Raw genomic sequence first — 110,178 nt, 5'->3', positions numbered from 1 at the left:
TCCCTGGTGACGCTGGCGCACAAGGCCAGGATCACCTTGCGGCAGAACTACAACCGCTTGGCTCCGCGCCTGGCAGCGCAAGCGGGGCGGCACGCCCATGCCCGGCAGTTCCGGCGCATGCGCAAGGCGCTGCGCACGCTCAAGGGCTACACGGGCCGCGTCCTGCGCGACATCGGCCGCAAGCTCGGCGCCGTCCCCGAAGGAGGGCTCAGGACGCGGATCGAGCAACGCATGGCGCTCGTCACTCGCCTGCTGCGGCAGACGCCGAAAGGGCCCAACAAGATCTACGCCCTGCATGAGCCGGAGGTGGACTGCATCTCCAAGGGCAAGGCCCGCATCCGCTACGAGTTCGGCTGCAAGGTCAGCATCGCCACCACGCTCGCCGGCGGCTTTGTCGTCGGCATGCGCTCCATGCCCGGTAATCCCTATGACGGACACACCCTCGCGGACGCCCTCCAGCAGGTCGAAACCCTCACCGGGCGATGCCCCAGCCTCGCTGTGGTCGATCGCGGCTACCGCGGCCATGGCGCCCACGGCACCAAGGTCCTCATCAGCGGCACACGGCGTGGCCTGACGCCGAGGCTGACAAGACTGCTCCGGCGCCGCAGCGCCATCGAACCCGAGATCGGCCACATGAAGACCGACGGACGCCTCGCCCGCTGCGCCCTGAAAGGCACGATCGGCGACGCCATCTTCGCCGTGCTCTGCGGCTGCGGGCACAACATCCGCAAGATCCTCGCCCACCTCAGGGCTCTTTTGGCCGCTCTCATCGCCAGCCTCATCCAGGCGATCGACCGGGCGGAACGCAACCAGATTACCGCCCACGCAGCCTGATGGGGTTATTCAAGGCCGACTACCTGATCGGGCGCGGCGAGGTGACGGTGCTCGATCCAGGGCCGGTGGATGAGGCGCATCTCGACGCCATCCTGCGGGCGGCCGCGGGGGAACGGGTGACGCGGATTCTCGTCTCCCACACGCATCGCGACCATTCCCCGGGGGTGGCGCCGCTGGCGGCCGCGACCGGGGCCGAGACGCTAGGCTTCGGCCCGCATCTGACCCCGCCGGGCGAGGGGGAGGGCGGCGACCACGACTTCTCCCCGGACCGGCGGCTGGCGGATGGCGATGCGGTGGAGGGCGATGGCTGGCGGCTGACGGCGCTGCACACGCCCGGACATTGCGCGAACCACCTCTGCTTCGCGCTGGAGGCCGATGCCTTCCTGGCGCCGGAGGGCGTGCTGTTCAGCGCCGATCATGTGATGGCATGGTCAACCAGCGTCGTCTCGCCGCCGGATGGCGACATGGCGGATTACATGCGCTCCCTGTCCCGCATCGCCGCGCGGGGCGACCGGCTGCTGCTGCCGGGGCACGGCCCTGCGCATGACAATCCGGCACCCTTCATTGCGGGGCTGATCGCGCATCGCGAGGAGCGGGAGGCGCGGGTGCTGGAAGCGCTGCGTGGGGCCGGGGAGGTGGTCACGGCCGCGGCGCTGGTGTCCGCCGTCTATGGCCCGACGCTCGATCCAAGGCTCGCGCCAGCCGCGGCCCGTAGCCTATTGGCACATTTGGAGAAGCTGGCTGGAGAGGGTGCTGCCCTGTCGGAGGACGGGTCCTTCCGCGCTGCCTGAGGCACCCGGAACCCGAAGAAAACGATATCGGCCAGGGAGTTCCACCCCGGCCTCACTTTACCGGTGCCGTTCCAGGCGCCGCGTGTCCCGCCCCTGGTACCAGATCAGGGGCCGCGTCTCCCGCTCCGCTTCTGGCATCGCCATCAGGTCCCGGAATTCACCCAGCACCTTCGCGGTGATGGGGGCAAGCTCATGGGGCGGCGTTTCGTCCACGCGGTAGAAGGCGAGATGCTCTAGTTCCCCTGAACCGCCGAAGCTCCCCGTGACGGTTTCTGCAGGCGCGATGAGGAAGCGGGCGTTGAAGCGGACCGGGCTCATCGCGGGGGTGAGGGCACGGCAGAGATAGCTCAGTGGCGCCAGATCGGCCCGAAGGTGGCCGGCTTCCATGGTGCCGAGGACGAGGCCGGTTTCCTCGTGCAACTCGCGGATGGCGGCGACGGCGATGGCCCGTGCCAGGCGGGGCGCGGCGCGCAGTTCCAGCGCCCGGCGCGTATGGGGCTGCAATTCGGAGGCAACGGGCGCGGTGCGGTCCTCCACGTCCACGCGGCCGCCGGGGAAGACCAGGCGGCTGGGCATGAAGCGGTGCTTCACGCTTCGCACGCCCATCAGCACTTCAAGCCCGGCGCTGCTGCGGCGCCAGAGGAGGAGGGTGGAGGCATCACGCGGCCGGACCGGCTTCGGCGGCGCCGCTTCGCCGGCCGCCGTGAAGTCGGTGGCACGCATGGGTTCCGGCATCGGGCGTCCTCTCCGTGGTGGTTGACGTCGTTCTAGGGCGGGGTCTGGCCTTGCGGAAGGCGGGGCCGTACCGAAGCTGGAGAGTCAACCGCGAATCGCTCGCAAGCCGTTGTTTTCGGGGCTCACAGAGCCGTGGGCGCCTTGACATGGCAGGGCAGGCGACGCATCTCCCTGCCATACCGGACCGCAGGGGTCTGGTATCATCGAACGGACGGAAGCAGTCACCGTGTTGCGCTTGTCCAAGCTCGCGGATTACGCGGTCGTCCTTCTCTCCCGGCTTGGCCAGGAGGGGGGGCTGCACACCGCACCCGCCCTTTCCGTTGCGACCGGCATTGCCGAGCCGACGGTGGCTAAGGTGCTTCGCATCCTGTCCCAGAGCGGGCTGGTAGAAGCGCAGCGCGGCGCGCGGGGCGGGCACAGGCTCGCCCGGCCGACCTGCGCGATCCCACTCTCAGAGGTGATCGTGGCGGTGGACGGTCCGATCGCGCTCACGGCCTGCGTGGATGGCGCGACCGGCGGTTGCGAGGCGGAGGGGCATTGCCCTGTTCGCGGCCGTTGGGATCCCGTGAACCAGGCGGTCCGCGCCGCCCTTTCCGCCGTCACCATCGCCGATGTCGCGCGGCCGTCCTGCAGCGATCTGCACCACCGCGCCCCCGTTTCCCCCGCCGCCCACCTGGCTGCCGAGTAAGGGACCGCCTATGCCCGCCGTCGAAGAGACCCTTGATACCGTACGTGACGCCACCCAGGGCGCCTACAAGTGGGGGTTTGAGACCGATATCGAGATGGAGTTCGCGCCGAAGGGCCTGAACGAGGACATCGTCCGCTTCATCTCCGCCAAGAAGAACGAGCCGTCCTGGCTGTTGGAATGGCGCCTGCGCGCCTTCCAGGCCTGGCAGGGCATGGAGGAGCCGCGTTGGCCCGCCGTGACTTATCCGCCGATCGATTACCAGGACGCGTATTACTACGCGGCGCCGAAGGAGAAGATCGGGCCGAAGTCGCTGGACGAGGTCGATCCCGAACTTCTCAAGAGCTATGCCAAGCTGGGCATCCCGCTGAAGGAGCAGGCCATCCTGGCCGGCGTCGAGGGTGCGGGCGATGTGCCGGCGGATGGCGGGCGCATGCCTGTGGCCGTGGACGCCGTGTTCGACAGCGTGTCGGTGGCCACCACCTACAAGCACCGGCTGGAGAAGGAGGGAATCATCTTCTGCTCCATGTCCGAGGCCGTGCAGAATCACCCGGATCTGGTGCGGAAGTACCTGGGAACCGTGGTGCCGCATACGGACAACTTCTTCGCGGCGCTGAACAGCGCGGTCTTCACGGATGGCAGCTTTGTCTACATCCCGAAGGGCGTGCGCTGCCCGATGGAGCTGTCCACCTATTTCCGCATCAACGCCAAGAGCACGGGCCAGTTCGAGCGGACGCTGATCATCGCTGATGAGGGCGCGACGGTGTCCTATCTCGAAGGTTGCACCGCGCCGCAGCGTGATGAGAACCAGCTGCATGCCGCGGTCGTCGAGCTGGTGGCGCTGGACGATGCCTCGATCAAGTACAGCACCGTGCAGAACTGGTACCCGGGCGACGAGAACGGCAAGGGCGGCATCTACAACTTCGTCACCAAGCGTGCGGCCTGCCGCGGCAAGCGGAGCAAGGTGAGCTGGACGCAGGTGGAGACGGGTTCCGCCATCACCTGGAAGTACCCGTCCTGCATCCTGCAGGGCGAGGACTCGGTGGGTGAGTTCTACTCCGTCGCCATCACCAACAATCATCAGCAGGCCGATACCGGCACGAAGATGATCCACTTGGGCAAGAACACGCGCAGCACCATTGTCTCGAAGGGCATTTCGGCCGGCAAGGGCCAGAACACCTATCGCGGCCTGGTGCGGATCAGCCCGAAGGCGGCGAATGCGCGCAACTTCACCCAGTGCGACAGCCTGCTCATCGGCGATCTCTGCGGGGCGCATACGGTGCCCTATATTGAGAATCGCTGCATGACGGCGAAGACGGAGCATGAGGCGACGACGAGCCGCATCGCGGAGGATCAACTCTTCTACTGCCGGCAGCGCGGGCTGTCGCAGGAAGACGCGGTGGGCCTCATCGTGAACGGCTTCTGCCGCGAGGTGCTCAAGGAACTACCGATGGAATTCGCGGTCGAAGCGCAGAAGCTGCTTCAGATCAGCCTGGAAGGGAGCGTCGGGTGAAAGCCCGCCGCGAAGGTATCTAGTCATGCTGCGCATCGAGAACCTGACCGCCGAAGTCGAAGGCAAGCCTATCCTCAAGGGTGTTACGCTCGAGATCCCCGATGGCGAGATCCACGCCGTCATGGGGCCGAACGGAGCCGGCAAGTCCACGCTCTCCTACGCGCTCGCGGGACGGGAGGGCTATGAGATCACCGGTGGCTCCGTGCTCCTGAACGGACAGGATCTGCTGGAGATGGAGCCGGAGGAACGGGCGGCCTCTGGGCTGTTCCTGGCCTTCCAGTATCCGGTGGAACTGCCCGGGGTGGGCAACGCCAACTTCCTCCGAACCGCGCTGAACGCCATCCGCCGCACGCGCGGCGAGGCCGAGGTGGATGCGATGCAGTTCCTGAAGCTGGCACGCACCCGCATGAAGGAGCTGTCCATGCCGGAGGACATGCTGAAGCGCGGCGTGAATGTCGGCTTCTCCGGCGGCGAGAAGAAGCGGAACGAGATCCTGCAGATGGCGCTGTTGCAGCCGAAGATCGCCATCCTGGACGAGACCGATAGCGGCCTCGACATCGACGCGCTGAAGATCGTGGCCGATGGCGTCAACGCCATGCGTGGCCCGGACTTCTCCGCGCTGGTGATCACGCATTACCAGCGGCTGCTCAACCATATCGTGCCCGACCGGGTACACGTGCTGGCCGATGGCCGCATCGTGGCCTCGGGCGGGCCCGAGCTGGCACATCGGCTTGAGGCCGAGGGCTATGCCGGCGTGCTGGACGAGGCGGCATGAACATCGACGCACCTTCAGGCAACGCCGCGGCCTTCCTGCAGCGCTATGCCGGGCTGGCCGATCGGCTTCCCGGCGCCAGGGTTGAGGCCGTGCGCGCCCTGCGCGACGCCGCCGCCGAGACGCTGATGGCCGGCGGGCTGCCGAGCCGGCGCGTGGAGGCCTGGCGCTATACCGACCTGTCGCCGATGCTTCGCGCGGAGTTCCGTGAGGCGCTGACGGCGGTCGATGGGGCAGTGGCGCTGCCGCCGGCGCGGGCGGAGCGGCGCGCCGTCTTCGTGGATGGCCGCTTCCGGGCGGACCTCTCCTCGCTGGACGGGTTGGATGCCGAGGCGCTGGCAGATGTCGTCGGCGATGTGGCGCCCCGGCTGAACACCGTGGCCGCCGCGGCGCAGCCGATGGTGATGCTGAACACGCTGCTCTTCGAGGACGGGCTGGTGCTGGATGTGCCGGCGGGCGTGGATGCCGGGCGGCTGGAGCTTCTGTCGGTCGTCTCCGGCGAGACCGCGAGCACCATCCATCCGCGACACCTGATCCGGCTGGCGCGCGGCGCGCGACTGGTGCTGCTCGAGACGGCAATGTCGGCCTCCGGCGCACGGCACCTGCATAACCCGGTCTTTGAGATCGAGGTCGCCGAGGACGCGAAGATCACCCATGTCCGTGTGCAGCGAGAGGCGGAGAGCGCTTACCACCTCGCGCATCTCGGCGTGCGGGTGCAGACGGGCGGCACCTATGATGGCTTTGTGCTGAATGCCGGCGGGCGGATCAGCCGCAGCGAGACCCATCTGGCGCTGCTCGGGCCGCGCGCGGCCGCGCATCTGAACGGCGCGCAGCTGGTGGCGGATGGCCAGTTGGCCGACACCACCACGGCGCTGGACCATGCGGCGCCGAACTGCGCCTCGCGCCAGACGGTGAAGACGGTTCTGGCCGGGCGGTCGCGCGGCGTGTTCCAGGGCAAGATCCTGGTGCGGCGCGAGGCGCAGAAGACCGACGGTTACCAGATGAACCAGGCGCTGTTGCTGTCGGAAGAGGCCGAGATCGACAGCAAGCCGCAGCTGGAAATCTACGCCGATGACGTGAAGTGCAGCCATGGCGCCACCGCTGGCGCGCTGGATCCGGACAGCCTTTTCTATCTGCGGGCGCGCGGCATTCCGGCGGACACGGCGCGCTCTATACTGGTGCGGGCCTTCCTGCAGGAAGCCGTCGAGATCGTCGAGGACGAGGTCGCACGGGATGCGCTGGAGGACGCCGTGACTGGATGGTGGAACCAGCATGGAGAGGCCGCGTGATGGATGGCAGCCTGCGTGCCGGTTTCGACGTGCAGCGGGTGCGGCAGGATTTTCCCATCCTGAACACCAAGGTGCATGGCAAGCCGCTGGTCTTCCTGGACTCCGGGGCCTCGGCGCAGAAGCCGCGCGTGGTGCTGGATGCGATGCTGCGGATGATGGAGACGTCCTACGCCAACGTCCATCGCGGCGCGTATCACCTGAGCGAAGCCTCTACCGCGGCTTATGAGGCGGCGCGGGAGGCCGTTGCACGCTTCCTCCACGCAGGCGATGTGCGGGAGGTGGTGTTCACCTCCAACAGCACCGTGGCGATCAACCTTGTGGCTCATTCCTACGGGCGTGGGGTGATGCGGCCGGGCCAGGCTGTGGTGGTGTCCGAGATGGAGCACCACGCGAATTTCGTGCCCTGGCAGATGCTGGCGGAAGCGCATGGAATTGAGCTTCGCATCGTGGGCATCGACGATGCCGGCGAGCTGGACATGGCTGATCTGGAAGCCAAGCTGGCCGACGGGAAGGTCGGGCTGGTGGCGGTCACCCATATGTCGAACGTGCTGGGCACGGTGACGCCGGCGGCGCGGATCGCCGCCCTGGCTCATGCGCATGGGGCGAAGGTGCTGTTCGACGGTTCCCAGGCGGCGGTGCACCGGCGCGTAGATGTGCAGGCGCTGGACGCGGATTTCTACGTCTTCACCGGGCACAAGCTCTACGGCCCCACCGGCATTGGCGTGCTCTGGGCACGGCTCGCCTTGCTGGAGGAGATGCCGCCCTTCCTCGGCGGCGGCGACATGATCACCGAGGTGACGCGGGAAGGTTTCCTGCCGGCGCCGGTACCCGCGAAGTTCGAGGCCGGCACGCCGCCGATCGTGGAGGCGGTGGGGCTGCATGCTGCGATCGACTATGTCACCTCCATCGGCATGGAGGCCATCGAGGCACATGAGCGCTCGCTGGTCGATCACGCCATGACGAAGCTCTCGGCCATCGAGGGGCTTGAGGTGCTGGGCCGCGCGCAGGATCGCGGCGGCGTCTTCTCCTTCGGGCTGGAGAACGCCCATGCACATGACCTTTCCACCTTGCTGGACCGGGTCGGGATTGCGGTACGTGCCGGGCGGCATTGCGCGGAGCCGCTGCATGTCCGGATCGGGCGCGACAGCACCTGCCGCGCATCCTTCGGCATGTACACGACGCATGAGGAAGTCGATTTCCTGGCGGAGGCGCTGACCTCCGCGCGGAGGTTCTTTGCCTGATGTTCGACGATCTGCGTGACCTCTACCAGGAAGTGATCCTGGACCATGGGCGGAAGCCCCGTAACTTCCGGCGGCTGGATTCGCCCGACCTGAATGCGCGCGGCGACAACCCGATGTGCGGCGACCGGATGGAGCTGTTCCTGGACATGGAAGGGGATCGCATTGCCGATGCTGCCTTCCAGGGCCGGGGCTGCGCCATTTCCATGGCCAGTGCCTCGCTGATGACCGAGACGGTCAAGGGTAAGACGGCCGGGGAGGCGCGGGAGCTGGCCACGCGGTTTCGCGAGCTCGCGATGACCGGCACTTGCCCGGATTGCGGCGCTTCCCTTGAGGAGGAGATGGACCGGCTCCAGGCGCTTTCGGGCGTGCATGAGTTTCCCAGCCGGGTGAAATGCGCGACGCTGGCCTGGCATACCCTCAACACCGCCCTCGATGGCGGGAAGGAGGCTTCGAGTGAGTGAGCAAGCCGGCGTGACGCATGAGGCCTGGTCCCCGGACGGCCCGATCCCGCCCACCAAGGTGAGCGAAGTCGCCGTGTTGGACGCCATCAAGACCGTCTACGACCCCGAGATCCCGGTCGATATCTATGAGCTGGGCTTGATCTATGCTGTCGAGATCGAGGATGACGGCGCGGTTAAGATCGACATGACGCTCACCACCCCCTCATGCCCCTCGGCCCAGGAACTACCGGGCATGGTGGAGGAGGCGGTGAAGGGAGTGCCGAACGTCACCTCGGCAAAGGTCGAGATCGTCTGGGATCCGCCCTGGGACCAGTCCCGCATGAGCGAGGACGCCAAGCTGGCGTTGAACGTGTACTGATGGAAGGCCACATGGAAGGCACCATGAGCACCACCACCACCCAGGCCCCCAAGCCGCCCCGGGCCCTCCCGCCGCTGATGTCGCTGTCCGAGACGGCGGCGGAGCGGCTTCGCGCCCTCTATGCGAAGGGGGATGGCAAACTGTTGCGCGTCGCTGTCTCCACCAAGGGCTGCTCGGGCATGTCCTACCAGATGAATTGGGTGGATGCGGCTGGCCCCGGTGACGAGACGGTGACGGATAAGGGCGTCACCGTGCTGGTGGACCGCAAGGCGACGCTGTTCCTGATCGGTACGGTGATGGATTACGAGCAGAAGGCCATGTCGGCCGGCTTCACCTTCACCAATCCGAATGAGAAGGGCCGCTGCGGCTGCGGCGAGAGCTTCCACATCTGAGGCGGAGCCCCGAGCGGGGCTCCGCGCTCCTGGCCTAGCGGCTGGCGGTTCAGACCACGCTGGACCATTCCGCCGGGATGAGGCGGTAGCCGTTTCCTTCCTTCATGACGATGCCATTGGCCGGGAAGGGCCAGTGGTAGGCAACGCAGCGGATGCGGTCTGCCGCCAGCTGGTCGAAGACGCGCCGGCGCGTGGCCTCGGCCATCACCGGGTCCATGTCGAAGATGACGTGCCAGCCGGGGTTGGTGAGGTTGAATTCCGGCCGGCTGGTGAGGTCGCCAAGGACCATGGCCTGGGCGTCGCCATCCGAGACATGGAACGAGGTGTGCCCTGGCGTGTGGCCGGGCGTGTCCATGGCCCGTAGGCCAGGCAGGATCTCGGCACCGTCGGCGATGCGCTCAATCCGCGACTCATAGGGCGCGAAGCGGCGGCGCACATTGGCAAAGGCCGGGCGCAACGCCTCCGGCGCGCGGCTGGCCTGGCCCTCATCCATCCAGAAGGCCCACTCCTTCTCCGGCACAACGATGCGGGCGCGCGCGAAGGCGGCGCCGCCCGAGCCGTCAAGCAGCCCGCCGATATGGTCGCCGTGGAAATGGGTGAAGGCGACGATGTCGATCGAGGCCGGATCGATGGCGGCGGCGGCGAGATTCGCCTGCAACTGGCCGATGCGGCTGTCGGAGGCGGTCTGCGGGCCGTTGCCGGTGTCGAACATCACCGTGCCCCGTGCGGTGCGGAGGACGGGGATGGTGAAAGGATTCACCAGCCGCGCCGGGTCCAGCCCCTGGGCACGCATGGAGGTCGCGACTTCTTCCGGCGTGGCATTGCGCACAAAGCCCTGGGTGGGATCGGGGCGGATGGCCTGCCCGTCATGCACCATGGTCATCACATGCTGGCCCACGCGGAACCGGTAGAAGCCGGGGGCCTGGGCTGGTGGAGCAGGCGGCGCCGGCGCCTGGGCCGCCGCCCCGCCTGCCATGCCGGCCAGGAGCGCCGGAGCCGCGAGCCCCGTCGCCAGAAGCATGCGTCGGTCCATCGATTCGATTCCTCTCGGAGAGAGAGGAGAATTTTGGTCTTTTCGCCGGCGATCAAGCCCCACGTGAGAGGGTGACGACGGCTTCCACCTGCGAGGACCAGAGGAACTGGTCTACTGCCACCGCCTTCTCCACCCGCCAGCCCGGGGCGCGGGCGAAGGCGGCGAGGTCCCGCGAGAGGGCTGTGGGGTTGCAGGAGACGTAGATCACCCGAGGGATGGTGGAGCGCGCGAGGATGGCGACCTGCTCCGCCGCGCCGGTGAAGGGCGGGTCAAGCACCAGTGCGGCAACACCCTTCAGCTCGGCCGGCAGGAGCGGCTGACGCACCAGGTCGCGCCGCGTGGCCTTGATGCGCGCGCCCGCGCGCCCGGCGGCGGATTGCAGGGCGGAGGCGCTTTCCGCCGCCCCTTCATAGGCTTCGACCCGGCCTCTCCCAGAAAGCGGGAAGGAAAGGGTCCCGAGGCCCGCATGCAACTCGATGATGCGGGGCTTGCCCGGCATGCGCTTCGGCAGCCCGTCCAGCACGGCGGCGATGATCGCGGCCTCGCCCTGCGGCGTGGCCTGGAGAAAGGCGCCGGGTGCTGGGGAGACGGGGGCACCCGAAAGGGACACCTGCACAGGGCCGTTCTGGGCGGCGATCTCGGGCGCGTCCCGCGTGCCCTCCTTCGACCAGGCGATGCGGGGAATGGAATGGGCGGCCGCGAAGGCCGCGAGCTTCGCCCGGTCTGCAGGGGTGAGGGCGCCATCTGTGCGGAGCCAGAGGTCCGGCCCGGTATCGAGCAGGTTCACCATGGCCGATCCGGCGCGGCGCATGGCCGAAAGGGAGGTGGCCAGCGCACGGAGCGGGGCGACAAGGGCGAGAATCCGCGGGTCGATGACGAAGCAGATCGTCATGTCGAAGGGCTCGGCGGAGCCGCGCGCATGGAAGCCGATCGTGACGCCATCCTGTCGGCTACGCAGCGCGAAATCAGCGCGGCGGCGGCTGTTGGGCGGGCTGGGGACGGCCGGGGCGACCGGGATGTCGCCGAAGCCGGCACGGGCCAAGGCCTCGGACACGCGGGCGGCCTTCCAGGCGGCAACGGAGCCCGCCGCCCAATGCTGGACGGCGCAGCCGCCGCAAATCCCGAAATGGGGGCAGGGAGGGGGAGCGCGATCCGGCGCCTCGGTCTCGAGGGCCATCAGGGCGGCGGCACGGCCGTCACCACGCGCGGGGCCGGGCTCGGCCTGCACCACCTCGCCGGGAAGGGCGAAAGGGATGAAGATGGGGCGGCCCGCCTCATCCCGGCCGATCCCGTCGCCTGCGGCGCCCATGGCTTCAACGGTCACGCGCATGGCGGCCCCACTTGCTGCTGGAGGGGCGGAGAGTGTTCCGCGCCAATGATAGAACCAGAATAAGAAAGGGGCGGCCCCGAAGGACCGCCCCCGAACATGCGATCCGGCCCAGGCCGGATGGCGTCAGCCGAAGGCGTTCAGCCCGGTCTGGGCGCGGCCCAGGATGAGGGCGTGCACGTCATGCGTGCCCTCATAGGTGTTCACCGTCTCAAGGTTCATGACGTGGCGGATCACGTGGTACTCGTCCACGATCCCATTGCCGCCATGCATGTCGCGGGAGACCCGGGCGATATCGAGCGCCTTGCCGCAGTTGTTCCGCTTCATCATGGAGATCATCTCCGGCGCAGCCTTGTGCTCGTCGAACAGGCGCCCGAGCCGCAGCACGCCCTGTAGGCCGAGGGTGATCTCGGTCTGCATGTCCGCCAGCTTCTTCTGCACCAGCTGGGTCTGGGCCAGCGGGCGGTTGAACATCTTGCGGCCCATCGTGTACTCGCGGGCGCGGTGCCAGCAATCCTCAGCGGCGCCCATCGCGCCCCACGCAATGCCGTAGCGGGCGCGGTTGAGGCAGGAGAAGGGGCCGGCCAGGGACTTCACGCCGGGCAGCCGGTTCTCCTCGGGGACGAAGACCTCGTCCATCATGATCATGCCGGTGACGGAGGCGCGGAGGGACATCTTGCCCTCGATCTTGGGGGCGGTGAGGCCCTTCATGCCCTTGTCGAGGATGAAGCCGCGCAGCACGCCCTCGTCGTCCTTCCCCCAGACCACGAAAACATCCGCGATCGGCGAGTTGGAGATCCAGGTCTTGGAGCCAGAGACGAGATAGCCCCCATCCACCTTCTTCGCCCGCGTCCGCATCGAATTCGGGTCGGAACCCGCATCCGGCTCGGTCAGGCCGAAGCAGCCCACCCACTCGCCGGTGCGGAGCTTGGGCAGGTACTTGTCCTTCTGCGCCTCGGAGCCGAAGGCCCAAATCGGGAACATGACGAGGGAGGACTGCACGGAGAAGGCGGAGCGGTAGCCGCTGTCCACCCGCTCGACCTCACGCGAGATCAGCCCGTAGGAGACATAGCCGACGCCCGCGCAGCCATGGCTGTCCAGCGTCGCGCCCAGGAAGCCCATCTCACCGAACTCGTTCATGATCTCGCGGTCAAACTTCTCGTGGCGGTTCGCCATGAGCACGCGGGGCATGAGCTTGGACTGGCAGAAGTCCCGCGCCGCGTCGCGGATCATGCGCTCGTCTTCGGTCAGCTGCTCCTCGAGCAGGAGGGCATCGTCCCACACGAAGGTGCCCATCTTGGCGGCCGGCTTGGGCGCGATCGGGGTGACGACATTCATGGCTGCGTTCCTCTCGGAGAGCGGTAGCGATAGCAGGGGCGCCTGATCCCAGAAGGGGAGCGCGGGTCGGGGAAGGGGTTTAGCCCCTTCCCCCGCTTTCGTCAGGCCGCTTCGGCCTCATTCTCCGGGGCGCGCTTGGGGCGCGGAACCGGGATGAGCATGAAGGCCGGGACGGCATCGCCAAAGCCCACGACGGAGGGGCCGAGATCCTCCTGGCGGTGACGGTAGTTCTCGCGGCGGGCGCGGTCGTCGCGGCGCGGGCGCTCCTCGCGGCTGCGCTCCTCCGCGGACCACTCCCGGGTGGCGTCGCGATTGACCTCGTCCAGCACCCGGTCGCCAGAGCGGGATCCACGGTCACGATCGCCACGGCGGTCATCCCGGTCATCGCGCGGGCTGCGGGCTTCGCGATCCTCACGCGGGGCACGGGCCTCGCGCTCCGCGCGCGGCGCACGGCTCTCGCGATCCTCGCGCGGCGCGCGTGCCTCCTTCTCCTCGCGGGGTGGGCGGGCCTCGGTGCGGGCGCCACGGCCCTCGCGGCGGCCACCCTCGGGGCGAGCCTCGCCACCACGCTCGCGGCGGGCATCGCCACGGCCGCGCTCGCCACGGCCGCCATCGCGGCCGCCACGGGATTCGCCGCCACGGCCCCGGCCCCGGCGGCCGACCGCCTTCAGCCCTTCCTGAATCTCCTCCGGGGAGACCGGGTCAAGGCCCTCGATGGTCATTGGCGGAATGGGAAAGCCGGTGAGGGTTTCCACCGCCGCCACGGCCTTCGCCTCATCGGCGGTGGCCAGGGTATAGGCATGGCCCTCGCGCCCCGCGCGGCCGGTGCGGCCGATGCGGTGGACATAGTCCTCGGCATGGAAGGGCACGTCGAAGTTGAAAACGTGGGAGAGACCGCCGATGTCGATGCCGCGCGCCGCCACGTCCGAGCAGACGAGCAGCTGCAGCTCATTGGCCTTGAACTTCTCAAGCGTCGCGAAGCGCACGGACTGCGCCAGGTCGCCATGCAGGGCCCCAACGCTGAAGCCGTGCTTTTTCAGGCTCTTGTGAAGGATGTCAACATCAACCTTGCGGTTGCAGAAGATCAGCGCGTTCTGAACCGACTGGCTCTTGATGAGCCGGCGCAGGGCCTCGCGCTTGTCACGCTCCTGAACCCAGATGAGCCCGGCGGTGATGGTGGTCGCGACCGAGGCCGGGGCGGAGACAGTGATCTCGCGCGGGTTCTGCAGGAAGGCATCGGCCAGGCGCCGGATTTCAGGCGCCATGGTGGCGGAGAAGAACAGCGTCTGGCGCAGCTTCGGCAGCATCGAGACGATGCGCTCGACATCGGGGATGAAACCCATGTCGAGCATCCGGTCCGCCTCGTCGATCACCAGCACCTTGCAGTCGGCCAGCAGGATGCGCCCGCGGTCGAACAGGTCCAGCAACCGTCCGGGGGTGGCGATCAGGACGTCCACGCCCTTCTCCAGCACCGTCTTCTGCTCGTCCATGCTCTCCCCGCCGATCAGCAGGGCATGGGTGAGGTTCAGGTACTTGCCGTATTTCACAAAGTTCTCGGCCACCTGCAGGGCCAGTTCGCGCGTCGGCTCCAGGATCAGGCTGCGCGGCATGCGGGCCTTGGCGCGGGAGCCGGCGAGGATGTCGAGCATCGGCAGGGTGAAGCCGGCGGTCTTGCCAGTGCCCGTCTGGGCGCAGCCGAGCACGTCCCGGCCCATGAGCACGACGGGGATCGCCTGCTCCTGGATGGGGGTGGGGTGGACATAGCCGGCTTCGAGGACGGCCTTCAGGATCGGCTCCGAAAGGCCAAGATCGGAGAAGGTGGTGCGGGGGGAGATGTCCTCCTCCTCGTCCCCATCATCCTCGTCCTCGTCCTCGTCCTCGTCCTCGTCCTCGTCGTCCGAGGAGGAATCCTCCATGTCGGGACCCGTCTCGCCGGTGTCATCGCCATCCGGGCCGGTCTCGCCTACCGACTCGCCATCGGCGCCCTCGTCGGGCGAATCCGTGCCGGAGGCCAGGGCCTCGACAGGCTCGGCAGCCTCGAAGGCCGCGGGCGTCTCGGCAAAATGCGGGGACGTGCCTTCGCCCACCGGGTCACCGTCCGCGGCGCCCGTCGCAGCGGGGGCCTCGGCCGGGCCGTGCGCGGCCAGGGGCTGGGCCCCGGATTCGGCACCCTGGGCCATGGCCTTCTGTTCGGCACTGTCGGCGGAGCTGGGCAGGTCGTGTTCGGTCAAGCGTATGTTCCTGTGCCGCCGCCCGGCCTGGTTCGGCGGGGGCGGCGAAAAGTCGGGGCTGCGTCGTTCAAAGAAGCCGGATATTGGTCGGGCGCCGTGCGGCGTGCCGGAGGGCGCCCGGCCGATGGTCCGGCGTGGCGCGGCGGAGCCCAATGCCCCAGCAGCGCGACACGCAGCCGCTCGCGCGCGATATGCGCCCGCAACGCTTCGGATGCAAGCCGGAGCGGAAAAATCCGGGCGGTTGCATGGGCTGCGAGGCGTCATTACCACGTAGGCATGCCCGCTGTCCCGCTTCCCGTCGCCGGACCGATGCCGCTGCTCCTCCTGCCTGGGCTGCTCTGCGACGAACGGCTGTGGCGGGACCAGGTGGCAGGGCTCACCGACCTTGCTGAGCCGGTGGTGGCGGATCTGACGCTGGATGCCGGCGTGCCGGCCATGGCGGCGCGGGCGATCGCCATGGTGGAGGGGCCCTTTGCCCTGGCGGGCCTATCCATGGGCGGATACGTGGCCTTCGAGGTGATGCGGCAGGCGCGTGACCGCGTGACGCGGCTGGCGCTGTTCGACACCTCTGCGCGCCAGGACACGGCGGAGCAGGCGAAACAGCGGCGGGGGCTGATGTCGCTGACGCGCTCCGGGCGCTTCAAGGGGGTGACGCCGCGCCTGCTGCCGCGCCTTCTGCATGAGCGGAACCTGCCCGGGCCACTCGCGGGCGAGGTAATGGACATGGCGGAACGGGTCGGGCGCGATGCCTTCCTGCGGCAGCAGGAGGCAATCCTGGGGCGCCCGGATTCGCGCCCGTATCTGGCCAGCATCGCCGTGCCGACCCTTGTGGTCGCGGGTGAGGCGGATGTGCTTACACCGCCGGAACTGGCGCGGGAGATCGCGGCGGGAATCGCTGGCGCCGTGCTGCATATCCTGCCCGGCTGCGCGCATCTGCCGAGCATGGAGGAGCCCGCGGCGGTGACCACGCTGATGCGTGAATGGCTTGCCTGAGCAGAGCCTTCCAAGGCCGCCGGACGCTTCCCATATGGTCCGCATGATGGTCGCCAGGCGCATTGCCCTGGCGGCGGCGCTGCTGGCGTCGCCGCTCATCCTCACCGCCCCCGCCGATGCGCACGGTGGGGCAAGCTTCGGAATCGGCATCGGGGTGCCGGTCTATCCGGCTTATCCCGCCTACCCGGCCTATCCCTACGCATACGGCTATCCGGTGGTGCCCCCGCCTGCCTATTACGCGCCTCCATTTCCGGCCTATGCGCCGCCACCGCCCGCCTATTCCGTGCCGCGTCCGCCAGGGCAGACCTGCTATGCGGGCGCCTATGTCTGCCCGCTGGACCGGAATCTGAGCGCGGGCGACGCCTGCGGCTGCCTGGCGCCCAATGGGCAGCGGGCTTGGGGACGCGTGGGCTGAAACCCCTCCGCTGGGACAGGGCGGCGCCGATTGCGGCGCCGGCGGGCGTGGCGCTGAAACCGTGATCCCCGGGCATCGCTTCCTTTTGCCGGAAGGAACGCTGCCCATGCCCGATACCGATAGCGCCGAGACCATCGTCGAGCCAAAGGAAGCCGCCCGCGCAGCCGGGCTCCGCTATGTCAGCGACGCGAAGCCCGGCATCACCCGCGAGCCGAAGGGCGATGGCTTCGTCTATCGCGACGCTGCCGGGCAATTGGTGAAGGACGAGGCGGTGCTGGAGCGCATCCGCTCCCTGGCCATTCCGCCGGCCTATACCGATGTCTGGATCTGCCCCCATGCCAACGGGCACATCCAGGCCACGGGCCGCGACGCGCGGGGTCGCAAGCAGTACCGCTACCACCCGCGCTGGCGCGAGACGCGGGATGCCACGAAATACGAGCACATGGCGGAGTTTGCCGAGGCGCTACCCGCGATCCGGGCGCGCGTCGCGGCCGACCTACGCCGCAAGGGCCTGCCGCGCGAGAAGGTGCTGGCCACCATCGTCCGACTGCTGGAGACGACGCTGATCCGCGTCGGCAACGACGACTATGCGAAGGAGAATGGCTCCTTCGGCCTTACCACGCTGCGGAACCGGCATGTGGCCGTGAAGGGCGAGACGATGCGCTTCGCCTTCAAGGGCAAGAGCGGGAAGACCTGGAAGCTCGGCGTGCAGGACCGGCGCGTGGCGAAGGTGGTGCGAGAATGCCAGGACCTGCCGGGACAGGAGCTCTTCGCCTATGTGGACGAGGATGGCACGCCGCATGACGTTACCTCGGGAGACGTGAACGACTACCTGCGCGGGATCACAGGGCGCGACATCACGGCGAAGGATTTCCGCACCTGGGCTGGCACGGTTATGGCCGCCCTCGCGCTGCGGGAGTTCGAGGCCGTGGACAGCCAGGCGGCGGCGAAGCGCAACATCCGGGCTGCAATCGAGAGCGTGGCCGCACGGCTGGGGAACACGCCCACTGTCTGCCGCAAGTGCTACGTCCATCCGGACCTTCTGGATGGCTACATGGACGGCCAGCTGGCGCTGGAGATGGCCGGGCGCGCAGAGGAGGAGCTGCGCGAGGAGATGGAGGACCTTCGCCCGGAGGAAGCTGCCGTGCTGGCGCTGCTGGCGCGGCTCAAGGTCAAGAAAGATGCCGCGCCAAGGCCGCGCGCGCGGAAGGTGGCCGGGCGGGCAGCGGTGGCGGCCTGAGCGCGCGCGCAGCTGTCATTCGACCGGGCGGCTCGCTGCCGCCATGCTTCCTTGCCGCAGCGGCGCTGGAAGCTGACGCGGCGGGAGGATGCAAATGAACGAACTCTTTTCGCGCCGGGCTGCGCTGTGCGGCGCGGGAGTGCTCATGGCGGCCGGGCTACCGGCATCGCGGCCGGCCTCGGCGCAGGCCGCCGGAGCGGCGGGAATGGTGCGCGGCGTGGCCGGGCCCGTGAAGTTCTCCAGCGGCACCGAGGCGCCGCGCACGCCCGCACCGCACCTGGCGACGGATTGCCACCACCACGTCTATGACGCGCGCTTCCCGCCCGATCCGCGCACGCAGCTCCGGCCGCCCGATGCCTCTCCGGCGGATTACCAGGCGCTGGCGCGGCGGCTGGGAACGCAGCGCTCGGTGCTGGTCACGCCCTCCACCTATGGCACGGACAACAGGCTGCACCTGCAGGCGATGCGGGAGCTGGGGCCGGAGCGGACGCGCATGGTCGCGGTGGTGGATACGAGCGTGACCGACGCCCAGTTGCGCGACATGCACGAGGCAGGGGTGCGCGGCATCCGCTTCAACCTGGTCCAGGCGGGCGTGACCACGCTCGACATGCTGGAGCCGCTTTCGGCCAGGGTGCAGGCGATGGGCTGGCACACTCAGATCCATATGCTGGCCGGCCAGATCGCGGAGAACGAGGCGCTGCTCTCGCGCCTCGCCTCGCCCATCGTCTTCGACCACATGGGCCGGGTGCCGATGGACAAGGGGGTCGAGCATCCAGGCTATGCCGCCGTCCGGCGGCTGCTGGAGCGCAACAAGGCCTGGGTGAAGCTGTCGGGCGCCTATATGGACACGAAGGTCGGTCCCGCGGGCCGCTGGTCCGACACGATCCCCGTCGCGCGTGGCTATGCGACCGCCGCGCCGGAACGCTGCGTCTGGGCGAGCGACTGGCCCCATGTGACCGAGCCGCCGGAGAAGCCCGACGATGCAGCGTTGTTCGACCTGCTGACGGAATGGGTGCCGGACGAGGCAGCGCGCAAGCGCATACTGGTCGACAATCCGGCCATTCTTTACGACTTCCCCCGCGCCTAGGCGGGTGCCCCGTGCCGGCTGTGCTGCCGGCGCGGGGCGGCCCTAGCCTCTCAGTGCCGCGCTTCGCTGTCCATATGGGCGAGCTGGGCTTCCGCATAGCGGGCGCCTGCCGCGGCCCCAGCCGGCACCGCCCGCTCGATGGCAGCCAGCGTCTCCGCGTCCAGGCGGATGGTTGCCGCGCCCAGGGCTTCCTCCAGCCGGTCCCGTCGGCGCGCGCCAACCAGGGGGACGATGTCCGCGCCACGCGCCGCGACCCAGGCAATGGCGAGCTGTGCGACGGTGACGCCATGCGCCTGCGCGATACCGCGCAGCGCCTCCGCCAAGGCGAGGTTGCGGTCGAGGTTCTCGCCCTGGAAGCGGGGGGAGGCGGCGCGGAAGTCCTGCGGGCCACCGCGTTGCTTTGACCAATGGCCGCTGATCAGCCCGCGCGACAGCACGCCATAGGCGGTGATGCCGATGCCGAGTTCCCGGCAGGTGGCAAGGATCTCCGCCTCGATGCCGCGCGAGAGCAGCGAGTATTCGATCTGGAGGTCGGCGATCGGGTGCACGGCATGGGCACGGCGGATGGTCTGCGCGCCGACCTCCGAGAGCCCGATATGGCGGATATGCCCGGCCTTCACGAGATCGGCCATGGCGCCGACCGTCTCCTCGATCGGAACCTGGGGGTCGAGCCGCGCCGGGCGGTAGATGTCGATATGGCCGGTGCCGAGGCGCTGCAGGCTGTAGGCGAGGAAGTTTTTCACGGCCGCTGGGCGGGAGTCATAGCCGCCCCATGACAGGTCCGGGCCGCGCAGAGCGCCGAACTTCACGCTGATGGTGAGGTTGTCGCGCGGGAGGCTGCGCAGCGCCTCGCCGATCAGCATTTCGTTGTGCCCCATGCCGTAGAAGTCGCCGGTGTCGAGCAGGGTGATGCCGTGCTCCACCGCCATAGCGATGGTGGCCAGGCTCTCCGACCGATCCGCGGGGCCGTAGAAGTCCGACATGCCCATGCAGCCGAGGCCGATGGCGGAGACAGTGGGGCCGGTGGTGCCGAGGCGACGCTGTTCCATCGTTGATCTCCGTTCGATGCCCAGGATGGGCTGCGGCGCATATGACGCCCTGGCGCCTGACCTTTAATCCCGTATGATCCGCATGGGTTGTTCGGAGCAGCCGAAGAATGCGTGCCTCGCTAGAGGACCTGGAGCTTCTGGCGGCGATCGCGCGGCATGGCAGCTTCCGCCGTGCGGCGCTCGAGGCGGGGCTTTCGCCATCCAGCGCGACGGAGCGCATCCGCGCGCTGGAGGACCGGATCGGCGCTCGGCTGCTGAACCGGACCACGCGCAGCGTAAGCCCGACCGAGGCCGGTGCCTCGCTGCTGGCGCGGCTCGCGCCGGCGCTGGGGGAGATCGAGGCGGCGCTGGACGCGGCCGGGCAGGCCGGAGCCGCCGTTTCCGGCACGCTGCGCATCAATGCGCCGCCGCCTGCCGCGCAACTCGTGCTCGCGCCGATGTTGCCACGCTTCCAGGCGCGGCATCCGCGAGTGGTGGTGGACGTAACCTCGGAGACAGGCTTCGTCGATATCGTGCAGGGTGGCTTCGATGCCGGAGTGCGCTACGGGGAGAGCCTGGCGCGGGATATGATCGCGGTGCCGCTCGGCGGCCCGCAGCGCTATGTGCTGGTGGCCTCCCCGGCGCTGCTCGCCGTGGTGGGCGCGCCGGAGGAGCCGCGGGCGTTGCTGCGCCGCCCCTGTATCCGCTTCCGCTTCGCGAGTGGGGCCCTGCCGGCCTGGGAGTTCGAACGGGCGGGGGAGGTGGTCAGCATACGGCCCGAGGGGCCGCTGGTGACGAATGACGCGCCGCTCGCCCTGTCCGCCGCCATAGACGGGCTGGGCTTCTTCGTGACCTTCGAGGGTTGGGCGCGGAAGGCCATCGAGGATGGGCGGCTCGTCTCTCTGCTGGAAGACTGGCTGCCGCCCTTCGAGGGGCCGTTCCTATATTACCCGTCGCGCCGCCACATGCCGGCGGCGCTGCGGGCCTTCATCGACTTCGTAAAGGCGGAGCGCTGAGCGGAAGGCTCAGACGTCCACCTCCGCCTCATCCAGCTTGGACGCGTTCTCCTGGATGAACTTGAAGCGCAGCTCAGGCTTGCGGCCCATCAGCGCCTCGATCAGCTCGGCCGTTTCGGCGCGGGCTTCCTGCGGCAGAACGACGCGCAGCAGGGTGCGCTTCCTCGGGTCCATCGTCGTCTCCTTGAGGGCGGCAGGGGGCATTTCGCCCAGGCCCTTGAAGCGGCTGACCTCGACCTTCTGGTTCGCCTTGAACTCGCGCTTCAGGATGCGCTCGCGGTCCGCATCGTCGCGCGCATAGATGCTCTTGGCGCCATGCTGCAGCCGGTACAGGGGCGGCTGGGCAAGGAAGACGCGCCCCTCCCGAACCAGGGCCGGCAGTTCCTTATAGAAGAACGTCATCAGCAGGGCGGCAATATGCGCGCCGTCCACATCGGCGTCCGTCATGACGATGATGCGGCCGTAGCGGAGCCGCGCAAGGTCAAAGCGGTCGCCGATGCCGCAGCCCAGCGCCTCCACGAGGTCCCGGAGTTCCTGGTTCGCGCGCAGCTTCTCCGTGCTGGCGGAGGCAACGTTCAGGATCTTGCCGCGCAGGGGCAGCACGGCCTGGGTCATGCGGTCGCGGGCCTGCTTGGCCGAGCCGCCGGCGGAGTCACCCTCGACGAGGAACAACTCGGTGCTGGCGGCATTCTCGCTGGAGCAATCGGCCAGCTTGCCGGGCAGACGCAGCTTGCGCGTCGCGGACTTGCGGGGGGTGTCCTTCTGCTCCTTGCGGCGGATGCGCTCTTCCGCGCGCTCGATCGCCCAGGAGAGGAGGTTGTCGGCGTTGCGCGTGTCGCCGGTAAGCCAGTGGTCGAAATGGTCGCGCAGCGCCCCTTCCACCAGGCGCGACGCCTCGGGCGAGGTGAGCTTGTCCTTGGTCTGCCCCTGAAACTGCGGGTCGCGCACAAAGACCGAGACCATGCCCGCGAGGCCGCCGAACAGGTCCTCCGCCGTCACACTGGCGGCGCGCTTCTCCTTCCTCAGCTCGCCATAAGCGCGCAGGCCCTTCACCAGGGCGTTGCGGAAGCCGGCCTCATGCGTGCCGCCCTGGGGGGTGGGGATGGTGTTCGCGTAGGTCGAGAGGAAGCCCTCGCCCTGCTCCAGCCAGGTCGCTGCCCATTCGGCGCGGCCGGCGCCGCCGGGGAAGGTGGATTCACCGGCCCAGGGGGTCGGGATGACAGTGGGCTTTCCCTCGATGGCGGCGGCCAGGTAGTCCGAAAGGCCGCCGGGGAAGTGGAGGGTTGCCTGGGCGGGGGTGTCGTCCTTGATCAGCCGCGGATCGCAGGACCAGCGGATCTCGACGCCCTTGTAGAGATAGGCCTTGGATCGGCAGAAGCGGTACAGGCGCGCGGCCAGGAACTGCTGCTTGCCGAAGATGTCAGGGTCCGGGCGGAAGCGGATGGTGGTGCCGCGGCGGTTATGGACCGGGCCGGCGTTCTTCAGCTTCCCGAGCGGCTTTCCGCGTGAATAATCCTGGGTGAAGAGCGTGCGGTCGCGGGCGACCTCCACCTCCATCCGCTCGGAGAGGGCGTTGACCACCGAGGAGCCGACGCCATGGAGGCCGCCCGAGGTGTCATAGGCCTTGCCACTGAACTTGCCCCCCGAGTGGAGGGTGGTGAGGATCACCTCCAGCGCCGAAAGCTTCGGGAACTTGGGATGCGGGTCCACCGGGATGCCGCGGCCATTGTCGCGCACGGTTAGCCAGTTGTCAGGCTCCAGCGTGACCTCGATACGGTCGGCATGGCCGGCCACCGCCTCGTCCATCGCATTGTCGATGACTTCGGAGGCCAGGTGATGGAGGGCGTTCTCGTCGGTGCCCCCGATATACATGCCGGGGCGGCGGCGGACAGGCTCCAGGCCTTCCAGCACCTCGATGTCGGCGGCGGAATAGGATTGCTGGGCCGCGCCCTTGGGGGGGCGACCGCCGAATAGGTCGTTCATGTCTTGTTCTGGTCCCCTGGCCCAAACTACCTCGCCATGGGCCCGAAATGCAACCGCCCCCGGCACCTGGGGCGCCGGGGGCGGGGCTGCGTACGGACGGGGCCGTGGATGGGGTCAGTGCTTGCCCTGCAGATGGGCCTCGATCATCCACAGCGCCTTGTCCACCTCCCGGGAGACCTGGGTCAGCAGGTCCGAGGTGTCGGCGTCACCAGCCTCGTCGGTGGTGTCGATGCCCTCGCGCAGGGCCTGCGCCATTTGGGCGTAGCGGTCGGCCAGTGCCGTGCAGTGATCCATCCCGTCAAGGATCTTGGCGTCATAAGGGGTGATCTTGGTCTGGGCGCCGACGGCCTGCGTGGTGCCGTCCGGTATGCCGCCAAGCTGCACGGCACGTTCGGCCAGCTCATCCGTCTGCGCGTTCAGCATGATGTAGAATTCCTCGAACATCTTGTGCAAGCCGTAGAAGTGGCTGCCCTTGACGTTCCAATGCGCCTGGCGGGTCGCATTGGTCAGGTCGATGATGTCGGCGAGGGCACTCTGCAGCACGCCGACGCTGACCGCCTTGCCGTTGTTCGGTGTGTCGTTGCGCGTTTTGTTCGGCACCTTGGCGGCTTCGGTCTTCGGCATCGGGGGCTCCTCGGGTTCCGCTTGACGGGTCAGATGAAGGGTCATGACGCGCCTTCGGCAACCCGAATGCCTCAGCGAAGGGAAGGTTTCGCGCACGCCCCTGCACCGAGAGGATCGCATGGCCGTGCCGGGGGCGGGAGGCCCAGGCGCGCCTGCCCGTTCCGCTGTGTGCGTCCGCCCCTGCGCAGGAAGGTTGGAGGGTAATGGTGCCGATCTGCAGGCCCTCTCGGCGCAATGGACTACTGGAAGGCAGCACGGGGGCATGAGCCACCAGCCGCCGCGGGATGCCAAGCGGCCCCGTGCAGGCGGCGCTGCCGGGCCATTACACCGGAAGCTGCACGAAGCGCTCGGCTTCCGGCGCCGTGCCCTCCTGCTGGAAGGCCGCGGCGGCGGCGAGGATGGTGTGGTCGTGCTCGGAGAGGCGTGACTGCTCGCGCAGATGGTCCGTCCAGGAGCGGACCGACCAGAGTTCGACATAGCGTTCCGGATGCGCCACGTCCTCGTAGAGGCGCCAGAAGGTGGCGCCGGCGCGCAGCCGCACGCCGCGCACCTCGGCCATGGCGCGCAGGAACGCGTTCCGTGAAGTGGCGGGCACAGCGTAACGAACAGATTCGAGCAGCCGCGCCTCGGCGGTGCGGAGGGTGGGCAGGAGTTCAGGCGCGGGGGCCTCCGGAACCGGCTCCACCTGGTTTGGCCGGGCCGGGGCAGCCGGTCCGGATTCGATCGGCAGGTGGCGCACGACAAGGGACAGGATGACGCTCGTCAGGCCGAAGGCGACGACGGTGTAGGGCACCCCGATGGTGGCACCGCCGACGCCGCCCAAGGTGGAGCCGAGGGCCATGGCGCCGAAGGTCGCCACCTGAAACAGGCCGAGCGCCCGCGCCCGGACCCAGGGCCTCGCCGCCATCTGGGCCGCGGCGCCAAGGGTGGAGGTCATCCCGAGCCAGGAAGCGCCGTAGAGTAGCATGGCGATGCCCGCGGGCAGCCAGTGATGAGAGAGGCCGAGCAGGGTCATCGAGAGCCCAATGCCGATCCCGCAACCCACCACGGTGTTTGAGCGGGTCATGACGTTGCGGAGCGACGGTAGGGCGAAGCTCGCGGCCACCGCTCCCACGCCCATAGCCCCCAGCATCATGCCGAAGGCCTCTGGCCCGAGGCCCAGCTGGAAGCGCACGAGGAGGGGCAGCAGGCCCCAGACCGCCGAGCCGGCGAAGAAGGACAGTGTGGAGCGGATGATGATGCCGCGCATGACCGGACTGGCCAGGACGTAGCGCACGCCGCTCCCCATCGCGTCCACCAGCCCTTCGCGCGGCGTGGTGTCGGCATCCGGGGCGCGTTTCCAGAAGAAGAGCGCGGTGATGAGCACGCAGAAGCAGATGGCATTGAGCGCGAAGGCGAATTGCGCGCCCGCCCAGCCGAGCACCACGCCACCCAGGGCCGGGCCGACGGCGCGGGCCAGGTTGAAGCCCATGCCGTTCAGCACGATGGCCTGCACCAGGTCCTCTCGCGGGACCAGTTCCGGCGTGGTCGCGCCGAAGGCGGGGAAGTTCGCCGCCGCGCCCATGCCGATGCAGAAGGTGAGCGCCAGGAGGCCCCAGGGGCCGAGGACGCCCGCGGCCGTCAGGACGCAGAGAATGATGGCGGTTGCGATGAGCCAGATCTGCGTGGCGATGAGAAAGCGGCGGCGGTCCATGGTGTCCGCCAGCGCGCCCGCCGGCAGGGCGAGAAGGAACACGGGGAGAAGCGTTGCCACCTGCACGAGGCTGACCATGACCGGCGATGGGGAGAGCGAGGTCATCAGCCAGCCCGCGGCGGTGCTTTGCACCCAGCCGCCGATGTTGCTGACGAGTGTCGCGATCCAGAGCATCCGGAAGGCAGGGTTCCGGAAGGGAACGAAGGCGGCGGGTGCGGGCATTGGTGGGGAAAGGCCGTAGGAAGGTGGCGGTTTCGTGTCCCGCCGGACATGGCGGAAGGCGTCGGACTGCCTTCTGCGGTGCGGCGCGCCCGACAGGGTGGTAGAGCGTGGCGCCATGCTCAAGCGCTTCTTTTCATATTACCGCCCGCACCGGCGCCTCTTCCTAATGGACTTCGGTTGCGCCGTCCTGTCCGGGCTGCTGGAGCTGGGCTTCCCCCTTGCTGTGAAGGCCTTCGTGGACCGGCTGCTCCCGGGGCAGGACTGGCCCTTGATCGGCCTGGCGGCGGCGGCGCTGCTGGTGGTGTACCTGCTGAATGCGGGGTTGATGGCGGTGGTCACCTATTGGGGCCACATGCTGGGCATCAACATCGAGACCGAGATGCGCCGGAAGGCCTTCTCGCATCTCCAGAAGCTCTCCTTCTCCTATTATGACAATCACAAGACAGGACATCTGGTGGGCCGCCTCACCAAGGACCTGGAGGAGATCGGGGAGGTCGCTCATCACGGGCCGGAGGACCTGTTCATCGCGGTGATGACGTTCCTCGGCGCTTTCGCGCTGATGTTCGCGGTGAATCCGGAACTCGCGCTGATCACCGCGGCCATCGTGCCGCTGACGGGCTGGCTGACGGCGCGCTTCGGCGGCCGGATGACGCGGAACTGGCGGGCGATCTACGGGCGGGTGGGCAATTTCAATGCCCGGATCGAGGAGAATGTCGGCGGCATCCGCGTGGTGCAGGCCTTCGCCAATGAGGACCACGAGCGGCGCCTCTTCGCACGGGACAACGAGGGCTATCGCTCGACGAAGCTGGAGGCCTACCGGCTGATGGCGGCGAGCGGGGCGCTCTCCTACCTGTCGATGCGGCTGACGCAGGTGGTGGTGATGGTGGCGGGAAGCTGGTTCGTCCTCCGGGGCGAGCTGACGGCTGGCGGATTCATCGGCTTCCTTCTGCTGGTGGGCGTGTTCTTCCGGCCGGTGGAGAAGATCAACTCGGTCATGGAGACCTATCCGAAGGGCATAGCGGGCTTCCGCCGCTACACGGAGCTGATGGACACCGCGCCCGACATCGCCGACCGGCCGGAGGCGCTGGCAGTGTCCGAACTGCGCGGCGAGATCCGCTACGAGGGCGTGCGCTTCGCCTATGGCGCCCCCGAATCGGCTGGCCGTCCGGTGCTGGACGGGATAGACCTGCATATCCGTCCTGGGGAGACGGTGGCCTTCGTTGGCCCCTCGGGCGCGGGGAAGACGACGCTCTGCTCCCTGCTGCCGCGTTTCTACGAGACGACGGGCGGGCGGATCACCGTCGACGGGATCGACATCGCGGATATGACGCTGGCCTCGCTGCGGGGGCAGATCGGGATCGTGCAGCAGGACGTGTTCCTGTTCGGCGGCACGATCCGGGAGAACATCGCCTATGGGCGCCTCGGCGCATCCGAGGCCGAGATCCTGGAGGCTGCGCGGCGAGCGCGGCTGGACGGGGTGATCGCGGCGCTGCCGGAGGGGCTGGACACCGTGATCGGAGAGCGCGGGGTGAAGCTCTCGGGCGGGCAGAAGCAGCGCCTCGCGATCGCGCGCATCTTCCTGAAGAACCCGCCGATCCTGATCCTGGACGAGGCGACCTCGGCGCTGGACACGGAGACGGAGCGGGCGATCCAGGCCTCGCTGCAGGAGCTGTCCGAAGGCCGGACGAGCCTGGTGATCGCGCATCGTCTCGCGACGATCCGGGATGCGGACCGCATCGTGGTGGTCGACCAAGGCCGGGTGGTGGAGCAGGGGCGGCATGGGGAGCTGCTTGGCCGGGGCGGGGTGTATTCGCGGCTGGCGGCGGTGCAGCGGGCGGGGTGACCCTGGGGGGCGCAGCAGGATTATCCAAGCGGCCGCGGGTCCTATGCGATAGCGTAACGCTCCGGATGACGGAGGATGCGCCATGTTCGATCCGACGACCTACACGGGCTTCCACACCTGGATGAGCCTAATTGCCCTCGCAGCCGGCTTGCCGGTGGTGGGCGGAATGCTTGCGGGACGGGAGCGACGCGGCTGGACCGTGCTCTTCCTGGTCACGGCGATCGGGACCAGCGTCACAGGCTTCGGCTTTCCCTTCAACGGGGTGTTGCCCTCGCATGTCGTCGGGGCCGTGGCGCTGGCGGTGCTAGCCATCGCGCTGGTGGCGCGTTACGGCCGGAACCTGGCAGGGCGCTGGCGCGCAGCCTATGCAGTGGCCATGGTCGTCAGCGTCTATCTGCTGGCCTTCCTGGCGGTGGCGCAGATATTTCAGAAGGTTCCGGTGCTGGCCGCCATGCCGCCCACCAGCTTCGCGATGGCACAGCTGGCGCTGCTGGCGGGCTTTGCCCTGCTGACGGTGCGGACGATGAAGTGCTTCCGCGTGGATCCGCTGGTGCCGCCGCTAGTGCTGCCGGCCTGAGGAGAAGCCGTGCTCACCGCGGCTTGTTTCGCTGGTCCGGCGGCTGGGCGGCTAGGCTGAGGCCATGTCCGAGCGCTTCGCGAGCTATGCCGAGTTCTGGCCGCATTACCTGCGGGAGCATGCGGACCCGCTGACGCGCCGCGTGCATGTCGCAGGCACGCTGCTCGGCATTGCCCTTTTCCTGGCCGGCATTGTGACCGGGCGCTGGTGGCTCGTGCTGGCCGGGGTGGTGAGCGGCTATCTCTTCGCCTGGGTGAGCCATATGGCGATCGAGCGGAACCGCCCAGCGACCTTCACGCATCCGCTCTGGTCGCTCGGTTCCGACCTGCGGATGGCTTGGCTTTTCCTGACCGGCCGGCTTGGCGAGGAGCTGCGCCGCGCCGGCCTGCCGTGACGGGCAGGGGCGCGCGGCGCATTACCTCTCCAGCAGGAAGTCGATCAGAACGGCGTTGAACGGCTCCGGCTGTTCCACCGTGAAGGCGTGCCCACCCGTCTCGGTGATCCAGAGCCGCGCATTGGGCAGCCCCTCCACGAGGGCCTGGGAGGCGGTCCAGGGTACCAGCAGGTCGTCGCGGGATGCGGCGACGAGAGTGGGGGCGGTGATGGTGGCGAGATCCGCGCGCGCGTCAAAGGCGCGGAGGGCGCCGATGCGCTTCAGAAGGTTCGCCTCGCCCTGGAAATGGGCGGTGCCATGGGCGATCTCGGCATCCAGCTTTTCGTAATGGGCCGCCATATACGGGGCGGTGTGCAGGAAAAGCGGCTGGGCGGCGACATAGGCCGCAGGGCCCTGCGACTTCAGGATGCCGATGCGGATGTCGAAGCAGCGTTCTGAATGACGCTCGACCTTCGCCCAGGCATTCACCGGGACGAAGCGGGCAAGCCGCGAAGGATGGCGGCGCGCCAGTTCCAGCCCGACGAGCCCACCCAGGGCGTGGCCGAGGAAATGCGCGCGTTCGATCCGGGCCGCGTCCAGCACCTCGACCACGTCATCGGCCATGTGGCCGATGGTGTAGCCCTCGGGCAGGGGGGCGGCGTTGCGGCCTGTGCCGCGCTGGTCGAAGGCGATGACCTGGAAGTGCTCCTCCAGCGCCGCGCGCTGCGGCGCCCAGAAGGCTGCGGCCCCGCCCAGCCCTGCGGAGAGGACGACCGCCTCCGTGCCGGGCTTGCCCGTGATCTCGTGCTTCACTTGCCAATATGCGCGACGGTCGCGATCTCGACGAGGGCGCCTGGCTTCACCAAGCCACACTGGATGCAGTAGCGCGCCGGCTTGTCGCCCGGGAAATACTCCGCATAGACGGTGTTGACCGCGCCGTAATTCGCCCAGTCGGTGACGAAGATGTGGTTCATCGTGACATCGGCCATGGTGCCGCCCGCAGCTTCCACCACGTCCTTGATGAGTTCCAGCACATGGCGCGTCTGGGCGGCGGCGTCGCCCAGGTGGACGACGTTATTGTCCTTGTCGAAGGGCAGGGTGCCGGAGACGTAGAGCACGCCATCGGCCATGGCGCCGGGGGAATAGGGGGCAAGTGGCTTGCCGGAGCCTGCGGGGATGACGGCCTTCATGGGCATGGTGCGATGGTCCTGTGTGTCAATCGGCGCGGATGCCGGCGGCGCGGATGGTGGCGCCCATACGGGTCACCTCCTCCGCGATGAAGCGGCCGAATTCGGTGCCGGGCAAGGGGCGGGGCAGGCTTCCCGTCTCGGTGATGCGGGCATGGACGGCGGGGTCGTTCACGGCGGCGATGGCGCTGGCCTCCAGCTTCGCCACGCGCTCCGCGGGCACGGCGCGCGGGACAAAGAGGCCGAACCAGCCGACGGAGACGAGGTCCACGCCCGACTCCTTCAGCGTGGGCACCTCGGGGAAGGCGGGGACGCGCTCGGCGCTGGTCACGGCCAGGGCCTTCATCCGCCCACCCTTCACCAAGCCTGCGGCGGCGGAGATGGTCTGGAACATCACCTCGACGCGTCCGCCCATAACGTCGCTGTTCGCGGCCGCCGTCTCCCGGTAGGGGACATGGGTGAGGTTCAGGCCGGTGGCGAGGGTGAATTGCGCGCCGGCCAGGTGCAGCGAGGTGCCGTTGCCGATGGAGGCGTAGTTCGCCCCCTTGCTGCGGGCTAGGGCAATGAACTCCTGCACCGTCTTCACCGGAAGGTCGTTCGACACGACCATGATGTTCGGCACCACCGCGAGCATGGCGACCGGAGTGAAGTCCTGGTCCGGGTCGTAGGGCAGGCTGGGAAAGAGGAAGCGGTTCACCGCGAGCGGCAGGCCGTTGAGGAGGATGGCGTGCCCGTCCTTCTCCCCCTGGGCGGCGACGGCGGTGCCGATGTTGCCACCGGCGCCCGTGCGGTTCTCGATGGCGATCGGCTGGCCGAGGCTGCGCCCCATCGGTTCCGCGGCGACACGGCCGAGGAAGTCCGCGGCACCCCCGGGCGGGAACGGGACAATCATGCGCATGGGTCGTTCAGGAAAGGCCTGGGCCCGCGCGGAGATCGGGGCGAGCAACGCGGGCGCGGCGAGGAGCGAGCGCCGGGAGAGCAGCGGCAAGCAGGTGGTCCTTACCCAAGGCTGGCGGGCGGATGACGCAAGGGCCATCCACCCGGCGACGCGCAGCAATCCGCGTGCCATCCGACCGCCGCGCCGGCTCAGTCCAAGGAGAACTTCACTGCGGAAAGCGCCGCGAGCAGCCACACCGCGCCGTGCACATCGCGTGCGCGCCCTGCCACTGTCTTGATCGCCACATAGGCGATGAAGCCGAGGCCAATCCCGGTGGCGATGGAGAAGGTGAAAGGCATGGCCATCGCACCCAGGATAGCCGGCAAGTATTCGGTGGAATCCTCCCAGGGCAGGGCTTTCAGCGAATGGGCCATCAGGCAGGCGACGTAGATCAGCGCCGGGGCAGTGGCGAAGGCGGGGATGGCGGCGGCCAGCGGGGCGAGGAACAGGGCCAACAGAAAGAGCACGCCGACCGTCAGCGAAGTGAGCCCGGTGCGGCCGCCGGCCTGGATACCCGCGACGCTTTCGACATAGCTGACGGTGTTGGAGGTGCCGAGAATGGCGCCGATCATCGCGCCGCCGCTATCGGCCATCAGCGCCCGCCCGAGGCGCGGCACGGAGCCGTCCGGACGCATCAGCCCGGCGCGGTGGGTGGTGGCGATCAGCGTGCCGGCATTATCCAGCAGGTCCACCATGAAGAAGGTGAAGACGATGCCGGCGAGGCCGAGTGAGATGGCGCCCGCCAGGTCCATCTGCAGGAAGGTGGGGGCAAGGGAGGGCGGCGTGGAGATGAAGCCGTTGAAGTGGGTGAGTCCGAAGGGGACGCCGGCGAGGGCGGTGAGCAGGATGCCGAGCACGATGCCGCCCGGCACCCGCCGCGCCCCAAGCCCGGCGATCAGCACGAAGCCCGCGCAGCCGAGCAGTACCGGGGTGTCGGAGATCTTGCCCATGGCCACGTAGGTGGCCGGGTGGGCCACCACCAGACCGAGATTCTTCAGCCCGATCAGCCCCAGGAAGAACCCAATTCCCGCGGCCATGCCAAGCTTCAGCGACAGCGGGATGCCGTTGATAAGCCATTGCCGGAAGCCTGCCAGGGAGACGAGCAAGAAGATAACTCCAGACAGGAACACCGCGCCGAGCCCGACCTGCCAGGAGACCCCCATGCCGCCCACCACCGCAAAGGCAAAGTAGGCGTTCAGCCCCATGCCCGGGGCGAGGGCGATGGGATAGTTGGCGAGGAGACCCATGAGCGCGCAGCCAATGGCGGCGGCGAGGCAGGTGGCGACGAAGGCCGCACCCGCATCCAGGCCGGCCGCGGCCATGATCTGCGGGTTGATGACGATGATATAGGCCATCGTCAGGAAGGTCGTGAGCCCCGCCACCATTTCCCTACGCGGGGTGGTGCCGTGTTCGGTGAATCGGAAGAGGCGTTCCATCCGGACTGGTCCCCTGTGCGAATCCGGGGGCGCAAGAAACGTCCCAGCCGGGCATCCCCAATAACGCTGGAGGAAGGGATTTCGTCCCGCCGCCGGGCCTTCGGGCCGGGGCGGAGCTCCCGGCGGGGGGCGGGACGTTGCGCGGGACGGGACGGGGTGTTTCCCTAGGCGGCAACGCCCTGGAGGAAATGACGCATGGCCGGACCGGATCTGCCCCCCGAATCCCTGGAAGCCGATCCCGGCCAGGCCGGGCCTGCCCGGAAGACGCCGGCCCAGCTCCGCTCCGCCCGCTGGTTCGGGCCGGCCGACCTGCGCAGCTTCGGTCACCGGTCCCGCGCCATGCAGATGGGCTACAGCCCGGAGGAATGGACGGGCAAGCCGGTCATCGCGATCATCAACACCTGGTCCGACCTCAACCCCTGCCACGTGCACTTCAAGCAGCGCGTGGACGACGTGAAGCGCGGCGTGCTGATGGCTGGCGGCTTCCCGGTGGAGCTGCCGGCGATTTCAGTCTCGGAAAGCTTCGTCAAGCCGACCACCATGATGTACCGCAACATGCTGGCCATGGAGACGGAGGAGCTGCTGCGCTCCCACCCCGTGGACGGCGCGGTGTTGATGGGCGGCTGTGACAAGACGACGCCGGGCCTGCTGCTGGGCGCCACCAGCATGAACATCCCCTGCATCTTCCTGCCGGCGGGGCCGATGCTGCGCGGGAACTGGCAGGGCAAGGTGCTGGGCTCGGGCTCCGACAGCTGGAAATATTGGGACGAGCTGCGCGCCGGGAAGATCACCGACCAGGACTGGCTGGGGGTGGAGGGCGGGATCGCGCGCTCCTACGGCACGTGCATGACCATGGGCACGGCGAGCACAATGACGGCCATTGCGGAGGCGGTGGGGATGGTCCTGCCGGGCGGGTCCTCCATTCCCGCGGCGGATGCGGGGCATATCCGGCTGGCTTCCGAGAGCGGGCGGCGGATCGTGGAGATGGTATGGGAGGACCTTACCCCCAGCCGCATCCAGTCGAAGGCGGCCTTCGGCAACGCCATCGCGGTGGCCATGGCCATGGGTTGCTCGACGAATGCCATCATCCACCTGATCGCCATGGCGCGGCGGGCGGGGCAGGATATCGGACTGGAGGATTTCGAGCACTACTCGCGCCGCGTGCCGGTGATCGGGAATGTGCGGCCCTCCGGCAATACCTATCTGATGGAGGATTTCTTCTACGCCGGCGGCATCCGCGCGTTGATGGGGCAGATCCGCGAGCATCTCGACCTGTCCTGCGTGACGGTCACGGGAAAGACGCTCGGGGAGAACATCGAGGGCGCAAAGGTGTTCAACGACGACGTGATCCGCAGCACCAGCAACCCGATTTATGGCGAAGGGTCGCTGGCGGTGCTGAAGGGGAACCTGGCGCCCGACGGCTGCGTCATCAAGCCGGCGGCGATGGACCAGCGCTTCCTGAAGCATTCCGGCCCGGCGGTGGTGTTCGACGACTATCCGTCCATGAAGAAGGCAGTGGATGACGAAAGCTATCTCTTCACGCCGGACACGGTGATGGTGCTGCGCAACGCGGGGCCGCAGGGCGGGCCAGGCATGCCGGAATGGGGCATGCTGCCCATGCCGAAGAAGCTGCTGAAGGAAGGGCATCGCGACATGATGCGCATGTCGGATGCCCGCATGTCCGGCACCTCCTACGGCGCCTGCGTGCTGCATGTGGCGCCAGAGTCCTATGTGGGTGGACCCCTGGCACTGCTGCGGAACGGGGATATCGTGACGGTGGACGTGGATGCGCGCAGCATCAACATGGAGGTTTCCGATGAGGAGCTGGCGCGGCGGCGCGCGGAGTGGAAGGCACCGGAACCGCGTTTCGAGCGGGGCTATGGCCTGATGTTCACCAAGCATATCCAGCAGGCGAACGAGGGTTGCGACTTCGACTTCCTGCGCACCGAATACGGCGCGCCCGTGCCCGAACCCGTGATCTACTGAGGAAGCGACCGATGGCCCTGTCCAACGAGACGCGTGAGAAGCTGAAGGCCGTCAGCACCGCGACGCTCGCCACCGCGCTGTTCAAGCGCGGGCTCCGCAACCAGTTTATCCAGGACGTGAAGCCGCTGCGCCCGCGTGCCGAGAGTATGGTCGGCGAGGCCTATACGCTGCGCTACATCCCGGCCCGGGAGGACCTCAACGGCATCGAGGTCTTCAAGGACCCCAACCACCCGCAGCGCAAGGGCGTGGAAAGCTGCCCGCCGGGCGCGGTGCTGGTGATGGACAGCCGCAAGGATGCGCGCGCGGCCTCGGCCGGGTCCATCCTGGTGACGCGGCTGATGGTGCGGGGCGTCGCGGGCGTGGTGACGGATGGCGGGTTCCGTGACGCGCTGGAGATCGCGGCGCTCGACATTCCGACCTATCACAACCGCCCTTCCGCGCCGACAAACCTGACGCTGAACCATGCGATCGACCTTAACGTGCCGATCGGCTGCGGCGATGCGCCGGTCTTCCCGGGCGATGTCATGGTGGGCGATGGCGATGGCGTGATCGTGATCCCGGCGGGAATCGCGGACGAGATCGCGGCGGAGGCGGTGGAGATGACCGCCTATGAGGACTTCGTGACGGAGCGGGTGCGGGGCGGCCAGCCCATCATTGGTCTGTATCCCGCAACCGATCCGGCGAATCTGGAGGCCTTCGCAGCCTGGAGGAAGGAGAAGGGGCGCTAAGCCCCTTCACGAAGGCCCGTCCTCCTCGCCTAGCAGGCGAGAAGCGCGGCGGTGGAGCTTCTCCAGGATGTCGCCCAACGCAGCGATATCCGCCTCCGTCAGCGCATCCGCCAGCTCGGCTTGCAGCGCATGGGCGCGGGGGATGATACGGCGGTAGAGCACCTGCCCGCGCGGCGCGAGACGCAGAAGCTGTGCGCGCTGGTCCTCCGGATGCGGCGTGCGGGCGATGAGGCGCTTGTCCGCCAGCCGGATTACAGCGCGGCTGACCTTCACCCGGTCCATCGCCGTCCGCGCGATCACCGCCTGGGTGGAAAGCGGCTCGCCTTCGCCCAGGACGGCCATGACGCGCCATTCGGGGATCGCGAGGCCGAACTCGGCCTCGTAGCGTGCGGCGAACGCGCGGCTGACGCTCTCGGCCGCAACTGAGATCCGATAGGGAAGGAATTCCGAGAGGCGGAGGGGAGCAGGCTTTGGCGTGGGGATGGGGCACCTCTTGCATCGTCTCATATGAGATGATATTTCTTGAATCATAACATTCCAGTCGAGACGATCGCCAGACGGCGGCGGACAAGCGGCGGAGCGGGAGGGTTCGGTCTTGCACGTCGATTACCAATCCCTCCGCTTCGAGTATCGCCGCTCGCCGGACCAGTCGGCGTCGCAGCGGGCGCATCATCCGGTCGTGGTGGTGGGCGCCGGGCCGGTGGGGCTGGCGACGGCGATCGACTTGGCCCAGTCCGGCCAGCGCGTGCTGCTGCTGGATGACGACCACTGCCTTTCGAGCGGCTCCCGCGCCATCTGCTTCGCCAAGCGCACGCTGGAGATCTTCGACCGGCTGGGCTGCGGTGATCCGATGGTCGAGAAGGGCGTCACCTGGAATCTTGGCCGTATCTTCCACCGTAACGAGCCGGTCTACAGCTTCGATCTGCTACCGGAGGGAGGACATCGCCGGCCGGCCTTCGTCAACCTGCAGCAATACTATGTCGAGGGCTTCCTGCTGGACCGGGCGCGGGCCCTGCCAGGGATCGAGATCCGCTGGGGCAACAAGGTTTCCGGCGTGTCGCCCTCGGAAGATGGGGTTGAACTGACGGTGGAGACGCCGGAGGGCGAGTACCACATCCAGGCTGATTACGTGGTGGCGGCGGATGGGGCGCGCTCCCCGATCCGCAAGGCGCTGGGGCTCGAGAGCAGGGGCCGCAGCTTCCGCGACCGCTTCCTGATCGCCGATGTGCGGATGAAGGCGGATTTCCCGGCGGAGCGCTGGTTCTGGTTCGACCCGCCCTTCCATCCCAACGAGTCCGTGCTGCTGCATAGGCAGCCGGACGGGGTGTGGCGCATTGATTTCCAGCTGGGCTGGGATGCGGATCCCGTGGCCGAGCGGACCCCGGAGCGGGTGATTCCCCGCCTGCGGGCGCTGTTGGGGGCGGATGCCGAATTCGAGCTGGAATGGGTAAGTGTCTACACCTTTTCCTGCCTGAGGATGGAGCGGTTCCGGCACGGGCGGGTGATCTTCGCGGGGGATGCGGCGCATGGCGTCTCGCCCTTTGGTGCGCGCGGCGCGAATAGCGGTGTGCAGGATGCGGAGAACATCGCCTGGAAGCTCGCGCTCGTGCTGCGCGGCGAAGCGCCGGATACCCTGCTCGACAGCTATGATGCGGAGCGTGTGGCAGCGGCGGATGAGAACATCCTGAACTCGACGCGCTCGACGGATTTCATCACGCCGAAGAACGCCGCGAGCCGCGCCTTCCGCGACGCGACGCTGGACCTGGCACGGGATTGCGCCTTCGCCCGGCGGCTGGTGAACAGCGGGCGGCTGTCGCTGCCCTGCACCTACCACGACTCACCACTGAACACGCCGGATGCCGAGACCTTCGCCGGCCCGCTGGTGCCGGGCGCGCCGGCACCGGATGCGCCGCTGGTTGTCGATGGCAGGCCGGACTGGCTTCTGCGCCGCCTTGGCGGCGAGTTCAGCCTGCTGCATTTCAGGAAGGCCGCCCCCGCCATGCCCGAGACCGTGCCACCGGTGCGCCTGGTGACGGTGGCGCCTGGGGAGGATGCGGAGGGGATGGCGGCCCGCCGATACGATGCACGGCCGGGCACCACCTATCTCATCCGGCCGGACCAGCATGTCTGCGCCCGGTGGCGCCGCTTCGATCCCGATGCGGTGAGCAGGGCGCTTGGCCGCGCGACGGGGCGGGCGTGATGTTGAACACCGAACCCAATATCGCGGCACCCGATGATTTCTACGAGGCCCTGCTGTCGATCCACCAGGACCTCACGCCCGAGCAAAGCCGCGTGGTGGATGCGCGGCTGATCCTGCTACTCTGCAACCACATCGGCGACCTTGGGGTGCTGCGCCAGGCGATGGTACGGGCACGGCAGGGGATCGAGCCAGCCGGCCGCGACGCGGCCATCGCGGCCAGCGCTTGAAACCGAAGGAAGGAACGAGAATGTCTGGCTTCGCCAGTATCAATGACCTCGCCGAGAAGACCATCTCCTTCGACGAGCTCGGGCCGGGCCTTTACGGCTACACCGCGGAGGGCGATCCGAATTCGGGCGTGGTCATCGGCGATGACAGCGTGCTGGTGGTGGATGCCCAGGCGACGCCGCGCATGGCGCAGGACGTGATCGCGCGCATCCGCACCGTGACCGACAAGCCGGTGAAGCACATCGTGCTGTCGCATTACCACGCGGTGCGGGTGCTGGGCGCCTCCGGCTACGAGGGCGCGCAGATCATCGCCTCGGATGTCACGCGGGACCTGATCGTCGAGCGCGGGCAGCAGGACATGGACAGCGAGATCGGCCGCTTCCCGCGCCTGTTCCGCGGCAAGGAAAGCATCCCAGGCCTCACCTGGCCGAATGTCACCTTCCAGAAGAAGATGACCTTGTGGATGGGCAAGCGCGAGGTTCAGATCATTCATATCGGCCGTTCCCACACGGCGGGGGATACGGTGGTTTGGCTGCCGAAGGAGCGCGTGCTCTTCTCGGGCGATTGCGTGGAGTACGGCGCCACCCCCTATTGCGGCGACGCGCATTTCGCGGATTGGGCGGGCACGCTTGACGCGATTCGGGCGCTGAAGCCGGTTGCGGTGGTCCCGGGGCGCGGCGCGTCGCTGGTGACGTCGGACCAGATCGAGGAGGGGTTGAAGGGCACGGCGGACTTCACCTCGGATTTATTCAGCATTGCGAAGAATGGCGTCGCCGCGGGCCATTCGCTCAAGCAGGTCTATGATGCGGCGATGTCGGCGATGCGGCCGAAATACGGGCATTGGGTGATCTTCGAGCATTGCATGCCCTTCGACGTGTCGCGCGCCTATGACGAGGCAAAGGGACTGGATCATCCCCGCACCTGGACCGCCGAGCGCGATGTCGAAATGTGGAAGGCGCTGGAGCGCGGTACAGAGATGAAATCCGCCGAGATCGGCAGCTGAGATCACGCTGGCAGAGGAGGTTCCTCCGATGAATGCCCCGTTTCGCCCGCAATCGCTGACGGCCAATGACACGGGCTACATGCCTGGTTTCGGCAACGGCTTCGAGACCGAGGCCCTGCCGGGAGCACTGCCGATCGGCCGGAACTCGCCGCAGCGCTGCGCCTATGGGCTTTATGCGGAGCAGCTTTCCGGCTCACCCTTCACCGCGCCGCGTGCGACGAATGAACGGTCCTGGCTCTACCGCATCCGCCCGACCGTGGCGCATTGGGGAGAGTTCGAGAAGGTCGGCGCTGGGCTTTGGCGCACTGCGCCCTGCGCGGAGGTGGATCTCCCGCTGGCCCCTCTGCGCTGGGACCCGATCCCGCTACCGGAGGAGAAGCTCTCTTTCCTGGAGGGTATCCGCACCATCACCACCGCGGGCGATGCCGGCAGCCAGTCCGGCATGGGCGCGCATGTCTATCTCGCCACGCGCTCCATGAAGGATGAGTATTTCTACAATGCCGATGGCGAGATGATGGTGGTGCCCCAGCATGGCGCCCTTCGCTTCGCGACCGAGTTCGGCGTGATCGACGTGGCGCCGGGTGAGATCGCGGTGATCCCGCGCGGCGTGAAGATCCGGGTGGAGCTGCAAGGTGGGCCTGCACGCGGCTATCTATGCGAGAATTACGGCGGCGCCTTCACCCTGCCTGAACGCGGGCCGATCGGGGCGAATTGCCTGGCCAACCAGCGCGACTTCCTCACGCCGGTGGCGGCCTATGAGGATCGTGACGCGCCCTCCTTGCTCATGGTGAAGTGGGGCGGGCAGTTGTGGCGAACGGAGATCGCGCATTCTCCGCTCGATGTGGTGGCCTGGCACGGCAACTACGCACCGTATAAGTACGATTTGAGGCGCTTCTCGCCGGTCGGGCCCATTCTGTTCGACCATGCGGATCCGTCGATCTTCACTGTGCTGACTTCGCCAAGCGAGACACCGGGCACGGCCAATATCGATTTCGTGATCTTTCCCGATCGCTGGCTGGTGGCCGAGAACACCTTCCGCCCGCCCTGGTACCATATGAACGTGATGAGCGAGTTCATGGGGCTGATCGAGGGCGTGTATGATGCCAAACCGGGCGGCGGCTTCGTGCCGGGCGGCTTCTCGCTGCACAACTGCATGCTGCCGCATGGCCCGGACATGGCGGCCTTCGAAGGGGCCAGCAATGCGGAGCTGAAGCCGCACAAGCTGGAGGGAACGCTGGCCTTCATGTTCGAGACGCGCCTGCCCCAGCGCGTGACACGCTATGCCGCCGAGGCGCCGCAGTTCCAGAAGGACTACGCCACCTATGGTCGCGCCCTGCGCAAGCATTTCAACCCGAACCAGCGGTAGATGATGACCGACGCGACCCACGACCCGGCGCTGCGCAGCTGGGTGGAGTCCGCCAACGGGCATCCGGACTTCCCGATCCAGAACCTGCCGCTCGGCGTCTTCATCCCGCTGGATATGGGGCCAGCACGAGTCGGCGTGGCGATCGGGGACCGGATCCTCGATCTCACCATGGCGCCAGTGGCCGAGGATGTGCGGGAGGCGTCAGCAAATGCCTCGCTGAACGCGCTTTTCGCCCTGGGCGAGGGGCCTCGGAAGCTGCTGCGCCACCGCCTTTCGAGCCTGCTTGCGGAGGGCAGCGGACGCAGGGTGGCACTCGAGCAGCATCTGCATCCGATGGAGGCCTGCACGCTGTTGCTGCCCGCCCGGATCGGCGACTACACGGACTTCTATGTCGGCATCCATGACGCAACCAATGTCGGCAAGGTATTCCGGCCGGACAATCCGCTGCTGCCGAACTACAAGCATGTGCCGATCGGGTATCACGGCCGCGCCTCCTCCGTGCGCGTCTCGGGCACGCCGGTCCGGCGGCCCAAGGGCCAGCTCAAGGCGCCGGATTCCAACCCCCCGCATTTCGGGCCCTGCGAGCGGCTGGATTTCGAGCTGGAGATGGGCGTCTGGATCGGGCCGGGCAATGCGCTCGGCGATCCCATCCCCATCGACAGGGCGGAGGCGCATATTGCGGGATATGGGCTGCTCAACGACTGGTCCGCGCGCGACATACAGGCCTGGGAGTACCAGCCGCTCGGCCCGTTTCTGGCGAAGAACTTCGGTTCCACCGTTTCGCCCTGGGTGGTGACGCCGGAGGCGCTGGAGCCGTACCGCATCGCGCAGCCCGCACGCCCCGAGGGTGACCCGGCGCCACTCCCCTATCTGCTGGATGCGGCCGACCAAGCGCGCGGCGCCTTTGATCTCGCGCTGGAGGTGCTCATCCTGACATCCGCGATGCGGGAGAAGGGCATGCCGCCACACCGGCTCGCCCTGTCCAACGCGCGGCACATGTACTGGACGGTCGCTCAGATGGTGGCGCATCACAGCTCCAACGGATGCGACCTGAACCCAGGCGACCTGCTCGGCTCGGGCACGATTTCCGCACCCGGTACCGGCGGCTTCGGCAGCCTGCTGGAAGCCACCAGAGGCGGGAAGGAGCCGGTCCAACTTCCCTCGGGCGAGACGCGGCGCTTCCTGGAAGATGGGGACGAGATCATTCTTCGCGCGCGCGCGGCGCGTGACGGCTTCGCGGGCATCGGATTCGGGGATTGCCGGGCAGTCATTCTGCCGGCCAACTGAAGCGTCGGAGAAAGGCCAGCCGAAAGAGCCGGCGTCGGGAAGGAAGAACCATGAGGGACATCATCCTGGGTCGTCGTGCCCTGCTGGGTGCTGGTTTGGCGGGGACACTCCCAGCCATGCCGGCCCTTGCCGCCTATCCGGAGCGCACGCTGCGCTGGATCGTCGCCTATGCGGCGGGTGGTGGCACGGATACCCTGGCACGCCTGATCGGCGCCAACCTGTCGCAGCGGATCGGCCAACCGGTGGTGGTCGAGAACCGGCCGGGCGCCGCGACGAATATCGGCGCCGAGGCGGCGGCCAAATCGGCGCCTGATGGCTACACCGTCTTCACCGCCGATAATGGTACGTTGGTCTTCAACACCGCCCTGTTCCGCCGCCTTCCCTATGACCCGGCGAAGGACTTTCGGCCCGTGGGGCTGATGGCGCGCTTTCCGCTGTTCCTCGCAGTCGGGGAGAAGGCGCCGGCGGAGAGCGCGCAGGCGCTGATCGCGAAGGCGAAGGCCGCGCCCGGCACGATCGACTGCGCGACGCCCGGCATCGGCTCGCCGCACCACCTTGCGATGGAGCGAATGGCGCGCGAGGCCGGGGCGCGCTTCAACCACGTGCCCTATCGTGGCGCGGCGCCGGCGCTGAACGACCTGCTGGCCGGCACCATCCCGATGATGGTGCTCGACTATCCTTCAGGCGCCGAGCACCTGCGGAGCGGACGGGTGAAGGCGCTCGCGGTCCTGTCGGCCCGCCCGCTGGAGGACCTGCCCGCCGTACCCACGGTACGGGACTCGATGGGCCTTCGGGGCTTCGAGGCCTATGCTTGGCAGGGCATGGTGGTGCCAAAGGCGACGCCTGATCCGGTGGTGTCGCATCTGACGAAGGAACTGGACGCCTCCATCCGCGACACCGCGGTTCGGGCGCGCATGCAGCAGATCGGCCTGGAGCCGCTCACCGGCGGGCCCGCCGAGTTCGAGACGTTGTTGGAGCGCGAGCGGAGCACCTGGCTACCGCTGATCCGCGACCTCAACATCACCCTGGACTGAACCGGGGGTATGGCAGGACGGGCGCAATGCGCCTGCACGGGTACTTCCGGTCGTCGGCGGCCTGGCGGGTACACATCGCGCTCCACCTCAAGGGCCTGCCGGTGGAGCACCGATTGCACCACCTGCGCCGCGTCGGGCAGCGGGCGCCGGACTGGCTGCGCCTGAGCCCACAGGGGCTGGCGCCGGCGCTGGAGACGGATGGCAGGGTGGTGCTCACCCAATCCATGGCCATTTGCGAATGGCTGGACAAGACGCATCCGGAACCGCCGCTGCTGCCCGGCACCGCACTCCAGCGGGCGCGTATCCGCGCCTTCGCCCAGGCCATCGCCCGCGACATCCGCCCGGTGCAAAATCCGAAGGTGTTTGCCCGCCTGCGCCGGTCATCCGGCCTTCCTCGCCGCGGCGCCGGAGAGGCCGGCGGATGCCGAATAGGGCTGCCGGGCCGGGGAGGGGAATGGCATTCCTCCTGGCGGCCCCGCCGCAGCATGGGGCTACCACGTCGGGCCTGATCTTTGGGAAACAGCGCTCTTTCCGGTGGGGGTCCGGCTTCTTAGCCTTACAGGCATGAACGACACGCCCTCTCGCGCCGCCCCGTTCGGCCATCGCCGGGGCTGTTGTCGCGGTTAAGCCGCCGCGCCGACCCTCCCCGCCGCGCCACGCGGCGCCCTGCCTCGCCGGAGTTCCCATGTCCGACACGCACGCCATCGGCGGGCGTGGAGCCGTCGCGCCTTCCGCGCCGCTCCGCGTCCCCTTCTCCTTCCCGCGGCCCGATCTTTCACGCTACCGCCGCTTCCTCTCGCCGCTGGTGATCGTGCTGCTTTGGCAGGCGGCTTCCATGGCAGGGCTGATCGCGCCGCGGACGCTGGCGGCGCCCACCACCATTATCGCCACCACCTGGGAGCTGCTGCTCTCGGGTGAGCTGCCGCATCACCTCCTCGTCTCGCTGGCCCGCGTGGCTTCGGGGTTGGCGATCGGCGTCTCAACGGGTGTGGCGCTGGCGCTGGTCGCGGGGCTGTCCAGGCGCGGCGAGGACATCGTCGATGCGCCGATGCAGATGCTGCGCACGCTGCCCTTCCTCGCGCTGGTTCCCCTGTTCATCCTGTGGTTCGGCATCGGCGAGACGCCGAAGATCGCGCTCGTCTCGCTGGGCAGCGCCTTCCCCGTCTATCTGACCCTCTTCTCCGGCATCCGTGGCGTCGATCCCAAGCTGGCGGAGGCGGGCCGGGTCTTCGGGCTCGACCGCCGGGGGCTGGTCCGCCACGTCATCCTGCCCGGCGCGCTGCCTTCCGGCCTGGTGGGGCTGCGCTACGCCTTCGGCAGCGCCTGGCTGAGCCTGGTGATCGCGGAGCAAATCAACGCCACCGCCGGCATCGGCTTCCTGATCAACGATGCGCGCGACTTCCTGCGCACCGACGTGATCGTGGTCGGCCTTCTCGTCTACGCGCTGCTCGGCCTCGGTGCCGATGCGCTGGTGCGGGCCTTCGAGCGGCGGGCTTTGGCCTGGCGCCCCAATCTGATCAAGGGCTGAGTGCCATGACGCAGACCAATGACCGCACCGTCTCGGTGCGCGGGCTGACCCGCCGCTTCGGCAGCAACACCGTGCTGCACGGGCTCGACCTGGAGCTGGAGCCGGGCTCCTTCGTCGCTCTTCTGGGCCGCTCCGGCTCGGGCAAGACTACCCTGCTGCGCACGCTGGCGGGGTTGGACGCCGCGCCGGCCGATGCGGAACTTCGCCTGCCGGATGCCGTCGCCGTGGTGTTCCAGGAGCCGCGCCTGCTGCCCTGGAAGCGCGTGTGGAACAACGTCGCGCTGGGCCTGCCCGGATCGGGCGTGAAGGGGCGGGCCGAACGGGCGCTCGGCGAGGTGGGGCTGGCGAAGCACCACGAGGCTTGGCCCGCGACGCTTTCGGGTGGCGAGGCGCAGCGTGTGGCACTGGCCCGCGCGCTGGTGCGCGAGCCGCGCCTCCTGTTGCTAGACGAGCCCTTCGCGGCGCTGGACGCGCTGACCCGCATCCGCATGCATGCGCTGGTGCTGGACCTGTGGCGCGCCCATGGGCCGACGACGCTGATCGTCACGCATGACGTGGACGAGGCGGTGCTGCTGGCGGACCGCGTTCTGGTGCTCGACGCGGGCCGGATCGCGGCGGATATCAAGGTCGATATTCCGCGCCCCCGTGGCCATGGCGATGCGCGCTTCGCGGCGCTGCGCCGCCGTCTGCTCTCCGAACTCGGCGTCGAGGCCGAGGTCATCCGGGAAGCCGCGTGATGTTCCGCGCCGCACGCCGCGCGGCCATCCTCGGCGCGCTTGCCATGCCTTCCCTGGCGTGGGCCCAGGCGCCCGTTACCTTGCGCGCGGTGCTGGACAATGTCTCGCAGCCACGCCGCCTGGCGCCGGTGGATGATGCGGCCGTCGCGTCCCACCAAGCCGTGGCGGACGAATTCGCGCGGATCGGCGTCATTCCGCGGCGCGTGAATGTGGCGCCCCCGTGGGACCGCAACTTCGCACGGCTGGGGCGCGCGTAATGGACGGCACCATCCTTGCGAGCCGCACGGATCTGTTCCGCGACCTCGCGCGGCGCTTCGCCGAGAGCGCCGCGGTGCATGACCGCGAGGGCAGCTTCCCGCATGAGAACATCACCGCATTGCGGGATGCGGGCTTGTTGGGGCTGACCGTTCCGCCGGAGCTCGGCGGCGCGGGGATTGGTCTGGAGCGGGCGGTCCAGGTGGTCGGGGCGATCGCCGAAGGCTGCCCGGCCACCGCGCTGATCCTGGCCATGCAGTTTATCCAGCAGCGGGGGATCGCGCGGAACCCCGCGGTGTCGCCGGCCATCCGGGCGAGGCTCGGCCGCGGCGCGGTGCAGGATGGCGAGGTCATCAACGCGCTGCGGGTGGAGCCGGAGTTGGGCACGCCGGCGCGGGGCGGGCTGCCCGCCAGCATTGCGCGCCGCGTGCCGGGCGGCTGGTCGCTTAGTGGGCGGAAGATCTACTCGACGGGATCGCCGGCGCTCAGCTGGGGGCTGGTCTGGGCGCGAACGGATGAGGCGGTGCCGCGCACCGGCCTTTTCCTGCTTCCGATGAAGGCGCCAGGCGTGCAGATCGTGGAGACCTGGGACCAGGCCGGGCTCCGCGCCTCAGGCAGCCACGACGTGCTGTTCAACGGCGTTGCCTTGCCAGAGGACCATGCGCTGGAACTTCGCGCGCCAGATGCCTGGACCGACCGGGACCTGGATGCCGTCGCCTGGAACACCCTGTTGATCGCGGCCCTCTACACCGGGGTGGCGCGGGCGGCGCGGGACTGGCTGATCGGCTTCCTGCGGGCTCGTGTGCCTGCCAATCTTGGCAAGCCCCTCGCCACCCTGCCGCGCATGCAAGAGGCCGTCGGGCGGATCGAGGCGCTGATCCTGACCAATGAGCGTCTGGTCGCCGGCGCTGCCCGCGAAGAAGGCACCACGGCCACGCAGCTTGGCCTGGTGAAGACGATCGCCGCCGACAATGCCATCGCCGCCGTGCAGGAGGCCGTTGCCCTGTGCGGCAACCATGCTCTCGCCCGATCCAACCCGCTTGAGCGGCATATGCGCGACGTGTTCTGCGCCCGCATTCACACGCCGCAGCCCGACGCAGCGCTTCTCGCGGCCGGTCGTGCCGCGCTCATCCCCGCCTGACGAAAGAGGAACGCCATGAGCCTCAACACCCTGCCCAGGGACGGTGTCGAATTCATCGGCATGGTCCAGCCGCGCCAGCAGTCGGAAATCCATCCGCCGCGCGGGCCGGCCATCGACCCCGGCTATCTCGTCGCCTCCGCCCAGGCGCATGATGAGGGCGGCTTCGACCGCATCCTCATCGGCTGGTACTCGGACGGGCCCGATGGGCTCCAGCTTGCAGCCCATGCCGGCGCGCATACGCGGAACGTGGGATTCCTCGTCGCGCATCGCCCGGGCTTCATCGCGCCGACCAACGCGGCGCGTGCCTACAACACGCTCGACCAGCTGACCGGTGGCCGCGCCGCCATCCATGTGATCTCGGGCGGCGACGATGCCGACCAGGCGCGGGACGGCGACTGGCTCTCCAAAGACGAGCGGTATGCGCGCACCGACGAGTATGTCTCCATCCTGAAGTCGGTCTGGACCGGGGATGCGCCAATGGACCATGAGGGCGCCTATTACCGCATCAAGGGTGCCTCGCCGGCAGTGCGCAGCGTGCAGTCGCCGCGCATCCCTGTGTATTTCGGCGGCGCCTCGGAGGCCGCGCTGCGCGTGGCGGGCAAGCATGCCGATGTCTATGCGCTCTGGGGCGAGACCCACGGTCAGGTGCGCGAGATCATCAGCCGCGTGCGCGCCGAGGCGGCGAAGCATGGAAGGCAGGAGCAGATTCGCTTTTCCCTCTCCTTCCGCCCGATCCTGGCGGATACGGAGGATGCGGCCTGGGGACGGGCCGAGGCCATTCTCGACCGTGTCCGAGCCGTGCGGGGCAAGGCGGCGCTCGGGCCTGCGAATGGCGCGCCGCAGAATGCGGGCTCTCAGCGCCTCCTCGCCGCGGCCGCGCTGGGTGACCGGCCGGAGGGGCGGCTCTACACCGCCATCGCGCGTGAGACGGGCGCTCGCGGCAACACCACGGCACTGGTCGGCACCCCCGAGCAGGTGGCTCGGGCCTTCCTCGACTACTATGACCTCGGCGTGACCACCTTCCTCATACGGGGCTTCGACCCGCTGGAGGATGCGGTGGAATATGGCCGCTCCCTTCTGCCGATCACGCGGCGGTTGGTGGCCGAGCGCCTCGCGCAGCGTGTGCAGGTGGCCGCAGAATGATCGGGCGCCGTCTTCTCCTCGCGGGTGCGGCGGTGCTCGCCGCTCCCCGCATCCTTCGCGCCCAGGCGCCGCTGCGCGTGGGCGACCAGCGCGGCAATGCGAGGGCGGTGATGGAGGTCTCCGGCCAGCTCGCCGGCTTCGGCAACCGCATCGCCTGGAGCGAGTTCCCCGCCGCCGCCCCGCTGGTGGAGGCTTTGAACGCCGACGCCATCGACACAGGGCTGGTGGGCGACGCGCCCTTCACCTTCGGCGCCGCCGCCGGCGTGCCGATCAAGGCGATCGCGGCCACGCGGGAGAACCGGGGTGGCCTCGCCATCATCGTGCCGAAGGACAGCCCCGTGCAGTCTTTCGCCGAGTTGAAGGGCAAGCGGATTGCAACGGGGCGCGGTTCCATCGGGCATCAGGTGGTGCTGGCGGCGCTGGAAGCCGCCAAGCTGCCGCTGGATGCCGTGCAGTTCGTCTTCCTGCTGCCGGCCGATGCCAAGGCCGCCTATGCCAGCGGCGCCGTCGATGCCTGGGCCACCTGGGAGCCCTATGTCTCGCAGGAGGAGGTGCTGTCCGGCGCCCGTCGTGTGGTGTCGGGGGAGGGCATCACGCCCGGGCTCGGCTTCCAGGCCGCGCGGACCGACGCCATCGCAGCGCGGCGGGACGATCTGGCGGAGTTCGTCCGTCGCCTCGCCGCGGCGCGGTCCTGGGCGAATGCCAATGTCGCGGGCTATGCGAAGACGTGGTCGGAACTGATGAACGTTCCTGCCCCGGTGGCGCAGCATTGGTTTGAGCGCGCGGGGACGCGTGTGGTGCAGATCGACGATGCCGTGGCGGTGGACGAGCAGAAGAACATCGACCTCTATACGCGCGCCCGGCTGGTCCGCCGACGCATCGAGGCCCGTGACCTGCTCGACTCCTCCTTCAACGAGGCCATTCAGGCCGGCAACCGCGGCGCTTGACGCCGCAGGGTGCCGCCGCAACCTTCCCCCCCGGGGACGACCATTGACTAGGAAGGAATGACCATGCCCGACGGAACCATCGCCAAGCCGAACCAGACCGTGGACTGGCGCAACAAGGGCATCAAGCATATCCGCGCCACGGATAAGAGCTGCGACACGCCCGAGACGCTGGGCATGAACCGCGAGGTCGCGATCAGCGGCAGCCGCACCGGTTCCGTTGCGCTCTGGGCCGGCACGAATCGGATCGAGCCGAGTTCCCAGACCGGCCCGCATCACCACGGCCATCTGGAGAGCGTGATCTACGTCATCAGCGGCACGGCCCATATGCGCTGGGGCGACCGGCTGGAATTCATCACCGAGGCGAAGGCGGGCGACTTCTTCCTTGTGCCGCCCTACGTGCCGCACCAGGAGATCAACGCCTCCAAGACCGAGGTGCTGCACTGCGCGCTGGTCCGCAGCGGCGTCGAGGAGGTGGTGATCAACCTGCCCGACCTCGACATCGTCGAGACGCCGGAATGGGTGAACGTCAGCAGCGCCAAGGGTGATGCGAGCCATCGCTGACAACGAGCTGGCCGGCGGAGCCCCCGCCGGCCGGATCAGCCTGATGGACGAAATCGACCGCAAGATCATTGGCCTGCTGCAGGAGGACGCGACGCTCTCCGTCGCGCAACTGGCTGACAAGGTGGGGCTGTCGCCCACGCCGTGCTGGAAGCGCGTGCAGAAGCTGGAGGCGAATGGCGTCATCACCCGCCGGGTCGCCCTGGTGGATCCGGATAAGATCGGCGTCGGTATGGTCGTCTATGTGGCGATCGAGGCCGGCGACCATACGCCTGAGTGGTTGCGTCATTTCTCCACCGCCATCGCCTCCATGCCCGAGGTGATGGAGGCGCATCGCATGGCGGGCGAGGTGGACTACATGCTGCGCGTGGCGGTGACCGGCATGTCGGAGTTCGACTCCTTCTACAAGCGCCTCATTGAGGCTGTGCCGATGCGCAATGTTACCTCGCGCTTCGCCATGGAACAGCTGAAGCACACCACCGCCTATCCGCTGCACCGCGGCAACTTCCGGGACCGGTCCGGGCGGGACGGGGAGGGGTAGGGTCAACCGGGGCGCGCCGGCGCCGTTCTCCCCTGGGCCAAGTAAGGCCTTAGGAGGGCCCATGAGCATTTTCCGTTCCATCATGTCTAAGATCTTCAGCCATCCGGCAGCGGCCGCCAGTGCCCCGCCGGAGGTGGCATCCACCACGGGCGCCGCGGCCGCGCCAGCCGCTGCATCCGCCAGTGGCAGCGCCCCGCCGGAAGTGGCGCCCGCCACGCGCGATGCGACCTCGGCCGCCGGCACCCCCTCCCCAGCTCAGCCGGTAGATGTCGGGGCGGTGCTGACCGAGATAGCCTTGAAAAACCCGCAGAAACTCAACTGGCAGCAGTCCATAGTGGACCTGATGAAGCTGCTGGACCTCGACAGCAGCCTCGGCGCCCGTAAGGAGCTGGCTGGGGAGTTGGGATATACCGGTAGCACCGAGGATTCCGCGGCGATGAATATCTGGCTGCACAAGCAGGTCATGCAGAAGCTCGCCGAAAACGGCGGCAAGGTGCCCGACAGTCTCAAGGGCTGACGCCGGCAGGGTCCGGCCCGACCAGGCCGGGCCCGACTGCGGGGCAATAACGTAACGGTAGCGCTCACGTGCAGGCTGGACACATGGACCAAGCCGCTCCTGAATGTCGGTCGGACATGGGGAGAAGCGGCGTGGACAGCATCATGCAGGCCAGCTATCGGCCAGACGACTTCCGGCAACTGACCTTCCATGACGCCACCGCGGCCTTCAGGGACGGGTCCGACACGCCGCGCGCCTATCTTGAACGGTGCCTGGAGACGATTGCGGCGCGGGAGCCGGTGGTCCGCGCTTTCGTCGTGATCAATGAGGCTGGGGCGCGCGAAGCGGCCGATGCCAGCACAGCACGCTGGAAGGCCGGCAAACCGCTTTCGCCGATCGATGGAATGCCGATCGGCGCCAAGGATCTGATCGAAACGCGCGACATGCCGACCCAGATGGGCTGCGAGGCCTATCGCGGGAATTTCCCGAAGCGCGACAGCGCCATGATCCGCGCCATGCGGGATGCCGGCGCCATCATCCTCGGCAAGACCGTCACGACGGAGCTGGGGCAGGCCCATCCCGGCCCCACCACCAACCCCTTCGATGCCCGCCACACGCCAGGCGGTTCGTCCTCCGGCTCGGCCGCCGCCGTGGGCGCGCGGATGGTGCCGGCGGCGATCGGGACCCAGGTGGGCGGCTCGATCATCCGGCCGGCCAGCTATTGCGGCAACGTGGCGCTGAAGCCGACCCAGGGCGCGATCAACCGCGGCGAGCGGCAGGGGCTTTCCCAGAGCACGGCCGGTGTGCATGCCGGTTCCATCCAGGACATGTGGCTGGTGGCCAAGGCGATCGCGCTGCGCGCCGGTGGCGACCCGGGTTCACCCGCGCTCTTCGGTCCCGACGCGCCGCCGGCCGCGCAGCGGCCCGCGCGGCTCATCGTCATGGAGGGCGAGGGTTGGGCGCTCATGGACGAGGAATCCCGCCGCGCATTCGAAGAGGTCCTTGAAGGGCTTCGTACCGCAGGAGTGGAGTTGCTGACCCGCGCGGATGCCCCGGCCATTGAGGCCTTCGAGCGCAGCATCGCCAATGCCAAGGCGGTGACCAATGCCATCGGCTCATTCGAAACGCGGTGGAGCCAGCAGAACCTCATCGAAGCCAACCCCGATGGCGTCAGCGAGCGCTTCAAGATCCGCCATGCCGCCGGAATGGCGATGACGCTCGAGGATTATCGCGCCTGCCTACTTCAGCGTGAGGCGATGCGCCGCGCGCTGGCGGATCTGGCGCCGCTGGCGGACGGGCTGATCTCCCCGTCATCGCCCGGACCCGCGCCGGTCTGGGAGGGAGACAAGCCCGGCCAGCCGCCGGCGCCGCGCCCGACAGGCGACGTCGTGTCGAACGCGGCCACGTCGGCGCTGGGCGTGCCATGCGTTACAGTGCCGATGGCTGCGGTGCGCGGCCTGCCGATGGGCGTGCAGGTGATCGGCCATCCGCATATGGATGCCCGGGCCGCCGGAATGGCGCGCTGGATGTTGGAAACGATCCCGCCGGTTTCGGTATGATGCTTTCCAGGTGACGCTCGGCACCGCCTTCCGCATTTCTGGCGGGAGGCGGGCCGCAGAATAATTGCGTGACCCGTTTGTTTTCAGGGCGGATTTACGCTTCCCGGCAATCACGCTCGCCGGTGAGCGGCCTTATCGCTCGGCGCGAACACCCATGGCGATCGTCCGCTCATCCATGCGCGGATCATAGCTGATGCCCTTGCGGCTGGCCCAGGCATTGGTGAGCTGCAGGATCTGAATATAGGGGACCTGCTCCGCATAAAGGGCGACCGCCTCGTGCAGCAGTCTCTCGCGGTCCGCGTCGTCCATGGTGGCGGAGGCCCGGGCGGTGAGCGCGTCAAGATCCGGGTTCGAATAGCGCCACATGTTGTTGGAACCGGTGAGTCGCTGGCGGTTCGGAGTGCCCGCGATGCTGATGAGATAGTTGGTCGCCTCGCCGGTGGAACTACCCCAGGCCGCGAGCTGGACCGGCGCCTCGTAGCGCATCCGCATCGACACGAAGGCCGCGTAAGGCGCGGCATTCACCGTGGAACGCACGCCGATGCGGGTCCACATCTGCGCGACGGCCTGGGTCAGGCGCGAGTCATTGGGCCAGCGGTCGTTGGGAGTGGTGATCGTCACGCGGAAGCCGTTGGGAAATCCTGCCTCGGCCAAAAGGCGCTTCGCGGCATCGGGATCGAAGCGGTCAGGCCGGATCGCGGGATTATGCCCGAAGGCGCCGGCGGGGAGCCACTGGCCCGTGGGTACGGCCATGCCTTCCATTACGCGCTCGGCCAGTGCCTCACGGTTGATGGCCATGGAAAGTGCACGGCGCACGCGGATATCGAGGAAGGGGTTGTTGGGAAGCGCCTTTCCGTCGTTGTCCGTCACCTGCGGGCTGCCGCCCTCCGCTGAATGGACCGGGGCAATGAACATGGTGCGCAGGCTCGGGATCGTGGCGACCGAGAGGCGCGAATCACGCTTGAACTTCTCGATGTCGCTGCTCGGTATCTGGTCGATGATGTCGACATCGCCAGACAGTAGGGCGGCGGTGCGGGAGCCGTCATTCGGCAGGAAGCGATAGTTTACCGTCGCCCAGGGTTCGGCTCCCGCCCAATACCCCTCGTTTCGCGCCATCACGGCGCGGTCGCCGGAGGTATAGGAAACCAGGCGATAGGGGCCGGTGCCGATCGCGGCCTTGCCGCTGTTGTAATCTTCGGTGGCAGTGCCATTGACGTGACGCGCGATGATCGAAACTGAGGCGAGGTCGATCGGCAGCAGCGGGTGAGGCTGCTTCGTGTGAATGCGGATCGTCAGCGGATCCAGCACCTCCACGCGCGCGATCTGGCGAAGGAAGGTGGAGAAACCGCCGGGGCTGTTCGCGACATGGGGAACGCGACCGAAGGTGAAGACCACATCTTCGGCGGTGAAGTCGCGCCCGTCATGCCACTTCACGCCTGGGCGCAGCTTGATCTCCCATTCCGTGTCCGAGAGGGAGCGCCAACTCTCGGCAAGGGATGGGCGAGGCTGCGCGCGGCCGTCGCGTTCCACCAGCTGATTGAAGATATGCATCGTCAGGGAGTTGTTTGGCCCGTTGTTATGGAAATGCGGGTCCATCGAGGTGGCGGGAGTCCCGACGCCGATCGTCAGGGTCTGTGCCGAGGCCGGCTCCATGGCGAGCAGCGCCAATGGAAGAGCAGCGAGGCACAGCCTGCGCGGGAGATCCGAACCACCAACCACGATTTGCATATTCATCCCCTTCGGAGGCGAAGGAGGCTATGCGAAGGCGGCCTAGGCGGGAAGCGAAGAGTGGTAGCGCCATCAGCGCCGCATTTCCGTCGAGCCGGTGCGTGCGGCCAGCGCCTCGCAGAGGGCGGCGGCCTCGCCGAGCGAGGTGACGATGGCATCGGCGGGCCCTTCCTCGCGCAGCGCGGTGAGCATCGCACTGTCGGGCGGCGCATCCCACAGACCCACGATCACTTTCGCCTCCGGCAGCTGCCGGGCAATGCGGCGCAGGAAGTATCGCAGCCCGGCGATGCTGTTGCCTTCCTCCAGTACCGAAAGGCAGCAGAGCCGCACCAGGCCAGGGTCCAGCCGGCCGAGATTGGCGGTTTCCAGCGCCGCGCTCGTTTCCGCCCGTGCGCCCAGGCCGGCCCGGTGCAGCACCAGCGCCGCCAGACGCGCCGTCAGGTCATCCAGCGGGCCGCGGCCAGGGATGCAGACCACCGCTCCCTCCGCCTGCCAAGCCGGGGGGAGAGTGGCCTCGACCGACGTTCCGAAATCTGAAAGGTCGTCCAGCAGCGTGCCCACCTGGGTACGGATCACCTCCAGCCGCTCCGGTTCCAGCGCCTCGCGGGACCAGTCGGTCTGGGCCAGGACCAGGCCCTGCAGCGCCACGCTGTCGCCATAGGCGGCGAGGGAGGCATCAGGCTCGGCCAGGATGTCGCGCGCCTGTTCCACCAGCCCGTCGGCATCCCCTTCCAGGGCACGCTGGTAGAAGCTTTCCTCGGGCTGGAGTGGTGGCCTGTCGCCCAGCAGCACGTCGAAGAACTCGAAGCGCGGCACGTGGCGGCCGAGCACCACCAGGCCGACGGTGAGCGGCGTGGCGATCAGCAGTCCGATCGGGCCCCAGAGAAAGGCCCAGAAGCTGGCCGAGAGCACGACCGAGAGAGGCGAGAGGCCGGTGCGGCGGCCGAAGAGCAGCGGCTCCAGCACCTGTCCCATGATCACGCCGCCCAGCAGGAAGACGGCGAGCACCGTGGCGGCCAGCCCCCAGCCCGGATCGACGCCCATGGCCAGCACCAGCGGCGGCGCGACGGCGATGGGCGTACCGATGAAGGGCACGAAGCGCATCATTCCCGCCAGGATGCCCCAAAGCAGGGGGCTGGGCAGGCCCACCGCCCAGAGCAGGCCCGCGATCAGCACCGCATAACCAGCGTTCAGCCCCAGCTGCGCCAGGAACAGCCGTGAGAGCCGCGCGGCGGCGTCGTTCATCGCCGTCATGGTCCGGTGCAGGTCGCGCGCGCCGGCCAGGCGGATGGCGCGGTCGCGAAGATCCTCGCGGTAGAGCAGCACGAGGATGGTGAAGATGATCACCAGCCCCGCCATGGCCAGCGGCTGCAGGACAGGGCCGAGGATCCGGCCCGCCACGTCCAGCAGCGCCGCATCCGAGCGTGGCTGGGTCGCGACCACGACCGGCGCCGTGGCGCCGGCGGGCGCCGGCGGCGCGCCCTCGATCCCGAGGCTACCCAACAGCCCGTCCGACTGGCGAAGCAGGTCGCCGAGGCCACGGAGCGCACCCAGTTTTGCCCGGAGCGTCGCGGCATAGCGCGGCAGGTCGGCCGCAAGGTCCGCCGCCTGGGAGCCCAGGGCTGCGCCCACTGCCCCGATGAGCGCGAAGGCGGCGAGCACCGTCACCAGCACCGCCAGGCCCTTGCCCAGCCGGAGTCGCTGGAGAACCCGCGCCGCCGGGGCGAGCACGAAGGCGAGCAGCACGGCCAGCACCAGGGGCACCAACACGTCCCGCCCAAAATAGAGTGCGGCCACGATGACCGCGGCCGAGACCAGCATCGCCGCCCCCGCCACGGGGCTGCCGGGGGTGACGACTGGCGGAATGCGGCGATCGGGGACGGCCATGCGGCGTGATTCGTTCCAGGAACGGGAGGCGCGGGGAGGTCGCACGCCGCCCTGCATCCCGCCAGCCACTTCCCGCGTTGCGCGCGGGAACGTCATCGCCCAGCCGGTGAAGGTTGCCCGCCGGGCTGCCAGGATGCGCGTCAGACGAAGGACGCCCCGTGCCCGAACCGATCCGCGCATCCCTGTTTACCCCGGCCCGTCGCTGGCTCCGGATTCCCGTACTCGCGGCGGCGCTGGCGGTTGTGGCGGTGCTGGCCGGCGCGGTCGCCACGGCGCTGAACGACCGGGACGGCGATGCCGTCGCCGCAGGCAATGAGGCGGTGGTGGCGCTGGAAGGCGTGCTCTCCGCCATGAAGGATGTGGAGACCGGCCAGCGCGGCTACCTGCTGGTGGGCCGCGAGGAATACCTGGATCCTTTCCGGGCGGGCGTGGCCGCGGTGGAGGAGCGCATGGCGGTGCTGGAGGCTCTGCGCGGCCCCGCCGGCCTGCCCCCCGAGACCCGGCTGCGGGAGTTGATCGCCCGGCGGGAGGAATTGGCCGAGCGCTCGATCGCCCTGCGGCGGACGGGGGACGCCGAGGCGGCCCGGGGCGTGGTGGAGAGCGAGGAAGGCCGGGTGGCGATGGACGCCGTCCGCGCCGAGGTGGGCCGCCTGCAGGACCAGGCCCGGCAGAGGGTTGAGGCGCTGAACCAGCTCAGCACCACCCGTGGGCTTTGGCTCTGGGGCCTTGCGCTGGGCGCGGCCCTGCTCGCCTGCGCGCTGCTCGGCCGATACGCGATGGTGCGGCGGCAGTTGGAACGGCGGGCGAATGCGCTGCTGGACGCGGTGATGACAAACGCGCCGGTCGGCCTCGGTTTCGTCGGGCGGGACATGGTCATCACCAGTGCCAATCGCGCACTGATTGAGATCGGCGAGCGCAGCATGGGGCTGGAGGGTGTGGGGCCGGGCGCGGCCCCGGTGCTGCCGGATGCGGTGCGATCTCAGATCGCCCCGCGCCTGCGGGCGGTGCTCGATGGCGGAAAGGCCCAGTCGGACGTGGATGTGGAGACATTTCCTCCCGACCGGCCGGAGGAGCGGCACCAGCTTCTCGTGACCCTCTTTCCCGTCGCACCCGGCGAGGACGGCAGGGTCGAGGGAGCCGGCATCATCCTGATGGATGTCACACGCCGCCGCCGGGCGGAGGAGCGGCTGAGGCGTAGCGAGGCCCGGTTCCGGACCTTGGCGAACTCCCTGCCGCAACTCGCCTGGCAGGCTGACGCGAAGGGCGAGATCGAGTGGTATAATCGCCGCTGGTACGAGTTCACCGGCACGGATTTCGAGACGGTCAAGGGCTCCGGCTGGCTGGCACTGCAGCATCCGGACCATGCGGAGCGGGTGGAGGCGGGGTTCCGCGCCGCCATCGCGGCCGGCGAGCCCTGGCAGGATTCCTTTCCCTTACGCGGCGCCGATGGACAGTACCGCTGGTTCCTGAGCCGCGCCGTCCCGATCCGCGACGAGCCGGACGCCTTTCATCCCAAAGGCGCCATCACGGGCTGGTTCGGCACCAACACCGATGTGACGGAGCTGCGGGAGGCGGAGGAGGAGGCGACACTCGCCCGGGAGGCGGCCGAGGATGCGAACCGCGCCAAGAGCCAGTTCATCGCCAATATGAGCCATGAGCTGCGCACCCCGCTTTCGGCCGTGATCGGTTATTCCGAAATGCTTGAAGAGGAGGCAGGGGATCTCGAGGGCGGCGAGGCGCTGACGAAGGACCTGCAGAAGATCGGCGCCAATGCGCGCCACCTGCTCTCCCTCATCAACGATGTGCTCGACCTGTCCAAGATCGAGGCGGGGCGGATGGAGACGCATCCCGAGGAGTTCGCGGTGGACGCCCTGGTCTCCGAGACGGTGTCGACGGTGCAAGCGCTGATGGCGCGCAAGGCGAACACGCTGGAAGTCCAGCTTCCCGAGGGTGTCGGGACGATGCATTCGGACCAGGTGAAGCTGCGGCAATGCCTCATCAACCTGCTCTCCAATGCCAGCAAGTTCACCGAGGGTGGGCGGGTGACGCTCTCGGTGGAGACGGGGCGGGACCGGATGGGACGGCGCGAGATCGCCTTCCATGTCACTGATACCGGCATCGGCATGAGCCAGGAGCAGATCTCGCGCCTGTTCACCCGCTTCACCCAGGCGGACAGCTCCACCACGCGGCGTTTCGGCGGCACCGGGCTCGGCCTTGCGATCACCAAGGCCTTCTGCACGCTGCTGGGCGGCGACATCGCCGTGGAGAGCGTCGAGGGCCGCGGGACGCGCTTCACCATCCGCATGCCCATGGACATGCGGGAAACCGGGCCGGAACCGGAGGCGGAGCGGACAGAGGCAGCGCCCGCGGATCCGGCGGAGCATCTGGGTGCCGGGCTGGTGCTGGTGGTCGATGACGACCCGGCCTCCCGCGAGTTGCTGTCGCGCTTCGTCCTGCGGGACGGCTTCGCGGTGCGTACCGCGCATGACGGGGAGGAAGGGTTGCGGCTCGCGAAGCAACTCAGGCCCACCGCCATCCTGCTGGATGTGATGATGCCGCGGATGGATGGCTGGTCCGTCCTCACCGCCTTGAAGGCGGATCCCGAGCTGGCGGAAATACCAGTCGTAATGGTCTCGATCGTGCAGGAGCGAGCATTGGCTGTTTCGCTCGGGGCGGCGGACTACCTCATCAAGCCCGTGCAGTGGCACCGGCTACGGCGCGTGCTGGACCGCTACCGTGCACCCGGCGTCGCCCTGCTGGTGGATGCGGAGGCCGAGGCGCGGTTGGAGCTGCGGCGGCTGCTGGAAAGCGAGGGCTGGGCGGTGGAGGAGGCAGACGGGGCGGAGCAGGCCCTGGCCCGGCTCGGCGCCACGGGGGCCGCCGTGCCGCCCGTGGGGCTCGTGCTGGTGGCGGTGCCGGGCCCGGAGGGCGATGGGCTGACCCTCGTGCATGAAATCCGCCAGCGTGACGCCTGGAAGGACATTCAGGTGATCGCCCTGGCCGGGGGGGAGGTGCCACCCGCCGCGCTGGAGGCCCTGCGCGGGCAGGTGCGCCGTGTGCTGCCGGCCGGGGGCGAGCCGCCCGAGGCGCTGCTGCGCGAACTGCGCCGCATCTCTGCCTCTCGCAGTGCAGCGACGCCGGGGAACCCGCCGCCTTCTTCCCCGTTTCAGCCTGAGACGGAGAACGCGGCGCCATGACGAAGATCTTGTTGGTGGAGGACCATGAGGAGCTGTGGGACTTCCTGTCCCGCCGCCTCCGCCGCCGCGGCTTCGACGTGGTGCTGGCGCATGACGGGCAGCAGGGCGTGGATATGGCCGGGGCCGAGCGTCCGGATGTGATCCTGCTCGACATGAACCTGCCGGTGATGGATGGCTGGACCGCCGCCCGGACGTTGCGGGGAAATCCGGACACCGCCCGCATCCCGATCATCGCGCTCACCGCCCATGCGATGTCGGGTGACCGTGACCGGATACTCGAGGCCGGCTGCGACGACTACCATCCGAAGCCGGTGGATTTCCCACAGCTGCTGGCGCAGATCGAAGCAGCCATGCTGGCCGCGGAAAGCTGAGGCCGCCCCGCTCTACCTCCCCGGGGGCCGCATCGCGGCGCGCATGCGGTCTGCCGAGGTCGCATCCACGCCCAGGTCGCGCAGCGGATCGAAGAATCGGGTGTCGGGCGTGAACAGCAGATAGGCCATCGCCTCGTTCGCCATCAGCGTCTCGTTGCGCGTGTCATAGCCTTCCTTCGCGAGGAAGCGGCGGAAGTTCTCCCGGTCGGCCTCGGTGAAGGCCTCCCGCCAGGCGCGCATCACATGCGCCGCGAAGGCTGGATCGGTGAAGAACAATCCGTGCCCTGCCTCATGCTCGAGCACAGCGCGGCGGGCGGAGGCATCGAAGCGCCTCTCCTCCGCGGGCAGGGTGATAATGGCGGCCGGGCCACCACCGGCGATTGTGCGCATCATGGGAAGGTGTGCCTCGAGCCAAGCTTCCTGCGTGTTCAGCGCGACGCCGGAGGCACGTGCCATCGCCATGAAGCGCTCCACATCGGCCAGGTTGTAGTTATGGCCGTAGTAGTAGGTGTCGGGGTCCTCGCCAGCGGCGGCGATGGCGGCGGCCAGGGCCTCGTCGTTCAGCACGCGGTCGCGCGGCGTGTGGGTCTTCTCGATCAGCGCGGCCAGCCGGTTCATCATCAGGCCCTGCCGGCGCAGGTCCGGAAAAGCCACCAAAAACACCGCAGGGAGATCGGCGAGGCGCAGGAGCGTCGTCTCGGCGGGCTGCCAGCGAAGCAGCGCATCGCGCTCCATCAGCGGAACCGCGGTGGTCTCCACCGGCGGCGCAAGCGCGGGGGCGGCGGGCGCCCCTGCGGGCACGAGGGCCGCCGATGTTGCCGCCGGAGCGCCCGGGACCTCACGCCCTCGCTCCGACGGCACATCCGTCCGAGCCCAGAAGGCCGCGCCAATGCCCAGCGCGACCAGTGCTACACCCGAGGCCAGCCAGGCCAGGCGGCGACCCCGCAGCAACGACGGCGCACCGCCGGGGGGCGGAGACGGCGGCGCAAGCCGCACGGTGTCATCCGATTCCGCGGACGCTCCCGGCATGGCGCCTTGACCCGGACGCCTGTCCCTGCCTCGCGAATTAGCCGCCGATGTTCAGTACCTGGACCCGGCGATTCCGCTGTTCCGGCCTTTCATCGCCGGTCTTCACCAGGAGCTGGCTTTCGCCCAATCCCACCGCCTCAAGCCGCGCCGCCGGCACGTTGTAGCGCTGCATCAGGAAGTCCCGCACCGCTTCCGCCCGCCGCTGGGAGAGTTCGCGATTCATGACGTCCGGGCCGGCCGTATCCGTGTGACCCTCGATCCGGAAGCGGTAGGGCGCCAACTCGGCGGATGATAGCGCCTGGCCGAGCGGGGCGAGGGCGCGCTCCGCCGCCGGAGTGAGCGCCGCGGAGTTGGTTGCGAACTGCACGGTGATGGACAGGGCCGGGGTGCCGACCGGGGCCGTCGTCTCCTGTTGCGGCGGGCGCGTCACCCGCGCGGGCGCGGCTGCCTGGCTGGAGGAAGAGGCGGCGGGCTGGCTGGGCTGCGCCGCGGGTGCGGCTGGCTCAGTGCCCGGCATGCGGATGCCGCGCGTGCCACCGCCCGGACGGAGCTGCTCGATCATCTGCATCGCGCGCGTGTCGGACTGCGCCATCGCGGGCACGGCCTGCGCGGCGAGCAGGGCGGCGCCGAGGGTGAGGACGATGCGATAGGGACGCGGCATGGCGTTTCTCCTGGTGCGTCGGGCCGGGTGATTTTCCGGGCGCAGGGTGGTCATGGGGCGGGATTCGCCGGGCGCGTCACGCTACACCGAGACGCCGCCAGAACGGCATCCTTTCCCGGATCGTATGCGCGATGATTCCGGCCGCCTGCTCGCGCTCCTCGCCTTCGAGGCCCGGTCGTATGCGATCCAGCAGAACGGCGGCGTCAGGCGCCTCGGCGATATCGGGCTGCGACGCCAGGGTAAGCTCCAGCGGCGTGCAGGGCACGCCCGCGCCCATGAGCGGGGAGGCCATGGCGATGCGTTCCTCACCAACGCCACCGGCGGCATGGAAGGCGGCGGCCCCGGCATTGAAGCGGCGAGCCTTGCGCAGCGTCGCCTCGTCCGGCGCGGGGCGCCAGATGGGCATGGCGGTGCTGGTGCCGTCGAGCATCACCAGAACCTCCTCGGGTGTCAGCGTGCGTTCCGGCAGCGCGCGCAGCGTGCCGAGGCGCTGCGGCCCCTGAGCGAGCGCCGCCATGATCGGGTCCGTGGCCGCCTTCGGCAGCTCGGCCTTGCCGCGCGGGGTCGGGAGGAAAGGAAGCCCCTCCGGACGATGCGCGACCTGGGCGAGGATGATCGGGTCCAGCGCCTCCTGGCGGTCAATGCGCCGGGCGCCGCGGATGAAGACGTCACGGCGGAAAGGACGCTGGAGAAAGAGGTCCTTGATGGTTTCGCGGGCGACGCCCTCGGGCATGTCGTCCCAGATGGCGCGCTGCGCCGGCTCCAGCAGCATGTCGGGCAGGTTCTCGGCCAGCGTGGCACTGCCGACATAGTCGAGCCGCGCGGGCGCCAGTGCCTCCACCATGTCGGCGAAGAAGACCGGGCGCCAATGCGCCGTCATCATCTCATGTGCCAGATAGGCGGCGTTGATCCCTTCGCCCTCACGCAGGATATGCTGGAGCATGGGTGTCTTCGGCAGGTTCACCGCGCTGGCTTCATGCAGCGCGCGCACCAGCGGCAGGGCGGCCTGTGCACGCTCCGTGCTGTCGCCCTTCACCTGCATTGAGGCGCCGAGGCGGATGACACGCTGCAGCGCCGCATCCGCGCCAAAGCCGGGCAGGGCATTATAGGCGATGTAGACAATGCCGCCCGGCTTCAGCCTGCGCTGCAGCAGCCGGACGATGCCTTCACGCACCGCATCCGACACCCAGGTCCAGACGCCATGCAGCATGGCGACATCGAGTGGCGGCAGGGAGTCGATCTCAGCATCGGACAGCGCCGCCAGATCGGCTTCCATCACGCCGAGATTGTCGAGCCCTGCGGCATCGGCGAAGTCCGAGAGCTCCGACACATGGGCAGGGTTGTAGTCGATGCCCAGGCAAGTCCAGCCGGGATTGGCGCCGGCCAGGGCCGCGATGACATAGCCGCGGCCGCAGCCGATATCGGCCACCGTCATCCGCTCGCGCGGGCGCCAGGCGACGCCATTCATTGCGGCGGCCAGCGCAAGATGCGCTGGCACCTGCGCAGGGTGGTAGGAGGCCGTATAGGGCGAATCCGCGACATAGCCGCGGCTCCAGGCCGTCATCGTGATGTTCCTCTGGTCATTCGGCAGAACCGGTCATCGTGGCGTCACGCGACCTCGGGGCGGAGCATGGCGTCCGCTGCGTCGCGCAGGCGGGGACGGGAGGCGGTGATCCAGCCGGTGCGCCCGAGCCGGGCCTGCCCCATCCGCAGCGGTGGCACGGCGCCCGCCGCGAGCACCGGGTTCACTGCGAAGTCGATCTCCGGCCCGACATGCAGCCGCGTCAGGTCGCAGATGCGGCGGAAGGTGGAAGTTCCGGGCTGCAACGCCTCGAAGGCGTCAAGCTCCATCGGGCCGATGCGGATGACGAAGCGCGCCGCGGGATCCCAGATCTGCGCCCCGGCCGCGGCATCCACGCCCAGTTGCGAGAAGGCGCCGCCCAGCCGGCTGCGCTCCGGCGTCGGCACACGCTGCCAGCCGCCGACGAATTCCACGATTTCCACGGGCCGACCCGTCTCCTCCTCCAGCAGCGCGGCAAGGCGCTCGGCGCTGCGGGTGCGGTTGGCCAGATGGCCGGCATGGTAGAGCAGGCCGGAGAGCGGCGTTGCCAGCCGCCCGTCCAGCCCCGGCGTGGCCATGCCGATGGCGGCGGACAGGGCGGCATCGGCCCGGGACGGATCGCGCGCCGGCCGCACCTTTGCGCCGGCCTTTACCCAGAGCCCGGTGAAGCGCCGGGACAGCATTTCGAGGAAGGCGACGAGGGCCGCGCCGTCCCGGCGGCGGCTGGGCGGGAGGTTCCGTTGCTCGGCGGCGGCGATGGCGGTGTAGTGGCGCGGCAGGGCGCCATTGGTGCCGATCAGGCCGAAGGTCGGCGCCGCCAGGCTGCGGCTGCGTAGATCGGCCGCCGCCACCTCGCCGGCCGGCAGATCCAGCCTGGCGACGGAGCGGAAACGGAGATCGGCGATGTCCCGGCCGCGCGCGAGCACATGCGCGGCCTGGTCCAGATCGAAACGCGACGGCTCGGCGACAAGCCGCCCGTTGGGACTGTCAGGCAGCGGCGGCGGATGCGTCGTGACCGTGATGTCCGGCGCGCTCTCGGCGGAGGGATCGAGCCGCTCCCCCGTTTCCGTCCCGCTGCTCACAGCAGCACCCGCGTGCCGCTGCGTGGTGGCCAGGAGGCCACGGCCTCGCTCCGCCCGCGCAGTACGGCGCGCGTCCGTACGAAGCCGTTCACCGAGATCTGCAGCGCCAGGAACTGCTCCAGCACCGCGGCCAGAAGATAGAGCGCGTCCGAGGCCCAGCTTTGGGGATCGAAGGTGAGGGTGACATCGATTCCGCGGGTGAAGACGCCGGGCCGCTGGCCGGGGATGCGCGCCAGCCCTGGCTTCGCCTCTACCGACAGCAGGCCGGCGATTGCGTTGCGCGTCTCCGGGGCATCGCGCAGGTCATGCAGGCGCAGCATCTCGCGCAGCGCCAGCGCCGCATCCGTGCCGCCCATCACGCCCAGATGGTTGAGCGCGAGATGCGAGACGAGCCGCCAGCCGCCGCGCTGGCGCAGCGGGAAGCGCAGGGTGGAGCTGGGCGCACGCAGGCATTCCGCGGCGCCTACAGGGGCCGGATCCACGATCCGCAGATGGGGCTGCCCGCCGCCAAAGGGCAGCAGGTCCGGCAGATCCCGGTTGAGGCAGAGCGCCTCGACGGTGAGCACGCCATCGGCCGGCGCCATCGGGTCGAAGCTCGTGTCCCGCAGCATCAGCCGTGTCTCGGTGCCGGTGAGGGGGGAGGGGGCGGGTAGGCGGCGGGCGATCCATTGCGCCTCGGACGCCACCGTCTCTGCCGCCGTGTCCCGGGCCAGGCGGTGGAAGGGCTGCACGTTGCGCCGCGCTCCGTCGGGCCGCGTCTCGCGCACCTGGCGGATGGAATGGATCTCGATCGCGGCAGGGCGGCGCGCATCGGGCAGCACGGTCCAGTCGGACTGGGTGCCGTCGAGCGAGATGGGCTCGCAGCGCTGCGGGAACAGGTTCACGGCCGGGGTGCAGTGCAGGGCCAGCGTCTCGGCCGTCACCGCGCGCTCCAGCGCCGGTGCGGCGCGGGAGAGATAGACAAACACCTCCAGCCGGTCGCTCGCCTGCATCAGGCTGCGTGCGTCCAGCCCCTCGAGATCGAGGTAGAGGAACTTCTCGGGGAAGGCGAAATACTCGGTCAGCAGGCGATGGCCGTCGAAGGCCCGGCGCGGCCAGGGCAGCGCCGCCTCGTCCCGGGTCATCCCCGCCGGACGCAGCGCGGTCGCGGGCAGAAGCGTCGGGGAAGGATCAGAGGGTGCATCCGCAAGGGCCACGCCGAGGCAGGCCGTGGACAGCAGCTCATGCAAGGCAAAGGCGGTCGTGCCAGTGCCGGGCAGATGCAGCCGCAGCTTGTCGAGCTCGATCGCTGAGAAGGGCAGATCCGGCGCGGCAGTGCGCAATGTCAGCCGCAGGCAGGCAGCGGCGCGCGGAGCGCGGGGATTGGCGGGGGCGGCGAAGGGCAGGCCCATCAGCCGCGCCGCCTCGATCCGGATCGGCCAGAGCGTCACCGGATGGCAGGTGACATAACGCAGCGGTTGCCCGCCCGCGACCGGCTCCGTCTCGACTGTGAGGCCGCGCGCGACCTTGGCGGGGCCGCGCGCCTCCGGGCGTGGCAAGAGACGCAGGGTTGTCATGCTCGGCACCGGCGCGAGCAGATGCGGTGAAAGCAGTTCCAGCAACGCGTCGCTGAACTCGGGCAGCTCGTCCTCGAGCCGGTGCTGCACCCGCGCGGCGAGGAAGGCAACGCCCTCCAGCAGCCGCTCGACATGCGGGTCGTCCCCCGTGCCGTCGCGGGTGACGCGAAGCCGGCCGGCAATCTTCGGATGCGCCTCCGCGAACTCGCCGGCGAGCTTGCGCAGCGCCTCCAGCTCGGCGTTGTAGAAGGGGAGGAGGCTTTCGCTCATCGCGCGGCCATTATCCACCCGCGCTCATCGTTCGGCCACCCGCACCTCGTGGCTGACGGCCTCCAGCATCGTGTCGAAGGAGATCGGCTCCGGAACCGGATCGGTCCGGAGCAGCGCCGTCACACGGAGCCGCAGGGTCCGATCCAACTCGTTGGACGGGCGCAGGGTGACCGATACATTCGTCAGCCGCGGTTCGAAGCGGCGGATCACCGCCTCCACCTCCCGCGCCAGCTCCTCCCGCGCGTCGTCCATTGCGAAGCTGCCCGAGGTGGCGTCCGGGATGCCGTAGCCGAGCGGCGAGCGCAGCAAGGCCGGCATGGCCTCCGGCAGGAGCCAGCGGCGGCGGCGGGCGTTCAGCAGCGCTTCCAGGTCGCGCCGCACGCCGGCGCGCAGGATCTCGAGCGCGCGGGCGGCCGTCGGCGGGGTGTCGCGCACCTGCTCCGGCGCTTCGTCCAGCAGCCGGTCGAGCAGCGGCAAGCGGACGCGCAGCGCGCCCGGCTGCGGGCCCGAATGCCGGTGATCGCTCATCACGCCCTATCCGCCCGCGTCGTGATCATGCCAGGCGCAGTGAGGCGAGCTCGGACACCGGCACCGCATCCTCGCCCACCAGCAGGAGCCGCTGCCCGGCGCCCCGTACGACGACGGCATCGCCTTCCACCAGCTCCTCCCACTCGGTCACGCGGCCGAGCCGCATCTCGTCGGTGAGTGGCAGGCTGCCGCGGGGATAGAGCGCGGTGACGAAGACCGACCCCTCGGAATCGTCCTTCATAATGAGGTCCGCCCGCCGCCAGGCGATGTCGCGCGGGCGACGGCCGGGGGTGAAAACGAGGCTGGCGACGCGCTCCAGAGGCAGCAGCATGTGCTCGCCGGCAGTGGTGAGGATCTCCAGCCCCGGCGCGGCCAGATCGTCCGCATCGCGCAGGTCGTCGAAGGTGATACTGCGGCCATCGGCCAGCTCCGCCTGACCAGCGATGCGCGGGCGCAGGCTTTCGGCTTCCGCCGCCGCGGCGGCGGCGGCGGGAATGTCGCCGGTGCGCAGCAGGACCGCGGCACGCAACGCGGCCGCCTGGGCGGGGGTGGCCTCTTGTCCCTGGAAGACGGGCGCACGGCCTTCCGCCCAGACCTGGGCACGCGCGGTCTCGGCGCGCAGCAGGCGCCGGAACTCCAGCACCGCGGGGTTGGGATCCTCGAGCACGGCGGCGTCCAGCATGCGGTCGGCGCGTTCCGCATCGCCCGAGAGCAACAGCAGCTCGGCGAGCAGCCAGCGGGCATCGGCATCGCGCGGTGCCGCCTTCACCTGCGCCTGGGCAGCGGCGACGGCCGCCGGCAGGTCGCCGGCACGAAGGGCCTCGGCGGTCTTGGACAAGGCTTCTATCCTCCTCGGAGCATCAGGCGCGGGCGTCGGCCCGGTCGGATCGCGGTTTCATCAGGCAGCACGGGGCCGGGCGAGATCGGTGACGAGACGGAACACCGCGCCCACATCGTCAAGCTGGTGGTGCGGCTGCAGATGGATGACGCAGCCATAGGTGCCGGGGCGGCCGGGCTGTTCCCGAACCTCCACCCGCGCATCGCGCAGCGGGTAGCGTGCGGCGGAGTCGATGCTCCCGGCCAAGCCGCTGACGTGGTTGGAGAGCCAGCGGGAGAGCCGCAGCTCGACCTCCTCAGGGGCCAGGAAGGCGCCGAGCATGTCGCGGCCCATCACCTTCACGCAATGCGCGAAGCGGCAGACGCAGAGCACGTTGTTCAGCTGCGCGGAAAGCCTCTGATTAGCATCCGCCACCTCGGTCGTCATTCGCGGCGGGCGGTGCAGCGTGGGAAGAGCGCCGAAGCTCGCCTCGGGCAATCCATCAAGCCCGCAAAGGGCGACGATGTTCGCATCAGCCAGGGCGCGTTCCTGGTCATCGGTCAGCGCCAGTTCCAGCGGCGGGCGCGGCGGCGGGCCTGGCGGGTCGGAGGGCAGGCGCTCATGCGGCAACCCGTCCACCACGCCGCCGCTCGGGATCGCGGAAGGCTCGGCGCCCCGCAGCTCCGCCGGCCAGCGATAGCGGCTGAAAGCCCGCAGCGCGACCGCCGCCATGGCATAGATCGGCGTGGTCCAGACGCGGGCGGCGCTGTCCGGCACGTACTCGCGATACACGAAACGATCCGGCCGCGTGCCATCGGCATGCCACGCGGCCCGGCCGAGCGTGCGCGGCAGAGCAAGGGCGAGAAAGCGCGTGTCGTCACGGCCCGCCAGGCTGCGCCAGCGCAGCCGGTCAGGGCCACGCAGGGCCAGGGTGAGGTCGCTCGCCGGTCCCGCCTCGGCGAAGCTCCCCAGACCCAGCATGTCGGGGGCGACCGGCAGGATGACAGGCGAAAAGGCCGCCGCCGCCACGGAGGCAAGGCGCCCGAGCAATGCGACGTCGTCCACCGGATGGCCGGCCGAGGGGCCAGGCCGCACCTCATGGTCGCAAAGGATGAGGCCATAGGGCTCGCCCCCCGCGATGCCGAACTCCTCCTCATGCAGCTTGTGGAAGAGGTTGGACTGATCGAACTCCGCCGCGCGTTCTAGGTCGCGTGACAATTCCTGCCAGCGGATGGGCAGCAGGCGGATGCGGATCATGCGATCCGCCTCGGCGCGCTCCGTGAGCCAGTTCAGGCCACGCCAGGAACCTTCCAGGCGGGAGAGGCGCGGATGGTGCAGCACCGCATCCAGCGCGCGCGACAGCAAGGCGTCGATCGCCGCGATGTCGCGGTCGATCGCCTCCTCCAAACGGGCAAGGGCGTCCGCCGGTCCGGTGGAGGCGGCGAGGATGGCTGCCAGCGCCTCCTCGCCGAACCAGCCGCGCAGGATCGCGGCGCGGTCGCGCTCAGCGATCCAGCCGGTCAGGGCCGTGGCCGACTCTGCGTGGGCGGCGCCGAAGAACCGGCCCCGCCGCACCGCTTCACGCAGCGGCGTCATCGCATTGTATTGGCGATGCGTAGCGTTGCGTCAGCTCTTCTGCGGAATCCGTGCCACCATCCGCATGGAGGTGGTCAGTTCCTCCATCTGCAGCCAGGGACGCAGATGCGCGACCGCGTTGTAGGAGCCGGGCTTGCCCGGGATCTCACGCACCTCGATCTGCGCCTCTCGCAGCGGATACTTGGCGCGCGATTCTTGCCCGGCACCTTCCATCGGGTTGACGTAGTTCTGGATCCAGCGGTTCAGCCAGACCTCGCAGTCGCTCGCCTCCATGAAGGAGCCGATCTTGTCGCGCGCCATCACCTTGAGGAAGTGGGCGAAGCGGCTGGTCGCCATGATGTAGGGCAGGCGGGCGGAAATGGCGGCATTCGCCGTCGCCTCGGGCCGGTCATACTTCTTCGGCTTCTGCACAGTCTGCGCGCCGAAGAACACGGCATAGTCGGTGTTCTTGTAGTGGCAGAGCGGCAGGAAGCCGAGGTTGGAGAGCTCGGCCTCACGCCGGTCGGTGATGGCGATCTCGGTCGGGCACTTGGCGTCGAGGTCACCGTCATCCGAGGTGAAGACGTGGTTAGGCAGGTCCGTCACCTTGCCGCCGCCTTCGGCACCGCGGATGGCGGTGCACCAGCCATATTGCGCAAAGGCATCGGTCATCCGCGCGCCCATGACATAGGCGGCGTTCATCCAGCAGTAGTGCTCGTGGTTCATCGCCTTGGCGGAGCCATCGGCGTTGAACTGGGCCTCCTCGTAGCCGAATTCCTCGACCGGCTTGGTCGCCGCGCCATAGGGCAGGCGGGCGATGGTGCGCGGCATCACGAGGGAGCAGAAGCGGCTGTCGTCGCGCTCACGGAAGGAGCGCCACTTCGTGTATTCCTGGGTCTCAAAGATCTTCGCCAGGTCGCGCGGCTTGGACAGCTCGGTCCAGTCCTTGAAGCCGAACATGCCGGCGCCGACACCCGAGACGAAGGGCGCAAAGCCCGCCGCCGCGACGGAGGACATCTGGGCCAGGGACTCGATGTCCTCGGGATGGGCCGTCCATTCGTAGTCGCCGATCAGCGCACCGTAAGGCTCGCCACCGGGGAGGCCGAACTCGCTCTCGTAGATCTTCTTGAAGAGTTGGCTCTGGTCGAACTCGACCGCCTTGGTCAGGTCGCGATGCAGCTCCTTCTTGGAGAGCTGGATCATGCGGAGCTTGAGGGAGGTGCCCGTCTCGGACTTGTCCACCAGGTAGTGCAGCCCGCGCCAGGAGCCTTCCAGCTTCAGGAAGCGCGGGTGGTGCATCACCTCGTTCAGCTGCTCGCTGATCTTCTCGTCCAGCGCGGCGATGGCGCGGTTGAAGGTCTGCGTCATGTTGCGGCTGAAGGTGACGGTGCCCTTCAGCGCCTCCTCGGCCAGGGCCTTGATCAGCTCCTGGGCGCGGTCCTTCTCGGTCTGCCGGGTGGCGCCGACCACCTGGTCGAGCAGCGATAGGCTGCCTTCCTCGGTGGTGACGGCAGCGCCCTGGGCGCTGGTCTGCGTGCCGCTCATGATCTCAGCCCTCCTTCTTGTCGAGGCCGAGCTCGTCGGACAGCGACTTCAGCTTGTCCTTGTCCTGCAGCACCTGCTCCAGCAGGCCTTCAAGCTCCTCGGACATGTCCGCCTTGCTCATAAGGTCTCGCAACTTCGCCCGCGTCTCGAGCATCGCCTTCAGCGCCGGCACCTGCTCGGCCACGCGCGAGGGCTCGAAATCCTCAAGCGAGCGGAACTTCAGATTCACCGCCATCTCGCTGTCATCGCCGGCGAAGGTGTTCTTCACCTTCAGGTTCAGGCCCGGTGCGATGCGTGCCATGACGTCGTTGAAGTTGTCTCGGTCGATCTGGGTGAACTTGCGGTCCGCCAGCGGCTTCAGCGGCTCGGACGGGTCGCCCGCGAAGTCGCCCATGACGCCGACGACGAAGGGCAGCTCACGTTGGATGGCGGCGCCTTCCGTCTCGACCTCGTAGGAGATGTGCACGCGCGGCTTGCGCACGCGGTTGAGCTTGTCATGAACGCCGGACATGCGGAATTCCCCCAGAGTGGCAGGCATGGCTGCCTGAAGTCGGATGACGGTACCGCGACGCGTGCGAAATCACGCCGTGTCGCACGGGTCCAACGGAAACAAGGTAGAGGTCGGGTAAACAAGTCGTCAACGACATTGCGCCCCCTCAATATTCCGGCTGCGGCGGGCGGATGCCCAGGGAAGACAGCATGGCCGTCCGGGATGTTTCGTCGGGCAGGACCTCGGCCAGAAGTTCGGGCAGGGTCATGCGCCCACGCCGTGCCGCATCGCGCAGCGTATAGGCCAGGGGCGAGTGCGGTTCGGTCTTCTCGAAGAAGTCTGCGAGGCGCTCCAGCGTCGCCAAGGCGGCCTCGCGATTGGCGATGCTGGCATTCGGGTCACCGAGGCCAGATCCGCCGGACCGCCCCGGTGCCGCCGTGCCTGGTACCGCGTCCTCTTCGGCCGTCTCGGCAGCTGAAGCGGCCGGGGCGGGACCGGCCAGCTTGTCCACCACTTCCTGCAGGCGCTCGAGCAGGCGAGACAGGCGAGAGGTGGGGACCTCCCCGTAACTGGCGAAGCGCTCCATCAGCGCGGCGTCGAAGCTGCGCCAGGTTTCCAGGGCTTCGGCCACATCGGCGGAGAGGGCGCGAAGCGCAGGCCGCGCGGTGCTGGCCTCGGCTTCGAGCACCGTCAGCTCCGGCACGCCTGCGGCATAGCGGCGCTCGCGGTATTCCGGATCGGCGCGGCCGGCCACCTCTTCCGCCTGTTCGTAGCGGTAGAGGGGAAGGGGGGTGTTGTCAGTGCGCCGGAACAGCGGCAGGCGCCGCAAGGGCTGCAGGATTGTGCCGTCGCCCGAGGCGCCGGACAGCCCGCCGAGGATGATGCCGCGATCCTCGATTCCGTCCGTGTCCGGAGCGGGGAATCCTTCGTCCCATGCGGTCTGGAGAAGCGTGGTGAGCAGGCGGACGCCCGAGATGAGGCCGGCCAAGCCGTGCTGCCGCACGAGAGCCTCGGTCAGCCATGCGCCCACCTCGAAATCGCGCGTGCCGGAGGTGAGCATTTCCTCACCCAGCCGCCGCACGAGCCGCCAGCCATCGGCGACGGGTGCGTCTTCCTCGCCCTCGGCATCCCGCGCACGTTCCTCGTCCCGCGCTTCCGTGCGCGAGTCCTTCATCCGGCGATAGGGAGAGACGGCGGAAGGGTCCTCTCGCGGGTCCACGCCATTGGCAGGCGCGGCGAGAAGCGCCGAGAGATCGAGCACGTCCTCCGCCATTCGCCTGTCCTGTTATGAGGTGCGTCGCGAGGCTAGAAGCGACCGCTTCGTTCTGCAACCCGGAAGAATCACGCGCCGGTGAGGTAAGTGGAATCTTCGTCGAAAATTGCCGAAGTGATCTCACCTACGTCGAGTTAGCCCGAATCGAGGTCATAAGTTATTCTGTTAGACGAAAAAGAGATAAAAACTGGGGAAATCGTTACGGATCCTCAGAAAGGCGGTTGTGCATTTGCGCATCATCCACATACCCTCCGCCCGCCGCAGATTCGGACTCCGACGCCTCGTGCAGGCGCGGTCCGGCGGGGGAACGGAGATCCGCGACAGTGGTGGCAATTGACCTCAAGGCGCTTGTCGCCCGGCTCACGGGACTGGCGCGGCGCCAGTTCGAGGCTGCGTTGGGCCTCACAGTTTCCCGTACCAATTACAACGTGGAAATCGAGCATGTTCTGCTGAAGCTCGTCGAGAGCCCCGGCAGCGATGTCTCGGCGGTCCTGCGTCATGTCAACACCGATCCGGGCCGGGCGGCCGCCGAGCTGACGCGCGCGCTTGACCGCCTCAAGACCGGCAATGGGCGCGCGCCGTCCCTCTCCCCCGATCTTGTCACCTGGTTGCGCGAAGCCTGGCTGATCGCCTCGCTGGAAGGGAATAGCGGGCGCATCCGCTCCGGCCATATGCTGGCCGCGCTACTCGGTGACGAAAGCCTCGTGCGTAGCCTGCGCGACAGCGCGCCGAGCCTTGCCGCTATTCCCGAATCGGCGGTCCGCAAGGACCTCGCCCAAATCGCCGCCGAGAGCGAGGAGGCTGCCCAGGCTGGTGCCGAGGCCACGGCCCCGAGCAGCGGCGGCGGCACTGGCGGCGCGGCGCCTGGCGGGCAGGGCGGCGGGCCGCTGGAGCAGTTCTGCGCAGACCTCACGGCCCAGGCCAAGTCCGGCAAGATCGACCCGATTCTCGGTCGCGATTCCGAGATCCGGCAGATGGTCGACATCCTGACCCGCCGCCGGCAGAACAACCCGATTCTCACGGGCGAGGCTGGCGTCGGCAAGACGGCGGTGGTGGAGGGGCTGGCGCTCCGCATCGCCGCGGGCGACGTGCCGGAGGCACTGAAGAACGTGCACCTGCTGTCGCTCGACCTCGGCCTGCTGCAGGCGGGCGCCGGCGTGAAGGGCGAGTTCGAGAACCGGCTGCGCGGCGTAATCGACGGGGTGAAGTCCTCCCCCACGCCCGTGCTGCTGTTCATCGACGAAGCGCATCAGCTCATCGGTGCCGGCGGCACCGCCGGGCAGAACGACGCCGCCAATCTGCTGAAGCCGGCCCTTGCGCGCGGTGAGCTGCGATGCATCGCCGCCACGACCTGGGCCGAGTATAAGCGCTATTTTGAGAAGGACGCCGCCCTCACCCGCCGCTTCCAGGTGGTGAAGGTGGAGGAGCCCTCGGTGCCGCTGGCCCAGGCAATGCTACGCGGGCTCGTGCCGGTGCTGGAGAAGCACCACAACGTCCGCATCCTGGACAGCGCGGTGGAGGAGGCGGTGCGGCTTTCCGCCCGCTACATTCCGGCACGGCAATTGCCCGATAAGGGCGTTTCGCTGCTCGATACCGCCTGCGCCCGCGTCGGCATGAGCCAGGCAGCGATCCCGGCAGCCATCGAGGACAAGCAGCGCCGGAAGGCGCTGATCGAGACCGAGCTGGCTGCGCTCAGGCGCGAGGAAGCGACCGGGCAGGACCACACCACGCGGCGGACCGCGCTGGAGGATGAGGCGGCGCAGAACGCGGCGGACCTCGCCGCGCTTGAGGGGCGCTGGACCTCCGAGAAGGGGCTGGTCGAGAAGCTGCTTGCGCTGCGGCACGCGCTCGAATCGAGCGAGGAAGGTGCGGATGTCGCGGCGAGCCGCGCTGAGCTGGCGACGGCCTCCTCGGAGCTGAAGACCCTGCAGGGCGAAAACCCACTGGTGCATCCGGTGGTGGATGGCGTGGCGGTCGCCGAGGTGGTCGAGACCTGGACCGGGATTCCTGTGGGCCGGATGGTTTCCGACGAGATCGGCACGGTCCTGAACCTTAAGGAGAAGCTTAAGGAACGCGTCATCGGCCAGTCGCATGCGCTTGAGGCGATCGCCCAGGCGATCCGCGTCTCCCGCGCCGGCCTCGCCGATCCGCGCAAGCCGATCGGCGTGTTCCTCTTCGCCGGCACTTCGGGCGTCGGCAAGACCGAGACAGCGCTGGCCGTGGCCGACCTGCTCTATGGCGGCGAGCAGAACCTGACGACGATCAACATGAGCGAGTTCAAGGAGGAGCATAAGGTCTCGCTCCTGATGGGCTCGCCCCCCGGCTATGTCGGCTATGGCGAGGGCGGCGTGCTCACTGAGGCGGTGCGGCGCCGGCCCTATTCCGTGATCCTGCTGGACGAGATGGAGAAGGCCCACCCCGGCGTGCAGGACGTGTTCTACAACGTGTTCGACAAGGGCAACATGAAGGACGGGGAGGGGCGGGACATCGACTTCCGCAACTCCGTCATCATCATGACCAGCAATGCGGGCACCGACACCATTGCCAAGCTCTGCGCCGATCCCGAAACGGCGCCGGAGCCCGAGCAGCTGGCTGAGGCGCTGCGGCCCGACCTGCTGAAATCCTTCAAGCCCGCCTTTCTCGGCCGCTGCAATGTGGTGATCTATTATCCGCTGGCGGATGACACGCTCCGGCAGATCGTCGGGCTGAACATGAAGCGAATCGGCCGCCGCGTGCGCGAAAGCTACGGCGCCAGCTTCGAGGCAGCGCCCGAAGTGCTCGACGCCATCGTCGCCCGTTGCCAGGAATCCGAAAGCGGCGCGCGCAACATCGAGACCATCCTGAACCGCACGCTCCTGCCCGAACTCTCCGCCCTGGTGCTGGAACGGTTGGCCGACGGCGGGCAGGTGGGCTCCATCCATGTGGGCCTCGGGGCAGAGGGGGGCTTCACCTACGCGCTCGGCTGATGCCGGGCGTGACTTCCCGCCCCCTGGCCGCCGCCGCAGCGGCCCGCGGGCCATCCAAACAGCGGCGTGAGGGAATTTGAGACATGGCGATCTTCGTGAAGTACGGTGACTTCAAGGGTGAGGCCACCGCGGAAGGCTACAAGGACTGGATCGAGTGCAGCTCGTACCAGTGGGGCGTCGGCCGCGGCATTAGCAGTGGTGTGGGTGGTGGCTCCAAGCGCGAGGCCTCGGCCCCGTCCGTCAGCGAGATGACCTTCACGAAGTCCCTGGACTCCGCGGACGTGCCGTTGCTGAAGGAAGCCGTCGGCGGGAAGGCCGTGACCGTCAAGGTCGAGCTGACCCAGACCGACAATGCCGGCAGCCATGTCGCCTTCCAGAAGTATGTGCTGACCAACGCCTTGATCAGCGGCTACAGCCTGTCCAGTGGCGGCGACCGCCCGTCGGTTTCCTTCAGCATCAACTTCACAAAGTTCGACAGCTCTTATTGGGCGATCGACGACAAGTTCACTTCGAAGAACGTCGGCAACGTAATCTACGACCTCAGCACCGCGAAGTCGGGCTGACCGTGACGCTCTGGCTCCGCCGCGCCGCGGCGGAGCCAGGCCTGGCCGGGAAGGAATTGTGCGTTTGAGCGAAGCCGACAGCATCTCCCAGGCGACACGCCTGCTGCGGATCGCGTCGCCGCTCGGCGCCGATGTCCTGATTCTGCGCCGGCTGTCGGTGCGCGAGGCGATTGGCCGCCTCTTTGTTATCGAGGCGGAGGTCCTTTCCAGGGAATCGGCTATCGATCCCGAGGAGATCGTCGGCAAGGCGGTCACCTGCTCGGTTACCTACCAGTATACCAGCCCCCGACATTTCCACGGCATCGTCGTGAGCTTCCGCCGCATCGGTGAGGATGTGCGCGGCTATACGACCTATCGGCTGGAGGCCGGCCCCCGTCTGCGGCACCTCGCCCGGACGATGGACTGCCGCATTTTCCAGAACAAGAGCGCCAAGGACATCATCAGCACCCTGGTGCAGGAGGCCGATGCTGGTCCCATCAGCTTCGGCACGGAAACGGACACGCCGCCGCGCGAATACTGCACCCAGTTCAACGAGACGGACCTCGACTTCGCGACGCGGCTGATGGAGGAGCATGGCTGGGGCCACTACTTCCGTCATGAGGAGGGCTCGCACACCCTCCATGTCGAAGGGGCGAATGCGGGGTATCCGCTGATTCCGGGCGAGCCCCAGGTGGTGCGGCGTGATGACGACCGGATCGGCGCATTGTCGCGCTGGGAGCCGGTTTCGAGCCTACCCATCGGCAGCGTCGCCACGCTGGACCACGACAACCTGGTGCGCGACCCGAGCAAGCAGTCCAGCGCCAGCACGGTCGTGCATTCCAGCCATGCCAGCAACATGGAAGTGTTCCGCTGGCCAGGCGGCCAGACGGTGCGCCCGGGCGCGGACCCTGCCAAGCTGCTGATGGAGGGCGCCGAATCCCATGCGGAGGGCGTGTCGGCAGCCGGTCGCGACCCCACCGTCTTCGCCGGCGGGCGGTTGCGCGTGAAGGCTGGTCTTTACGCCGAGGCCGAGACCTGGCTCGTCACCGAGGTGCTGCACAGCGCCCATGACGAAACCCATCTCGATGCGGGCGGCGACGCGTCCTATGCGAACAGCCTGGCCGTGATCCCGGCGGATCGGTCCTGGCGTCCCCTCGCGCCACATCCGCGCCCGGTAATGGCGGGCGTGCAATACGCTGTGGTGACCGGCCCCAAGGGCGAGGAAATCCATTGCGACGAGCACGGCCGCATCAAGGTGCTTTTCCCCTGGGATCGGAAGGGCGCGAGGGATGACCTGTCGTCCTGTTGGGTGCGCGTTGCCCAGACCACAGCCGGGCCGTGGGGTGGGCATTGGTATTTGCCGCGCGTCGGCGACCAGGTGCTGGTGGCCTATTTGGAAGGGGATCCGGACCGGCCCGTCGTGATCGGCAGCCTTTTCGGCCAGAGCTTCCCACCGCTCTTCTCGCTGCCCGACAACAAGACCCGCACTGGCTACCGCACCCGCTCCTCCAAGGGAGGCGGGGCCGACAACTTTAACATGCTCATGTTCGAGGACAGCAAGGGCAAGGAGCTTCTCGAGTACCAGGCCGAGAAGGACATGAAGGGTCTGGTGAAGAACGACCGCACCACGACGGTCCAGAACAACGAGACGCTGACGGTTGAAAAGGGCGACATGTCCACCACGGTCAGCAAGGGCAACCAGACGGTCACGGTCAGCACTGGGAACCAGGACACCGAGATCAGCAAGGGCAACCAGTCCACCACCGTCAAGATGGGCAATATCGCCACAGAGGCCGCGCTCGGTGCCATTTCGATTGAGGCCAAGCAGTCGATTACCTTGAAGGTGGGCCAAAGCACGATCACCATCGACCCGGTGGGGGTCACGATTGACGCACCGACCATCACGCTCAAGGCCAAGCTATCGGTTCAGATCGACACGCTGATGCTGGAGGAGAAGGGCAGCGCGATGGTCGTCGTCAAAGGCGGCATCGTGCAGATCAACTGATGAGCGATCCTACCACCATTCCCGGGCTTCCTAAGCTCGCCATTCCCCTCGGGCCGCTCCTGCCACGGCTGGAGCTGACGGCTGCGCATCTGGCGCTGCTCGAGGGTGCCGTTGATGCCGCGGCGGGGCTGGACCGGCTGGCGGCGCATGGCGACATGCCGGAGGCGATGCGACTGGCCGCCCATGCGCTGCCCCGGCGCGAGGCGGTGTGGTGGTGCTGCATGTGTGCCCGCGCCGTGCCAGATCCGGCGCTTCCGGCGGCGGATACAGCGGCGCTGCTCGCCGCGGAGGCCTGGGTGCGCAAACCGGAGGATGCGATCCGCCGCGCCGCCATGGCCGCGGCCCAGCGCACCGGCTTTCGTAGCCCTGAGGCCTGGGCCGCGGTCGGCGCCTTCTGGTCCGGCGACAGCATGGCGCCCGAGGGACAGCCGCTTGTACCGCCGGGACCCCATATGACAGGCGTGGCAATCGCCGGTGGCGTGGTGATCGCCGCCGTCCGCCGCCGGCCGGAGCGTGCCGAGCAGCGCTTCCCCCGATTCCTCGCCGCTGCGCGCGACATTGCGGCCGGCGGCGCCGGGCGTATCCCGCCGGAGGAGGACTGATCATGCCCATGCCAGCCTCCCGCATCGGCGACATGCATATGTGTCCCATGGTCACGCCAGGGGTGCCACCGATCCCGCATGTTGGCGGTCCGGTCATCACCGGTGCGCCCACCGTCTTCACGGGAAGCATGCCGCAGGCGCGCGTGACCGATCTCTGCACCTGCGTCGGCCCGCCGGACAGCATCGTGATGGGCAGTCCGACGGTCTTCGTCATGGGGCAGATGGCGGCGCGGATCGGCGATCTCACCGCCCATGGCGGCACGCTGGTAATGGGCTTTCCGACGGTGCTCATCGGCCCCTGAAGAGGCGGGGGCGCCCTCAGCCGGAGGCACGCACCAGGATTGCCGTGACATTGTCGCGCGCGCCCATCGCCACGGCGGCCTCCACCAGCGCGGGAGCCGAGACGCCGCCGAGCAGGCGCGCTGCGATCTGGGACTCGTCCATCGCCTTGAACAGCCCATCGCTGCAGAGCAGGAAAACGTCCCCGGGAGAGACGCGCCCCATCGCCTTCTCCAGTTCCAGCGGGCCGTCAGCGCCGATCGCCCGGGTGATGACATTGGCCTGTGCGTGGTTCTCGGCCTCCGCCTCGGTCACCGCGCCGGCATCCACCATTTCCTGCACGAGCGAATGGTCGCGGGTTAGCCGAAGCAGCGTGCCGCCGCGAAGCAGATAGGCGCGGCTATCGCCCGCCCAGAGCACCGCGTAATGCTCGCCGCGCAACATGAGCGCGACCACCGTGGTCGCCATCGGCCGCGACCGCCCCTCCGCCTCGCTGCGTGCCTTGAGGGATCCGTGCACCGCCGCCAGCCGAAGCCGGAGTTGGGCCAGCACCTCCGCCGCCGAGAGCGTCGGTGGCAGGTCGGCGAGGGCCTCCACCACCGCCCGGCTCGCCACCTCGCCGGCGCCGTGGCCGCCTGCACCATCCGCGACGATCCAGAGGCCGAGCGGGTCGTTGGACAGCATTGCGTCCTCGTTTCCTGGCCGAACGGTGCCCCGATGCGTCGCTGCACTGCTCGCGACGCTCATGGGCCCAGGCCCATCAGGGCGACTAGGCGCGCGGCCGGAGGCAATCCGACCGACACCAGACTGGGTGTCCCCTCCGCTTCCCAGAAACGGCATGTGCCTTCCTCCGTCACGTTTCTCTGCGCCGGCGGCGCCTCCATTGGCAGTGCCCTCGGCGGCGGTAGGAGCGCGGCCAGGGAATCAGCATTCAATCCGCCGCCGAGCGCGCGGCGGCCGGCTGCCTCGGTAGCGTCAAGCCAGTCGGGATCGGGCGCGCTCCCTGCGGGCAGGATCGCGGCAAGGGTAAGGGGGAAGCGGCGCCCGACCATGTCCTCGCTCGGCAAGACCACGCCGGCGACGGCATCCGGGCCGCAGGCCCCGAACTCCAGGTGGAAGCGGAAGGGACGGGCAGTTCCCCAGCCAGCCAACCAGCCATCGCCGAGCACTTCCACTGCGGCCAGCATCCCTGCGGAAAGCCAGGCATCCCAGGGATCGATGAAGCGCCCCGGCAGGGCGCGGCGGACGAAATCACCATGGGCCGGCAGTTTGCCGAACAGCCCGGTGACGGCCACCGCGCCCGCCGTGTTCACGGTGCGGGTGCCGGCAGCGCGGGGCAGCGGAACTCCGACAACTCCCGCAGGTTGAAGGGGTTCACGCCGCTGCCCGCCTGAAGGACGAACTCCGCCCCTCCGCTTCCCGGCGCCGAGAGGCGGAAGCGGTCGGGCGCCGAGGTGTTCACCAGCCGCCCGAGCATGACAAAGCGCAGCGCGGCCCAGGGACCCTCCTGCGGCGGCGTCGCGGTGGCGGCCGGATCGAAGGTGATCCCAACCGGGCCGCGCGAGGGCCAGCCCATCTCGATCGGCCGGGTGCTCTGCGGCGGCAGGGTCACCGGCGTGCCCTCGTTGTCCAGGGTAGCGGCGGTGGTGCCGGCCGGAAGACCCTGGAAGCTCAGCCGCCAGCGCAGCCCGAGTCCCATGCCCGGCACGCCGGACGGGAAGAAGGCATCGCGGATCGCCTGGGCCCGCTGAAACTGGATCAGATCCGCCTGGCTGACTGCCGGCGCCAAGCCATCCGCCGCCACCGGACGCCAGGGGGTCTGGGTGGTGTCCACATGCGGGCGGATGTTCTGGGCGAAGAACTGATCCATCAGCCCACCGGGCGCCAGCAGCCGCACGAAGTCATCCAGCGGCATGTCCTGCGCCGTCAGCGTGCGGCGGAAGGGAAAGCGCGTCTCAAGCCCGCGGCAGAGCGGCCCGAGCTGCTGCGCGCCCGCCGCCGAGATGGCGGCCTTGGCACCGCCCGCGCGGGCCTGTTGCGTGGATTGCGCGAGCGAGCGCAGCCAGTTGGACAAGGGCTGCGGCTGCCGTGCTGCCTCCGCCAGCAGACGCTGGCCGGGATCGAGGCCGGGGCTGGGCGGCAGCACCGTGCCCGGCGGCGCCGATGCCAGACGCGCTACCTGCACGTAGAGCTCATTTAGGTTGGTGAGGATGCCATCGAGCGGCGTCCCGGATGCCTCGCGCAGATCCTTGAACCGGGCTTCCACCACACGTGCAACCGGCTCGGCCCCGCTGGAGGCGGCGGCACCCAGGGCGGCCGCGACGCGCCCGGCTGCGGCCTGGGCGGCTTGCCCGGCAAGCTGGGCCGCACCTTCGGCGGCAGCGGCCGCCCCGGCCGGGGGCTCCGGTGGCGTGCCGGGCGAAAGCTGCCGCTCAACGCCGCGCAGCAGGTCCTTCATCGGGGAGTTCGGCGCCCCCAGCAGGTTCAGCTTCTCCGCTGCCTCGGCGAGGCCGGAGGGCGGCGGCAGGACCAGGTCGTCCAGCAGCGTCTGCCAAGCACGCACGTATTGCGCGGCGTAGAGGGCGAGGACATCGGCCTCCAGCGTGCGCGGGTTGCCCGCCTGAGTGGCTGCGGCAGGGCCCAGCACCCAGGATTCCGACGCCGCCTCCAGCGCTGCCTGCGGCAGCCGCGGCAGCACGACGCGGTACAGCCCTTCCACCGTGTAGAGCCCTGGTACGCCTTCCGTCAGAGGTTGGCCGGAAGCCCGGGCGAAATGCCGTGCGCCGGCCTGGCCGAGCACATCGGCCGGGCGCCAGGGCGGCAGGTTCGCGGCCAGCGGCCGCAGCCGTGCATAGACGCGCCCCGCCATGGGCATGCGGGAGAAGATGCGTCGCGCCTCGTCCACCAGCGCGCCGTCCAGCGGATAGCTGGGAAGGTCCTCGGCCAGCAGGGCTTCGAGGTGGCGGGCCAGGGCGTCGCGGCCCGGCTGGTTCACCGCGCCCGGATAGGTCTGAGTCCAGTCGATGGCGAACCATTCGCGGATCAGGTCGCGGTCCAGCGGACCCTGGCGGCCGAGCATCAGGTAGACGCGCGTTGCCTCATACAGCGTGTCAGGGCGCTGCAGCGCGGTGCGGATCTGCGCCTCCACCCGCGCCAGCAGGCGAGGCAGCAGCACGCGGCCCAGCGTGCGGCGATAGGCGCCTTCAGTCGCGGCGGTCAGATCCTCCTCGCGGGACAGGCCGAGGCCCGGGCCCTCACCGGCGGCGGCTTCGGGCAGCGCCCGGTTGGCTTCCAAATAGGCAAGGGTACGGGCGAGGTCCGGATCCGAGACGCGGTCCAGCGAACCAGCCGTGCCGGCCGCGGCCTCCGCGTTCGCCGTTGCCGCGGCGACGCGCTCGGCGCGGGCTGCCTCGATGCGGTTGGCGTTCCAGGCATAGGCGCCGCCGCCGATCGCCAGCAGCAGGGCCACGCCCCAGGCCGCTGCCTGGACCAGGCGTCCGCGCTTGACGACGCCGCCTTCACGCGCAGCAAGCCGGGCCTCGTTGAACACCACGTCCTTCAGCAGCCGGCCGAGGAAGTAGGAGCGGCCCTTCTGCCTCATCACCGCGGCTGGGCGGCGCGGGTCCAGTCCGAATGAACGCGACAGTGCCCCCGCCAGCCGGTCCAGCGGCGTGCCTTCCTGCGTGCCAGAGGTGAGATAGACGCCGCGCAACATGGGCGCAGGATCGAGGCGCGAGCCGCCGAAGGCCGCGCGAACGAAGGCCTCGAGCGGACCCTCCAGCGCCGCGAGCTGCGCCGGGAAGCCGGCGATCAGCGCGCGCTGCGACGCGCCGCGCTCGGCTTGCAACCGCTCGATCAGCCGTGCGGAGAGGCGCTCCTGCAACTCCGCGAAGCGCTTGGCGAAGGCGGGGGCGGTGCCGGCCTGCTCGTCGCCTTCCTTCGGCTCGAAGGTGAAGCCCCAGACCTGCTCACGCGCGCCTCGGTCTAGGTCGTCGAAGAACTCCACGAAGCCCGCCATCAGGTCGGCCTTGGTGATGAGCAGATAGACAGGCAGGCGCAGCCCCAGCTTCATCTCCAGCTCGCGCACGCGGCGGCGGATCGCGGCGGCATGAGCCTCGCGGCCCGCTTCGTCCAACTTGCCGAGCAGGTCCGTGCCCACGGCCACCAGCACGCCGTTCAGCGGAAGACGCGGACGGGCGCGGCGCAGCAGGTCAAGGAAGGATTCCCAGCCCGCCTTGTCGGCGGCGGCCTCACTGTCCTGCGTGGTGTAGCGGCCGGCCGTGTCGATCAGCACGGCGCGCTCGGAGAGCCACCAGTCGCAGGCGCGGGTGCCGCCGACCCCGGCGACGCGGCCCTCCGCCAGCGGGAACTCGATCCCCGAGTTCAGCAGCGCCGTGGTTTTGCCCGAGCCCGGCGGGCCGATGATGACGTACCAGGGCAGTTGGTAGAGCGCGTTGCCCTTGCCGGAGGCGCTTCGCTTCAGCGCGCCCAGCGCCTCGGCGAGCTTACGGCGTTGAGCTTCCTCCTCCTCGGCGAGGCGCGAATCCTGCTCGGCGGCCTTCGCGGTCGGCGCCGCGACTTCAGCCACCAGCGCGGCATCACGCTTCGAGCGGCGACGCGCGAGCAACAGGAAGACGAGAAGCCAGACCAGGATCGGGAGGGCGGCGAGTGCGCCGCGCAGCAGGACGCCGTCGAAGGCTTCGCCCAGCAGGGGGCTGAATAGCCAGATCAGGACGCCCAGGAGGATCGCGCCGAAGAGCGAGGCCAGCGAGGCGCGGGACAGGAAGGTGGACTTCATTGCGCGGCCCCCCGTCGCAGCAGGATCTCAATGCGGCGGTTTGCCTCGCGGCCCTCCGCCGTGGCGTTGCTCGCAATGGGCTCGGAATCGGCGCGGCCTTCCGCCTTGAAGCGGGAGGCATCCCCATTGGCGCGGAGGATGGCCTCCTGCGCCGCCTCGGCGCGCGCAAGGGACAGCGCGGCGTTGCTGCGGAAGCGCACCGTGCGGATCGGCTGGTTGTCCGAATGGCCGATGACCAGCACGGCGCCGGGCTCCTCCTTCAGCGCTTGCCCGATGCGGGTCATCAGCGGCTCGAATTCCTTGCTCAGCGTGGCGGAGCCTGAGGCGAACATGCCGCTGTTAGAGATGCGGACGAGCAGCCGCTGCGCATCCGATTCCACGGTGACGACGCGGCGCTGGATTTCCGGCGCGAGGAAGCGGCGCAGCGCGCCTGAGGCATCGGGCGGTGGCGCCGGGGGCGGCGGGGGCGGGGCGGGGGGAACCGGTGGCGCGCTGCGGTCGATGCCCGGCAGGCCGCCGGGCGGCAGGGCGGCGAGCCGCGCCTCCAGCCCCTCGGCGCGCGTGCCGGAATCGCCCATGGTCCAGAACCAGGCGCCGGCCAGCAGCATCAACGCGACCGGAAGCGCGACCCAGGCGGGAATGCTGTGGCCAGGGCGGCGGTGCGGCGCATCCACGCCGCGCCAATGCGGCGAAAGCTCCTTCTCCGCCGCTCCACGCAGGTTGACCAGTAGCTGGTAGAGGCCGGAGCGGATGCGATCCAGCTCCGCCGGGCCCTGCGGAGCCAGCCGGTAGCGGCCCTGCAGCCCGAGGGCGAGCGCCATATAGGCAACCTCGAGCGAGCCACGGTAGCGGCCAGGCTCCCGCTGCATGGCGGCGAGGCGGTCGAAGACGTGCTCGCCGGAGCGGACGTCGTTATGGAAGGTCGATCCCAGCGAGCGCACTGCCCAGCCGGAGCGCGCGCCCCAGGGGGTGGAGAGCACCACATCATCCAGCGCGGCGCAGAGAATGTAATGCGCCTCGCGCATCTCCTCCGTCGAAGCGCCCACGGCCTGGGCATCGGCCTCGAAGCGGCGCAGCGCATGGAGTGTGCGCTCATGCAGCCCCGCCGGATCGGGGGCGGCGGTGGTGCCGCCGGTGGCGATGCGCGCCTGCATCTCGAGCAGCGGCGCGGCGGCGGCGGCCAGCGGGCCGGCGCCGACGCGCGGGACGCTTTCAGCCCCACCCGCGAGGGCGGGCGCCGGCATCGACGCTCCGGGCGGCTGGGGCGGCGCCATGGGCTGCCCGGCAGGGGTGCCGACCTGGGCCACGGGCCGCGCGGGGCCGCGCAGCACCGTGCGGTCATTGTCCTCCGCTTCGTCGAAGGGATTGTCGCTCATGCGCGGATTGCCCAGAGAGCCAGCTTCAGGTTCGGGAAGTCACCCGAGACATGGATTGCGAAGCCGCCGGAGGTCTGCATCTGCTGCCAGTGCGGCGACCCGCGGTCGAGCTCGAAATAGGTTGCGCCTGCATGGAAGGGAATCTGGCGCGGCGCGGCTGGCAGCGGCCGCACATCGATCCCGGGCAGCGCCACCATCACCAATTCCCGGATGCGCTCCACCGCGCCGATCTTCACCTGCTGCGGGAAGAAGCGGCGGATCTGCTCGGCCGGCAGATCGGCCATGACGGTAAGCACGAATTGCGAGGCGCGCAGCAGGTTGCGGTCCATAATCGGGCCGACGCGCACGCCGTGGTTCCGGTCCTGCAGCGGGATCTCGACGGCATTCGTCTCCAGCACAGCCGAGAGGCTGCGGCGCAGATCGGCGACCACCGGGGCGAAGCTGCGTTGCAGGTCGTCATGCCGGTAACCAGGATAGGTGCTGACGCGCTTGTCCGGAGAGGTGAAGGTCGCCAGCTCGCCCGCAAGCTGAACCAGAGCGGAATAGAGCGATTCCGGATGCAGGTTCCCCGTCTCGGCCCAATGCGCCAGCAGTGGCTGCCACCGGTTGATGGTCTGCAGCAGCAGGAAGTCCGCCACCTCCGCGACGCCGCGCGCGCCAGGCTGGGAAAGGCGGCCGGCAAGGGCCTCGGCACGCTGCGCCAGCATGCCCACCAGCTCCGGCACCAGGTTGCCGAGGGTGGGCACCGCCGAGACGCGCAGGCAGGGCGGCATATAGCGCTCCTCCACCTGTACCCGTCGGTCGGCCTGCACCTCGACGATGCGCGCGAGGCCGAGGCAGGTGAAGCCGTCCCGCTCCTCGCTTTCCAGCATCAGGCGCAGGCGGGGGCGGGCGACAGCTAACTCGGCGGGAATGGAGGCGTTGGAATGCGTGTCGAAGGCCTCGAAGCCGCGCAGGATGTAGCGGGCGCCAGCCGCATCGGGCCCTTCCACCGCCGCCACTTCCGGTGCGCCCGGCTGGCGTACGGGCATGGCGAGATAGACGATCTGGTTGCGCGTGCCCTCCGGTAGATCCAGCGGCCTTGGCTGGTCGGCACTATGCGGAATGGCGAAGGGCGTGCCGTCCGGCAGGATGCCAGCAGCGCCCGCGACAGCGAACTTGCCTGCGGCCAGAAGATCCCGGTCCAGCGTAAGCTCCGTCAGTCCCCAGGGATGCGCCCGCAGCGGCGCGACGCGCTGCTCCAGCAGGTGCTCCGTATGGCGGTCGGCCTGCTGGAAATGCTGCGCCTGGAGGAACATGCCTTCCTGCCAGACGACGCGGTCATGCCATTGCATCGCGTTCCCCTACTCCCCCGACCGTCCAGCCTCGCGCGCCGCCGTTTCATAGGCGCGGGCGAAGGCGCGGCCGAAGGCGCTGTCGAAATCATCCTCGAACTGCTCGAGCAGCTTCGCATGCATCCCGCGATAGCCATCCCAAAGCCGCTTCTCGCGCGCGCCCGGCAGGATGCCGCCGCCGGGATGGGCGCTTTCCACCTCGGAAGGCGCCAGGCGTTCCAGCAGGGCGCGGGCCGCGGCCTGGGTCGCGGCAAGCGTCGCCACCTGGTGCAGGGTGAGGTCGCTCACCGTGTCCTCCACCGCCGCCGGACCGCGCTTCGGGCCCGCGCCGAGAAGGGAGGCGACGGAGGCCTCGTCGGTGGCGGCGAACTTCACCGGGTTGTTGTCGCGGCGCGAGAGCATCGTCTGCTCGATGCGGAAGGCCCGCTTCACATCCGCCCGAGCGATCAGCAGGCCGCGCAGCCCGCTGACGGCTGCCCGCAGCGCGGCGCCTGCGGCTTCCAGCGCTGCGACCGGGTCGGTACCCGGCGGCAGCGGGCCGAGCCCGGCGCCGCGCAGCAGCGCGGCCAAGGCCGCATTTGCGTCGCCAGTTGCGACGGGCAGGGCCACGGTGTTCGAATCAGGCGGGGGTACCGGGGGCGCCGTCGGCGGGACAAAGCCGGGCACACCGGGCGGCTCGTCGAAGGGCGAGGACGAGGCCGCGGCAGGCCAGGCTGGTGGTGGCGCCGGTGCCGCCACCGCGGAAGGCATGGCGGGCGAAAACGGAGCGGCGGCCGGCGAAGCGGCAGGGGCCGGCGTCGCGGGCGGGGAGAAGGGATCGGGCGCCGCCGGCGGCGGAACAGCACCGAAAGGCTCCGGCGTCAGAGGTGGTGGCACCGCAATTGGGGAATCGGGAACCGTCGGCGGGTGGAAGGCTGCCGGGGACGGCACAAAGGGGTCCGGCGCCGCCGGCGCTGGCGTGAAGGGATCCGGCCTAGCTGGCGGTGCTGGCGCGAAGGAGGGGGGCGCAGCCTGGGGTGCACCGAATGGGCTGGTAGCAGGCGGTGGGACGAAGTCCCCAAGCAACTTGTCCCAATCGGGCTCCGTGGCCGGCGGCACAGGCGGCGGCGTGTTCCAGTCAGTCGGCAGTTCCGCCCCGAAATTCGCGCGGGGCGGCACGAAGGCGTCGCTCGCGGCTGGGCTGTGGTCGGACCAGGCGGGCGGCGGAGATGCGCCGAAGCCCGGGGTGCCGGGCGGGCCGAGCGGATCAAAATCCATCGGCGGTGCGAAAGGTGAGGCGGGCGGTGCCCCGAAACCGGGCGCCGAGCCTGCGGGGGCCGAAGGGTCGCCCAGTGGAGGCAGCCCCAGCCCGTCGAAACTTCCCGGGGCGCCGAGCGGCGGCGGGTTCGGCGCCGGCGTGCCGAGGCCCGCGAAGGGATCATCCATCGGTGCCGGGGCGGGTGCGAAGCCTTGGCCGCCGGAATTCCAGGGCGAGGCGGCATCCTGCTCGATCCGCACCTCCAGCTCATAGGCGCCGAGGCGGAGGCGGTCCCCGTCGTTAAGGGGCGCGACCATGTCGCGCCCGACCGGCGCCGTGGCCCGGTTCACGAAAGTGCCGTTGGTGGACAGGTCGCGGACCTGCCAGCCGCCCGAACGGAATTCCAGCGTGCAATGGCGCTTGGAGAGGACGCGCTCCGGATCGGCGAGCATCCAGTCGCAGCCCTCGCCGCGGCCGAGGGAGAAGTCGCCCCCTTCCACGCGCCGCGTGCCCGGCATGGCCGAATCCGGGCAGCGGAGCACGGACAGCATCAGCACCATGTGTCTCCTCCTCCTTTCCGCCACCCCGACAACCGCGCGGCCCGCGGGGGCTCGATCTCTCTCAGCGCTCGATCGTGTCCACGACCAGGGGCCGCATTGCCACGCGGCGTCCGGCCGCGCGGGCCGCCTGCAGCGCGGCGGCGAAGCCCTTGGCATAGGCATCCTGCTCTTCGACCACGGCGGCGCCCGGGGCAAAGAGCGGTCCCTCCGACGCCACGACCAGCAGCAGGTCGGTGCCGTAGGGCTCGTCGATCTCCCAGCCCTGGAAGCCGGGACGCGGATCGCCGAGCCGGACGCGGGCGCCGGGAGCCTGCGGCGCCCCCGGTTCGAGTCGGGCAACGGGTCCGCCGAGGGTGGCATAGGCGACGTGCAGGTGATTCGCCCAGACGGGCATCCGCACAGAGAAGCGCAGCAGCTGTCCCTTGCGCAGGGGCATCGCGCCGTCGAGCGCGATCTCGGGCGCATCGCCCGGTGCGGCGAGGGCCGGGCGCAGTGCTGCAACGAGAGGGCAAAGCGGTGCGTCGAAAGTGCCGAGATCCAGCCGGGCGGCGCCGGCGGGCAGGTTGCGCCCCGCCAGGTCGCGCCGCAGCGCCTCAGCCTCGCGACGCGGCAGCACGCCCTGGAGGCGGAAACCGGCATCCTCAACCCGGCTCGAGAGGAGACCGCAGGGCGCGGCGGCGACGGCAGAGGCGGCGATGGCGCGCCAGTCCGGCCGCGGCAGTGGAGCCAGGGAGAGTTGCGTGGCGGGCAGGGCAGGCGTTGTCGTCGCTGCGGGTGGCGTCTGTGGTGCCGGAGGCTGGTTGCTCTGACTCTGGGCGGTCTGCTGGGCCGGTGCGGGTGGTGCCGGTTCCACCTGGAGGGCTTGCGGCTGGGCGGGTGCTGGAATCGGAGCCGGCCGGACAGGCGGCACGGGCTCCGTCTGGACGGCCGGGGGCCGAGGCGCAGACGGCTGTGGAGCCGGTGCAAGTACTGGTCCAGGCCCGGCCGGCAGCGGCTCCGTGGCGACCGTTGCCGGGGCGGATGTCGGTGCGGGTACGGCGGCGGGGCTGGGTACCGACACCGGCGCGGATGGTGGCGTGGGGACCGCCGCCGGCGGAGACGCGGTGGCGGGCGGTTCAGGCACCGGGGCCGGCGTGTTCGCCGGAGCGGGTTGCTGGCGCGCGCCGGGAGTCTCCACCGAGAGCGACGGCGCGGGAAACGGCAGGCTGGTGGGCGGCGCCTCGGCGGAAAGGATTGGAGCCGGCGGCGCGGCCGTGGGTGGCGTCGCTTCCCGCGGCCAGAGCAGGAAGGCGGCGGCACCGATGGCGGCGGCACCAATTCCCGCCACTGGCAGCACCCAACCACGACCGGAAGACGGCGCCGGGGCAGAGGGTGTCGCAGGAGCAGGCGCTAGGGGCGTGGCCGCCGGGCGCGGCATCGCGGTGGAGACGAGGGTGGCGTCCTCTGCCGAAGCCGCCGCCTGAATGGGTGCAGCCGCGGGAGCGGTTATGGCGGCTTCGATGGCGGCGGCGAAGGCACGCGCATCCGGCCAGCGATCGTCTGGCCGCTTGGCCAGCGCCTTCATCACCACCGCGTCCAGCGCGGGCGGAGAGGTGGCGGAGAGGGCGGAAGGCGGCACGGGCTCCGTGTTGAGCACCTTGTGCATCACCGCGGAGAAGCCGCCCGGAAAGGGCTTCTCGCCTGTCAGCAGCTGGTAGAGCATCACGCCGGCGGCCCAGATGTCGGCGCGGGCGTCCATCGCCTCGCCGCGCAGCTGCTCGGGCGCCATGTAGCTCGGCGTGCCCATCAGCGTGCCGACTTGCGTCATCGCCGAATTCTCGAGCCGCGCGATGCCGAAGTCGGCGAGCTTCGCATCGCCCTCCGAGGTTAGCATTACATTGGCGGGCTTGATGTCGCGATGGATGACGCCGCGCGCATGGGCATATGCGAGGGCGTTCAGCACCTGGCCCATGATGCGCACTGTTTCACGCGCCGGCAGGCGCTCGTTGCGGTCCAGAACGGCCTTCAGCGTGCCGCCATCCACCCGCTCCATCACGATCCAGGCAGTGTCTTCGTTCTCGCCATAGTCATAGACGGCGACAATTCCGGGATGGGAGAGGCGGCCCGCGGCCTGGGCCTCGCGCTTGAAGCGCGCGGCGGCCTCCACGGCCTCCGCATCGTCAGGCGCCGGCTTGCGGACGAGCTTGATCGCGACGCGCCGCTCGATCGCACGATCGAACCCGTCCAGCACAACGCCCATCGCGCCGGCCCCCAGCGTTCCGCGCAGCTCGTACTTCGAGTCGCCCGACCAATCGCCGAAGCCAGGTGGCAACGCCTGTGACAACGGGTCCCCTCCCTGTCAGAACGCCATGCTACAGGGTTCGGGGCCGGGCGCACCACTCCCCGCCAAGTATTGCGCCGCCACGCCGATCATTGCGTTGCAAAAAGTGCCATGGGGTCGCCCGTCAGCGGCAGATTCCCCAGATGCTCCAGCCGGATGGAGGGATCGCACCACACGGTGCCGCCGAGGGCGCGCCAGCGCGAGCAGAAGAGATAGTCCTCGCTGAGATAGCGGCCGGGCGCGTCGGCGGTGCCAGGCTCGATGGCCGTGTCGAACAGGGCATGGATCACCCCATCCTCCGTGGCATGTCGCGTGCCGGGCATCGCATCGCGCATGCGCGTCAGCACATCGCGCCGGATCATCAGGAAGCCGGTGCCGATCAGCCCCACCTCCACCGCACCGGTCTCCGGATCGCGCCGCAGCGTGCCGTCCGGTTCGGGCGCGAGGTCCGCCACCCATTCCGCCCGGTCCGCCCGCTTGCTGCGGTACAGGCCGCCGATCACCTCTCGGCCATGGCCGAGCAGCCGCAGCACTGCATCGGCGCCGAAGCCGATATCCGAATCGATGAAGAGGAGGTGCGAGGCGTCGGAGGCGAGGAAGCGCGCAACAAGCCGGTTCCGCGCGCGGGTGACGAGGCTTTCATTCGTCAGCGTCGCGCAGGCGAAGGGAAGGCCGAGCGTCAGCATGGCGCGCTGCGTCTCGAGCAGTCCGCGGAGCGTGGCGGTGGTCAGCAGCCCGCCATGGCAGGGCAGGGCGGCCATCAGCCCGGTGCAGGCGATGCCTGAGCGGAAGACCGGCGCATGCGGCAGCACCCATGGCGCTGCCGGCCGGTGTTCCAGCATCAACGTCGCATCGGGCATCGTCGGCGGCGGGCGCTCAGCCGGTCGCGCCGCCAGCGGCGGAGGCGGAGCGCGCCGGCGCCGGCCCGGCGCCAGGGCCGGGACCAAGCAGGGCGAAGGGTGCCCAGAGGCCCGGATGCGACGCGCCCGGCACGCGCATCAAGTCCAGCTGCGCCTTGCGAAGCGCCTCGGGCGGAGCGTCACCCGCGCGGATGTTCCGCAAGGTGAAAGCCGCAACACGCGCGGCCGCCACGTCGTTCACATACCAATGCGTCACCAGCAGCCCACGTGCGCCCGAGAAGAAGAAGGCCCGCGCCAGGGTGGACAGGCTTTCCCCAGCCGCCGCGCCGCCGCCGGAATTGCAGGCGGAGAGCACGACGAGATCAGCATCGAGGTCCAGATCCAGCACCACGCCTGAGGTCAGCAGCGCCTGGGTGGCGTCCGGCCCATTCGGGGCCGTTGAGGCGACGATGGCGGGTTCCGTGAGGCAGGCGAGGTCCGAGGGCAATACGCCATGCGTCGCGAAATGTAGCACGCGGTAGTCGCGCAGCCGCGTGCCGCGCACCGACGCCGCGGTGAAGGCCGCGCCCGTGCGCTGGTCCGCCTGGGTGGCGCCCGAGACCTGCGCCGCGGCAGCCAGCTCCACCGCCGTGGCGGGAAGCCGCGCCAGGGAGGCGAGGCCGCGCCCGCATTCCGGCGCGGCGGGGAAGGAGCGTGCGGCATAGGAGAGCGGCACGGGCTGCGGATCGCCAAAGCCAAACCAGGGACGCGGCGCGTTGGAGCGACCGGCGCGGCGCAGCGAGACGAGGCTGGCGGCCGACGGCACATGAGAGACCGGCAGCCGCGCCAGCAGGAAGGTCGCGCCCTCATGCGAGTTCGGGCGCGGGGGCCTGGCCGTGACGAGCACGCCATAGGGGATGGAGAGCAGCGATCCCTCGGGCGAGGCGACGATCCCGGTGGCACGCTCCAGCGACGACGCCACGCCGCCGAGCACCGCCTGGTGCAAGGCATGGGCCGCGGCCGCATCGAAGGGCTTGCTGCCATCGCCCGATTCCACGCCGGCGCGCAGTCGGGCGACCAGGGCGTTCACCTCCCGCGTTTCGGCGCCGACGCGGGCGGCGGTGATGGCGCCGTCCATCAGCAGGAAGGTCCAGCCGCGCCGTGTGGTTGGCAGCGTGGTGGCGACCAGCGCCTCGCCGGGCGCGAGGGCGACGAAGACCTCCCGCGCCGGCACCACGGATTGCACGAGCTGTGCATAGCCGGGCGCTGCGGATTGGGCGGCGGCATCGGCCTCGGCGGCGGCGGTCTCCGCCTCGGCGATGCGGGCGTTCAGGGCATCGAGGTCGGCGCGCCCGCCCTCGGCCACGGCGGCGTCGCGCTCGCGGTAGCTGACCGAGAGGGCACGATCGGCGGTCTCGCGGCGGCGCAGCGCCTCCGCCACGGCCGGGTTGCGGGCGCCGGCGGTAAGGCGCGCGGCGGCGGTCGCGATCTGGGTTGCGGTAACGCCGCCCTGGGCGATCTGTGCCGCCTCGAAGGCTTCGGCCAATCCCTCTGGCGTGCCGCTGGCCGCAAAGGCGTCGACGCAGGGGGCGATGCGATCGCTGGTCGTGCCTTCCCGCAGGTTGCGCAGGATGGAAACAGCTTCCCGGCAGGCCTCGATGGCGCCGGATGGGTTGGTGCCGGCGGCGCGCAGCAGCAGCGTGTCGGCCAAGGGGCGGGAACGCGGCACGCCACGGGCGAAGCGAAGGGCGGAGCGGCTGAAGCTGCGGTCCGCGCCTGCCAGATCGCCGGCCGCGGCCTCCACGGCGCCGCCGGTGCGGGCCAGGCGCGCCTGGATCACATCGGCGCCCTGCGGATTACCGGCGGCAGCGGCCAGGCGGGTCGCATCGGCGGCCGCCTGCTCGGCCTCGGCATTGCGGCCGCTGGCGCGCAGCACGGCGGCGGTGTTGCGCCGGGTCTCTACCATGCCGATCAGGGCGCGGGCGGCGATGGGATCGACCATCAGGGGCGGCGGACCGCCCGGGCGGGACGCGACGCGCATCTCGGCCGGCACGGAGCGGCCATAGGCGGCGTATCCCTGTTCCAGCAGCGCGAGCGCCGGGCCTTTGCGGTCGCGGTTGGCCTCGTGCAGCCCGCGGTAATGGGCCAGCATGGCATCGGCCAGCGGATCGGCCGCGCGTGGCGTCAGGGTGGCGGCGCGGGTGAACAGTGCCTCGGCCTCGGGGAAGCGGCCCTGGTTGGAAAGCTGCAGCGCCAGCAGCAGCATGGGCTGGAACCGGTCGGGCGAATTCACGCCCAGCGCACGCTCCTGCAGGGCAAGGGCAGCGCGATAGGCGGTCTCGGCAGCGACGAAACGCTCGGCCTGGTTGGCGTCGCGCCCTATCGACATCAGCGTTTCATACTGGTTGATGTCGCCGCTGGAGACGGCCTCGCGTGCCAGCCGCGAGGCCATGGCATCGAGCGCGGCGGAGGCGAGGGGCGTCGCCTCCGGGGTTAGGCGGCCGCTCAACACGCCCAGACCGCGCTCGGCGGACGAATAGGCGGGTAGCACGCCCTCAATCACCCAGGCACGGTTGCCGGATTGCGCGGCCAGGGCGAAGGCGGGCCAGCCGCCGGCGCGGCGGCGGCAATCCATCAGCGCGGCGGGCTGGTCACCCAGGACGGTGGTGTTGCGCGGGGCGGTGCAGTCCAGCCGTGCCGCCATGCCGGCACGCGCGGCCTCGGCAGCCTGCATGGGAGAGCTGACGGCCACTTCGCGCAGCCGGGCGCTCGGGCTGCTCCACTCGCCGCACCATATATCGGCGCCGCTGCCGGAACTGGCCATCCGGCATTCCTCGCCCGCCGGATTGCGGCCGAGCGACACGGAACTTCCGCCCGCGGCGGCGGGCACATAGGCGGAGGGGGGCGGCGTGGTGCAGGCGCCAAGGCCGAGGGCAACCAGGCCGGGAAGGAGGGCGATGCGGTGGCGCACGGTCAGTAATCCTCCCGCCGGATGCTCGGTGGCGCGAGACTTTCCTCTTCAGAGCGGTCGCGGCCAATGCTGACCGCGATGTTCGGCACCGGCGGCCGCAGGCGCTCCACGGCCACGACGCTCGCGGCCGGATCCAACGCGGAGACAACCGCGAGCGGGTTGTCGGCCACGGTCGCGCGGACCGGAATCTCCAGCGTCACCGGCATGGGTTCCGGCGAGGGGACTGGCGGCACCGCGGCCGGTGGCGTGGTGAGCGGCGGAACGGCGGGCGGCGCGCAGGAGGCGGCGCCAATCGGGCAGTCATTGAAAAGGAACTGGGAGGCGGATGGCAGCGGCTCCTGCAGCGGCAGACCGCCAGCCGTGGCGCGCTGCCCGGCCGCCGCGGCCGGTCCGCCGGTGATGCCCGCGATGGTGCCGCTGAGCCCAGTGCGGACGCCACCGACGACGAGCAGCCCGCCGGCATCCAGGCTGCCATTGGCCTGGCCCGTATTGCCCAGGTCCAGTTGCACCGAGGCGCTGCTCGCATCCAGCCCGCTGAAGCGGATGGTGGGAGCGGCAACTCGCAGGGACGGCGCGACGGTCCGTCCCGCAAGGCTCGCCAGCGTGCCCGCATGGATGCGAATTTCCCCAGCGGCCTGGAGCAGCCCTGCCAGGGCGAAGACATTCGACTCGATCGCGAGATCGCCGTGCCGGGCGATGGCGGAATTGCCGTTTACCCGGATCGTGCCGGTCGGGCTCGAAAGATGGGTCGTGGCACCAGTGACGGTGCCATCCACCGTCAGGTCGCCGGATTGCAGAATTTCGAGCACGCCGCCCGCGTTGATCAGATGGCCGACCGGCACTTCCAGCAATGCGCTGGTATTGTTCAGTCGCAGGTCGCCACCAACGGTAGAGGGGCCGAGGCCGGTGATGCTGTTGGCGCCGCCAAGGATGGCGCTGCCGCCGGTCTGGAGGGTCAGGAAACCGTCGCCGATCCGCCCCGCTCCCTCCTCCGTCAGGTTGCCCGTCGTGGAGAGGATGACGGAGGGCGCCTGAATGGACCCGCGCAGGACGAGGTCGCCGTCGGTGGCCAGGTCGAAACTCCCGCCGGCGGAGAAGTCGCTCAGGGCGGAAACCGTATTGCCCGCACTGGTGAGCATGACCGAGCCGCCCGCGGCGCCTTGCAGCTGCGTTGCATTGAGCGTCGCATCCGGATCCTGGGTGATGTTGCCCAGTGCCCGCAGGTCGAGATGGCCGAAGCTGTAGGAATGATAGAAGCCGATATCCGTGGCGGTGGTGGTGGTGCCGTCGCGGAAGGTGGTAGCGCCGAGACGCAGTGTGTCGGCGGTTGTCTGGGCCAACAGGGTGGGGTGGACCGTGAAGTCGTCTGCGCCCGTCAGGTTCACGCTCATTGATTGCAGGTTATAGGGCGCGTATTCCACCAGCGGTGCGGTGATGCTGCCGGGGGCCAGCGGTAAGCTCGACGTGCCGGTCGAGAGGACGATGCGCCCGACACGGAAGGAGGCGCGCTCCGTCGCCAGGATATCCGCGCCGGCGTCGAGGGAGAGGTCGCCGGCCGTGCGAATGCCGAAGATCCGGGCGGTGATCTCGTGCCCACCCACCAGCGCGGTGCTGAAATCGGGGGAGTCGATGAAGAGGTCGCTGTTCCCGTTGTCGAGGATGAAGCTGCCCGCAGCCGAGGAGTGCCGCAGCGTGTTCACGCTGTTCGGCGTGGTCGGGCTGGCCCCGTCCAGCAGCGCGTCTCCCGCCGAGGTGACGGCGAGTGTGCTGGCAACGATCTGACCACCGGTCTGCCGGATGCCGCCGGTTCCCGCAGCGAGGACGAGAGGGGCGCGGGCGGCCTCATTGCCGATGTGGCCTGCGGTGGTGATCCCCGCGCTGGAGGCCGGATTCACTCCGCCCAGGTTGGCATCGTAGCCGGCCAGCAGCGACAGCTGCGAAAAGGAGAAGGTGTTCTGCAGCACGCTGCCGGCGGCGAGGTTGATGTTGCCGGTCGCGCGCAACGTGGCGCCCGCGTGGACGAGGATGCTGCCCGTGACGTCGAGATCGCCCACAATATCCAGCGTGGCGGCAGTATTGCCGGCGCTCACGGTGCCCGAAATCATCGTTGCGCCGATGTTTCGGAAGGTGAGTGGCGACTCCGCCTGCAGCCGCTGGATGTCGCCGATCCGGTTGTCTCCGCCGAGGGTGATGCCGCCGGTATCGGCCCGCACGTCCAGGCGTGGCGCGACCAGGACTGAGCCTGGAAGCTGGATGATGTTGCCGTTCTGCTGGAGGAGGCTGAGCGTGCCGCCGCTGCGGATCTCGCCGTCCAGCGACAGGTCGAAGCTGGCGCCACTCTGCGTAACGAGGGTGAGGTCCCCGCCCGCAGAGGAGTTGGCAAGTGTGCTGACGCTGTTGGCAGTGCTGGAGAGGGAGGCACTTCCGGGTGTGTTGACGTCGAGCGTCGTCGCCTCCAGCCGCCCGCCGGACTGCGTGATGCCGCCGAGGCCGGCGCTCAGGGAGATCGGGCTGGTGGGGCTGCTGTAGCTTGTCGTTGGGCCGCTGAGCAGGATGCCGGCCAGGGTCAGGCCGGAAGATGAGGCGGGGTTTACGACGTCCAACGCGAAATCCGTTCCAGCCTGGAGGAAGAGGGTAGGGCCCTGGATCGTCGTCCCGGCGGCTTGCGTCATGTTGCCGGAGGAACGGAGGACAATGGGCCCGCCCGTCGCGAGCATGTTGCCGTTGAGCGACAGGTCGCCGCCCAACACGTCAATGCGCAGAGCTCCCTCGGCCAGCGTGGTCCCGTTGACGGTGAGGGGGACGATGTTGCGGAGCGTCAGGCTGCCCCCGCCAATCAACCCGCCGCTCAGCCCGTTGATGCTGACGAGCTGGTTATTGCCGGAGCCGAAATTCACATTGGAGAAGAAGCCGGGGTTGGATTGGGTGAGCTCGCCACCGATCATGGCGGCGCCGGCTGCCTGGGTGACAGACGCGCCCCCTGCAGCAGCCGTGAGGGTGATCACGCCGCCTGTGATTGGGACCTCGACATTGCCGTTCAGCACGAAATTCGACGCTGTCAGGCCCAGATTGCCGGCGCGCAGCCGGATGGAGCCGGACGGCGTGACCGTGAGCGTGCCGCCGGCGACGAGCGCCAGGTCGCCAGGCTGCTTGTCGATGCCGGCTTCAACCGTGAGGTTGTTTGAGGCCTCCAACTGAAGGTTGCCGACGAAGGCACCGACGGATCCGGCTCCAAGGAAGGCATCGCCAGTCGGCGGCTCGGCGGCAGAGAGCACGCCATCCGAATAAGTGGCGGAGCTGACATTCACGCGCGAATCGGCGTCCGCGACGATGGTGAGGTTGGTTGGGTCGATCAGGAAGGTGCCCATCAGCCCGCCGAGGCCGGCACTGACATTCACCCGGCCCGTGATGTCAAGGCCCTTCTGGCCGGAGACTTCCACGAAGCCGCCATCGCCACCCCCTGGACCACCCCGGGCGGAGATCTCGCCGCCATGCGCCGTGTAATCGGCCGAGTTCACGATGACCGTGCCGCCGCTGCCTTGCGTGGTCGCATCCGCGCGCACCGTGGCGCCCTGGGCGATCCCGGTCCGCCGCGCAAGCCGCGTCGCGGCGGCGCCGCGCCCATTGGTGCCGATGTTGATCCGGCCGCCCCCCGCGCTGCCCGAGGCGTCCACCTGTGCGCCCGGAGCCACCCAGCTCCGGTCGCCCACCACCTCCACCGAGCCACCGCGTGTATTCGCGGCGGTGCCCGTGGCGGAAACGCGGCCTTCGATGCGCACGGCGCCGCCAGTGCCGCTCACTACTACGCGGCCGGTGCGTCCGGCGGCATCCGTGTCAGCGGAAACGGCGCCGCCCGCACGCACCAGGTCCTGCACGATGCCGTCCACGGCAGAGGCGGTAAGCAGCACCGTGCCGCCCTGTGCGGTGATGGTGCCGGTATTGCTGACCAGCGCCTCTCCATTCGCGGGGCGTTGCCGCACGGGGGAGGTGACCTCCAGCGAAAGGAGCCCGTCGCCATGCAGGTCGATCGTGGAGGTCTCGGCGCCGGCCAGGGCCACGCGGCCCATGCGGGCGGCGATGGTGCCGTGGTTGGCCACCTGAGGCGCGACGAGTGCCGCCAGCCCGGCCTCGCGCACCGTGATGCTGCCGTTGTTCTCGATGCGCGCATCCGGGCGGCCGGGCTGGTTGAACTCCATCCGGCCGCCGCGCATGAAGGCCTGGTTCGTGATGTTGGCGGAGGAGACGACCAGCCCCGCCACATCCACCTGCGCGCCCTGGTGAAAGACCACGCCGGACTGGTTGACGATCGCAACTTGTCCATTTGCCGTGATCCGGCCCGCGATCTGCGAGGGATCTGGTCCCGTCACGCGGTTGAGCGTGACGGAGGAGGCGGAGGGCTGCTGAAACTGGACGCTGTGGTCGCGCCCGATGTCGAAGGAGCGCCAGTCGATCGCCGCGCGGTCGGTGGACTGGGTCACCTGGGTGCGTGCGGCGTCCTGGGCGATGGTGGCGCCGCCGGCCACGACCTGCCCGCCTTGCGGCCGCGCGCCCGGGGCCTGCGCTGCGGCCGCCATGGGCAGGACGAGCGCGGTGCCGCAGAGCAGCGCGGCGCGGAATTGCGAAGTGCCGATCATGCGCCCGGACCTCCTGTCTAGAACCGCACGAGGACGCGCCAGAAGAGCGCATCCTCCTTCTGCTCCGGCAGATTTGCACCGCCGGGGCGCCGGGTGAGGCGCCGCACGCCCTCGAGCTGCGCTTCCACCCGCTGGTTGATCGCCATCCGCACGCCGATCCCGAGGGAGGAGAGATGGCGGTCCGGGTCGGAGTCGAGTTTCTCGAAGGTCCGGCCGTAATCGTAGAAGGCGTAATAGGTCGGGTCGAGGCGCAGCGCGAAGCCAAAGGCCTCGGTCTCGACCGTGGTGGAGAGCTGCAGTTCGGCCGAGACGGCGATGGCACGGTCGCCCGTCACCTCTCCCGTGTAGAAGCCGCGGCCGAGCCGCGCGCCGCCGAGATAGAACTTCTCGGAAGGCGGCAGCACGTCGTTCGTCCATTGTCCGGCCAGGGTGCCCTGGAGCGAAACTACGGTCTGGGGACCGAAGGAGAGGAGCGACTGCGTGCGCGTCGCCTCCATGCCGATCTTGGTCAAGTCGCTGCGCGCCCCGGCGCGGGAGGCGTCCGGGCCATCTCCTGCTTCCGCGCCCAACCAGTCGATGCCCTGGGAGAGGCGGACGGAGAGCAGGTTGCTCGCCGGTCGTGTCTCACCGGCGAGCAGGTCGAACACCGCCCAATCCGCCCCGAGGCGGATGATCCGCAGGGAATCGCGGCTGAAGCGCGTGCTTCGGCCAGCGGCGTCGTCGATGCTGATCTCGCTTTCGATCGCGTCGAAGGCGCCGACCAGGTTGAGGGTCTGCGAGCGGCTGCGGATCAGCGGATAGGTGACGGCGATGCCGCCGACCGTCGTCTCGCCCTCATAACCGAGGGCGTTCAGCACGCCCGAGGGCCGCGCCCGGCCGCGCCCGGCATAGAGCCGCACGCGCAGGCCCGAGCCGCCGATATAGGCTTCGGAGGACACCTGGCCGAAGAGCTGCGTGTTGCCGCTGGCGTAGAACAGTGCCAGCTCCGTGCGCTCGCCGAGCTCGGTGAAGCTGTTGAACTGCACGGCACCCAAGGCCTGCTCCGGCCCGGTGAAGCGGGAGCCGCGGTTGTCGGCCGTCGCAAAGCCGGTGACGGCGCGGCGCGACACCTGGGCCACGAGGGAGAGCGCGCCGGGCTCGGTACCCGCCGGCCGGAGCACCGTGCGGATGGAGACGCCCGGCATGTCCTGCGCCAGCAGGAGCTGCCGCTCCATGGTGGCGATGTCCAGCGGCCGCGTTCCCACCAGCCGGTTGAGGAAACGAAGCACCTGGGTGCCGGCGGGGCCGATATCCCCCTCCAGCCGCACCTCGGTAACATGACCTTCCGTGACGCGATAACGCAGAACACCATCGGATCCGACGACCGCATCGGCAGTGACGAATGGGTAACCCGCTTCGCGGTAGAGGGAGACGATGGCGGCGCGGGCCGTCTCTAGCGCGGCGACCGGCACGGCAGGGCCGGTGAGGGGGCCGGTGGTGGCGCTCAGCCGCTCATCGGAGAAGGCGGTCGCGCCCTCGAAGGCCACGGCACGGATGGGAACGCTGCCAGCATCGGCCGGAACGGGGTTCGGGGCTTCCGGGCCGGTGCGCGTTCCAGGCCCAACGGCCGGCGGGCGCACTGGGGCCAGTTGCGGGATGGGCGTTCCGCCCGGCGGCACGACGGCGCTCGGAAGCGGCTGGGCGAGCAAAGGGGCAGGGGTCAGGAGCAGCGCCGCGACAATCCAGAACGGGTGGAAAGCCGATGGACCCGATATTCCGCCCGATCGTTCCCCCATGATCCGAAACCCCACTCGCCGTTAGGGTTAGCTTAACTCTCCGCAACATCCTGTCGACGGATCGTGAGCGAAATTACGCCTTCCGCTGCCGGAAGCCGAGAAAGTGTGGTTTTGGAGCCGCCTAGAGTTTAGGTCCGATGCCCTCCACCCCGCTGGCCTGCTCCAAGCCGGCCAAAGCGGCGAAAAAGACTGCTCGCGCTGCGTTGGCGGCCACGCGGGTCGCGTCCAGCGTCCGCAGCGCATCGAGCGTGTCGAGCAGGGTCCGCATGCCGGCAAGATTGGCGGCCTCGGTCGAGTGATAGGCCTCCTCCGCCCTGCGCAGAGCCGTCAGGTCCAGCAGGGAGCGGGCCTGGACATAGGGGGCCGAGCCGGTGGCTCAACGCTGGCGGCGCGGACCCTATCTACACTTTCGCCGACCTGTCTCAGATGTGGCTGGTGGCCAGGGTGCGGGGGACGGATGCGTCGCTGGGCCGCCCCGGCCAAGCCTGCAGGTGAACGTGGACGTGCTGCCAGGCCGCCAGTTCGACGCCCGCATCGAAAAGGGGCGAACGCACCTGACCCGGTCTCGCGCCGCCTGACCGTCCGTGCCGCGGCCGAGGAGGCAAGCGAGTCCGCCGCGCTGCCTGCCGGCGCTCTCATCCACCGCGGCGCCGCCACCTCGCTCCGGGAGGCGTTGGGCGACGACCGCTTCGTCACGCGCGCCGTTCGCACCGGGATGCAGTCCGACGGCATGGTGCAGGTGACGGATGGACTGGGCGCCGGCTCGCGCGCGGTCATTGGCGGTGCTCTGTTCATAGATCGTGCGGCACAGGACTGATCCGGGCGGGAACGCCCTGGGGCGCCGGACTACTCCGTGGCCCCGGACGGCTGCGCGGCGCCCACCAGTGCCGGGGCCATGGCAGGTGCAGCGAGAAGGCGCCGCCGCCCCACGGCGCCGCTCCCACATCTGCCACGCCGCCATGGGCGTGCTCGATCCGCTCGGCGGTCGACAGGCCCAGGCCATGCCCACGACGATGCACATCCCGCGCCTGCCGGTGGCGGCGAAAGGCATTCTTCCGCTCGGTCTCCGGCACGCCGCGCCCATGGTCGGCGACCCACCACCGCCTGCGCACCCGGCTGGGACAAGCTGGGGCGGGAGTGCTGAATCAGACCGTGCGCGGCCTCGGATACTGGCTTGAGGCGGAACCTGCCAGCGGAACCCAGCCAACGGGCTGAAGCCGCGCACCGGTTAGCGCGTTGCCGGGAGGATCGAAGAAGGAACGGACACGATGCGCAGCCTGGTCCCCGCATTCGCCTTAGTCGGGCTGGCCGCCTGTTCGCCAGACATGCCGCCTGCGCCGATGGCAGAGGTGCCGGTGCGTGCGCCGACCACGCCAGCGGCTACGCTCATCGTCGGCATCCCCGGCGCACCGCCGGTGCCCTATGCCCTTCGCGCGGAGCTCACCCGGGGTGGCGAAGCCGTCTGCGCGCCATTGGTCGGAACGGTGCTTGACCCGATCGGGGAGAGGCGCTTCCGCCTGCTGCTCCAAGAGCCGGGCTTCGTGGTGACCCGGGAAAGCGTGCTGCGCCAGACCGTGGCCGGGCCGCCTGACGCCCCGGAGCTGGCGCTGGACGGCGCAAACAACGGCCGTTGCGACTACCTGTTCCGGGGTACCTCGCTCGGCTGAGACCCGGCTGGGGTGCTGACTCCGCCCCGCACAACCAGGGCTCAGGTTTTTGCGAGTCCCGCCGCGCGCATTGCTTCCCCCATCGCCTTATCGGTCTCGGCCATTACGGACCTGAAGCCAGCGCCGTCGGCCCAGTCCATTCCGAAGCCACGAGAGCGCATGAAGTCCTTGTACTCGGCGGACTCGTAGACGCGCTTGAGTGCCGCTGTCAGGGTCGCCGCCTGCTCCGCCGGCAGGCGCAGCGGCGCGCCAATGCCACGCCAAACCGCCGTGCTGTAGTCAACACCGATGGTCTCCTTCAGTGTGGGAATATCGGGAAATTGCGGGTCTCGCGCCGGAGCCATAATGGCAAGGCTGCGTGCCCGGCCTGCGTCGATCATCGCCCGCGCCTCTGGAATGGAACAAGGCACGATATCCACGCCGCCGGCGACGAGGTCCTGCATCCCCGGCGCCGCGCCGTTGGAGGGAACCCAGCGCACGTGGTCAGGCTTCAGACCCATGGCCTGCAGCCAGCCCACAAGGGCCAGGTGCCAGATGCCGCCCTGGCCGGTTCCTGACGCCTTGAGCCGGCCAGGCGGGCTTGCCTTGATAGCCTCGGCCAGCGCGGTGATGTCCTTGTAGGGGGAGGCACTGCTGACCTGTATGCCCGGCGCGTCACGGTTCACCAGCCCCAGCGGCGTGTAGTTGGCGTAGGTCAGCTCGGTGAGACCCTGCCAATGCATCATCGCGATCTCGACCGTGATGATGCCGATCGTGTAGCCGTCCGGCTGGGCACTCGCGATTGCTGCATGGCCGACCACGCCCGAACCACCGGTACGGTTGACCACGTTCACCGGCTGCTTCAGCTCCTTCTCCAGCAGGGCAGCGACAATGCGCGCGGTCGCGTCAGTGCCGCCGCCGGCGCCCCATGGCACGATCATCTGCAATGGGCGGCTAGGATAGCGTGCCTGGGCCTGGGCTTGCCGCAGAGTTGCCGAGTGGGCGAGTGCGGCGGTCGCAAGGCCTGCGAGGCCACGGCGCGTCGAGTGAGCCATCTATGCTCCCTTCCCTGGACGGGGCCTTTGGCGGCCCTGCTTGGCTTACTTGAAAGTCAGGGTAACGGCCGCATCCCCCGAACTGCAAGCGCCGCGATGGCGGGGCGCAGGCTTCGGCTCGTTGCTGAGTTATCCCACTAGCTGTCGAGCCTTCCGGCTCCCACTGGAGCGTGCAAACCGCCGCCACGCCCAAACCCCTAGTGGCCACAGCAGAGCGCCGAGCGTAATCGCCGCCAACACGGCTGATACCGGCCGCTCGAAGAAGGGCAGGATGCTTCCGTCGGATTTAATGAGTGATGTGACAAATGTCTGCTCGAACATCGAGCCCATGACGATCCCGAGCACCAGGGCGGCCACCGGATAGCCGCAGCGTTCCATGCCGTAACCCAGCACCCCAAAGCCCGCTACCAACAGTACGGAGAACAGGTTGTTGCCGGTGGCGTAGCTGCCAATTGCGCAGAGCAGCAGCACGACGGGCATGACCGCCGCGCGTGGTGCACGCAGCACGCCGGCGGCGAGGCGAATCATCACGATGCCCAGCGGGATCATGATGATGTTGGCCAAAGCGAAGATGATGTAGAGCGCATACATGCTTGAAGCGCGCTCAGTAAAAAGCGTCGGCCCGGGATTTAGGCCCTTCATGTAGAGCACGCCAATGGCGATGGCAGTGATCGTGTCCCCGGGAACACCGAAGAGAAGCGAAGGTACCCAACCGCTGGCGAGGCTGGCGTTATTGCTCGCCCCCGCCTCCACCAGCCCCTCTGGATGGCCGGTACCGAACTTCTCCGGCTCCTTCGAGAAGCGCTTGGACATGGCATAGGATACCCAGGCCGCCATATCGGCGCCCGCCCCGGGCAGCACACCAATGATGATGCCCACGACGTTGCCGCGCCACATCGGCTTTTGATAGCGCTTGGTCAGTTCCCATTGGCCGGCCATGATCGGCCCGAAGCGGCGGCGTGGCAGTGGCGGCGGCTCGGCGGCGGCCATGGCGCGCATCACCTCAGATACGGCGAAGACGCCAACCAGTGCCGGCAGTGGCTCGATGCCGCCGAGGAGGTCAGTGATTCCGAAAACAAAGCGTGGTGCTCCGGCCGGGTTTTCCATTCCCACGCAGGACACCAGCAGCCCACCCAGCATCGAGGCAATCGCCTTCACCGGTGAGGAGCGCGCCACCAGCGTCGCGCACATAAGCCCCAAGGCAGCGAGCCAGAAGTACTCGAACGACGAAAAGTTCAGCGCGAGCTCAGCCAGCAGCGGCGCCATCACGACTAGGGAAAGTGTTCCCGCGATTCCGCCCAGCGCCGAAAACCATAGCCCTGTGCCCAGGGCCAGCTCGGCCTGCCCCTTGCGCGTCATGGCGTAGGCTTCGTCGGTATAGGCGGCTGACGCGGGCGTTCCGGGAATGCGCAGCAGGCAGCCTGGGATATCGCCCGAGAAGATGGCCATGGCGGAGGCGGTGATGATTGTTGCTACCGCAGCGATCGGTGACAGGTAAAAGGTGACCGGTACCAGCAGCGCGGTGGCCATGGTGGCAGACAGGCCGGGCAGCGAGCCGACAACCAAGCCGTAGACGGCGGAGGCCAGGATCGCGAGCAGGACATCGAACTGCGCAACCAGGGCGAAGCCCTCGAGAATGTCCTTCATCGGGGGCTCACCACGGCGCCGCCAGGAGCCCTTCGGGCAAGGGGACGCGCAGCAAGCCGTTGAAGACGATGTGGATGAAGGGCGGCGCCAGGACCGCGATGGGCAACGCAAGGCGCGGACGGGCGCCGAGTGCGAGTGACAGTGCCAAGGCGATCAGCCCGGCGGTGAGGAGGAAGCCGAGGCGGTCGACAGCCAGCACGTAGAACACCAGCAGCACTGGTGGCAGAAGGGCGCGTAGCTCCCCGAAGCGTGGCGGCGAGGGATGCACCGTATTTGGCCCCTCGGCGCCCGCAGCCTCGGCCGGCGCTTCGAAGCCGCGCCCCACGCCCAGCGCCACTAGCGCGCCGCATAGCAGCAGGCCCAGGCCGATGACCGTGGGAAACACGCTCGGTCCCACGTCCTGTCCTGGCACGCCGGGCTGCTGCAAGCCGCCATACACGGCGAAGGCTCCGAGCGTCGCGACACCTACGCCAGTCACCCGATCCGATAGCAGCAACGGCCTTCCCTCCGGTTCCAGCGCTCTCGGTCTCTCCGCAGGTAGGCCGGCCGGGCGCGTTATGCCGCGTCGTGTCGCACGGCTCGGTCCCAGGATCGGCTGGAGCGCTCCGGAACACTCTTTACAATCCTGTGATCGAACCGGGCGGGCGCGGCCCTCATCCGGCCGCGGGGCTGCCCGGATGAAATGGCCAAGAGGGCTCGGCCGACGCTCGGGATTCGGCAGCAGGCGGCGCCACTTGCGCTCGTGGGAGATCTGGACCGGAACCGCGTTGTCGATCCCGACCGGGACGGGCAGCGGAAGTGCTCCCAAGCTTCTATTTCGAGCTTCGTCGTGCGCCCCGCGCTCGATCTGTATCCGATTCGGCCCACGTAGGCTTCGTTCCGGCCACCGCGCGCAGAGCAGCCGGCTGGGGCTGAGCTGATTTCGGCTCCCAGAAGGAGCAGAGCAACGACTTGCCTCCGCTTCATGCGTTGCTTGTGGTCTGCTTATTGAGGGGGCAGGTGATGCCGGGAGACGAAGCGGAAGAGCTGCGGGGCGAGATCGTCGCCCTGGAGACGGCACTTGCGGCTGCCTTTGGCGAGATCGCCGTCTTGCGAGCGGCGGTCGAGGGCGGCGGTTCGGCGTCGGCCCTACGTGCCATGGAGGGCATGGCCGCACAGCTTGAGGGTTCGGTCCTGCGCGGTGTCGTCGGCGCTGAGGCGCAGGGGCGGGCCGCCGCAGCTGCAGGCTTCGAGCGGCGGATGGAGCAGATCGCCCATGCGCTGCGCAACGCGATCGCCTTTCGGGACCAATGAACGCGCGATCCAATCTGGAGCTGTACTTCGTCTCCGTTCCGATATACCCGCGTGACGAGAAGAATTCTGCTTGGGAATGGGACCAAACGCCGGGAGAGGAGTTCTACTCAAAACGTGCAGCCCGTTAGGAAAGAACGGATGAGCGAAGGCGCCATCGATCAAGTATGCAGTCCCGAGATGTCCGAACAATACGCAGCTCTCGGACGCTTCGTCACTGTTTTCGAGGATACGGTGAACCTCATTCGCACCGCGACAGTCGGGATGCTTGCCTCGAACCGCCGGTATGAGAAGCTGGTGAACATTGCCTTCCATAGCAGCGTCATGACGGCGGGGCCGCTGTTCCAGGTTTTCCGCGCCGTGGTGGGGCAGATCGTGACCGACGAGGAGTTCGGCTTTCCGAAGCTGCAGGGTCAGGACATCCTATCCGTGATGAACCAGATTGCCGGCGAGTTCGACGCGATCCAGCAGACGCGGAACAGCTTACTGCATGGGACCTGGGAGGTCGGCTGGTGCGGAGAACCTGGGAATGGGCTTGCGGTTTTCTCGGTGACCAAGCTCAAACCCTCCCGGACAGGCCTCAGCCGGGCCGAGGTGCCGTCCAGGCCTGACGAGCTTAGTGAGTGGGCCGAGCGCTGCCATGCCGCCCAGACACTGATCGAGCGCGTGGTCGAGGCCGTGGTCACCAAGCCGGTGCCCCAACTGGACATGTTGTTCACCAGGAAGGACGACTCGTGGATACCCAGCAAGCTAACAAGCAGCTGAGACGCATGGGGGGAGGGGCGGAGCTGGCCGCCGGCGCGCCAGGCGCTATTCTGGGTTCGGCAGCTCCGCTTGGGGTGGAAACCCGGATCCAGGGCCACTGATGGAGCTGCTCGCCGCGGACAGGTGAGAAATCGTACCGGTGCGGTGGAGCTTTTCCAATGTGGATAGGCGCGGCTTCACCTTAGTGGGATGAAGCCGCGCCTATCCAGGATCAAGCCGGGCGCGGCACCGCTTGGCGCGCGAGCAGCTTCCAGGCGCCGCCCTGCTTCTGGAAGACGAGCAGCACGCCAATCCGCACATTGGCAGGCCGGGCGCCATCCGACGTACCGGCTGTGAGAAGGTGACGGACCACGGCGACATCGCCCGAGACGTGAATGGTCTGCTCGGAGAGATTGATGCTGCGGAAGACGCTACGGCCTTCCACGATGGCGGCGACGAACTGCTCCTTATTTTCCAATCTTCCAGAGGAATGGCCGTAGGTGAGGGCATCCGCGGCTGCGGCCTCCAGCTTCGCCCGGTCTGCCGAAATCATGGCCTGCCGGAGCATTTCGACGGCATCGGCCACCGCCTTCTCGTCGGCGGATTGGGCCTTGGCGGGCGCCACGGCGAGCAGGGCGAGGCCGCCTCCAGCAGCGAGGGCGAGATGTCGGCGAGACGGATTCATGCGTTTCCTCCTGGTTTCATTGGCGGCGTGCGTCGCGCGAAAAGTTTGGAGGAATGCGGCGGCTGCTGCAAATGCAAACGTTTCAGAGAATTGGCTCTGCAAAAAGAGGGTGCGCCCGCCGCGTCTGATATCGGAATGACGGGAACTTCTTTTTCGGGCAGCTGGATCTGACGCAATTAGGGCCGTCGGCGTCCCACGCCACTGCCCGTTCTTTCTACATCTCAGTGACTTGGTCGGACTTTGATTGGGTCCGGTTCGCCGCCTGATCCACGCGTCGGAGGCGGACGCTGACACAAACCCGTGTAGATGGCGTGTGACCCACCACAAGCCGGGCAGCCGTCGTAAGCTGCAGCCGGAAGGACGAAGCAACGTGCCGGTTCAGAACTCAGGCAGCAGATGGGAGGATGGCCATTGATCCCTGTCGATTTCTACGCCTCAGATGAATGGCATCGCAGGACACCGGAGCAGCGCGCGAAATGGGGCCGCAGCGTCGTGGCCGCACGCATCATGCTCAAGAGCGAGGAGCATGGCCTCACCGGCAGAGTTCGCGATAATTTCGCCATGCGGGAGTGGATGTCCGCCTATTCCCAAGCGGAGGAGCGCAGCGGACAGGACAGGGACCTGCAAGCACTCTCCCGGGTCTTATGGGTCAACTTCATCGCGGTCGCGACCAGAGGGTTTAGCGTGGTGGAGGAGTTTGCACGGGACGGTTAGCCCGAACGCTGAATGGCAAGGATGTCCCCGCTGACCCCCCTCAATCGCGAGACTGGCAACCTCCAAGTTCGCGTGGCTGGCGTCGTCAAAGAGGTTATGGCAGCCAGTGGCCTCCTGACCTAAATCTTGCGAATGATCGAATGTGCAGAGCTGCAAAAGTTCATCGGCCGCCACAATCGGCTGTTCGTGCTGACCGGGGCCGGCTGCAGTACGAACTCAGGAATTCCCGATTACCGCGATGTCGACGGCCAGTGGAAGCGGGCGCAACCCATGACGTTCCAGGCCTTTATGGGCAGCCAGTCAGCGAGGCAGCGCTACTGGGCGCGCAGCTTGATCGGCTGGCGGGTATTCGGCCAGGTGAAACCGAACCGGGCGCATCAAGCGCTCGCGCGCCTTGAGGTTCTAGGCAAGAGCGAGATCCTGCTCACCCAGAACGTCGACCGCCTGCATCAGGCCGCCGGAAGCACCCGTGTCATCGACCTCCATGGGCGTTTGAACGAGGTCCGCTGCATGGGCTGTGGGCAGACCATCGCTCGCGAGGCCATACAGGAGCGACTGATTCGGCTAAATCCGGGTTGGGCGGAGCTCGAAGCCGTCAAGGCACCGGATGGCGATGCCGACCTTGAGGGGCTGGATTTCTCCACATTTGGCATTCCGCCATGCCCGGCTTGCGGTGGCCTGCTGAAGCCCGACGTGGTCTTCTTCGGCGAGAGCGTGCCGGGAGACCGGGTGAACGCAGCTCGCCATGCACTCGCCCAGGCCGATGCAATGCTGATCGTCGGGTCCTCGCTGATGGTGTATTCGGGGTTCCGCTTTGTGCAGGCAGCCGCCCGTGCCGGGAAGCCGATTGCGGCAGTGAATCTGGGTCGAACCCGTGCCGACGATCTGCTGGCTCTAAAGGTGGAGCAGCCCTGCGCGGACGCCCTGGCCTTCCTGCTCGAGCCATAGCGGACCGGCTCGGAGCGACCGCCGAACATGGCCTGGACCCGGCCCTCATTCGTGCATGGTCACTCAGGCACATCACTGATAGAGGGCGGCTCTGCGACCGGCCGATCAGAGTAGCGCAAGAAAGACTGGGAACATGCCACCTTTCCAAGGCGGCCTGCTCCGAGCCTAACTTCCAACTGGTCCTCGGGTCTGCCGTCGGGGTGATGGCTCCGATGCCAGTTAACCCTGAAGCTGCCCAGCAACAGGCATGTATCCAACGCCGCACATGGGTGGTCCTCAGAAGATCCCAAGATGCCTCACAGTTGCCGATGGCCAGCCCGCGCCAAAGCTGGTGGCAAGCGCGGCGGGCGCGGCCGTTCGATGATGAAGCGGTAACCAAGCCGAAGTGTATTTCGTATCCATCCGGTGAGGGACGCGGAGATCGCTGTTGAGGGGCTCAGCGCTGGGTGTCAGCGATGATCTGCTCGAGCAGTTCGACACCTTCGCGGGTGAACGCGAGGGTTGCGTCCTCACCGGGGCCGTAGACCCAGAGCCTGCCGTCCTCTGGGTCGAGGCCGAGGGAGATCTCGTGGAGGCGCTCCTCGTCCACCCCGAGCATCTCGGCAACACGTGCGATGGTGTAGACGAAACTGATGGCGGCCATCGTCAGGCCGCCTTCACGATGGCCGCGGCGGCCGAGCACTTCCAGTTCCATGGCAGCAGCTCGTCGAGGCGGGATGCCGGGTGGTCGGCGATGCGGGCGAGGACGTCGGCGAGCCACGCGCGGGGGTCCACGTCGTTCAGCTTCGCCGTCACGATGAGCGAGAGGATGGTCGCGGCCCGCTCGCCGCCACGCTGGCTTCCGGCAAAGAGCCATGAGCGGCGACCGAGGGCGACGCCGCGGAGCGCGCGTTCGGCAGCGTTATTCGTCATGCAGATCCGCCCGTCAGCGAGGAACCGGGTGAACGCTGCCCAGCGCTTGAGGGCGTAGTCGAGAGCCTTGGCGAGGTCGTTGTGGCGGGACATCTTGCCGCGATCCTCGACCATCCAGGCGTGGAGGTCGGTCACGAGTGGGGCGACGACGGCTGCGCGGTGCGCCAGGCGCTCGGAAGTGTCCTTGCCGGTGACCTCCCGGTCGGCGTCGAATACCCGGTCGATGCGCCGGACCGCCTCGGCGGCGAGAGGGCTGCGGGCGACCTCGGCGAGTTCGAACGCCTTCCGGTGGAAATGGGCCCAACAGGCCGCCTCCGTGATCGGGCCGGGCTGCCGGTCAGCGGCATAGAGGTCCGCGAACCCGGCATAGGCGTCGGCCTGGAGGATGCCCGCATACCCGGCGAGGTGGGCCTTCGGGTGCTCGGCCGTCCGATCGCGGGAGAAGTAGAACACGGCTGCCGGTGGGTCTGGCCCGGCAAAGGGCCGGTCGTCGCGGACGTAAGTCCATACCCGGGCGGTGACGGTCTTGCCTCTCGCCAGGAGCGGCACCGTCGTGTCGTCCCCGTGCAGGCGCTGCGCCGCCCGGACGTGGGCCACGATGAGGGCGTGGAGCGGGAGGAGTGCCGCGGCTGAGGTGCCCACCCAGTCAGCGATGGTGGAGATGCTCAACTCCACGCCCTCGCGGGCGTAGGTTTCGGCCTGGCGGTTCAGGGGGAGGTGCTGGCCATACTTGGCCTCCAGGATCATCGCCAGCAGGTTCGGCCCCGCCCGGCCGCGGGCAATGGAGTGGAACGGGGCCGGAGGCTGGGTGACCGTCTCGCAGGAGCGGCAGGAGAACCTCTCCCGCACCGTCTGGATCACCTTCCACGAGCGAGGGATCACCTCGAGGGTTTCGGTGATGTCCTCGCCCAGCTTGGAGAGCACCCCACCGCAGCAGGGGCAGGCTGACGGCGAGGGGACCACGACGCGCTCGCGCGGCAGGTGCGCGGGCAACGGGCCGCGAACGGGCTTCTGTCGCACCGGCGCCTCCGGACGAGGCCCGTCCTTGCCCTCTGCCGTCTCCGCCTTCGCCGTGTCCTCCGCCATCGTGGCGACCAGCTCACCCAGTTCCAGCTCGAGCTGATCCAACAACTTGCGCCCGCGCTCGGACGATGCCCCATACTTGTCGTGCCGGAGCTTCGCGATCACGAGCTTGAGGTGCGTGATCATCGCCTCCGCACCCGTCGCGCGCGCCTCGGCCGCGACACGGGCCTCGCGCTCCGCGGCAAGCGCCGCGCGAAGAGCCTCGACATCATCTCCTGGTTGCGGCGCGCTGATCACGGGAGAAGTGAATCAGACGACGCACCGCGCTGCCAGCAGAAACGTCATCACGTGGTCTACCCCGCGACCTGTGGCCTGTGGGTGTAGCGCGGGTTCCGCCAATCTATTCCGTCGAGCATGTAGGACAGCTGAGCGGCGGAAATGCAGACTGCGCCTTCCGTCGCACTCGGCCACAGGAACCGCCCGTGTTCCAACCTCTTCGCATAAAGGGACATCCCGATCCCGTCGTGCCAGAGGATCTTCACCAGGTCACCTCTGCGCCCACGAAAAACATAGAGATCGCCGGCGTGCGGGTCGCGACCGAGCGCCTCCTGCACCTGCAACGCCAGCCCATTCATGCCGCGCCGCATGTCGGTGTGCCCGACCGCGAGCCAGACGCGCATGCCAGAGGGGGTGGGGATCAACCCCGGATCACCGTGATCAGCCGCCTCAGCGCCAGCAGGCTTACCCCCTCCGCGACCCGCAGGATTGTGCCATCCGGCAGCACGATCTCAACGGGCCGGTCCGCCTCAGCTGCACACTCACCGCAGGGCGGAGAAACTGGCGCCGCCGCGACCTCCATCGGCTCCGGCGCCGGCACCTCTGCCATCACCCGCACCGGCACGAACACCGCCGCCTCCTCGACCAGCCGCCCCCGTCGCTGCGCCTCGCGCCACTGCCAGATCAGGCGACGGCTCACATCATGCCGACGCGCCACGTCGTTCAGCTTCGCGCCGCCGTCGATCTCCGCCAGGATCCGTAGCTTCTCCTCAGCCCGCCACCGCCGCCGACGTTCCACACCGGTGATGATCTCCATCCCGCCGTCCCCAACCTGCTCTTACCGACGCACTTAAGATCGTCAGTAAGATCAGCGGACACACGCGCCTGGGAAGGCGGCCTACGCCGGATGGCTACCCTTCGGCCGAGGCGCTTGGCCGCAGTCGTGGCGGGCTCTGCTCCAAGCTGCACGCCTGCGCCGATGGTGCAGGCCGGGTCCTGCGGCTGATCGCCAGCCCTGGACACCACGCGGACCTGCGCTACG

The 110,178-nt window shown here is 68.9% G+C and carries 98 protein-coding genes; 50 read left to right on the top strand and 48 right to left on the bottom strand.

Going from position 1 to position 110,178, the window contains the following annotated elements:
• The coding region (locus tag GSE44_RS12775) for an IS5 family transposase (RefSeq protein ID WP_159349208.1) at positions 1–834 on the top strand (834 nt) is incomplete at its 5' end.
• Entirely contained in the window at positions 834–1,625 is a 792-nt protein-coding gene (locus tag GSE44_RS12770; protein ID WP_159349207.1) for an MBL fold metallo-hydrolase, read from the top strand. The genes GSE44_RS12775 and GSE44_RS12770, both read left to right, overlap by 1 nt.
• Before the next feature lie 57 nt (positions 1,626–1,682).
• On the opposite strand, the gene GSE44_RS12765 is transcribed toward GSE44_RS12770, so the two are convergent.
• Positions 1,683–2,360 (bottom strand): NUDIX hydrolase, encoded by a 678-nt coding sequence (locus GSE44_RS12765; protein ID WP_235924766.1) that lies wholly within the window; start codon positions 2,358–2,360, stop codon positions 1,683–1,685.
• 226 nt (positions 2,361–2,586) lie between these two features.
• Between GSE44_RS12765 and GSE44_RS12760 the strand changes: the two genes are divergently transcribed.
• Genes GSE44_RS12760 through GSE44_RS12725 form a run of 8 tightly spaced genes read left to right on the top strand, consistent with a single transcriptional unit; the run spans position 2,587 to position 9,071 of the window.
• On the top strand, positions 2,587–3,048 hold the full coding sequence (locus tag GSE44_RS12760; RefSeq protein ID WP_159349206.1) for an SUF system Fe-S cluster assembly regulator: 462 nt from the start codon (positions 2,587–2,589) through the stop codon (positions 3,046–3,048).
• Between the two features lie 10 nt (positions 3,049–3,058).
• A complete protein-coding gene (gene sufB, locus GSE44_RS12755) occupies positions 3,059–4,558 on the top strand; it encodes a Fe-S cluster assembly protein SufB (RefSeq protein ID WP_159349205.1) in 1,500 nt (499 codons plus the stop codon).
• 25 nt (positions 4,559–4,583) lie between these two features.
• The gene (gene sufC, locus GSE44_RS12750; RefSeq protein WP_159349204.1) at positions 4,584–5,333 is read left to right on the top strand and encodes a Fe-S cluster assembly ATPase SufC; all 750 of its coding nucleotides are present in this window, start codon (positions 4,584–4,586) and stop codon (positions 5,331–5,333) included.
• Positions 5,330–6,619, top strand: a complete 1,290-nt coding sequence (gene sufD / locus GSE44_RS12745; protein WP_159349203.1) for a Fe-S cluster assembly protein SufD — start codon at positions 5,330–5,332, stop codon at positions 6,617–6,619. The genes sufC and sufD overlap by 4 nt, the downstream gene beginning before the upstream one ends.
• Positions 6,619–7,860: an aminotransferase class V-fold PLP-dependent enzyme gene (locus tag GSE44_RS12740; RefSeq protein WP_159349202.1), complete on the top strand. Its 1,242-nt coding sequence runs from the start codon at positions 6,619–6,621 to the stop codon at positions 7,858–7,860. The genes sufD and GSE44_RS12740 overlap by 1 nt, the downstream gene beginning before the upstream one ends.
• A complete protein-coding gene (sufU, locus tag GSE44_RS12735) occupies positions 7,860–8,321 on the top strand; it encodes a Fe-S cluster assembly sulfur transfer protein SufU (RefSeq protein ID WP_159349201.1) in 462 nt (153 codons plus the stop codon). The genes GSE44_RS12740 and sufU overlap by 1 nt, the downstream gene beginning before the upstream one ends.
• Positions 8,314–8,679 carry an SUF system Fe-S cluster assembly protein gene (locus tag GSE44_RS12730; RefSeq protein ID WP_328799075.1) on the top strand — a complete coding sequence of 122 codons (366 nt, stop codon included), beginning with the start codon at positions 8,314–8,316 and terminating at the stop codon, positions 8,677–8,679. The genes sufU and GSE44_RS12730 overlap by 8 nt, the downstream gene beginning before the upstream one ends.
• Before the next feature lie 23 nt (positions 8,680–8,702).
• Positions 8,703–9,071 carry a HesB/IscA family protein gene (locus GSE44_RS12725; protein WP_159349199.1) on the top strand — a complete coding sequence of 123 codons (369 nt, stop codon included), beginning with the start codon at positions 8,703–8,705 and terminating at the stop codon, positions 9,069–9,071.
• A gap of 49 nt (positions 9,072–9,120) precedes the next feature.
• Here the strand turns inward: GSE44_RS12725 and GSE44_RS12720 are convergent, their stop codons facing one another.
• From GSE44_RS12720 to GSE44_RS12705, 4 genes are all read right to left on the bottom strand, one after another.
• A complete protein-coding gene (locus tag GSE44_RS12720; RefSeq protein WP_159349198.1) occupies positions 9,121–10,104 on the bottom strand; it encodes an MBL fold metallo-hydrolase in 984 nt (327 codons plus the stop codon).
• 52 nt (positions 10,105–10,156) lie between these two features.
• Complete coding sequence (locus GSE44_RS12715; protein WP_201306054.1) at positions 10,157–11,434, bottom strand: class I SAM-dependent RNA methyltransferase; 1,278 nt, start codon at positions 11,432–11,434, stop codon at positions 10,157–10,159.
• Positions 11,435–11,557: 123 nt separating this feature from the next.
• Positions 11,558–12,769, bottom strand: a complete 1,212-nt coding sequence (locus tag GSE44_RS12710) for an acyl-CoA dehydrogenase (protein WP_159349197.1) — start codon at positions 12,767–12,769, stop codon at positions 11,558–11,560.
• A gap of 101 nt (positions 12,770–12,870) precedes the next feature.
• Positions 12,871–14,685, bottom strand: coding sequence for a DEAD/DEAH box helicase (locus tag GSE44_RS12705; RefSeq protein WP_408015105.1), 1,815 nt, complete (start codon positions 14,683–14,685; stop codon positions 12,871–12,873).
• A gap of 591 nt (positions 14,686–15,276) precedes the next feature.
• Here GSE44_RS12705 and GSE44_RS12700 point away from each other — a divergent pair.
• The 4 genes from GSE44_RS12700 (at position 15,277) to GSE44_RS12685 (ending at position 18,735) form a co-directional block, all read left to right on the top strand.
• The gene (locus tag GSE44_RS12700; RefSeq protein WP_159349196.1) at positions 15,277–15,993 is read left to right on the top strand and encodes an alpha/beta fold hydrolase; all 717 of its coding nucleotides are present in this window, start codon (positions 15,277–15,279) and stop codon (positions 15,991–15,993) included.
• A gap of 34 nt (positions 15,994–16,027) precedes the next feature.
• On the top strand, positions 16,028–16,408 hold the full coding sequence (locus tag GSE44_RS12695) for a hypothetical protein (protein ID WP_159349195.1): 381 nt from the start codon (positions 16,028–16,030) through the stop codon (positions 16,406–16,408).
• 106 nt (positions 16,409–16,514) lie between these two features.
• Positions 16,515–17,648, top strand: a complete 1,134-nt coding sequence (locus GSE44_RS12690; RefSeq protein WP_159349194.1) for a DNA topoisomerase IB — start codon at positions 16,515–16,517, stop codon at positions 17,646–17,648.
• Between the two features lie 94 nt (positions 17,649–17,742).
• The gene (locus GSE44_RS12685) at positions 17,743–18,735 is read left to right on the top strand and encodes an amidohydrolase family protein (RefSeq protein WP_235924765.1); all 993 of its coding nucleotides are present in this window, start codon (positions 17,743–17,745) and stop codon (positions 18,733–18,735) included.
• Between the two features lie 50 nt (positions 18,736–18,785).
• Here GSE44_RS12685 and GSE44_RS12680 read toward each other — a convergent pair whose 3' ends face one another.
• The gene (locus tag GSE44_RS12680) at positions 18,786–19,784 is read right to left on the bottom strand and encodes an aldo/keto reductase (protein WP_159349193.1); all 999 of its coding nucleotides are present in this window, start codon (positions 19,782–19,784) and stop codon (positions 18,786–18,788) included.
• 107 nt (positions 19,785–19,891) lie between these two features.
• Here GSE44_RS12680 and GSE44_RS12675 point away from each other — a divergent pair, with 107 nt between their 5' ends.
• Complete coding sequence (locus GSE44_RS12675) at positions 19,892–20,779, top strand: LysR family transcriptional regulator (protein ID WP_159349192.1); 888 nt, start codon at positions 19,892–19,894, stop codon at positions 20,777–20,779.
• Between the two features lie 9 nt (positions 20,780–20,788).
• Here the strand turns inward: GSE44_RS12675 and parE are convergent, their stop codons facing one another.
• The 3 genes from parE to GSE44_RS12660 all read right to left on the bottom strand — a co-directional run bounded on the left by parE (position 20,789) and on the right by GSE44_RS12660 (position 25,418).
• Complete coding sequence (gene parE / locus GSE44_RS12670; RefSeq protein WP_159349191.1) at positions 20,789–22,762, bottom strand: DNA topoisomerase IV subunit B; 1,974 nt, start codon at positions 22,760–22,762, stop codon at positions 20,789–20,791.
• A gap of 114 nt (positions 22,763–22,876) precedes the next feature.
• On the bottom strand, positions 22,877–23,386 hold the full coding sequence (gene dps, locus GSE44_RS12665; protein WP_159349190.1) for a DNA starvation/stationary phase protection protein Dps: 510 nt from the start codon (positions 23,384–23,386) through the stop codon (positions 22,877–22,879).
• Between the two features lie 322 nt (positions 23,387–23,708).
• Complete coding sequence (locus tag GSE44_RS12660; protein WP_235924764.1) at positions 23,709–25,418, bottom strand: MFS transporter; 1,710 nt, start codon at positions 25,416–25,418, stop codon at positions 23,709–23,711.
• On the opposite strand from GSE44_RS12660, the gene GSE44_RS12655 reads away from it, so the two are divergent.
• From GSE44_RS12655 to GSE44_RS12645, 3 genes are all read left to right on the top strand, one after another.
• The gene (locus GSE44_RS12655; protein WP_159349189.1) at positions 25,417–27,144 is read left to right on the top strand and encodes an ABC transporter ATP-binding protein; all 1,728 of its coding nucleotides are present in this window, start codon (positions 25,417–25,419) and stop codon (positions 27,142–27,144) included. The two genes, GSE44_RS12660 and GSE44_RS12655, sit on opposite strands and share 2 nt — an antisense overlap.
• 82 nt (positions 27,145–27,226) lie before the next feature.
• Positions 27,227–27,721: a hypothetical protein gene (locus GSE44_RS12650; RefSeq protein WP_201306053.1), complete on the top strand. Its 495-nt coding sequence runs from the start codon at positions 27,227–27,229 to the stop codon at positions 27,719–27,721.
• 64 nt (positions 27,722–27,785) lie between these two features.
• Positions 27,786–28,115 (top strand): DUF962 domain-containing protein, encoded by a 330-nt coding sequence (locus GSE44_RS12645; protein ID WP_159349188.1) that lies wholly within the window; start codon positions 27,786–27,788, stop codon positions 28,113–28,115.
• 21 nt (positions 28,116–28,136) lie between these two features.
• Here the strand turns inward: GSE44_RS12645 and rutD are convergent, their stop codons facing one another.
• From rutD to GSE44_RS12625, 4 genes are all read right to left on the bottom strand, one after another.
• A complete protein-coding gene (gene rutD, locus GSE44_RS12640; protein ID WP_159349187.1) occupies positions 28,137–28,907 on the bottom strand; it encodes a pyrimidine utilization protein D in 771 nt (256 codons plus the stop codon).
• The gene (gene rutC / locus GSE44_RS12635) at positions 28,904–29,290 is read right to left on the bottom strand and encodes a pyrimidine utilization protein C (protein ID WP_159349186.1); all 387 of its coding nucleotides are present in this window, start codon (positions 29,288–29,290) and stop codon (positions 28,904–28,906) included. Before rutC ends, rutD begins: the two co-directional genes overlap by 4 nt.
• 19 nt (positions 29,291–29,309) lie before the next feature.
• Positions 29,310–30,269: a Bug family tripartite tricarboxylate transporter substrate binding protein gene (locus tag GSE44_RS12630; protein WP_159349185.1), complete on the bottom strand. Its 960-nt coding sequence runs from the start codon at positions 30,267–30,269 to the stop codon at positions 29,310–29,312.
• A gap of 98 nt (positions 30,270–30,367) precedes the next feature.
• Positions 30,368–31,654: an NCS2 family permease gene (locus GSE44_RS12625; protein WP_159349184.1), complete on the bottom strand. Its 1,287-nt coding sequence runs from the start codon at positions 31,652–31,654 to the stop codon at positions 30,368–30,370.
• Between the two features lie 195 nt (positions 31,655–31,849).
• Between GSE44_RS12625 and araD the strand changes: the two genes are divergently transcribed.
• On the top strand, positions 31,850–33,640 hold the full coding sequence (araD, locus tag GSE44_RS12620) for an L-arabinonate dehydratase (protein ID WP_159349183.1): 1,791 nt from the start codon (positions 31,850–31,852) through the stop codon (positions 33,638–33,640).
• Positions 33,641–33,651: 11 nt separating this feature from the next.
• Entirely contained in the window at positions 33,652–34,368 is a 717-nt protein-coding gene (locus GSE44_RS12615) for a ribonuclease activity regulator RraA (protein ID WP_159349182.1), read from the top strand.
• Between the two features lie 6 nt (positions 34,369–34,374).
• Here GSE44_RS12615 and GSE44_RS12610 read toward each other — a convergent pair whose 3' ends face one another.
• On the bottom strand, positions 34,375–34,875 hold the full coding sequence (locus tag GSE44_RS12610) for a MarR family winged helix-turn-helix transcriptional regulator (RefSeq protein ID WP_235924763.1): 501 nt from the start codon (positions 34,873–34,875) through the stop codon (positions 34,375–34,377).
• Between the two features lie 88 nt (positions 34,876–34,963).
• On the opposite strand from GSE44_RS12610, the gene GSE44_RS12605 reads away from it, so the two are divergent.
• From GSE44_RS12605 to GSE44_RS12525, 17 genes are all read left to right on the top strand, one after another.
• The gene (locus GSE44_RS12605; protein WP_159349180.1) at positions 34,964–36,568 is read left to right on the top strand and encodes an FAD-dependent oxidoreductase; all 1,605 of its coding nucleotides are present in this window, start codon (positions 34,964–34,966) and stop codon (positions 36,566–36,568) included.
• Positions 36,568–36,795, top strand: a complete 228-nt coding sequence (locus GSE44_RS12600) for a DUF2783 domain-containing protein (RefSeq protein WP_159349179.1) — start codon at positions 36,568–36,570, stop codon at positions 36,793–36,795. Before GSE44_RS12605 ends, GSE44_RS12600 begins: the two co-directional genes overlap by 1 nt.
• Positions 36,796–36,815: 20 nt before the next feature.
• Positions 36,816–37,796, top strand: a complete 981-nt coding sequence (locus GSE44_RS12595; RefSeq protein WP_159349178.1) for an MBL fold metallo-hydrolase — start codon at positions 36,816–36,818, stop codon at positions 37,794–37,796.
• A gap of 28 nt (positions 37,797–37,824) precedes the next feature.
• Positions 37,825–39,162, top strand: a complete 1,338-nt coding sequence (gene hmgA, locus GSE44_RS12590) for a homogentisate 1,2-dioxygenase (RefSeq protein ID WP_159349177.1) — start codon at positions 37,825–37,827, stop codon at positions 39,160–39,162.
• A 3-nt stretch (positions 39,163–39,165) separates the two neighbouring features.
• Entirely contained in the window at positions 39,166–40,449 is a 1,284-nt protein-coding gene (fahA, locus tag GSE44_RS12585) for a fumarylacetoacetase (protein ID WP_159349176.1), read from the top strand.
• A 50-nt stretch (positions 40,450–40,499) separates the two neighbouring features.
• Positions 40,500–41,483: a Bug family tripartite tricarboxylate transporter substrate binding protein gene (locus GSE44_RS12580; protein ID WP_159349175.1), complete on the top strand. Its 984-nt coding sequence runs from the start codon at positions 40,500–40,502 to the stop codon at positions 41,481–41,483.
• 26 nt (positions 41,484–41,509) lie between these two features.
• Positions 41,510–41,992, top strand: coding sequence for a glutathione S-transferase N-terminal domain-containing protein (locus GSE44_RS12575; RefSeq protein WP_159349174.1), 483 nt, complete (start codon positions 41,510–41,512; stop codon positions 41,990–41,992).
• A 176-nt stretch (positions 41,993–42,168) separates the two neighbouring features.
• Positions 42,169–43,011, top strand: a complete 843-nt coding sequence (locus GSE44_RS12570) for an ABC transporter permease (RefSeq protein ID WP_159349173.1) — start codon at positions 42,169–42,171, stop codon at positions 43,009–43,011.
• Positions 43,012–43,016: 5 nt separating this feature from the next.
• On the top strand, positions 43,017–43,748 hold the full coding sequence (locus tag GSE44_RS12565; RefSeq protein WP_159349172.1) for an ABC transporter ATP-binding protein: 732 nt from the start codon (positions 43,017–43,019) through the stop codon (positions 43,746–43,748).
• The gene (locus GSE44_RS12560; protein ID WP_159349171.1) at positions 43,748–44,005 is read left to right on the top strand and encodes a hypothetical protein; all 258 of its coding nucleotides are present in this window, start codon (positions 43,748–43,750) and stop codon (positions 44,003–44,005) included. Before GSE44_RS12565 ends, GSE44_RS12560 begins: the two co-directional genes overlap by 1 nt.
• Positions 44,005–45,144 carry an acyl-CoA dehydrogenase family protein gene (locus tag GSE44_RS12555; protein WP_159349170.1) on the top strand — a complete coding sequence of 380 codons (1,140 nt, stop codon included), beginning with the start codon at positions 44,005–44,007 and terminating at the stop codon, positions 45,142–45,144. Before GSE44_RS12560 ends, GSE44_RS12555 begins: the two co-directional genes overlap by 1 nt.
• A gap of 15 nt (positions 45,145–45,159) precedes the next feature.
• Positions 45,160–46,287: an LLM class flavin-dependent oxidoreductase gene (locus GSE44_RS12550; RefSeq protein ID WP_159349169.1), complete on the top strand. Its 1,128-nt coding sequence runs from the start codon at positions 45,160–45,162 to the stop codon at positions 46,285–46,287.
• Positions 46,284–47,234, top strand: coding sequence for an ABC transporter substrate-binding protein (locus GSE44_RS12545; protein WP_159349168.1), 951 nt, complete (start codon positions 46,284–46,286; stop codon positions 47,232–47,234). The genes GSE44_RS12550 and GSE44_RS12545 overlap by 4 nt, the downstream gene beginning before the upstream one ends.
• 63 nt (positions 47,235–47,297) lie before the next feature.
• Positions 47,298–47,795, top strand: a complete 498-nt coding sequence (locus GSE44_RS12540; protein WP_159349167.1) for a cupin domain-containing protein — start codon at positions 47,298–47,300, stop codon at positions 47,793–47,795.
• Entirely contained in the window at positions 47,779–48,333 is a 555-nt protein-coding gene (locus GSE44_RS12535; RefSeq protein ID WP_328799074.1) for an Lrp/AsnC family transcriptional regulator, read from the top strand. Before GSE44_RS12540 ends, GSE44_RS12535 begins: the two co-directional genes overlap by 17 nt.
• A 61-nt stretch (positions 48,334–48,394) precedes the next feature.
• Positions 48,395–48,850, top strand: a complete 456-nt coding sequence (locus GSE44_RS12530; RefSeq protein ID WP_159349166.1) for a DUF3597 domain-containing protein — start codon at positions 48,395–48,397, stop codon at positions 48,848–48,850.
• 131 nt (positions 48,851–48,981) lie between these two features.
• Positions 48,982–50,388, top strand: coding sequence for an amidase (locus tag GSE44_RS12525; protein ID WP_235924762.1), 1,407 nt, complete (start codon positions 48,982–48,984; stop codon positions 50,386–50,388).
• Positions 50,389–50,520: 132 nt separating this feature from the next.
• On the opposite strand, the gene GSE44_RS12520 is transcribed toward GSE44_RS12525, so the two are convergent.
• The gene (locus GSE44_RS12520) at positions 50,521–52,116 is read right to left on the bottom strand and encodes an ABC transporter substrate-binding protein (RefSeq protein WP_159349165.1); all 1,596 of its coding nucleotides are present in this window, start codon (positions 52,114–52,116) and stop codon (positions 50,521–50,523) included.
• A 72-nt stretch (positions 52,117–52,188) separates the two neighbouring features.
• Positions 52,189–54,003 (bottom strand): AI-2E family transporter, encoded by a 1,815-nt coding sequence (locus GSE44_RS12515; RefSeq protein WP_159349164.1) that lies wholly within the window; start codon positions 54,001–54,003, stop codon positions 52,189–52,191.
• 158 nt (positions 54,004–54,161) lie between these two features.
• On the opposite strand from GSE44_RS12515, the gene GSE44_RS12510 reads away from it, so the two are divergent.
• Positions 54,162–57,200, top strand: coding sequence for a response regulator (locus GSE44_RS12510; protein ID WP_159349163.1), 3,039 nt, complete (start codon positions 54,162–54,164; stop codon positions 57,198–57,200).
• Positions 57,197–57,571, top strand: coding sequence for a response regulator (locus GSE44_RS12505; RefSeq protein WP_159349162.1), 375 nt, complete (start codon positions 57,197–57,199; stop codon positions 57,569–57,571). Before GSE44_RS12510 ends, GSE44_RS12505 begins: the two co-directional genes overlap by 4 nt.
• A gap of 12 nt (positions 57,572–57,583) precedes the next feature.
• Here the strand turns inward: GSE44_RS12505 and GSE44_RS12500 are convergent, their stop codons facing one another.
• The 11 genes from GSE44_RS12500 to tssA all read right to left on the bottom strand — a co-directional run bounded on the left by GSE44_RS12500 (position 57,584) and on the right by tssA (position 69,958).
• On the bottom strand, positions 57,584–58,567 hold the full coding sequence (locus tag GSE44_RS12500) for a hypothetical protein (protein WP_159349161.1): 984 nt from the start codon (positions 58,565–58,567) through the stop codon (positions 57,584–57,586).
• A gap of 70 nt (positions 58,568–58,637) precedes the next feature.
• Positions 58,638–59,261: an OmpA family protein gene (locus GSE44_RS12495; protein WP_159349160.1), complete on the bottom strand. Its 624-nt coding sequence runs from the start codon at positions 59,259–59,261 to the stop codon at positions 58,638–58,640.
• 76 nt (positions 59,262–59,337) lie between these two features.
• Positions 59,338–60,825, bottom strand: a complete 1,488-nt coding sequence (locus GSE44_RS12490; protein WP_159349159.1) for a class I SAM-dependent methyltransferase — start codon at positions 60,823–60,825, stop codon at positions 59,338–59,340.
• Between the two features lie 44 nt (positions 60,826–60,869).
• Positions 60,870–61,904 (bottom strand): type VI secretion system baseplate subunit TssG, encoded by a 1,035-nt coding sequence (tssG, locus tag GSE44_RS12485; protein ID WP_159349158.1) that lies wholly within the window; start codon positions 61,902–61,904, stop codon positions 60,870–60,872.
• Positions 61,901–63,730 (bottom strand): type VI secretion system baseplate subunit TssF, encoded by a 1,830-nt coding sequence (gene tssF, locus GSE44_RS12480; protein WP_159349157.1) that lies wholly within the window; start codon positions 63,728–63,730, stop codon positions 61,901–61,903. Before tssF ends, tssG begins: the two co-directional genes overlap by 4 nt.
• Before the next feature lie 24 nt (positions 63,731–63,754).
• Positions 63,755–64,258 (bottom strand): type VI secretion system baseplate subunit TssE, encoded by a 504-nt coding sequence (tssE, locus tag GSE44_RS12475; RefSeq protein WP_159349156.1) that lies wholly within the window; start codon positions 64,256–64,258, stop codon positions 63,755–63,757.
• A 25-nt stretch (positions 64,259–64,283) separates the two neighbouring features.
• Positions 64,284–65,096 carry a type VI secretion system accessory protein TagJ gene (locus GSE44_RS12470; protein WP_235924761.1) on the bottom strand — a complete coding sequence of 271 codons (813 nt, stop codon included), beginning with the start codon at positions 65,094–65,096 and terminating at the stop codon, positions 64,284–64,286.
• A gap of 60 nt (positions 65,097–65,156) precedes the next feature.
• Complete coding sequence (gene tssC, locus GSE44_RS12465) at positions 65,157–66,671, bottom strand: type VI secretion system contractile sheath large subunit (RefSeq protein WP_159349155.1); 1,515 nt, start codon at positions 66,669–66,671, stop codon at positions 65,157–65,159.
• Between the two features lie 30 nt (positions 66,672–66,701).
• A complete protein-coding gene (tssC, locus tag GSE44_RS12460; protein WP_159349154.1) occupies positions 66,702–68,195 on the bottom strand; it encodes a type VI secretion system contractile sheath large subunit in 1,494 nt (497 codons plus the stop codon).
• Between the two features lie 4 nt (positions 68,196–68,199).
• Complete coding sequence (gene tssB / locus GSE44_RS12455) at positions 68,200–68,706, bottom strand: type VI secretion system contractile sheath small subunit (protein ID WP_159349153.1); 507 nt, start codon at positions 68,704–68,706, stop codon at positions 68,200–68,202.
• Positions 68,707–68,851: 145 nt separating this feature from the next.
• A complete protein-coding gene (gene tssA, locus GSE44_RS12450; RefSeq protein ID WP_159349152.1) occupies positions 68,852–69,958 on the bottom strand; it encodes a type VI secretion system protein TssA in 1,107 nt (368 codons plus the stop codon).
• A gap of 326 nt (positions 69,959–70,284) precedes the next feature.
• Between tssA and tssH the strand changes: the two genes are divergently transcribed.
• The 5 genes from tssH (at position 70,285) to GSE44_RS12425 (ending at position 76,375) form a co-directional block, all read left to right on the top strand.
• Complete coding sequence (gene tssH / locus GSE44_RS12445) at positions 70,285–72,924, top strand: type VI secretion system ATPase TssH (protein ID WP_457852164.1); 2,640 nt, start codon at positions 70,285–70,287, stop codon at positions 72,922–72,924.
• Positions 72,925–73,007: 83 nt separating this feature from the next.
• Positions 73,008–73,487: an Hcp family type VI secretion system effector gene (locus tag GSE44_RS12440; protein WP_159349150.1), complete on the top strand. Its 480-nt coding sequence runs from the start codon at positions 73,008–73,010 to the stop codon at positions 73,485–73,487.
• A 64-nt stretch (positions 73,488–73,551) separates the two neighbouring features.
• Positions 73,552–75,471 (top strand): type VI secretion system Vgr family protein, encoded by a 1,920-nt coding sequence (locus tag GSE44_RS12435; protein WP_159349149.1) that lies wholly within the window; start codon positions 73,552–73,554, stop codon positions 75,469–75,471.
• Positions 75,471–76,073 carry a DUF6931 family protein gene (locus GSE44_RS12430; RefSeq protein WP_235924760.1) on the top strand — a complete coding sequence of 201 codons (603 nt, stop codon included), beginning with the start codon at positions 75,471–75,473 and terminating at the stop codon, positions 76,071–76,073. The genes GSE44_RS12435 and GSE44_RS12430 overlap by 1 nt, the downstream gene beginning before the upstream one ends.
• 2 nt (positions 76,074–76,075) lie before the next feature.
• Positions 76,076–76,375, top strand: coding sequence for a PAAR domain-containing protein (locus tag GSE44_RS12425; RefSeq protein ID WP_159349148.1), 300 nt, complete (start codon positions 76,076–76,078; stop codon positions 76,373–76,375).
• A 16-nt stretch (positions 76,376–76,391) separates the two neighbouring features.
• Here GSE44_RS12425 and GSE44_RS12420 read toward each other — a convergent pair whose 3' ends face one another.
• The 12 genes from GSE44_RS12420 to GSE44_RS12365 all read right to left on the bottom strand — a co-directional run bounded on the left by GSE44_RS12420 (position 76,392) and on the right by GSE44_RS12365 (position 98,518).
• The gene (locus tag GSE44_RS12420; RefSeq protein WP_235924758.1) at positions 76,392–77,036 is read right to left on the bottom strand and encodes a PP2C family protein-serine/threonine phosphatase; all 645 of its coding nucleotides are present in this window, start codon (positions 77,034–77,036) and stop codon (positions 76,392–76,394) included.
• Between the two features lie 59 nt (positions 77,037–77,095).
• Positions 77,096–77,665, bottom strand: coding sequence for a type VI secretion system-associated protein TagF (tagF, locus tag GSE44_RS12415; RefSeq protein WP_159349146.1), 570 nt, complete (start codon positions 77,663–77,665; stop codon positions 77,096–77,098).
• On the bottom strand, positions 77,662–81,150 hold the full coding sequence (gene tssM, locus GSE44_RS12410; protein ID WP_159349145.1) for a type VI secretion system membrane subunit TssM: 3,489 nt from the start codon (positions 81,148–81,150) through the stop codon (positions 77,662–77,664). The genes tagF and tssM overlap by 4 nt, the downstream gene beginning before the upstream one ends.
• On the bottom strand, positions 81,147–82,526 hold the full coding sequence (gene tssL / locus GSE44_RS12405; protein WP_159349144.1) for a type VI secretion system protein TssL, long form: 1,380 nt from the start codon (positions 82,524–82,526) through the stop codon (positions 81,147–81,149). The genes tssM and tssL overlap by 4 nt, the downstream gene beginning before the upstream one ends.
• Complete coding sequence (gene tssK / locus GSE44_RS12400; RefSeq protein ID WP_159349143.1) at positions 82,523–83,860, bottom strand: type VI secretion system baseplate subunit TssK; 1,338 nt, start codon at positions 83,858–83,860, stop codon at positions 82,523–82,525. Before tssK ends, tssL begins: the two co-directional genes overlap by 4 nt.
• Before the next feature lie 9 nt (positions 83,861–83,869).
• The gene (gene tagH, locus GSE44_RS12395) at positions 83,870–85,657 is read right to left on the bottom strand and encodes a type VI secretion system-associated FHA domain protein TagH (RefSeq protein WP_159349142.1); all 1,788 of its coding nucleotides are present in this window, start codon (positions 85,655–85,657) and stop codon (positions 83,870–83,872) included.
• A 61-nt stretch (positions 85,658–85,718) separates the two neighbouring features.
• A complete protein-coding gene (locus GSE44_RS26240) occupies positions 85,719–87,980 on the bottom strand; it encodes a serine/threonine-protein kinase (RefSeq protein ID WP_159349141.1) in 2,262 nt (753 codons plus the stop codon).
• Between the two features lie 86 nt (positions 87,981–88,066).
• Entirely contained in the window at positions 88,067–88,837 is a 771-nt protein-coding gene (locus GSE44_RS12385; protein ID WP_159349140.1) for a glycosyltransferase family 2 protein, read from the bottom strand.
• Positions 88,838–88,853: 16 nt separating this feature from the next.
• Positions 88,854–91,787, bottom strand: coding sequence for a CHAT domain-containing protein (locus tag GSE44_RS12380; protein ID WP_159349139.1), 2,934 nt, complete (start codon positions 91,785–91,787; stop codon positions 88,854–88,856).
• Positions 91,788–91,789: 2 nt separating this feature from the next.
• The gene (locus GSE44_RS12375; RefSeq protein WP_159349138.1) at positions 91,790–96,421 is read right to left on the bottom strand and encodes a beta strand repeat-containing protein; all 4,632 of its coding nucleotides are present in this window, start codon (positions 96,419–96,421) and stop codon (positions 91,790–91,792) included.
• Positions 96,422–96,438: 17 nt separating this feature from the next.
• Positions 96,439–98,196: a ShlB/FhaC/HecB family hemolysin secretion/activation protein gene (locus GSE44_RS12370; RefSeq protein ID WP_159349137.1), complete on the bottom strand. Its 1,758-nt coding sequence runs from the start codon at positions 98,194–98,196 to the stop codon at positions 96,439–96,441.
• A 121-nt stretch (positions 98,197–98,317) separates the two neighbouring features.
• Complete coding sequence (locus tag GSE44_RS12365) at positions 98,318–98,518, bottom strand: TolC family protein (protein WP_235924771.1); 201 nt, start codon at positions 98,516–98,518, stop codon at positions 98,318–98,320.
• 351 nt (positions 98,519–98,869) lie between these two features.
• On the opposite strand from GSE44_RS12365, the gene GSE44_RS25330 reads away from it, so the two are divergent.
• Positions 98,870–99,013 carry a hypothetical protein gene (locus tag GSE44_RS25330; protein ID WP_201306056.1) on the top strand — a complete coding sequence of 48 codons (144 nt, stop codon included), beginning with the start codon at positions 98,870–98,872 and terminating at the stop codon, positions 99,011–99,013.
• Here GSE44_RS25330 and GSE44_RS26480 read toward each other — a convergent pair.
• Complete coding sequence (locus GSE44_RS26480) at positions 98,988–99,308, bottom strand: ATP-binding protein (protein ID WP_408015104.1); 321 nt, start codon at positions 99,306–99,308, stop codon at positions 98,988–98,990. The two genes, GSE44_RS25330 and GSE44_RS26480, sit on opposite strands and share 26 nt — an antisense overlap.
• Before the next feature lie 156 nt (positions 99,309–99,464).
• On the opposite strand from GSE44_RS26480, the gene GSE44_RS12355 reads away from it, so the two are divergent.
• The gene (locus GSE44_RS12355) at positions 99,465–99,863 is read left to right on the top strand and encodes a hypothetical protein (protein ID WP_159349135.1); all 399 of its coding nucleotides are present in this window, start codon (positions 99,465–99,467) and stop codon (positions 99,861–99,863) included.
• A gap of 41 nt (positions 99,864–99,904) precedes the next feature.
• On the opposite strand, the gene GSE44_RS12350 is transcribed toward GSE44_RS12355, so the two are convergent.
• The 3 genes from GSE44_RS12350 to GSE44_RS12340 all read right to left on the bottom strand — a co-directional run bounded on the left by GSE44_RS12350 (position 99,905) and on the right by GSE44_RS12340 (position 103,040).
• A complete protein-coding gene (locus GSE44_RS12350; protein WP_235924769.1) occupies positions 99,905–100,783 on the bottom strand; it encodes a tripartite tricarboxylate transporter substrate binding protein in 879 nt (292 codons plus the stop codon).
• 243 nt (positions 100,784–101,026) lie between these two features.
• Entirely contained in the window at positions 101,027–102,544 is a 1,518-nt protein-coding gene (locus GSE44_RS12345) for a tripartite tricarboxylate transporter permease (protein WP_159349133.1), read from the bottom strand.
• Positions 102,545–102,551: 7 nt separating this feature from the next.
• Positions 102,552–103,040, bottom strand: a complete 489-nt coding sequence (locus GSE44_RS12340; RefSeq protein WP_159349132.1) for a tripartite tricarboxylate transporter TctB family protein — start codon at positions 103,038–103,040, stop codon at positions 102,552–102,554.
• 506 nt (positions 103,041–103,546) lie between these two features.
• Here GSE44_RS12340 and GSE44_RS12335 point away from each other — a divergent pair.
• Together GSE44_RS12335 and GSE44_RS12330 are read left to right on the top strand one after the other, a co-directional pair.
• Positions 103,547–103,837: a hypothetical protein gene (locus GSE44_RS12335; RefSeq protein ID WP_159349131.1), complete on the top strand. Its 291-nt coding sequence runs from the start codon at positions 103,547–103,549 to the stop codon at positions 103,835–103,837.
• Positions 103,838–103,975: 138 nt separating this feature from the next.
• Complete coding sequence (locus tag GSE44_RS12330; protein ID WP_159349130.1) at positions 103,976–104,599, top strand: hypothetical protein; 624 nt, start codon at positions 103,976–103,978, stop codon at positions 104,597–104,599.
• Positions 104,600–104,810: 211 nt separating this feature from the next.
• Here GSE44_RS12330 and GSE44_RS12325 read toward each other — a convergent pair whose 3' ends face one another.
• On the bottom strand, positions 104,811–105,263 hold the full coding sequence (locus GSE44_RS12325) for a nuclear transport factor 2 family protein (protein WP_159349129.1): 453 nt from the start codon (positions 105,261–105,263) through the stop codon (positions 104,811–104,813).
• A gap of 411 nt (positions 105,264–105,674) precedes the next feature.
• Here GSE44_RS12325 and GSE44_RS12320 point away from each other — a divergent pair, with 411 nt between their 5' ends.
• Entirely contained in the window at positions 105,675–105,977 is a 303-nt protein-coding gene (locus tag GSE44_RS12320) for a hypothetical protein (protein WP_159349128.1), read from the top strand.
• A 132-nt stretch (positions 105,978–106,109) separates the two neighbouring features.
• On the top strand, positions 106,110–106,925 hold the full coding sequence (locus GSE44_RS12315; protein WP_159349211.1) for an NAD-dependent protein deacetylase: 816 nt from the start codon (positions 106,110–106,112) through the stop codon (positions 106,923–106,925).
• A gap of 436 nt (positions 106,926–107,361) precedes the next feature.
• Here GSE44_RS12315 and GSE44_RS12310 read toward each other — a convergent pair whose 3' ends face one another.
• The 4 genes from GSE44_RS12310 to tnpA are packed head-to-tail and all read right to left on the bottom strand — an operon-like array spanning position 107,362 to position 109,953.
• Positions 107,362–107,619, bottom strand: coding sequence for a hypothetical protein (locus GSE44_RS12310; RefSeq protein WP_235924756.1), 258 nt, complete (start codon positions 107,617–107,619; stop codon positions 107,362–107,364).
• On the bottom strand, positions 107,571–109,154 hold the full coding sequence (gene tnpC, locus GSE44_RS12305) for an IS66 family transposase (protein WP_159349209.1): 1,584 nt from the start codon (positions 109,152–109,154) through the stop codon (positions 107,571–107,573). The genes GSE44_RS12310 and tnpC overlap by 49 nt, the downstream gene beginning before the upstream one ends.
• Positions 109,155–109,213: 59 nt before the next feature.
• Complete coding sequence (tnpB, locus tag GSE44_RS12300) at positions 109,214–109,561, bottom strand: IS66 family insertion sequence element accessory protein TnpB (RefSeq protein WP_159349127.1); 348 nt, start codon at positions 109,559–109,561, stop codon at positions 109,214–109,216.
• Positions 109,558–109,953 carry an IS66-like element accessory protein TnpA gene (gene tnpA, locus GSE44_RS12295; RefSeq protein ID WP_159349126.1) on the bottom strand — a complete coding sequence of 132 codons (396 nt, stop codon included), beginning with the start codon at positions 109,951–109,953 and terminating at the stop codon, positions 109,558–109,560. The genes tnpB and tnpA overlap by 4 nt, the downstream gene beginning before the upstream one ends.
• Between the last annotated feature and the right edge of the window lie 225 nt (positions 109,954–110,178).

The sequence above is a fragment of the Muricoccus harenae genome (genome assembly GCF_009848505.1).
GTDB lineage: Bacteria > Pseudomonadota > Alphaproteobacteria > Acetobacterales > Acetobacteraceae > Roseomonas > Roseomonas harenae.
This window is presented reverse-complemented; position numbering and strand designations above follow the sequence as displayed.

What these genes read in the sequence shown, in the direction of transcription:
- GSE44_RS12530 (WP_159349166.1), top strand. Translation starts at nt 48,395, where the DNA reads ATGAGCATTTTCCGTTCCATCATGTCTAAGATCTTCAGCCATCCGGCA.
- GSE44_RS12655 (WP_159349189.1), top strand. Translation starts at nt 25,417, where the DNA reads ATGCTCAAGCGCTTCTTTTCATATTACCGCCCGCACCGGCGCCTCTTC.
- GSE44_RS12420 (WP_235924758.1), bottom strand. Translation starts at nt 77,036, where the DNA reads ATGCTGTCCAACGACCCGCTCGGCCTCTGGATCGTCGCGGATGGTGCA.
- GSE44_RS12370 (WP_159349137.1), bottom strand. Translation starts at nt 98,196, where the DNA reads ATGGGGGAACGATCGGGCGGAATATCGGGTCCATCGGCTTTCCACCCG.
- GSE44_RS12355 (WP_159349135.1), top strand. Translation starts at nt 99,465, where the DNA reads ATGCGCAGCCTGGTCCCCGCATTCGCCTTAGTCGGGCTGGCCGCCTGT.
- GSE44_RS12710 (WP_159349197.1), bottom strand. Translation starts at nt 12,769, where the DNA reads ATGAATGTCGTCACCCCGATCGCGCCCAAGCCGGCCGCCAAGATGGGC.
- GSE44_RS12345 (WP_159349133.1), bottom strand. Translation starts at nt 102,544, where the DNA reads ATGAAGGACATTCTCGAGGGCTTCGCCCTGGTTGCGCAGTTCGATGTC.
- araD (WP_159349183.1), top strand. Translation starts at nt 31,850, where the DNA reads ATGGCCGGACCGGATCTGCCCCCCGAATCCCTGGAAGCCGATCCCGGC.
- GSE44_RS12650 (WP_201306053.1), top strand. Translation starts at nt 27,227, where the DNA reads ATGTTCGATCCGACGACCTACACGGGCTTCCACACCTGGATGAGCCTA.
- GSE44_RS12540 (WP_159349167.1), top strand. Translation starts at nt 47,298, where the DNA reads ATGCCCGACGGAACCATCGCCAAGCCGAACCAGACCGTGGACTGGCGC.
- GSE44_RS12720 (WP_159349198.1), bottom strand. Translation starts at nt 10,104, where the DNA reads ATGGACCGACGCATGCTTCTGGCGACGGGGCTCGCGGCTCCGGCGCTC.
- dps (WP_159349190.1), bottom strand. Translation starts at nt 23,386, where the DNA reads ATGCCGAAGACCGAAGCCGCCAAGGTGCCGAACAAAACGCGCAACGAC.
- GSE44_RS12440 (WP_159349150.1), top strand. Translation starts at nt 73,008, where the DNA reads ATGGCGATCTTCGTGAAGTACGGTGACTTCAAGGGTGAGGCCACCGCG.
- GSE44_RS12645 (WP_159349188.1), top strand. Translation starts at nt 27,786, where the DNA reads ATGTCCGAGCGCTTCGCGAGCTATGCCGAGTTCTGGCCGCATTACCTG.
- GSE44_RS12660 (WP_235924764.1), bottom strand. Translation starts at nt 25,418, where the DNA reads ATGGCGCCACGCTCTACCACCCTGTCGGGCGCGCCGCACCGCAGAAGG.
- GSE44_RS12325 (WP_159349129.1), bottom strand. Translation starts at nt 105,263, where the DNA reads ATGAATCCGTCTCGCCGACATCTCGCCCTCGCTGCTGGAGGCGGCCTC.
- GSE44_RS12715 (WP_201306054.1), bottom strand. Translation starts at nt 11,434, where the DNA reads ATGCGCGTGACCGTTGAAGCCATGGGCGCCGCAGGCGACGGGATCGGC.
- GSE44_RS12690 (WP_159349194.1), top strand. Translation starts at nt 16,515, where the DNA reads ATGCCCGATACCGATAGCGCCGAGACCATCGTCGAGCCAAAGGAAGCC.
- GSE44_RS12675 (WP_159349192.1), top strand. Translation starts at nt 19,892, where the DNA reads ATGCGTGCCTCGCTAGAGGACCTGGAGCTTCTGGCGGCGATCGCGCGG.
- GSE44_RS12545 (WP_159349168.1), top strand. Translation starts at nt 46,284, where the DNA reads ATGATCGGGCGCCGTCTTCTCCTCGCGGGTGCGGCGGTGCTCGCCGCT.
- GSE44_RS12350 (WP_235924769.1), bottom strand. Translation starts at nt 100,783, where the DNA reads ATGATCGTGCCATGGGGCGCCGGCGGCGGCACTGACGCGACCGCGCGC.
- GSE44_RS12430 (WP_235924760.1), top strand. Translation starts at nt 75,471, where the DNA reads ATGAGCGATCCTACCACCATTCCCGGGCTTCCTAAGCTCGCCATTCCC.
- GSE44_RS12615 (WP_159349182.1), top strand. Translation starts at nt 33,652, where the DNA reads ATGGCCCTGTCCAACGAGACGCGTGAGAAGCTGAAGGCCGTCAGCACC.
- tssE (WP_159349156.1), bottom strand. Translation starts at nt 64,258, where the DNA reads ATGAGCGATCACCGGCATTCGGGCCCGCAGCCGGGCGCGCTGCGCGTC.
- tssC (WP_159349154.1), bottom strand. Translation starts at nt 68,195, where the DNA reads ATGAGCGGCACGCAGACCAGCGCCCAGGGCGCTGCCGTCACCACCGAG.
- tssB (WP_159349153.1), bottom strand. Translation starts at nt 68,706, where the DNA reads ATGTCCGGCGTTCATGACAAGCTCAACCGCGTGCGCAAGCCGCGCGTG.
- GSE44_RS12705 (WP_408015105.1), bottom strand. Translation starts at nt 14,685, where the DNA reads ATGGAGGATTCCTCCTCGGACGACGAGGACGAGGACGAGGACGAGGAC.
- GSE44_RS12765 (WP_235924766.1), bottom strand. Translation starts at nt 2,360, where the DNA reads ATGCCGGAACCCATGCGTGCCACCGACTTCACGGCGGCCGGCGAAGCG.
- tssF (WP_159349157.1), bottom strand. Translation starts at nt 63,730, where the DNA reads ATGAGCGAAAGCCTCCTCCCCTTCTACAACGCCGAGCTGGAGGCGCTG.
- sufB (WP_159349205.1), top strand. Translation starts at nt 3,059, where the DNA reads ATGCCCGCCGTCGAAGAGACCCTTGATACCGTACGTGACGCCACCCAG.
- tagH (WP_159349142.1), bottom strand. Translation starts at nt 85,657, where the DNA reads ATGGTGCTGATGCTGTCCGTGCTCCGCTGCCCGGATTCGGCCATGCCG.
- GSE44_RS12535 (WP_328799074.1), top strand. Translation starts at nt 47,779, where the DNA reads ATGCGAGCCATCGCTGACAACGAGCTGGCCGGCGGAGCCCCCGCCGGC.
- GSE44_RS12740 (WP_159349202.1), top strand. Translation starts at nt 6,619, where the DNA reads ATGGATGGCAGCCTGCGTGCCGGTTTCGACGTGCAGCGGGTGCGGCAG.
- tssK (WP_159349143.1), bottom strand. Translation starts at nt 83,860, where the DNA reads ATGCAATGGCATGACCGCGTCGTCTGGCAGGAAGGCATGTTCCTCCAG.
- GSE44_RS12610 (WP_235924763.1), bottom strand. Translation starts at nt 34,875, where the DNA reads ATGAGACGATGCAAGAGGTGCCCCATCCCCACGCCAAAGCCTGCTCCC.
- GSE44_RS12580 (WP_159349175.1), top strand. Translation starts at nt 40,500, where the DNA reads ATGAGGGACATCATCCTGGGTCGTCGTGCCCTGCTGGGTGCTGGTTTG.
- GSE44_RS12520 (WP_159349165.1), bottom strand. Translation starts at nt 52,116, where the DNA reads ATGCAAATCGTGGTTGGTGGTTCGGATCTCCCGCGCAGGCTGTGCCTC.
- GSE44_RS12625 (WP_159349184.1), bottom strand. Translation starts at nt 31,654, where the DNA reads ATGGAACGCCTCTTCCGATTCACCGAACACGGCACCACCCCGCGTAGG.
- sufC (WP_159349204.1), top strand. Translation starts at nt 4,584, where the DNA reads ATGCTGCGCATCGAGAACCTGACCGCCGAAGTCGAAGGCAAGCCTATC.
- tnpA (WP_159349126.1), bottom strand. Translation starts at nt 109,953, where the DNA reads ATGGAGATCATCACCGGTGTGGAACGTCGGCGGCGGTGGCGGGCTGAG.
- GSE44_RS12515 (WP_159349164.1), bottom strand. Translation starts at nt 54,003, where the DNA reads ATGGCCGTCCCCGATCGCCGCATTCCGCCAGTCGTCACCCCCGGCAGC.
- GSE44_RS12555 (WP_159349170.1), top strand. Translation starts at nt 44,005, where the DNA reads ATGGACGGCACCATCCTTGCGAGCCGCACGGATCTGTTCCGCGACCTC.
- GSE44_RS12700 (WP_159349196.1), top strand. Translation starts at nt 15,277, where the DNA reads ATGCCCGCTGTCCCGCTTCCCGTCGCCGGACCGATGCCGCTGCTCCTC.
- fahA (WP_159349176.1), top strand. Translation starts at nt 39,166, where the DNA reads ATGACCGACGCGACCCACGACCCGGCGCTGCGCAGCTGGGTGGAGTCC.
- GSE44_RS12770 (WP_159349207.1), top strand. Translation starts at nt 834, where the DNA reads ATGGGGTTATTCAAGGCCGACTACCTGATCGGGCGCGGCGAGGTGACG.
- tssL (WP_159349144.1), bottom strand. Translation starts at nt 82,526, where the DNA reads ATGAGCGACAATCCCTTCGACGAAGCGGAGGACAATGACCGCACGGTG.
- GSE44_RS12425 (WP_159349148.1), top strand. Translation starts at nt 76,076, where the DNA reads ATGCCCATGCCAGCCTCCCGCATCGGCGACATGCATATGTGTCCCATG.
- tssM (WP_159349145.1), bottom strand. Translation starts at nt 81,150, where the DNA reads ATGAAGTCCACCTTCCTGTCCCGCGCCTCGCTGGCCTCGCTCTTCGGC.
- sufD (WP_159349203.1), top strand. Translation starts at nt 5,330, where the DNA reads ATGAACATCGACGCACCTTCAGGCAACGCCGCGGCCTTCCTGCAGCGC.
- GSE44_RS12330 (WP_159349130.1), top strand. Translation starts at nt 103,976, where the DNA reads ATGAGCGAAGGCGCCATCGATCAAGTATGCAGTCCCGAGATGTCCGAA.
- GSE44_RS12680 (WP_159349193.1), bottom strand. Translation starts at nt 19,784, where the DNA reads ATGGAACAGCGTCGCCTCGGCACCACCGGCCCCACTGTCTCCGCCATC.
- GSE44_RS12570 (WP_159349173.1), top strand. Translation starts at nt 42,169, where the DNA reads ATGTCCGACACGCACGCCATCGGCGGGCGTGGAGCCGTCGCGCCTTCC.
- GSE44_RS12315 (WP_159349211.1), top strand. Translation starts at nt 106,110, where the DNA reads ATGATCGAATGTGCAGAGCTGCAAAAGTTCATCGGCCGCCACAATCGG.
- GSE44_RS12685 (WP_235924765.1), top strand. Translation starts at nt 17,743, where the DNA reads ATGAACGAACTCTTTTCGCGCCGGGCTGCGCTGTGCGGCGCGGGAGTG.
- GSE44_RS12490 (WP_159349159.1), bottom strand. Translation starts at nt 60,825, where the DNA reads ATGACGGCCTGGAGCCGCGGCTATGTCGCGGATTCGCCCTATACGGCC.
- GSE44_RS12375 (WP_159349138.1), bottom strand. Translation starts at nt 96,421, where the DNA reads ATGATCGGCACTTCGCAATTCCGCGCCGCGCTGCTCTGCGGCACCGCG.
- GSE44_RS12495 (WP_159349160.1), bottom strand. Translation starts at nt 59,261, where the DNA reads ATGCCGCGTCCCTATCGCATCGTCCTCACCCTCGGCGCCGCCCTGCTC.
- GSE44_RS12565 (WP_159349172.1), top strand. Translation starts at nt 43,017, where the DNA reads ATGACGCAGACCAATGACCGCACCGTCTCGGTGCGCGGGCTGACCCGC.
- GSE44_RS12695 (WP_159349195.1), top strand. Translation starts at nt 16,028, where the DNA reads ATGGTCCGCATGATGGTCGCCAGGCGCATTGCCCTGGCGGCGGCGCTG.
- GSE44_RS12725 (WP_159349199.1), top strand. Translation starts at nt 8,703, where the DNA reads ATGAGCACCACCACCACCCAGGCCCCCAAGCCGCCCCGGGCCCTCCCG.
- hmgA (WP_159349177.1), top strand. Translation starts at nt 37,825, where the DNA reads ATGAATGCCCCGTTTCGCCCGCAATCGCTGACGGCCAATGACACGGGC.
- GSE44_RS12600 (WP_159349179.1), top strand. Translation starts at nt 36,568, where the DNA reads ATGTTGAACACCGAACCCAATATCGCGGCACCCGATGATTTCTACGAG.
- GSE44_RS12575 (WP_159349174.1), top strand. Translation starts at nt 41,510, where the DNA reads ATGCGCCTGCACGGGTACTTCCGGTCGTCGGCGGCCTGGCGGGTACAC.
- GSE44_RS12310 (WP_235924756.1), bottom strand. Translation starts at nt 107,619, where the DNA reads ATGGAACTGGAAGTGCTCGGCCGCCGCGGCCATCGTGAAGGCGGCCTG.
- tssC (WP_159349155.1), bottom strand. Translation starts at nt 66,671, where the DNA reads ATGACGCCGCTGCGTGAAGCGGTGCGGCGGGGCCGGTTCTTCGGCGCC.
- GSE44_RS12385 (WP_159349140.1), bottom strand. Translation starts at nt 88,837, where the DNA reads ATGCCCGATGCGACGTTGATGCTGGAACACCGGCCGGCAGCGCCATGG.
- parE (WP_159349191.1), bottom strand. Translation starts at nt 22,762, where the DNA reads ATGAACGACCTATTCGGCGGTCGCCCCCCCAAGGGCGCGGCCCAGCAA.
- GSE44_RS12550 (WP_159349169.1), top strand. Translation starts at nt 45,160, where the DNA reads ATGAGCCTCAACACCCTGCCCAGGGACGGTGTCGAATTCATCGGCATG.
- GSE44_RS12335 (WP_159349131.1), top strand. Translation starts at nt 103,547, where the DNA reads ATGCCGGGAGACGAAGCGGAAGAGCTGCGGGGCGAGATCGTCGCCCTG.
- sufU (WP_159349201.1), top strand. Translation starts at nt 7,860, where the DNA reads ATGTTCGACGATCTGCGTGACCTCTACCAGGAAGTGATCCTGGACCAT.
- GSE44_RS12505 (WP_159349162.1), top strand. Translation starts at nt 57,197, where the DNA reads ATGACGAAGATCTTGTTGGTGGAGGACCATGAGGAGCTGTGGGACTTC.
- GSE44_RS12560 (WP_159349171.1), top strand. Translation starts at nt 43,748, where the DNA reads ATGTTCCGCGCCGCACGCCGCGCGGCCATCCTCGGCGCGCTTGCCATG.
- tssA (WP_159349152.1), bottom strand. Translation starts at nt 69,958, where the DNA reads ATGGCGGAGGACGTGCTCGATCTCTCGGCGCTTCTCGCCGCGCCTGCC.
- rutC (WP_159349186.1), bottom strand. Translation starts at nt 29,290, where the DNA reads ATGCCCATGAAGGCCGTCATCCCCGCAGGCTCCGGCAAGCCACTTGCC.
- GSE44_RS12595 (WP_159349178.1), top strand. Translation starts at nt 36,816, where the DNA reads ATGTCTGGCTTCGCCAGTATCAATGACCTCGCCGAGAAGACCATCTCC.